General features: G+C 37.8%; 98 protein-coding genes, 2 tRNA genes and 1 pseudogene (1 of these 101 cut by a window edge). 36 read left to right on the forward strand and 65 right to left on the reverse strand.

What is annotated here, in order from left to right; genetic code table 11:
* Positions 1–1,874, reverse strand: the 5' portion of a protein-coding gene (gene glpK / locus DSM03_RS00785; RefSeq protein ID WP_128761474.1) for a glycerol kinase GlpK. The gene continues 1,303 nt to the left of window position 1, outside the view; 1,874 of the gene's 3,177 nt are visible here — the first part of the coding sequence; it begins with the start codon at positions 1,872–1,874; its stop codon lies off the left edge, out of view.
* Positions 1,875–2,885, reverse strand: a complete 1,011-nt coding sequence (locus DSM03_RS00790) for an aldose epimerase family protein (RefSeq protein ID WP_161567082.1) — start codon at positions 2,883–2,885, stop codon at positions 1,875–1,877.
* A gap of 176 nt (positions 2,886–3,061) precedes the next feature.
* On the opposite strand from DSM03_RS00790, the gene DSM03_RS00795 reads away from it, so the two are divergent.
* The 11 genes from DSM03_RS00795 (at position 3,062) to arsM (ending at position 15,345) form a co-directional block, all read left to right on the forward strand.
* Complete coding sequence (locus tag DSM03_RS00795; protein ID WP_128761476.1) at positions 3,062–3,547, forward strand: rhodanese-like domain-containing protein; 486 nt, start codon at positions 3,062–3,064, stop codon at positions 3,545–3,547.
* Positions 3,548–3,574: 27 nt separating this feature from the next.
* Positions 3,575–4,255: a TIGR04282 family arsenosugar biosynthesis glycosyltransferase gene (locus tag DSM03_RS00800; RefSeq protein WP_128761477.1), complete on the forward strand. Its 681-nt coding sequence runs from the start codon at positions 3,575–3,577 to the stop codon at positions 4,253–4,255.
* A gap of 7 nt (positions 4,256–4,262) precedes the next feature.
* Positions 4,263–5,075 carry a purine-nucleoside phosphorylase gene (locus tag DSM03_RS00805; protein WP_128761478.1) on the forward strand — a complete coding sequence of 271 codons (813 nt, stop codon included), beginning with the start codon at positions 4,263–4,265 and terminating at the stop codon, positions 5,073–5,075.
* 90 nt (positions 5,076–5,165) lie between these two features.
* Entirely contained in the window at positions 5,166–5,501 is a 336-nt protein-coding gene (locus DSM03_RS00810) for an arsenosugar biosynthesis-associated peroxidase-like protein (RefSeq protein WP_128761479.1), read from the forward strand.
* A 67-nt stretch (positions 5,502–5,568) separates the two neighbouring features.
* The gene (arsS, locus tag DSM03_RS00815) at positions 5,569–6,636 is read left to right on the forward strand and encodes an arsenosugar biosynthesis radical SAM (seleno)protein ArsS (protein WP_128761480.1); all 1,068 of its coding nucleotides are present in this window, start codon (positions 5,569–5,571) and stop codon (positions 6,634–6,636) included.
* Positions 6,637–6,656: 20 nt separating this feature from the next.
* Complete coding sequence (locus DSM03_RS00820) at positions 6,657–7,340, forward strand: TIGR04282 family arsenosugar biosynthesis glycosyltransferase (RefSeq protein WP_128761481.1); 684 nt, start codon at positions 6,657–6,659, stop codon at positions 7,338–7,340.
* Positions 7,341–7,410: 70 nt separating this feature from the next.
* Positions 7,411–10,626, forward strand: coding sequence for a SusC/RagA family TonB-linked outer membrane protein (locus tag DSM03_RS00825; protein WP_128761482.1), 3,216 nt, complete (start codon positions 7,411–7,413; stop codon positions 10,624–10,626).
* Between the two features lie 31 nt (positions 10,627–10,657).
* Positions 10,658–12,100, forward strand: coding sequence for a SusD/RagB family nutrient-binding outer membrane lipoprotein (locus tag DSM03_RS00830; protein ID WP_128761483.1), 1,443 nt, complete (start codon positions 10,658–10,660; stop codon positions 12,098–12,100).
* 25 nt (positions 12,101–12,125) lie between these two features.
* Positions 12,126–13,463, forward strand: coding sequence for an SLC5/6 family protein (locus DSM03_RS00835; RefSeq protein ID WP_128761484.1), 1,338 nt, complete (start codon positions 12,126–12,128; stop codon positions 13,461–13,463).
* Positions 13,445–14,326, forward strand: a complete 882-nt coding sequence (locus DSM03_RS00840; protein ID WP_128761485.1) for a metallophosphoesterase family protein — start codon at positions 13,445–13,447, stop codon at positions 14,324–14,326. Before DSM03_RS00835 ends, DSM03_RS00840 begins: the two co-directional genes overlap by 19 nt.
* Positions 14,327–14,376: 50 nt before the next feature.
* On the forward strand, positions 14,377–15,345 hold the full coding sequence (gene arsM / locus DSM03_RS00845) for an arsenosugar biosynthesis arsenite methyltransferase ArsM (RefSeq protein ID WP_128761486.1): 969 nt from the start codon (positions 14,377–14,379) through the stop codon (positions 15,343–15,345).
* Positions 15,346–15,455: 110 nt separating this feature from the next.
* On the opposite strand, the gene era is transcribed toward arsM, so the two are convergent.
* The 8 genes from era to DSM03_RS00885 all read right to left on the reverse strand — a co-directional run bounded on the left by era (position 15,456) and on the right by DSM03_RS00885 (position 23,322).
* Positions 15,456–16,388 carry a GTPase Era gene (era, locus tag DSM03_RS00850; protein ID WP_128761487.1) on the reverse strand — a complete coding sequence of 311 codons (933 nt, stop codon included), beginning with the start codon at positions 16,386–16,388 and terminating at the stop codon, positions 15,456–15,458.
* Between the two features lie 176 nt (positions 16,389–16,564).
* Positions 16,565–17,317: a head GIN domain-containing protein gene (locus tag DSM03_RS00855; protein ID WP_128761488.1), complete on the reverse strand. Its 753-nt coding sequence runs from the start codon at positions 17,315–17,317 to the stop codon at positions 16,565–16,567.
* A gap of 53 nt (positions 17,318–17,370) precedes the next feature.
* Entirely contained in the window at positions 17,371–18,552 is a 1,182-nt protein-coding gene (locus DSM03_RS00860) for a TlpA family protein disulfide reductase (RefSeq protein ID WP_128761489.1), read from the reverse strand.
* Positions 18,553–18,682: 130 nt separating this feature from the next.
* A complete protein-coding gene (locus tag DSM03_RS00865; RefSeq protein ID WP_128761490.1) occupies positions 18,683–19,903 on the reverse strand; it encodes a tetratricopeptide repeat protein in 1,221 nt (406 codons plus the stop codon).
* Positions 19,904–19,912: 9 nt separating this feature from the next.
* Positions 19,913–20,545, reverse strand: coding sequence for an energy transducer TonB (locus DSM03_RS00870; RefSeq protein WP_128761491.1), 633 nt, complete (start codon positions 20,543–20,545; stop codon positions 19,913–19,915).
* An 11-nt stretch (positions 20,546–20,556) separates the two neighbouring features.
* Positions 20,557–21,999 carry a M56 family metallopeptidase gene (locus tag DSM03_RS00875; RefSeq protein ID WP_128761492.1) on the reverse strand — a complete coding sequence of 481 codons (1,443 nt, stop codon included), beginning with the start codon at positions 21,997–21,999 and terminating at the stop codon, positions 20,557–20,559.
* A gap of 2 nt (positions 22,000–22,001) precedes the next feature.
* On the reverse strand, positions 22,002–22,361 hold the full coding sequence (locus DSM03_RS00880; RefSeq protein WP_128761493.1) for a BlaI/MecI/CopY family transcriptional regulator: 360 nt from the start codon (positions 22,359–22,361) through the stop codon (positions 22,002–22,004).
* A 163-nt stretch (positions 22,362–22,524) separates the two neighbouring features.
* Positions 22,525–23,322: a DUF2797 domain-containing protein gene (locus DSM03_RS00885; RefSeq protein WP_128761494.1), complete on the reverse strand. Its 798-nt coding sequence runs from the start codon at positions 23,320–23,322 to the stop codon at positions 22,525–22,527.
* 189 nt (positions 23,323–23,511) lie between these two features.
* On the opposite strand from DSM03_RS00885, the gene DSM03_RS00890 reads away from it, so the two are divergent.
* Entirely contained in the window at positions 23,512–25,041 is a 1,530-nt protein-coding gene (locus tag DSM03_RS00890) for a GH3 auxin-responsive promoter family protein (RefSeq protein WP_128761495.1), read from the forward strand.
* A 541-nt stretch (positions 25,042–25,582) separates the two neighbouring features.
* On the opposite strand, the gene clpX is transcribed toward DSM03_RS00890, so the two are convergent.
* The 8 genes from clpX to DSM03_RS00930 all read right to left on the reverse strand — a co-directional run bounded on the left by clpX (position 25,583) and on the right by DSM03_RS00930 (position 34,235).
* Positions 25,583–26,815: an ATP-dependent Clp protease ATP-binding subunit ClpX gene (gene clpX / locus DSM03_RS00895; RefSeq protein ID WP_128761496.1), complete on the reverse strand. Its 1,233-nt coding sequence runs from the start codon at positions 26,813–26,815 to the stop codon at positions 25,583–25,585.
* A 74-nt stretch (positions 26,816–26,889) separates the two neighbouring features.
* On the reverse strand, positions 26,890–27,564 hold the full coding sequence (clpP, locus tag DSM03_RS00900) for an ATP-dependent Clp endopeptidase proteolytic subunit ClpP (RefSeq protein WP_073098839.1): 675 nt from the start codon (positions 27,562–27,564) through the stop codon (positions 26,890–26,892).
* Between the two features lie 152 nt (positions 27,565–27,716).
* Positions 27,717–29,039, reverse strand: coding sequence for a trigger factor (gene tig / locus DSM03_RS00905; protein ID WP_128761497.1), 1,323 nt, complete (start codon positions 29,037–29,039; stop codon positions 27,717–27,719).
* A 95-nt stretch (positions 29,040–29,134) separates the two neighbouring features.
* A complete protein-coding gene (locus tag DSM03_RS00910) occupies positions 29,135–29,476 on the reverse strand; it encodes a phage holin family protein (protein WP_128761498.1) in 342 nt (113 codons plus the stop codon).
* A 234-nt stretch (positions 29,477–29,710) separates the two neighbouring features.
* Positions 29,711–31,201, reverse strand: coding sequence for an SGNH/GDSL hydrolase family protein (locus DSM03_RS00915; protein ID WP_128761499.1), 1,491 nt, complete (start codon positions 31,199–31,201; stop codon positions 29,711–29,713).
* 14 nt (positions 31,202–31,215) lie between these two features.
* Positions 31,216–32,478, reverse strand: coding sequence for an OmpP1/FadL family transporter (locus DSM03_RS00920; RefSeq protein ID WP_128761500.1), 1,263 nt, complete (start codon positions 32,476–32,478; stop codon positions 31,216–31,218).
* A gap of 271 nt (positions 32,479–32,749) precedes the next feature.
* The gene (locus tag DSM03_RS00925; RefSeq protein WP_128761501.1) at positions 32,750–33,520 is read right to left on the reverse strand and encodes an alpha/beta fold hydrolase; all 771 of its coding nucleotides are present in this window, start codon (positions 33,518–33,520) and stop codon (positions 32,750–32,752) included.
* Position 33,521: 1 nt separating this feature from the next.
* Positions 33,522–34,235: a pyridoxine 5'-phosphate synthase gene (locus DSM03_RS00930; protein WP_128761502.1), complete on the reverse strand. Its 714-nt coding sequence runs from the start codon at positions 34,233–34,235 to the stop codon at positions 33,522–33,524.
* Between the two features lie 86 nt (positions 34,236–34,321).
* On the opposite strand from DSM03_RS00930, the gene DSM03_RS00935 reads away from it, so the two are divergent.
* The 8 genes from DSM03_RS00935 (at position 34,322) to murI (ending at position 42,322) form a co-directional block, all read left to right on the forward strand.
* On the forward strand, positions 34,322–34,984 hold the full coding sequence (locus DSM03_RS00935; protein WP_128761503.1) for a CBS domain-containing protein: 663 nt from the start codon (positions 34,322–34,324) through the stop codon (positions 34,982–34,984).
* Positions 34,985–35,003: 19 nt separating this feature from the next.
* A complete protein-coding gene (locus DSM03_RS00940) occupies positions 35,004–35,888 on the forward strand; it encodes an NAD kinase (protein ID WP_128761504.1) in 885 nt (294 codons plus the stop codon).
* Positions 35,889–35,987: 99 nt separating this feature from the next.
* Entirely contained in the window at positions 35,988–36,680 is a 693-nt protein-coding gene (gene porG, locus DSM03_RS00945) for a type IX secretion system protein PorG (protein ID WP_128761505.1), read from the forward strand.
* A gap of 9 nt (positions 36,681–36,689) precedes the next feature.
* The gene (locus DSM03_RS00950) at positions 36,690–37,430 is read left to right on the forward strand and encodes an isoprenyl transferase (protein ID WP_128761506.1); all 741 of its coding nucleotides are present in this window, start codon (positions 36,690–36,692) and stop codon (positions 37,428–37,430) included.
* A 4-nt stretch (positions 37,431–37,434) separates the two neighbouring features.
* Positions 37,435–40,032: an outer membrane protein assembly factor BamA gene (gene bamA, locus DSM03_RS00955; RefSeq protein ID WP_201740389.1), complete on the forward strand. Its 2,598-nt coding sequence runs from the start codon at positions 37,435–37,437 to the stop codon at positions 40,030–40,032.
* Positions 40,033–40,066: 34 nt separating this feature from the next.
* Entirely contained in the window at positions 40,067–40,873 is an 807-nt protein-coding gene (locus tag DSM03_RS00960; RefSeq protein ID WP_128761508.1) for an OmpH/Skp family outer membrane protein, read from the forward strand.
* Positions 40,874–40,945: 72 nt separating this feature from the next.
* Positions 40,946–41,458 carry an OmpH/Skp family outer membrane protein gene (locus tag DSM03_RS00965; protein WP_128761509.1) on the forward strand — a complete coding sequence of 171 codons (513 nt, stop codon included), beginning with the start codon at positions 40,946–40,948 and terminating at the stop codon, positions 41,456–41,458.
* A gap of 72 nt (positions 41,459–41,530) precedes the next feature.
* Positions 41,531–42,322 (forward strand): glutamate racemase, encoded by a 792-nt coding sequence (murI, locus tag DSM03_RS00970; RefSeq protein ID WP_128761510.1) that lies wholly within the window; start codon positions 41,531–41,533, stop codon positions 42,320–42,322.
* Here murI and DSM03_RS00975 read toward each other — a convergent pair.
* On the reverse strand, positions 42,319–43,311 hold the full coding sequence (locus tag DSM03_RS00975; protein WP_236638843.1) for a PorP/SprF family type IX secretion system membrane protein: 993 nt from the start codon (positions 43,309–43,311) through the stop codon (positions 42,319–42,321). The genes murI and DSM03_RS00975 overlap by 4 nt on opposite strands.
* A gap of 141 nt (positions 43,312–43,452) precedes the next feature.
* On the opposite strand from DSM03_RS00975, the gene DSM03_RS00980 reads away from it, so the two are divergent.
* The 3 genes from DSM03_RS00980 (at position 43,453) to DSM03_RS00990 (ending at position 45,708) form a co-directional block, all read left to right on the forward strand.
* The gene (locus tag DSM03_RS00980; RefSeq protein ID WP_128761512.1) at positions 43,453–44,358 is read left to right on the forward strand and encodes a NifU family protein; all 906 of its coding nucleotides are present in this window, start codon (positions 43,453–43,455) and stop codon (positions 44,356–44,358) included.
* 94 nt (positions 44,359–44,452) lie between these two features.
* A complete protein-coding gene (locus DSM03_RS00985) occupies positions 44,453–44,653 on the forward strand; it encodes a dodecin family protein (protein WP_073098780.1) in 201 nt (66 codons plus the stop codon).
* Between the two features lie 194 nt (positions 44,654–44,847).
* Positions 44,848–45,708 carry a mechanosensitive ion channel family protein gene (locus DSM03_RS00990; protein ID WP_128761513.1) on the forward strand — a complete coding sequence of 287 codons (861 nt, stop codon included), beginning with the start codon at positions 44,848–44,850 and terminating at the stop codon, positions 45,706–45,708.
* Positions 45,709–45,731: 23 nt separating this feature from the next.
* Here DSM03_RS00990 and tsaB read toward each other — a convergent pair whose 3' ends face one another.
* The 38 genes from tsaB to DSM03_RS01180 all read right to left on the reverse strand — a co-directional run bounded on the left by tsaB (position 45,732) and on the right by DSM03_RS01180 (position 93,573).
* Positions 45,732–46,406, reverse strand: coding sequence for a tRNA (adenosine(37)-N6)-threonylcarbamoyltransferase complex dimerization subunit type 1 TsaB (tsaB, locus tag DSM03_RS00995; RefSeq protein ID WP_128761514.1), 675 nt, complete (start codon positions 46,404–46,406; stop codon positions 45,732–45,734).
* Between the two features lie 3 nt (positions 46,407–46,409).
* The gene (locus DSM03_RS01000) at positions 46,410–47,675 is read right to left on the reverse strand and encodes an efflux RND transporter periplasmic adaptor subunit (protein ID WP_128761515.1); all 1,266 of its coding nucleotides are present in this window, start codon (positions 47,673–47,675) and stop codon (positions 46,410–46,412) included.
* Positions 47,676–47,719: 44 nt separating this feature from the next.
* Entirely contained in the window at positions 47,720–49,045 is a 1,326-nt protein-coding gene (locus DSM03_RS01005) for a TolC family protein (protein WP_128761516.1), read from the reverse strand.
* A gap of 66 nt (positions 49,046–49,111) precedes the next feature.
* Positions 49,112–50,263, reverse strand: a complete 1,152-nt coding sequence (locus DSM03_RS01010) for an efflux RND transporter periplasmic adaptor subunit (protein ID WP_128761517.1) — start codon at positions 50,261–50,263, stop codon at positions 49,112–49,114.
* A 32-nt stretch (positions 50,264–50,295) separates the two neighbouring features.
* Complete coding sequence (locus DSM03_RS01015) at positions 50,296–51,555, reverse strand: ABC transporter permease (RefSeq protein ID WP_128761518.1); 1,260 nt, start codon at positions 51,553–51,555, stop codon at positions 50,296–50,298.
* Positions 51,556–51,564: 9 nt separating this feature from the next.
* Positions 51,565–52,809, reverse strand: a complete 1,245-nt coding sequence (locus tag DSM03_RS01020) for an ABC transporter permease (protein WP_128761519.1) — start codon at positions 52,807–52,809, stop codon at positions 51,565–51,567.
* Positions 52,802–53,503 carry an ABC transporter ATP-binding protein gene (locus DSM03_RS01025; protein ID WP_128761520.1) on the reverse strand — a complete coding sequence of 234 codons (702 nt, stop codon included), beginning with the start codon at positions 53,501–53,503 and terminating at the stop codon, positions 52,802–52,804. The genes DSM03_RS01020 and DSM03_RS01025 overlap by 8 nt, the downstream gene beginning before the upstream one ends.
* Before the next feature lie 119 nt (positions 53,504–53,622).
* The gene (locus DSM03_RS01030; protein ID WP_128761521.1) at positions 53,623–53,844 is read right to left on the reverse strand and encodes a hypothetical protein; all 222 of its coding nucleotides are present in this window, start codon (positions 53,842–53,844) and stop codon (positions 53,623–53,625) included.
* An 8-nt stretch (positions 53,845–53,852) separates the two neighbouring features.
* Complete coding sequence (locus DSM03_RS01035) at positions 53,853–54,428, reverse strand: DUF420 domain-containing protein (RefSeq protein WP_128761522.1); 576 nt, start codon at positions 54,426–54,428, stop codon at positions 53,853–53,855.
* Between the two features lie 7 nt (positions 54,429–54,435).
* Positions 54,436–55,182: an SCO family protein gene (locus DSM03_RS01040; RefSeq protein ID WP_128761523.1), complete on the reverse strand. Its 747-nt coding sequence runs from the start codon at positions 55,180–55,182 to the stop codon at positions 54,436–54,438.
* An 11-nt stretch (positions 55,183–55,193) separates the two neighbouring features.
* On the reverse strand, positions 55,194–55,820 hold the full coding sequence (locus tag DSM03_RS01045; protein ID WP_128761524.1) for a hypothetical protein: 627 nt from the start codon (positions 55,818–55,820) through the stop codon (positions 55,194–55,196).
* A 123-nt stretch (positions 55,821–55,943) separates the two neighbouring features.
* Positions 55,944–56,303 (reverse strand): cytochrome C oxidase subunit IV family protein, encoded by a 360-nt coding sequence (locus DSM03_RS01050; RefSeq protein WP_128761525.1) that lies wholly within the window; start codon positions 56,301–56,303, stop codon positions 55,944–55,946.
* 36 nt (positions 56,304–56,339) lie between these two features.
* Complete coding sequence (locus tag DSM03_RS01055) at positions 56,340–57,320, reverse strand: cytochrome c oxidase subunit 3 (protein ID WP_128761526.1); 981 nt, start codon at positions 57,318–57,320, stop codon at positions 56,340–56,342.
* Positions 57,321–57,451: 131 nt separating this feature from the next.
* The gene (locus DSM03_RS01060; RefSeq protein WP_128761527.1) at positions 57,452–58,045 is read right to left on the reverse strand and encodes a cytochrome c oxidase subunit 3; all 594 of its coding nucleotides are present in this window, start codon (positions 58,043–58,045) and stop codon (positions 57,452–57,454) included.
* Positions 58,045–58,938, reverse strand: a complete 894-nt coding sequence (gene cyoE / locus DSM03_RS01065) for a heme o synthase (RefSeq protein ID WP_128761528.1) — start codon at positions 58,936–58,938, stop codon at positions 58,045–58,047. The genes DSM03_RS01060 and cyoE overlap by 1 nt, the downstream gene beginning before the upstream one ends.
* A gap of 154 nt (positions 58,939–59,092) precedes the next feature.
* Positions 59,093–59,449 (reverse strand): Dabb family protein, encoded by a 357-nt coding sequence (locus DSM03_RS01070; RefSeq protein WP_420813117.1) that lies wholly within the window; start codon positions 59,447–59,449, stop codon positions 59,093–59,095.
* Between the two features lie 55 nt (positions 59,450–59,504).
* Complete coding sequence (locus DSM03_RS01075; protein ID WP_128761530.1) at positions 59,505–61,622, reverse strand: gliding motility protein RemB; 2,118 nt, start codon at positions 61,620–61,622, stop codon at positions 59,505–59,507.
* A gap of 171 nt (positions 61,623–61,793) precedes the next feature.
* Complete coding sequence (locus tag DSM03_RS01080; protein ID WP_128761531.1) at positions 61,794–62,567, reverse strand: energy transducer TonB; 774 nt, start codon at positions 62,565–62,567, stop codon at positions 61,794–61,796.
* A gap of 112 nt (positions 62,568–62,679) precedes the next feature.
* Positions 62,680–63,408, reverse strand: coding sequence for an energy transducer TonB (locus tag DSM03_RS01085; protein WP_128761532.1), 729 nt, complete (start codon positions 63,406–63,408; stop codon positions 62,680–62,682).
* Positions 63,409–63,463: 55 nt separating this feature from the next.
* A complete protein-coding gene (locus DSM03_RS01090; protein WP_128761533.1) occupies positions 63,464–63,850 on the reverse strand; it encodes a VanZ family protein in 387 nt (128 codons plus the stop codon).
* Positions 63,843–64,223 carry a glycine cleavage system protein GcvH gene (gene gcvH / locus DSM03_RS01095; protein WP_128761534.1) on the reverse strand — a complete coding sequence of 127 codons (381 nt, stop codon included), beginning with the start codon at positions 64,221–64,223 and terminating at the stop codon, positions 63,843–63,845. Before gcvH ends, DSM03_RS01090 begins: the two co-directional genes overlap by 8 nt.
* A gap of 14 nt (positions 64,224–64,237) precedes the next feature.
* The gene (gene sov / locus DSM03_RS01100) at positions 64,238–71,479 is read right to left on the reverse strand and encodes a T9SS outer membrane translocon Sov/SprA (RefSeq protein WP_236638869.1); all 7,242 of its coding nucleotides are present in this window, start codon (positions 71,477–71,479) and stop codon (positions 64,238–64,240) included.
* Between the two features lie 72 nt (positions 71,480–71,551).
* Positions 71,552–72,133 (reverse strand): Holliday junction branch migration protein RuvA, encoded by a 582-nt coding sequence (ruvA, locus tag DSM03_RS01105; RefSeq protein WP_128761535.1) that lies wholly within the window; start codon positions 72,131–72,133, stop codon positions 71,552–71,554.
* Between the two features lie 74 nt (positions 72,134–72,207).
* Positions 72,208–74,517, reverse strand: coding sequence for an NADP-dependent malic enzyme (locus tag DSM03_RS01110; RefSeq protein WP_128761536.1), 2,310 nt, complete (start codon positions 74,515–74,517; stop codon positions 72,208–72,210).
* Between the two features lie 72 nt (positions 74,518–74,589).
* On the reverse strand, positions 74,590–75,519 hold the full coding sequence (locus DSM03_RS01115; RefSeq protein WP_128761537.1) for a carbohydrate kinase family protein: 930 nt from the start codon (positions 75,517–75,519) through the stop codon (positions 74,590–74,592).
* Entirely contained in the window at positions 75,516–76,688 is a 1,173-nt protein-coding gene (locus tag DSM03_RS01120; RefSeq protein WP_128761538.1) for a glycoside hydrolase 100 family protein, read from the reverse strand. Before DSM03_RS01120 ends, DSM03_RS01115 begins: the two co-directional genes overlap by 4 nt.
* A complete protein-coding gene (locus DSM03_RS01125) occupies positions 76,689–78,167 on the reverse strand; it encodes an MFS transporter (RefSeq protein ID WP_128761539.1) in 1,479 nt (492 codons plus the stop codon).
* 157 nt (positions 78,168–78,324) lie between these two features.
* Complete coding sequence (gene queG / locus DSM03_RS01130; RefSeq protein WP_128761540.1) at positions 78,325–79,257, reverse strand: tRNA epoxyqueuosine(34) reductase QueG; 933 nt, start codon at positions 79,255–79,257, stop codon at positions 78,325–78,327.
* Positions 79,254–80,576, reverse strand: coding sequence for a cytochrome P450 (locus tag DSM03_RS01135; protein ID WP_128761541.1), 1,323 nt, complete (start codon positions 80,574–80,576; stop codon positions 79,254–79,256). Before DSM03_RS01135 ends, queG begins: the two co-directional genes overlap by 4 nt.
* Positions 80,577–80,579: 3 nt before the next feature.
* Positions 80,580–81,602 carry a Holliday junction branch migration DNA helicase RuvB gene (gene ruvB / locus DSM03_RS01140; RefSeq protein ID WP_128761542.1) on the reverse strand — a complete coding sequence of 341 codons (1,023 nt, stop codon included), beginning with the start codon at positions 81,600–81,602 and terminating at the stop codon, positions 80,580–80,582.
* Between the two features lie 121 nt (positions 81,603–81,723).
* A complete protein-coding gene (locus DSM03_RS01145; protein ID WP_201740390.1) occupies positions 81,724–83,550 on the reverse strand; it encodes a cytochrome c oxidase subunit I in 1,827 nt (608 codons plus the stop codon).
* Between the two features lie 26 nt (positions 83,551–83,576).
* A complete protein-coding gene (locus tag DSM03_RS01150) occupies positions 83,577–84,644 on the reverse strand; it encodes a cytochrome c oxidase subunit II (RefSeq protein ID WP_128761543.1) in 1,068 nt (355 codons plus the stop codon).
* 26 nt (positions 84,645–84,670) lie between these two features.
* Complete coding sequence (locus tag DSM03_RS01155; RefSeq protein ID WP_128761544.1) at positions 84,671–86,035, reverse strand: quinol:cytochrome C oxidoreductase; 1,365 nt, start codon at positions 86,033–86,035, stop codon at positions 84,671–84,673.
* 23 nt (positions 86,036–86,058) lie between these two features.
* Positions 86,059–86,718: a c-type cytochrome gene (locus DSM03_RS01160; RefSeq protein WP_128761545.1), complete on the reverse strand. Its 660-nt coding sequence runs from the start codon at positions 86,716–86,718 to the stop codon at positions 86,059–86,061.
* A 3-nt stretch (positions 86,719–86,721) separates the two neighbouring features.
* Positions 86,722–87,261 carry a DUF3341 domain-containing protein gene (locus DSM03_RS01165; protein WP_128761546.1) on the reverse strand — a complete coding sequence of 180 codons (540 nt, stop codon included), beginning with the start codon at positions 87,259–87,261 and terminating at the stop codon, positions 86,722–86,724.
* A 2-nt stretch (positions 87,262–87,263) separates the two neighbouring features.
* On the reverse strand, positions 87,264–89,051 hold the full coding sequence (gene nrfD / locus DSM03_RS01170; RefSeq protein ID WP_128761547.1) for an NrfD/PsrC family molybdoenzyme membrane anchor subunit: 1,788 nt from the start codon (positions 89,049–89,051) through the stop codon (positions 87,264–87,266).
* Positions 89,052–89,083: 32 nt separating this feature from the next.
* Complete coding sequence (locus tag DSM03_RS01175) at positions 89,084–92,170, reverse strand: TAT-variant-translocated molybdopterin oxidoreductase (protein WP_128761548.1); 3,087 nt, start codon at positions 92,168–92,170, stop codon at positions 89,084–89,086.
* A gap of 59 nt (positions 92,171–92,229) precedes the next feature.
* Positions 92,230–93,573, reverse strand: a complete 1,344-nt coding sequence (locus DSM03_RS01180; protein WP_128761549.1) for a c-type cytochrome — start codon at positions 93,571–93,573, stop codon at positions 92,230–92,232.
* 220 nt (positions 93,574–93,793) lie between these two features.
* Between DSM03_RS01180 and DSM03_RS01185 the strand changes: the two genes are divergently transcribed.
* Positions 93,794–94,180 (forward strand): SPOR domain-containing protein, encoded by a 387-nt coding sequence (locus tag DSM03_RS01185; protein ID WP_128761550.1) that lies wholly within the window; start codon positions 93,794–93,796, stop codon positions 94,178–94,180.
* Positions 94,181–94,258: 78 nt separating this feature from the next.
* On the opposite strand, the gene infB is transcribed toward DSM03_RS01185, so the two are convergent.
* The 3 genes from infB to rimP are packed head-to-tail and all read right to left on the reverse strand — an operon-like array spanning position 94,259 to position 98,830.
* A complete protein-coding gene (infB, locus tag DSM03_RS01190; protein ID WP_128761551.1) occupies positions 94,259–97,072 on the reverse strand; it encodes a translation initiation factor IF-2 in 2,814 nt (937 codons plus the stop codon).
* Between the two features lie 54 nt (positions 97,073–97,126).
* Positions 97,127–98,356: a transcription termination factor NusA gene (nusA, locus tag DSM03_RS01195; protein ID WP_128761552.1), complete on the reverse strand. Its 1,230-nt coding sequence runs from the start codon at positions 98,354–98,356 to the stop codon at positions 97,127–97,129.
* Between the two features lie 9 nt (positions 98,357–98,365).
* Positions 98,366–98,830, reverse strand: a complete 465-nt coding sequence (gene rimP / locus DSM03_RS01200; RefSeq protein WP_128761553.1) for a ribosome assembly cofactor RimP — start codon at positions 98,828–98,830, stop codon at positions 98,366–98,368.
* Between the two features lie 252 nt (positions 98,831–99,082).
* Between rimP and DSM03_RS19260 the strand changes: the two are divergent.
* Positions 99,083–99,832: pseudogene (locus tag DSM03_RS19260) on the forward strand (universal stress protein); the annotation flags it as partial.
* A 199-nt stretch (positions 99,833–100,031) separates the two neighbouring features.
* Positions 100,032–100,352 (forward strand): hypothetical protein, encoded by a 321-nt coding sequence (locus tag DSM03_RS01210; RefSeq protein WP_128761555.1) that lies wholly within the window; start codon positions 100,032–100,034, stop codon positions 100,350–100,352.
* Between the two features lie 63 nt (positions 100,353–100,415).
* On the opposite strand, the gene DSM03_RS01215 is transcribed toward DSM03_RS01210, so the two are convergent.
* Positions 100,416–100,488: transfer RNA gene (locus DSM03_RS01215), tRNA-Gln, on the reverse strand.
* A gap of 351 nt (positions 100,489–100,839) precedes the next feature.
* On the opposite strand from DSM03_RS01215, the gene DSM03_RS01220 reads away from it, so the two are divergent.
* Both DSM03_RS01220 and DSM03_RS01225 read left to right on the forward strand, forming a co-directional pair.
* On the forward strand, positions 100,840–104,127 hold the full coding sequence (locus tag DSM03_RS01220; RefSeq protein WP_128761556.1) for a glycosyltransferase family 117 protein: 3,288 nt from the start codon (positions 100,840–100,842) through the stop codon (positions 104,125–104,127).
* Positions 104,127–104,777 carry a polysaccharide deacetylase family protein gene (locus DSM03_RS01225; protein WP_128761557.1) on the forward strand — a complete coding sequence of 217 codons (651 nt, stop codon included), beginning with the start codon at positions 104,127–104,129 and terminating at the stop codon, positions 104,775–104,777. Before DSM03_RS01220 ends, DSM03_RS01225 begins: the two co-directional genes overlap by 1 nt.
* Here DSM03_RS01225 and DSM03_RS01230 read toward each other — a convergent pair.
* The 3 genes from DSM03_RS01230 to DSM03_RS01240 form a co-directional block, all read right to left on the reverse strand.
* On the reverse strand, positions 104,774–105,070 hold the full coding sequence (locus DSM03_RS01230) for a thioredoxin family protein (protein ID WP_128761558.1): 297 nt from the start codon (positions 105,068–105,070) through the stop codon (positions 104,774–104,776). The two genes, DSM03_RS01225 and DSM03_RS01230, sit on opposite strands and share 4 nt — an antisense overlap.
* Before the next feature lie 74 nt (positions 105,071–105,144).
* Complete coding sequence (locus tag DSM03_RS01235; protein WP_236638846.1) at positions 105,145–106,566, reverse strand: autotransporter outer membrane beta-barrel domain-containing protein; 1,422 nt, start codon at positions 106,564–106,566, stop codon at positions 105,145–105,147.
* Between the two features lie 158 nt (positions 106,567–106,724).
* Positions 106,725–107,939, reverse strand: coding sequence for a metallophosphoesterase (locus DSM03_RS01240; RefSeq protein WP_128761560.1), 1,215 nt, complete (start codon positions 107,937–107,939; stop codon positions 106,725–106,727).
* Between the two features lie 133 nt (positions 107,940–108,072).
* Here DSM03_RS01240 and DSM03_RS01245 point away from each other — a divergent pair, with 133 nt between their 5' ends.
* Positions 108,073–109,068: an isoaspartyl peptidase/L-asparaginase family protein gene (locus DSM03_RS01245; RefSeq protein ID WP_128761561.1), complete on the forward strand. Its 996-nt coding sequence runs from the start codon at positions 108,073–108,075 to the stop codon at positions 109,066–109,068.
* 621 nt (positions 109,069–109,689) lie between these two features.
* On the opposite strand, the gene DSM03_RS01250 is transcribed toward DSM03_RS01245, so the two are convergent.
* Positions 109,690–110,127, reverse strand: a complete 438-nt coding sequence (locus tag DSM03_RS01250; protein ID WP_128761562.1) for a retropepsin-like aspartic protease — start codon at positions 110,125–110,127, stop codon at positions 109,690–109,692.
* 105 nt (positions 110,128–110,232) lie between these two features.
* Here DSM03_RS01250 and DSM03_RS01255 point away from each other — a divergent pair, with 105 nt between their 5' ends.
* The 7 genes from DSM03_RS01255 to DSM03_RS01285 all read left to right on the forward strand — a co-directional run bounded on the left by DSM03_RS01255 (position 110,233) and on the right by DSM03_RS01285 (position 115,339).
* The gene (locus DSM03_RS01255) at positions 110,233–111,006 is read left to right on the forward strand and encodes a TatD family hydrolase (protein ID WP_128761563.1); all 774 of its coding nucleotides are present in this window, start codon (positions 110,233–110,235) and stop codon (positions 111,004–111,006) included.
* A gap of 45 nt (positions 111,007–111,051) precedes the next feature.
* The gene (locus DSM03_RS01260) at positions 111,052–112,188 is read left to right on the forward strand and encodes a 1-acyl-sn-glycerol-3-phosphate acyltransferase (RefSeq protein WP_201740391.1); all 1,137 of its coding nucleotides are present in this window, start codon (positions 111,052–111,054) and stop codon (positions 112,186–112,188) included.
* Positions 112,189–112,222: 34 nt separating this feature from the next.
* Positions 112,223–113,197: an asparaginase gene (locus DSM03_RS01265; RefSeq protein ID WP_236643936.1), complete on the forward strand. Its 975-nt coding sequence runs from the start codon at positions 112,223–112,225 to the stop codon at positions 113,195–113,197.
* Positions 113,198–113,291: 94 nt separating this feature from the next.
* Positions 113,292–113,379 (forward strand) — tRNA-Ser (locus DSM03_RS01270).
* Between the two features lie 74 nt (positions 113,380–113,453).
* Positions 113,454–114,248 carry a MotA/TolQ/ExbB proton channel family protein gene (locus DSM03_RS01275; RefSeq protein WP_128761565.1) on the forward strand — a complete coding sequence of 265 codons (795 nt, stop codon included), beginning with the start codon at positions 113,454–113,456 and terminating at the stop codon, positions 114,246–114,248.
* A 28-nt stretch (positions 114,249–114,276) separates the two neighbouring features.
* On the forward strand, positions 114,277–114,717 hold the full coding sequence (locus DSM03_RS01280) for a hypothetical protein (protein ID WP_128761566.1): 441 nt from the start codon (positions 114,277–114,279) through the stop codon (positions 114,715–114,717).
* 16 nt (positions 114,718–114,733) lie between these two features.
* Positions 114,734–115,339: an ExbD/TolR family protein gene (locus DSM03_RS01285; protein WP_128761567.1), complete on the forward strand. Its 606-nt coding sequence runs from the start codon at positions 114,734–114,736 to the stop codon at positions 115,337–115,339.
* Positions 115,340–115,343 lie beyond the last annotated feature (4 nt).

Consider the following 115,343-nt stretch of genomic DNA (forward strand, 5'->3'; position numbering starts at 1 on the left):
TTTAGACCTATTGAAGTCAACGTTTTACCATATTGCCCACCTTCAATTAACGGAAGCAACATCTTTTCCGGAACTACCAAATGCGGAGCCAGTTTATGAACAATCGCCCGCTCTGTACCCGATTCTTTTACCAGACCGATTTCCATCTGTTTAAGATAGCGCAAGCCACCGTGAACCAACTTGGTACTTTTATTACTCGTTCCCGAAGCAAAATCATTTTTCTCTACGAGGCACACACTCATTCCACGGGTCGCAGCATCTAGAGCAATCCCAGCTCCGGTAACACCACCCCCTATGATTACCAAATCAAATTTTTTCTTCTTGGCTTTTTTAATGTAGCGTTTACGGTCTATAATACTAAAACGCAGCGGCGTTTTTTCTTTTTCTAAACTTTCGGCATAGCCAGAACGGGTTCGCATCACTGCCAGATCCCATCCTTCTTGTTTGTGATTACGCTCACGAACACCCATTTTTGTTTCAAAAATAAGTTCTATTTTACGCAAGGAGGCGATATCTTTTTGTGTCCAGATTTCTGCTTTTATACCTGCGAGTAGCGCTGCTCCCATTGCAGTTACCTCTAACATCTCTGGGCGATCTACCTTAGCATCAAGCAAATCTGCCTGAAACTGCATCAGATAATCATTTGCACAAGCGCCACCATCAACTTTTAATGTTTTGATCTGCTTACCGCTGTCTTGTTCCATCGCTTTGATCAGATCACTCACCTGGTAAGCCATAGCTTCAACAGTAGCTTTTACAAGTTCTTTTCTACCGGTACTAAAGGTTAAACCTTGAATACTTCCTTTTGCGTTTCCATCCCAATAAGGAGCACCTAAGCCGTTAAAAGCAGGGACAAAAAACAAATCTTTAAGCGGCGGAATACTTTGACAAATTGCGTTAGTTTCTTCGGCATTCTCAATAATCCCAACCTGGTCACGCAACCATTGTATAGAAGCTCCTCCAACAAAAACACTTCCTTCTAAAGCATATTTAGGTTTCTTATCTTCAAGTGTGCAACAAAGTGTGGTAATAAGTCCATTCTTTGAGAAAGAAGGTTTTTTACCGGTATTGAGCAACATAAAACATCCGTTACCGTAGGTGTTCTTTGCCATCCCAGATTTATAACCACCCTGACCAAAAAGTGCCGCTTGCTGATCTCCCGCAACTCCGTAAATAGGAAATGAAGTATTCTGATAGGTAATGCTTCCAAAATCTGATGAAGAAGGTTGTACTTTAGGCAGCATATTTTTTGGGATACCCAACTCTTCAAGCAAGTCATCATCCCAGTCCATCTCTTTAATATTATAAAGCATGGTCCTGCTCGCATTGGTGTGGTCTGTGCGGTGTTTTCCCGTAAATTTAAAAATTAACCAACTGTCTACTGTTCCGAATAGCAGGTCCCCGGCTTCTGCTTTTTCACGAGCATCTTCAATATGATCCAGAATCCATTTAATCTTTGTTGCCGAAAAATAACTGTCTATTACAAGTCCTGTATTTTTAGCTATATAGCGAGAGAGACCACGTTCACGCAGTCCCTCACAAATATCTTCAGTTCGTTTATCAAGCCAGCAAATCGCATTGTAAACAGGTTCTCCTGTATGCTTATCCCAAACGATCGTCGTTTCTCGTTGATTGGTAATACCTATAGCTTTTATAGCTTTAAGAGGAACATTTGCTTTTGCAATCACATCTTCAAAAGTCTCCTGCTGATCTCTAAATAGCTGCATAGGGTCGTGCTCAACCCATCCCGATTGTGGGTAATGCTGTGTCAGTTCTTTTTGAGATACTGCAACAATCCCACCTTTCTCATCAAATAAGATGGCTCGGGTACTGGTTGTTCCCTGATCAAAAGCTATGATATATGAAGTGTTCATCTATAAGAATTTATATCGTATTTCGTGACGGTAAACGGCATCAGGTCTTAAAACCGTTGACGGGAAGTTAGGATGGTTAGGAGAATCGGGGAAATATTGAGGCTCTAAACACAGCGCCGGAGACGGTCCTTGTATTGCTCCGTATTTATTAGGCACAGCACCTATACCAGCTGCACTGTAAAACTGAAGACCAGGCTGTGTGCAATGCACTTCCAGCTTAGGAGAACCGCCAGGTGCGACTAAAATAGCTGCCGGAACCTCATCACTGTATTTTTCCAGCACATAATTATGATCAAAACCTCCATCAAGTTTTGATAGCGATCCTGCTAATGCTTTTGATTTTTGAAGATCAAAAGGCGTACCTTCTATCTGTAAGACTTCTCCAGTTGGTACGTTATTTTCGTTTTTAGGTAATATGCCGCCACCATTTATTTGCAGGGTATGTTCAGCAATACCTTTTCCGCTGTTTGGGTTGAGATTAAAATACTCGTGACGCGTCAAGTTAACTATAGTCTCTTGGTCTGTAGTAGCTTCTAAACGCATAACAAGCTCGTTAGCATCGGTCAGTTTTACAAACATTTTAGTCAACAGATTCCCCGGAAAACCTTCTTCTCCATCTTTACTCATATAACTAAAAACGACCTCGTCATCCAGTTCGGCAACATTCCAGATTTTTTTTCCAAAACCTTCAAAGCCCCCATGCAATTGGTTAGTGCCTTCATTGGCACTTAACGCTACTTTTTTTCCATCTAAAACAACTTCGGCGTGCGCAATTCTATTTGCGTTTCTCCCTATCAATTGCCCCAAAAAATACGTGTCATTTTCGTAAGTAATGAGATCATTATAGCCCAAAACCACATCGGTATAATCACCGGCATCCGGCACAATTAAACGTTGTAAAATAGCACCATACGTGATAAAATGTGCTTCCATCCCAGATGGATTTTTTAAAATTACTAAAGAAACGGAGCGCCCGTCTTGCGTGGTATCAAAAGGTTGAATTGTTATCAATGGAAAGTTTTTTATAAAGTTAAATATATAAAATACTGAAGGGATACTAGCCGAATTTGCACGCTCTTTTGTCACTATGACCCAAAACAGACATTATAGAGATTTATTTATAAAACAAACCACAAAAGGTTTTTCTTCGTAGGTTTTACAGCAACCTATAACAACTCAAACCCTTAATGAGATTCGCACTAATTTTCATACTATTGATTCCAATTTGTGGCTTCGGTCAGAAAAAAACTATAGACAAATTACTCGATGTTTATAACACGCGCAGTGTGCCTTATATTTCGGTGCAAGAACTCAAAATGCAACCGGAAGCCTATATCATTCTAGACACACGTAAAAGAGCGGAATTTAATGTGAGTCATCTTCCTAATGCGGTTTGGGTGGGAGAAAAACCTGATGAAGAATTGTTTGATTCTATCCTGAATTCAAAAAAAACAGTAGTAGTCTATTGTACAGTTGGCATTCGCAGTGAAGACTATGGCGAAAAATTGAATCGGACGAACAACAAGCAACTCTACAACCTTTACGGCGGCATCTTCGCCTGGAAGGATGCTGGTTATGAAGTGCTTGATCTCAAAGGCAAACCCACTGAAAAAATCCACACATTTTCAAAAAATTGGCAAGATTATTTAAAAACCGGGATCGCAGTTTATTAATTTTGGTTATTTAATTAAAAACGTGCAATGGGTTTATTAAGCAAAAAAGACACAGACGAAGAAAAAGACTTCGAAGCAGAATTTCATTTCCCCACATCAGACAAAACCCTTTTAATTTTTACCCGAAATCCAGAATTGGGTAAAGTAAAAACACGTCTTGCCGGCGGAGTGGGTGACCAAGCTGCCCTGGAAATCTATACATTTTTACTGAAGCACACGGTAAGCATAACGCAGAGCTTAACGGCCGACAAGCAGGTGTTTTATTCTGAGAAAATACGCTCTGGTGATTTTTGGGATGAAGAAAAATTCACTAAAAAACTACAACACGGGGAAGATCTGGGCTTACGCATGCAACGTGCATTTCAAGACGCTTTTAAAAGCGGCTATCAAAAAGCAATAATAATAGGCAGTGATATGTATGACCTGTCGCAAAAAGACCTCGAGCAGGCTTTTAATGCACTGGATGATCACGATTTTGTAATAGGGCCCGCAGAAGATGGCGGCTACTATTTACTGGGAATGAACGAACTTAAAGCTGAACTCTTTCAGCATAAAAAATGGGGTACAGAAACCGTTCTTAAAGACACACTTGCCGATTTGAAAGAAGAATCTGTTAAATTGCTGGAAACCCGTAATGATGTAGATTACTACGAAGACATAAAAGGTATTGAGGCGTTTTTCCCTTTTTTACCACAACATTTGAAATAAACAACCTATGAAAAAATTTATTGAAGAATCTGCGCAATTCTTAAAAGAGCGTGGCTTTGAAGCTCCCGAGATCGGTATCATTTTAGGAACCGGCCTTGGGCAGTTTGTTGACAAAGTTGAAATCATCAGCTCGGTAAGTTATAATCACATTCCAAATTTCCCTACAGCCACCGTAGAATTCCATACCGGAAAATTGATTTACGGTACGCTGGGCGGAAAAAAAGTGATCGTAATGCAGGGGCGTTTTCATATTTACGAGGGCTACACCTTACGTGATGTAAGTTACCCGGTACGCGTTATGAATGAACTGGGCATCAAAAAACTCCTCATAAGTAATGCGGCAGGCGCCATCAACCTCAACTTTAAGAAGGGCGAAATTATGCTCATTGAAGACCACATCAATTTGCAGGGCGGCTCTCCTTTAGCGTTTAAAGGTGTTGAGCAATTAGGTTCTCGTTTCACTGATATGAGCGAACCCTATGATGTACCTATGCGGAATATTTTAAAAGAAATCGCTGCAGAAAATAACATCACGTTGCACGAAGGTGTTTATACATCAGTGGTAGGACCTCAGCTTGAAACCCGCGCTGAATATCGCTTCTTAAAGATTATAGGTTCTGACACAGTGGGAATGAGTACCGTTCCCGAAGTTATTGTAGCCAATCACCTCGATCTGCCTGTTGCTGCTGTTTCGGTAATCACAGACGAGTGTGACCCTGAGAATCTGGAGCCGGTAAACATTCAGGATATTATGGATGCTGCTGCACTAGCCGAACCGAATATGGTACTGCTTTTTACACAACTCATCGAAAAACTTTAGGATTTTCGGTCTTATAAAAACCATACTTTACAAATCTCCGTAACTACTCATGTAGTTATGAATATTGAATAACTCGAAACAAAAAACAAAATGGCTAATAATTATTACGATCCCGCAGACCTTAGAAAATTTGGTAAAATCACCGAATGGAGTGAAGAACTAGGCACAAAATTCTTTGATTACTATGGAAAAGTTTTTGAAGAAGGAGCCCTTACCGCTCGCGAGAAAGCGCTTATTGCACTCGCTGTTGCACATACCGAGCAATGTCCCTATTGCATCGATGCCTATACCAAAGACAACTTACAACGCGGGGTTACAAAAAAGCAAATGATGGAAGCCATTCACGTAGGAGCTGCTATTAAAAGCGGTGCGACTTTAGTACATGGTACCATGATGATGAATAAGGTTAATAAGTTAGAAATGTAAGCCTTGGCTAATTATTTCATTAACTAAACCTTATCTTAGTCATTGCTGAAAAAGAAAAAAATACTGTATGTCTGTAACTAAATCAAAAAAATCCCTTCACAAACGTCATGATGATCTGGCTCAGGCGAATAAACAGCTTGAGATTTTATCGGGTGGTATTTTTGCTGATGGAGAATTACCCACGTTTGCAAAAAAAATAAAGGAAACCAATCAGTTTCCCTTACGTCCTAAAAAGCTAGAGATCCTGCAAATCAATGTGGGTTATATGTGCAACCAGGTTTGTGAGCATTGTCACGTAGATGCCGGTCCAGATCGTAAAGAGATCATGACCTGGGAGACGATGGAACAATGTCTCGAAGTGATTAAAAACACAGGTGCACACACGCTTGATTTAACCGGTGGCGCTCCTGAGATGAATCCGCATTTTAGACGTTTTGTTGAAGAAGCCAGCAAAGCCGGCATCAAAGATTTTATCGTGCGCAGTAACCTTACCATTATTCGTGCGAATAAAAAATATTACGACTTGCCTGATTTTTTCAAAAAACACAACGTTCACGTGGTGAGTTCTATGCCGCACTGGACACGAGGAAAAACCGATAAGCAACGCGGCGAAGGTGTTTTTGATCTTTCTATAAAAGCCTTGCAGGAATTGAATGAAAGAGGCTACGGAATGCCCGATAGCGATTTGCGCTTAGACTTGGTTTACAATCCCAATGGTGCGTATTTACCTTCTGATCAGGCCGGAATGGAAAAAGATTTCAAAAAAGCCCTGATGGAAGATTTTGGGATTCAATTTCACAACCTGTTTGCCATAACCAATTTACCTATCGCCCGTTTTCTGGATTACTTAATCGCTTCAGAAAATTATGAAGATTATATGTATCAACTCGTAGATGCCTACAATCCGGCTGCAGTTGCAAATGTGATGTGTACCAATACGATTTCAATCAGTTGGGACGGGTGGTTGTATGATTGTGATTTCAACCAAATGTTAGATTTAAAAGTCAACAGTAAGGTGAAGCATATTTCTGATTACAACGAAGATTTGCTTAACGATCGTGACATCATCATCTCACAACATTGCTACGGTTGTACTGCGGGCGCAGGAAGCAGCTGCCAGGGAACAGTTGCTTAACTCAATAGCACGCATTTTTATTGAAGACGAAAACTGCCATATTAATTTTTGCCCGTTCGGCGCAGCAAGAAGCATTAGATAAAGGGTTTCGCAATGCGATCTCTGTTTTTGAAGTGCTTAATGCTCAGGTTTTAAAGACGGTTAAACAAACCGGACTGCCGTATTTTTTATATTCGGAAGAAAAACAGCGAGGAGCTACATTTGGCGAGCGGTTTACTCATGCAATACAGGACATTTACAATCTGGGGTTTGACCAGATCATCTGTGTAGGTAATGACAGTCCGCATCTTACTAAAAAGCATTTCATCGCGGCTGAAGAACATTTGAAAACCTGCCCGTTAGTTTTAGGGCCTTCAGTTGATGGTGGTTTTTACTTAATGGGGCTAAGAAAGTCACATTTCAACCCGGTATCCTTTTTAAAATTACCGTGGCAGACTCAAGGTTTAATGACCAGCATTATTCGCCTGGTACATTCAAAAAAGATTGAAGCTGCATTTCTCGAAACGCTTCAGGATCTGGACACCGCTTCAGACATTTCGCAACTTTTACAAGTCAAAAAAAGCCTTCCGTTCAAGATTCAACACCTTTTAAAGAAGTACGTTCAGAAAGCCTTTCAAACTTCCTATTATCAAGACCTCTTTTTTCAAAAGGTCTGTTCGCTTACTTATTACAATAAAGGTTCTCCGGCTAGTTTAAGTATTTAAGACACATTCTCTTTGTCTTGCTGCTCGCTGTACATCTGGCAGCTTTCTTTTACTAATCTGAAACAAAAAAATGAAACACCTTTATTTTGGGCTTATGCTCTTGCTTTGTGCATTTGCAAACGGCCAGACTACCATTACGGGTACGGTAACCACATCTAGTGATGACTCAACCGTTCCGTTCGTAAACGTTATTGCTGTGGGCACAGATGCTGCAACAATCACCGATGAAAATGGAAACTATCAAATTGAAGTGCCTGAAGCAGGATCTCAACTGCGTTTTTCAGCAATAGGATTTAGTACCCAGACTATTGCGATTAACGGGCAAACTACCATCAATATCAGCTTACAAGAATCGACTACAGATTTAGATGAAGTCGTCATCACAGCTTTAGGTCTCGAACGCGAAACCAAAGAGCTGGGCTATGTGGTGCAAACCATAGAAGCCGAAGAAGTTTCGGAGGTAAAAGCTCCCAACTTTCTGGATAATCTTGCCGGAAAGCTTGCCGGTGTAACGGTGTCTCAAGGTGCGACCGGAGTGGGATCTTCTTCAAAAATCACCATACGTGGAGAAGCTTCTTTTTCTAATAACAATCCGTTGTTTATCGTTGATGGAACGCCCATTAACAACAACACCGTTTTTAATGAAAGTAATGAAGCTGCGGCCGGTTTTCAAGAGATCGATTTTGGTAACGGCGCGATGGAAGTGAATCCTGATGATATCGCTTCGGTAAGTGTTTTAAAAGGACCAAGTGCTGCTGCACTATACGGTACGCGTGCCTCAAATGGGGTTATTATTATTGAAACCAAAAACGGAAGTCAACGTAAAGGATTGGGCATCAGCATCAACACTTCACTGTTTATAGATACACCTTTTAAACTGCCGGAATTTCAAAATCAATACGGTCAGGGAAATTCGGGGCAATTTGAATTTGTTGACGGTTTAGGCGGCGGGATTAATGATCTTATCTCCTATTCATGGGGACCGCGTTTAGATCAGGGCACCTTGATCGCTCAGTTTGATTCCCCGGTAACCTTAGCCGATGGAACTGTTGCTCGCGGCGGTGATACTTCGTTATACTCAGGGAACACCATCACCCCAACGGCCTTCAATTCACATCCCGATAATCTGAAGGATTTTTACGAGACCGGAGTCACCACAATAAACAATGTGGCTATCGGCAGCAGTTTTGACAAAGGAAACTACCGCATTTCATTTACCGATCTGCGCAGTGAAGCTATCATTCCCGGCGTCAATCTCGATCGACAGACTGTAGCTACAAAACTGAACTTTAAACCTACCGACAAAACAACATTTAATGCCTCTATAAGCTATGTAAATTCGGGGAGCGACAACCGCCCTTCTAATGGGTACGGTAGTGAAAATGTGAATTATGCACTAGTGGCCTGGGGACCGCGCTCGCTAGACATAAACAGTTTGCGCCAATACTGGCAACCGGGTCTTGAAGGTGTACAGCACTATTCTTTTAATTACACGTATTTCGATAATCCGTTTTTTACGATGTACGAAAACCGCAACTCGTTTAACCGGGATCGTGTTTTCGGGAATATGTCGATTAAACAACAGATTACAGATAACCTGAGCATATCGCTTCGTTCGGGGATGGATTATTCTAGTGAAACCCGCAAATTACGCCGGGCTTTCAGTTCAAATCGTTTTAAAAATGGAGGTTACGCTGAGCACGATGTGTTTTACCGAGAGATCAACACCGATTTCCTGATCAATTACAAAACTATTTTTGGTGCTATTTCTTTAGATGTTTCGCTGGGCGGAAACCGTCTGGATCAAAAAGCATCAACAAAACAATCGCAAACCGTTAATCTTGCGCAACCGGGTATTTTCAATCTGAATAATGCTGCATCGCCTATTGATGTGTTTCAATTTGAATCAAACAAACGTATCAATTCGCTCTACGGAATTGCAAAGCTAGGCTACCGCGGATTTCTATTTCTGGATATAACCGGCCGTAACGATTGGTCGAGTGCACTGGCTACACCATTTTCGGTTGACGGGACTTCCTTCTTTTACCCTTCGGCTTCTGCTAGTTTTATTCTTTCTGAAGTTGCAAAATTGCCCGAAGCACTCTCCTATGTACAACTTCGTGCGAGTGTGGCACAAGTAGGTAACGACACGCAACCCTATCAAACCAGCGGTGCGTTTATTTCGCAGACGCCTTATATTGGTCAACCTACGTTTAGTGATCAAAATTTCATACCAAATGCCAATTTAAAACCCGAGCAAACAACGTCCTATGAAGTGGGAGCAGATATTCGCTTTTTAAAAGATCGCATTCGTCTGGATGCGACCTATTACAATGCGTTGACTAAAGATCAGATCATCTCCCTGCCTATCGCGATTTCTTCAGGTTACAATCAGCAGGTGGTAAATGGCGGTGAAGTTCGTACCCAGGGGGTTGAGCTAATCGCAGCTATCACACCGGTTTTGACCGGTAATTTCAAATGGAATACCACCTTTAATTTCAGCACCAGTACTTCACGGGTAGAAAGCTTACCACAGTCTGACGGAAGACTGACTCTGGCTTACAGCCGAATCTATGATAGTGCCAATCAAACGGTTTGGTTTCAGGTTGAAGAAGGCGGAAAAATTGGGGATATCTACGGAACCGGGTATCAAAAAACCGAAGACGGTCAATTCATTTTAACCGCAGACGGAAGCTATATCGCAGATAATAATCTAAAGAAAATAGGGAATTACACCCCCGATTTTATGTTGGGCTGGAACAACAGTTTTAATTATAAAAACTGGAATTTGAGTTTCTTATTCGACTGGAGACAAGGTGGCGAACTCGTTTCGCGTACGCGTGCATTAGGAACCGTTGGCGGCCAGCTTGCAGAAACCGCTAATCGCCCTGCAGAAGGTATAATTCCGCAAGGAGTTGTAAATGTAGGTACAGCTGCAAATCCGCAATACGAACCCAATACTACGGCAGTTTCAGCAGAAACCTATTACCGTCAGTTTTACGATCGCAACCACGAAGAAAATAATATTTATGACGCTTCCTTTTTGAAGCTGCGTCAATTTTCTTTGGGCTACACCTTCAATCTAAAAGATGGCTTTTTAGGCTTATCTAACGGCATGGACATCGATCTGGCGCTTGTGGGTCGCAATCTGTTTGCATTATCAGAGATTCCACATTTTGATCCTGAGCAACTCGCGGTTCAGGGAACCGGTTTTGTTAGCGGTGTTGAAGATATGAGTTATGCGACCACGCGTAGCATTGGTTTAAAAGCGGGCTTTAATTTCTAAAGCCTTAAAGGCTATCTAAACGTTTAAAAAGATGAAAAATACACTATATAAAATACTGATGGTAACGCTGGTTGTTTTTACCGGATGCACAGCAGATTTTGAAGAATTAAATACCAATCCCAATGCGCCGGTAAGCGTACAGCCGGGATTGTTGCTTCGGCAGGTGATTTATGATTTTGGCGAGCAAATGAGTTATGAAGGTTTTGCCGCCGGTGATTTGTTATCACAACACCGCACCGCATTAGATTTCAATTTATTTGATCGTCACGCGCTAAAATCTCCACAATTGGGCGGAAATCCCTGGCCGATATTTTACACCAATCTTAGAGATAACGAATTGTTATTACAACAAGCTCAGAGCAGCGAGACCTTTAAAGTTTATGAAGGCCCCGCCTTGATTTTAAAAGCCTATATGGCACAAGGCCTAACGGATCTTTTTGGCGACGTTCCCTATTTTGAAGCTTTTGATGGTATTAACGGAACGGTAACAGCCACCTACGATGCTCAGGAAGACATCTATCTCACCGAAGGCGGCATTCTGGATAATCTGGATCAAGGTATAGCTGCGCTCAACGCATACGACGGTGCCGTAGCTTTAGAAGGAGATTTGCTTTTTTCGGGAGACTTAGACAATTGGGTTCAGTTTGCAAATTCGTTAAAACTGAAAGCTTTGATGCGCATTTCAAGCCGGGAAGATGTGGCAGGTGAAATCGCTTCCATTTTTGCTGCCGGAAATTACATCGGTAACAATTCAGACAATGCGGTTTTTGATTTTACAAATTCGGCTCCTAATAGTTTCCGCTTTGCGCAATTAAGGGCAGGAGATTTCAACAACTTTGTACTTTCTGAAACCATGGAAGAAATCTTAACTGATCTTGATGACCCGCGTATCGCTGTTTTCTTCAGGCCATTTGCAAATTCAACTTCAGGAGCATTTAACGGATTGATCAACGGGATTAACGCCTCGCAAACTTCTATTGAACCCGCAAACTATTCCCTTGCGGGAACGCTTTTTAGAGAGAACACCGCTCAACTAGACGCTAATTTTATGACGGCGTGGGAAACACAGTTTATTCTTGCAGAAGCAGCAGCAAAAAGATATATCTCAGCAGACGCAGAAACCATATACAATACAGGTGTTCAACTGGCTTTTGAGTATTGGCTCACCGAATTACCGGCTGATTATTTGTCTGGTGCTGCAGCTTATGATGCGCCCGGCACCACGCCTCTAGAACAAATTATCACCCAGAAATGGATTGCCAATATCATCAACGGCTATGAGGGTTGGGTAGAATGGCGCCGCACGGGCTTCCCGGAATTTAAACCGGTTGCTGCGAGTTTGAATGATGGACTTATCCCTGTACGTATGCCTTATCCTGCAGAAGAACAAGCGCTGAATGCAGACAACTATCAAGCTGCGGCAGCAGCGACAAATGACAACAGTCTGAATGCACCGGTATGGTGGGATAATTAATTTTTGAATTTATAAACAACTAACATTGAATATAGCAATCTGGCAATGGGGTTTAATAAGCGTATCAAGTTTGGTACTGTTTGTTATTTCGCCACTGGCCAAAACTAAAAGTGACTTCTTCAAAGCTACACACCGTAAAAAAGCACCCAATGTGTTTATGCTTACGGGTAGTCTCATTATCTCCTGGATTTTTGCAAAAAGCATCACCAATGCTGCAAATTTAGGATTAGAATTTGGTATCGTAGGTGGGGTTGCTTATGCAGGCTATTACCTGTCTTTTGCCATCGCCGGGATCTTGATTTATAACATTCGTACGCGGGGTGGTTATGAAAGTTTACATGAGTTTTTTACCTCACGATTTGGTAAAAACGCGATGCGCATCTTCTCCGTTTTAATCGCAATACGACTCTTTAACGAGGTTTGGAGTAACACGATGGTAATCGGTAGTTATTTTGGAGATCTGGGCAGCACACCCTATTATGCTTCCATAATCGTGTTTACATTACTTACCCTGGCATACTCTTTAAAAGGTGGGCTCGGCAGTTCGATCTTTACCGATGTAATTCAGATGGGGTTATTCGGGATTTTGCTATTTGTGGTTTTAGCGAGTATTTATTCAACAACAAATTTCACCGTTGCAGAAACTGTAACCAGTGGGGTTTGGAGTTTTGATATGGGCTTGAATCTGCTTTTTGCAGCGCTTTTGCAATCCTTTAGCTATCCCTTTCACGACCCGGTTTTGACAGATCGGGCATTTTTAAGTTCGCCAAAAGTCACCTTAAGCAGCTTTCTTCTAGCCACTGTTATCGGTGGGGCTTGTATTATTTTATTTAGTATGATTGGCGTGTATGCTAAAACTATGGGAATGCAGGGACAGGCGGCTGTAGAAGTGGGCAAAGCCTTTGGAACCGTTATATTACTCATCATTAATTTTATTATGATCACCTCAGCGGCTTCTACCCTGGACTCTACGTTCTCATCGTTCTCAAAGTTGGCTGCTATCGATTTAAAGCTGGGCGAAAGCATTTCTGTTGGAAGATTAGCAATGTGTGTGCTGGTGGTTTTAGGAACCATACCTATTTTTCTGGATGCTGAAATCTTATCAGCAACCACCATCTCGGGGACTATGGTTATTGGCCTCACCCCCATTTTCTTTTTCTGGAAATTACCGGCGCCAAAAATCAGTTTTTATCTGAGTATTTTCTGTGGAATCGCTTTTGGTTTTTTATTGATTTTTGACCTCATCCCAGGTTCCTGGATTTTAACCAGCGGCCCTTATGCTGACTTGCTTTGGGTGAATATTTGGGGAGTCTTTTCGTGTTTAATTTTATATATGATTCCGGCATGGATAAAACTGTGGTAAATAACCTTGAGACAAGCCAGACCTCTAAAGATTCCAATGGCGATAATCGAGTACATTTGGGTTCCTTAACAGGAAAAGTGTTATTGTTTGGTGGCGTGTATAGCAATCTTCAGGCATTAGAACAACTCAAGCGTATAGCCGAAGAACAAGGCATTCCGCCCGAAAATTGTATCTGTACGGGTGATATTGTGGGCTATTGTGCGCAGCCTGAAGAAGCGGTTCAGCTCTTTAAAATCTGGGGAGCAAAAAGCATTTTGGGGAATGTGGAAATCCAGCTGCGGGACGGGGCTGAAGATTGCGGCTGTGACTTTAGAAAAGGTTCACGATGCGATGGGTTTTCGCAGCTGTGGTTTCCGTATGCACAGAGTAAGCTGAGTAAAAGTTCACTTGATTTTATCTCGACACTGCCCGATCATATTGATTTCCAATATGCAGGAAAAGAGGTCACAGTCGTTCACGGTGATTATTTCAACGTTTCCGAATTTATATACAAGTCAACCGAGTGGCAAATCAAACAAAAAAACTTTGATGCAACCGGTGCCGATGTGATTATCGCCGGCCATTGCGGATTGCCCTTCCATCAGGAAAAGGAAGAAAAAATCTGGCTCAATCCCGGCGTGATCGGGATGCCGGCAAATGATGGTTCGCCTCAGGTTTGGTACGCAGTTCTTGATGATTCGATGGCAACCTTCCATTTTAAACATCATCAGATGGAGTACAATTACAAACTGGCAAATGCCAGAATGCAAACCGACTTTTTACCACAAGAATATGCCCGTACGCTAATCACAGGAATATGGGATAATACCGAGATTTTGCCCCCTTACGAGAGTGGACTGCAGGGCTTCGGTATTCAATTATAAAAAAATTTTAACCCGGGATGGTTTCGGCCGTTTCCTTAAAACATGTATTTATGAGCTATTTAGAGACTACCAAAAATGTGTATCGCGATGCCGCTTTAACTCCAGATGTAGGATTATGCTGCACCACCAACCCGATCTGGGAATTACCGGGTTTAAAAATCCCAAAAATTATGCAGGAGATGAATTACGGTTGCGGAAGCACCGTAAATGCCCGTGACCTTACTAACAATCCTAGGGTTCTCTACGTAGGTGTAGGTGGCGGAATGGAATTGCTGCAGTTTGCCTATTTCTCCCGTCAAAAAAGTGGTGTGGTAGGAGTTGATGTCGTAGATGAAATGCTGGAAGCTTCGCGTAAAAACTTCATCGAGGCCGAAGCTCAAAACTCCTGGTTTAAAAGTGAATTTGTAGACCTCAAAAAAGGAGACGCCTTAAACCTTCCTGTTGAAGACAACAGTATTGATGTGGCTGCACAAAATTGCCTGTTCAATATTTTTAAGACCGAAGAACTCAAGAAAGCTATTGATGAAATGTACCGTGTTTTAAAACCCCACGGAAGGCTGGTTATGAGCGATCCTACCTGTGAGCAGGAGATGAACGAAACGCTGCGTAACGATGAGCGTTTGCGTGCCCTGTGCCTTAGCGGAAGCTTACCCATCAAAGACTATGTAAAAGCATTGACGGATGCCGGTTTTGGAACCATCGAAATACGTGCCCGTAAACCCTACCGTATTTTAGATCCCAAACATTACCCAACAGATGAACTCATCTATATTGAATCTATTGAGGTAGCTGCCATAAAAGACCCGATGCCGGAAGACGGACCTTGTATTTTCACCGGAAAAGCAGCGATTTATTACGGAGAAGCAGATCATTTTGATGATAAAAAAGGACACGTCCTGGTCAAAAATCAGCCGCTTGCGGTTTGTGATAAAACTGCAGGGGCACTAGCCGCTTTAGGTCGTGATGATATTTTTATCAGTGAGAGCACCTTTCATTACGATGGTGGTGGCTGTTGCTAACCGGCTTGCAGCCGGAGGCGAAAACTTAAAAGCCCCGCAGTGCGGGGCTTTTTAAACAGTTAAATCCTGAAAATTCAAGATGATTTATAATTGCCTGAGGCAGTGCCTCTCTATTTCCCATTATACCCAAAGCGACGCAATTCACGTTCGCTACTGCGCCAGTTTTTGTTGACTTTTACGTAGAGTTCCATATGTACTTTTTTACCAAAGAAAATTTCGAGATCCTTACGAGCTTCTACACCTACCCGTTTTAAGGCGGCGCCTTTATGACCGATGATGATTCCTTTCTGGCTGTCGCGCTCTACCATAATGACACTGCGCATTCTAATGATGTTGTCTTCTTCAAAAAACTCTTCGGTATCTATTTCTACCGAGTAGGGAATCTCTTTTTTATAATGCATCAAGATCTTTTCGCGAATGATCTCGTTTACAAAAAAGCGTTCGGGTTTGTCGGTTAGTGCATCTTTAGGATAGAAGGGCGGAGAAACCGGTAAGGCTTCGAGAATGCGATTGAATACTTCGGCTACGCCAAAATTTTCTAAGGCTGAAATCGCAAAAATCTCTGCATTAGGCACCTGCTCTTTCCAGTGTGTACGGGCGGCTTCCAGCAAATCTTCATTACCCCGATCTATTTTATTGATCAGTAATAAGACCGGAATGTCTGTATTTCTGATCTTATTGAAAAAATCTTCGTCTTTCAATTCCTTTTCGCCCAGCTCTACCATATAAATCAGCACATCTGCATCTTCAAAAGCCGACTTTACAAAGTCCATCATAGAAGCTTGCAGTTCGTAAGCGGGTTTAATGATCCCGGGCGTATCGCTCAAAATTGCCTGAAAGTCGTCTCCGTTTACAATACCCAAAATACGATGTCGTGTGGTTTGTGCTTTAGAAGTAATGATCGAGAGACGCTCCCCTACCAATGCATTCATCAAGGTTGATTTACCCACATTAGGATTCCCTATGATGTTTACAAAACCGGCTTTGTGCGGTTTTTCTTCTGATGATTCTTTGCGTAACGGATTGTTATTTGATGCTTCCAAACGGAAAAATTTTGAGGTTTATGCCGCAAAGATACGGTTAAAAATCAGCGCATGGGATTTTCGTCTTCGCGGAATTAAAACTCCTCCGTTTTCGGCTTTGCCAAAAACACCTCCCTCAAAAATGGGAGGAACCTATGAGATTTCCGACTTCGCGGAAATGACCAAAATGCTTCGCGCTATTGGAAAATTAATCGCCCTGTATATGTCTCTTCAACCTCAACAATTGGTGGGCGGTTAACAGAGATCAAATCACCTGTACTCAACACACTTCCGCGCAAGGACTGAATAGGGTTGACAATAACCTTATTGGTCCCACGGTGGTAGATGTTTGCATTTTGGATTAACAAATCTGCTCCTTTAAACCGAATATCACCTTCTAAAAACTCCATGTTTACAGTTTCGGCCGCGCCGGAAATATAGAAATTACTAAGTCCGTTTGCGGTTATGTTGAGTTCGTTTACATCCAACGCTAACCGGAAATCTCCGTCTTTATGATACACATCTTCTTCTTCAAGATCTTCGCTGGTAAGAGTTAAGGAATCATAGGCAAGAACGCCATCACTTTGAACCTCATATCCAGAAGCATTGCGTATTTCAGTTAGATTAGGCGATGTCACATAGACCGTGCTGATGTTGTAATCACGCACCAGGTTGCAGCCGTTCTCATTAAGAACAGTAAGTACACCATCAGTGACGCTTACTTCAATATCATTGATGAGATTTTCTCCTGTTGCAATAACCACTTTTTGTTCTGCTCCTTGTTTTACGATGAGTTGCAAACGCTCTTCAACTACAATCGCAGTAAAATCTTCTACGGGAAATTCGTGCTCGATGCGATCGCCTTCTGCCTGAAAACAGTTGAGCCCTCTTTCTGAATTACACGAAAGCAATAAGATAAAGCTAAACGATAGAAGTAAGTAGTTTTTCACAGCGCAATATTAGGAATGCTAAAAGTAAGCAATCATCCCAAAAATTATTCTTTTTACAAATAGTCTTTTAGTATTTTTTCTATTTTGCTCTGGTCAAATCCGGACTCTAGAAAAACAATATTTCCTTTTTTATCGAGAATCATAAATGTTGGTGCTGAACCTATAGAAAAATTAGCAGCAATCTCTTTGCCTTTGTAAAGTGTGGAATAGTTAATCCCTATTTTAGAAATATACTCCAGTAAGTTTTTTCTCGGATCATTTTCGTGAAATTCAACACCGTACATTAAAAAATCTTCATTTTTATATTTTTCATTCATTGAATTCAATTGCGGTATAGCTTTAACACAAGGCCCACAGAACTTAAACCAAAACTCCAGTAAAACTACTTTTCCTTCGAATGTAGAAAAGTCAATTAATTCGTCGGTTTTTAAATTTGGTATTTTCCAATCTGTGATTTTTCTTTTGCCGATTTCATTTTTATTTCCTTTTAAGTTTGAAGTCATTTTTGCTTGCATACGATTATAATATTCTTCAAACGTGATTTTTTCATAATCAGACGAAAACTGATTTCCAGACCATATGTCTCCATCAACTACATAATTGAAATCTAAATTATCATAAGTACTACTTATGCTACCAGTATCGCCATTTGGCATAATCATTTTTGTGGGTAAATAACTTAACTTATCTACCATTAATAAGTAATTGGACTGAAAATTTGCCTCAGGAAAATACGTTAACGTTAATTTATTAAAATCCAGATAACCATTTTTGAAGCTGAGTTCAAACACATAATTTTTCGAATTATTTATTAGAGTGTCCTTTTTTCTAGAAATCGTAACATTTTTATTTTGTAGCATTTGAGGTAATAATACCTTAATAGAATACAAACTTAAAAGCAAAGGGTTGTTGACATTGGGCTTATTATTTGTAACTATTATTTTTTCATCTGATAGCGACATAATATGCCTCTGACCATCAAAAATTAATTCCATTTCATCTTGTTCAAGATAATATCTTGGAGTCGTTGTTGTATTTCTAAAATCAAAAAATACCGAAGCATCGAATTCTTGAAATGTAACACCACTTTCAATAGACTCATTCTTGGTTTGATAATGAACTGTTTCAATTTTGTTTAATTCGTCTATAGTTGTCATTAAAATTTGACGATCAGATTTTTGACAGTAACCACTTAAGGTAAGTATGAGGGCTGCCAAGCAACTTAATTTCTTCATTGGATTCAGTTGTGTTTTGATTTTATCTAAAAAAGAACTGTATTTAAGTGTGATTTTTTTTAAAGACAATTTTCTCTTTCGAAAGTTGCAAAATTCAACACTGAGAAATTATCAAAAGTATCTCGGCTATTTATTCTTCTTCCTCGCCATCTGCCATAAAGATCTCCCGATTGAGTTTATCGCGGCGTTCCCGGGCCAGCCTTAAAGTAGGATCGTACTTCGCATATTTTCCGTCCTCGTATTTTTTTATGAATTCTTCGTAAAGTTTTAAAACAGTACGGCGGTCTTCATAATAATTATCTGCGACAACAACTTTAGTGTATTCAGCTTTTTTGTTATCAGGATCTTCTTCTAAAGACCGGTTTACATACTTCATCGCATTTTTCCAATCCTTTTTCATCTCGTACGTACGAGAAAGCGTATAATACGCGTCACCCAAAGGGTGGTCTTTATATAGAATTGCCAATAAACCGTGGGTTTCAGCAGCCTTTAGATCTTCTGTAAAATTATATAATTTGGCAAGCGTTGCATGCACATAATCATCTTCTGCTGAAAACTCTAAAGCGCCTAAATACTGTTCTATTGCATCCTCATAACAGCGCTTTTTATAATACAAATTCCCTAGCTTTTCTCTGATAAATTGGGTGTCTTGCCCCAGTTCTAAAAGCTTTTCAAACCATTCGATTCCTTCTTCATTCCATCCTTTATAATAATAACTTTGAGCCAGCGTACTTATAATTTCAACATTTGTAGGGTAACTTTCCAAAGCTTTGAATGCCAATTTTTCGACCATTCCGTATTCTTTTTGCTTTAAATAATGCACCGTAAGTTCTCCAAGCGCTTTTTGATGGGTACTGTCTAAAGCAACAGCTTGTTTATAATCTTCAATATATGGATGATATTTATCTAGTTGTTTTTCAAGAACGCTATCTGCTGACTTTATATTTATATTTTGCGGTCGATTTTCATTGGCCCTACCCCGCTGGTAATAAAAATCCGGGTTGGTATCGTAAACTGAAATCAATTCTGAAAAAACACTGTCTGCCGCTGCAAATTTACGTTTAGTGATGAGTAACTTTCCATACTCGTTCATAGCAATTGCTTCATCAGTGCTGGTTGCGGCTAATTTGTAATTAGCCAAAGCATCATCAAGTGTGCCTTTGGCCTGATGCGCACGTGCCAACTTCAGATAGACTGATTCCTTTTTATTCTTAATCTGCTCATAGTTAGCTATTGCCTTGCTATAGTTTCCCACAGCATACAAACTGTCACCAACGGCCAAAGCCGAAACGTTTTGAGCTTCGGCCCGGCTGGCTAGTACTAAAAATACAACTAGATAAAAACTTCGCATGTATTCTTTTTAAGGTTTTACATCATAAATTATAGGTTGTGTATACAGCGCTGCCATGGGCTTACCCTTGTGTTTACCGGGTTTCATTTGTGGTAAACTTTCTAACAAATGTTTAGCTTCAGCACTTAAGGCCTTATTAGAATCATTTCTGATTTTCACATCTTGAATGTTTCCTTGGGTGTCAATTAAAAAGCTGGCTGTCATTTCATAACGACCGCGTACCTTAGAATTCTTATATACTTCCGGATTAAAATAAGTGTTTACATAAGCTGCGACTGCCTCTTCTGTGCAAGCGCGTCTTAGTTCCATATCCGCATCATCGCACGAATTATAGTAGGGCGGTTCTGTTATGGAATTAAACTCAACCCGATCTCTACCCAAATCATCAAAGTCAAAAGAATTATTGGGATCACCCGCTTTGATGAAAGGTTTAAAAGCTTTATTTGTGACCAGTTCATTTAAACTCTTCAAATGAGCTTGCTCTTTCTGAGTTAATTCTGATTTTGCTGCTAATGTTGCTTCAAGATCGGCTACTTTTTCTTCAAAAGAAAGCTGAGCAATATCTTTCTTCTCAGATTCTGAAGCGCAAGAAAGGATAGCACAAATAAAGCTTAAACCAACTATTTTACTAACTAATCTCATCTTCTCGAATTTTAGTTTGTTTGAAATACAATCGGAAGCGAATACAGTACGCCTACTTGTTTTCCATTATGTTTCCCTGGGCTTAACTGTGGTAATTGACTTATCACACGTTCTGCCTCTCTTGCCAATTCAGGCGCTTTGGCTCTTGATTCTATATCTACGATCTTACCATTTTCGTTTATTCGAAATCTTGTATAGATTCTTTGTATCCCTTTCAACCCTAACTCTTTCCCTAATTTGGTATTAAAATTTCTATTTACATATTGAGAAACGTGTTCAGACATACATTTTTTACGTTCCTCATTGGTATTCAAACTTTCACACCCAGGGAAAACAGGAACCTCCTCAATAACTGCGAAAGGAACATTTTCAAGTTCTTGATCATTTATATTAAATTCTGACACTTCTATTATCTCTTCACGTACTATTGGTGGCGGAGGTGGTGGTGGCAATGCACCTTCTGTTTTTTTAATTGCTTTATCAAAAAGACCTCCTACTAGAAGGCGTTCTTCCTCACTTATTTCTTCTTTTGAATCAATAATAGCCTCAAGTTCTGCAACTTGTTCTTCTAATGTAAGAGCTGTATTATTCTGAGCGACTTCATTGTCATCAGTACAGCCCACATAAGTCAGAATTCCGGCTATCATGGGAATAAGGATTAAATATTTGAGTCCGGCTCTGTGTTTACTTTGTTTTTGTAACATAACTATTCGTTTTTTGATTAATGAATGATTGAAAAATGTATTGATAAAAGAAATCTCCTGCGTACCAAAAGCGGTATTGAGCAACTGATTGTAATACGATTTCTTTTCGGTCTTTTTAGTAGCCTGAGCATCGGCAATAAACTCATGCAACTCGGCTACTTTATTCTGATAGATATACACCAGTGGATTAAACCAGAATACCACACGCAGCATTTCAAAAATGAATAGGTCAACCCCGTGTTTATGCTTTAAATGCACTTCTTCATGCGCCAAAATGTGTGCTTTAGCTTCCGCAGAAATTTTATCTCCTAAGAAAATGGTATTCAAAAAGGTAAATGCAGCATCACTGTTAGGGATCTTGATTATACGATGGTCTGACTTTTGCCTGAACCGAAAGTAGCGTTGAACTTCCTGATATTTTCTAAATAACATTCCCGTGCTAAAGAACACACCCGCTGCATATAACAACAAATAAATACTCCAGTCTGTTTCTTGTTGAATAGGGTCTACAGCAACATTTTGATTTTCTGCAGATACTACGACCTCCGGCAGAAAATAAATATTTTGAGCTATTGGAAGTTGGTTCTGAAAAATTTCAAACTGCATAAAAGGTAACGCAAAAGCAAGTAATGCAGTACTGATCAGATAGACGCGATTGACATTAAAAAATGTCTCTTTACGTAACCAAATCTGGTACACTGCCAGAAACAAGGCCTGAAAAACAATGACTTCGAGTATATACTTTACCATGATTAATCGTCTTTATTAATTTCTTTTAAAATAGACTCCAGTTCGCTGGCACTCATTTCTTTTTTCTTGACGAAAAAAGAAACCATACTCTTAAAACTTCCATTAAAATAATCATTGACCATCTTAGACATCGAAGCACTGCTGTAATCTGATTTTTTCACCAACGGAAAGTAGATATGCCCTCTACCCTCTTTTCTAAATCCTACAAAAGATTTAGTCTCCAAAATTCGGACGATCGTAGATACCGTATTGTAGGCCGGCTTAGGCTCTGGCATTTCGTCAAGAACAGCTGCTACATTAGCTTCTCCCAGATCCCATAGAATCTGCATTACCTCTTCTTCTGCTTTGGTTAATTGTTTCATAATTTTAAACTAGTTAGGGATTAGTAATTGTTTTTGATTCATTCAAATATAACTAATTTATTAGTTAAACTAACAAATTAGTTATGGAAATTTTAAAATAATTTATTTGAGGTGTCAGTTTTATTATCGACAACTCGTTCAATTTAAGTAAATTACGGTAAGTCTAAGCGCCTACAGTAATACTTACTACATATCCTTCAGAATTGCGTACGTTAAAAACCGTACCATCTTCAAATAGCAAATATTGACCTTTTATACCTTTAAGCTTTCCTTGGTATTCTGGTGTTTTTTCCAGATTGAGGCTTTTTAATTTTGTAGGATACTGCAATACCGGGAACTCGATATTGGTTTCCGAATTACTCGCTATATAATACTCTAGTGCTTCTTCTGGGATGTATTGCTTCAGCGCATCGCGTTGCGCAACCAGATCTTCATCTTCAATCTCATTTTTTAGCATTTTACGCCAATTCGTTTTATCGGCTATATGCTCTTTAAGCGCGACTTCAGTAATTCCTGCAAGGTAGCGGTTAGGCACTTCAACAATTTCTATCGCCTCATGCGCCCCCTGATCTATCCATCGTGTAGGTACTTGCGTTTTACGCGTCACTCCTACTTTTACATTACTAGAGTTAGCGAGGTATACAATATGGGGTTGCAACTGTACTTTTTTCTCATATTCCAGATCGCGATCTTCTTCGTCTAGATGTGCTTTACTAAGTTCTGGACGCATAATCCAATCTGCTGCCTGTGGCACTTTATAAAAATCGTCATAACAAAAACCCTGACGGTAAATCTTCTTATTTTTTCCGCAAGCCAGACACTGATATTTTAAAAATTCAATACGTATTTCTTTATCGAGTAACTGATTTACGTGAATAAAATCGTTCTCAAAAACCATATAATATTGAATAGGGTTATCAAGTTCGGTTTGCATTTTTGTAAGTACGCCTTGGTATTGCATAAAATTGAAAGCTATTGAATTGTTTCAGTTAAAAAAACGGTATTTTTAGACCTGCTTTTTTGTTGAAAATGAAATTTTTTAGTCTTAGGTTTTTCTCAAAAACGCAAAATCATTGAGATCAAACTGCCTGAGAAAATAGATTGATTTTGAAATAATCCACCTAAATTAGCACTCAAATATACTAACAAAATGCCGATACCTTTAGTCAATTCTATTGCCAGCTGGTTTCTTAAAAAGAGAATTCATCAGATGGAATTGTTTCTAAAATATCCTCACGATGTTCAAAATGAACTGCTTCTAAAATTGGTTCAAAAAGCTAAAAATACCGAGATCGGTAAAAAAAACGGCTTTAAAGACATTCGCAGTTATAAAGATTTTGCAGAGCAAGTACCGGTTAGTAATTATGAAGCTTCTCACGATCTTATAGAACGCGCTAGACGCGGTGAGAACAACATCTTCTGGCCTTCACCCGTAAAACTCTTTGCACAAAGTAGCGGTACTACAAATGCAAAGAGTAAATACATTCCGGTTAGTCCGGAATCTTTAGAAGACTGTCATTATGCAGCCAGTAAAGATTTACTCTGCACCTATTTAAACAACAATCCTGATTCTCAATTATTCACAGGCAAAAGTTTACGCCTGGGCGGCAGCAAACGCTTATATGAAAGCAACGGTACTTCTTATGGAGATCTATCTGCGATCCTGATAGACAATATGCCTTTTTGGGCAGAATTTAGCAGTACTCCGGGTAATGAAGTCTCTTTAATGAGTGATTGGGAAGTCAAAATGCAAGCGATTGTTCAAGAAACCATACAAGAAAAAGTTACGAGTCTTGCCGGCGTTCCCTCCTGGATGTTGGTTTTATTAAACAACACGCTTGAGACCACCGGTAAAGATCATTTATTTGAAATCTGGCCCAATCTGGAAGTATACTTTCATGGCGGTGTGAGCTTTGAACCGTATCGGGATCAGTACCGAAAAATTTTACCCAGACACAACTTTAAGTATTACGAGATCTATAATGCCTCAGAAGGCTTCTTTGCGATTCAAGACAAAAACGGATCGAGTGACCTTTTATTGATGCTGGATTATGGTATTTTTTACGAGTTCATCCCTATGAATTCTTACGGACAACCCGATCAAAAAATCATCCCGCTTTGTGAAGTTGAAAAAGGAAAAAACTATGCGATTGTTATCACTACAAATTCTGGTTTGTGGCGTTACCGTGTAGGCGACACTGTTCGGTTTACATCTATAAATCCATATCGTATTCGTGTAAGTGGCAGAACGAAGCATCACATCAATGCATTTGGTGAAGAGTTGATTATAGAGAATGCAGAACAAGCACTTAAAAAAGCTACTGCACTTACAAATTCTGAGATTGTAGACTATACCGCAGCCCCTATTTTTATGCATGGTAAAGAAAAAGGGGCACATGAGTGGTTTATAGAATTTAAAGAGCTTCCTGCAGATAAAGAAGAATTTGACAGATTGTTTGACAAAGCACTTCAAGAGATCAACAGTGATTATGAAGCTAAGCGAAAAAATAATATGACTCTAAACCCACCAACGATTCACTATGCGCGTACCAATCTATTTTACGACTGGTTAAAATCAAAAAATAAGCTGGGCGGACAACATAAAGTACCTCGCCTTAGCAACAGCAGAGAACTTGTTGAAGAATTACTAACTCTAAACAGCTGTTATAAAGAAAGTTAAATTTAAGGTTTTCTTTTCAACGGGTTTTTAAACTCTCTTTAGCTAAAAAATTAGCCTAAATACTCCTCCTTTACTAAATTGATAATAACAAATCACAACTCACAATACTTTCACTCGAAGTTAATAGCTTTGATTCTGGCAACAACTCTAAATACAGGGTTGTTGCCAGAATCAAAGCACCCCTCTTAAAAAATGACTACCTGAGTAACATCGTTAATCTTAGCCCTGAAATAAAAACGGCTTCAGATGACAATCTTCCTACACTAACAGCAACAAAAGCCAATTATTCTTTGCTTCAAATATCAAAGGTGGTTCCTGCGGTTTTGATTTGTATCAGGGTTTTGTGCTAGATGAAATTTAAAATATGACAAAGTAGCATTTTCAAGTCAAGATGGAAAAACAGGATATTTCAGTAGCACTAAAAATTCTTTGAGACAAAATTCAATACCTACGGATTTTCTCAGTAATAAATAACAACCTGTAACAAAAAATCGCCTTACCAAGAGGTAAGACGATCTTAATTTTATCTAACGAATTGATATTAAGAAACTGCTTTTAGCTTTTTAATAGTTGATTTTTCCAACTTAAACTGTGCATATTCTTTATCCACTTTGAATGAACTTAAATCTGAACTTGGCAGATCAAACATCGCATCTGTAAAAATCGCTTCACATAGCGAGCGCAATCCACGAGCTCCTAATTTATATTCTATCGCTTTTTCTACAATATAATCTAGTGCGGGTGAAGTGATCTCAAATTCGATATCATCCATCTCAAACAACTTCTCATATTGTTTTATAATCGCATTTTTAGGCTGCGTTAAGATAGCTCGCAACGTCTCTTTATCAAGAGGATCCATATGTGTAAGAACCGGTAAGCGACCTATGATTTCAGGAATCAACCCAAAATCTTTTAAGTCTTTTGGAATGATGTATTTAAGCAAATTATCACGCTCTATATGCTCATCGCTCATACTAGCGCTAAAACCTACAGCCTGCATATTTAATCGCTTACTGATCACGCGCTCTATACCATCAAAAGCTCCACCGGCGATAAATAAAATATGCTCAGTATTCACTTCTATAAACTTTTGATCAGGATGCTTACGACCACCCTTTGGCGGAACGTTTACAGTAGTTCCTTCAAGAAGCTTTAATAAAGCCTGCTGAACACCTTCTCCACTCACATCACGAGTGATTGATGGATTATCGCCTTTACGAGCAATTTTATCGATCTCATCAATAAATACAATTCCACGCTCAGCTTTCTCCAGATTGTAATCTGCAGCTTGTAATAAACGTGTAAGAATACTCTCTACATCTTCACCCACATAACCGGCTTCGGTAAGAACAGTAGCATCTACAATTGCTAAAGGAACATTAAGCATACGTGCAATAGTCTTTGCCATTAAAGTTTTACCCGTACCGGTCTGCCCTACCATAACGATATTACTTTTTTGAATCTCAATATCGTCATCAGATTCTGGCTGAAGTAAACGCTTGTAGTGATTATAAACCGCTACAGCCATTACTTTCTTGGTAAAATCTTGCCCAATGATATACTCATCTAAGAAATCTTTTATTTCTTTAGGCTTCTTCAGAGTAAGATCACTGTCTAACCCATTTTTATTAAGGTCTTTTGCTTCTTCAAGCACAATACCATGAGCCTGCTCAATACAACGATCACAAATATGTGCATCCAGACCTGCAATAAGCAAACTAGTCTCCGGCTTTTTCCTGCCGCAAAAGGAACATTCTAATTCTTCTTTCGCCATAATTCATTCTAATTTCATTTTGAACACTTGCGTATTCAAAATCTCTTTATTCAACAACCTTGAAGCTGTCTAGACTATTCTCTTGCAAGAATTTCGTCAATCATTCCATATTCTAAAGCTTTGTCAGCTTTCATCCAGTAGTCACGATCACTATCTTCATAAACTTTATCGTAAGTCTGCCCAGAATGTTTTGCTATAATATTGTAAAGCTCTTCTTTTAAAGTAAGAATCTCACGTGCTGTGATCTCTATATCACTTGCTTGTCCTTGAGCACCTCCTAAAGGCTGGTGAATCATCACGCGAGAGTGTGTTAAACCACTACGTTTACCTTTTGCACCTGCACATAGCAGTACGGCACCCATAGATGCAGCCATACCCGTACAAATAGTTGCTACATCTGGCTTGATGAACTGCATGGTATCGTAAATACCTAAACCGGCATACACGCTACCTCCCGGAGAGTTGATGTAAATCTGAATATCTTTTGAAGCATCTGTACTTTCTAAAAACAGCAATTGTGCCTGTACGATGTTTGCCACCTGATCGTTGATACCCGTCCCAAGAAAGATAATACGATCCATCATCAAACGTGAAAACACGTCCATTGCAACGGCGTTCATCTGGCGTTCTTCAATAATATTTGGCGTTAAACCTACAGGATACATGCTACTCATAATTTTATCATAGTACATGCTATTAACACCCTGATCTTTAATCGCGTATTTTTTAAATTCGTCTGCGTAATTCATAGTATTTTTTTCAAATTCTTTAGAGTTGTCCTTACTCTAAAATAAAATTTCAATAAAAAAGGTGTAAAAAACACCTTGATGATTTTTAAGTAAAAAGGCGTTTTAACCGAGAGTTAAAACGCCTTAAAGATACTATATAATTTAGAGAATTACTAGTTGTAAACTTCTTTGACAAACTCGTCAAAAGTCACTTCTTTCTCTTTTAATTTTACATTTTCTTTAAAGAAATCAAGCAATTTTGTATTCATCAATTGCTCAGACAATCTTTTAACTTCATCTTGATTACTCAAGATACGTGCTGCGATACCTTCTAACTCTTCATCTTTAGGATCGTTTTGACCAAACTGAGCCATTTGTCCTTTGATCATTTCTTTAGCGTACGCTTTAATCTCTTCAAAAGTGATTTGCAATTCATTATCAGCGATGATTTTACCCTCAATCAACTGGTAACGCAATCCTTTTTCAGAACGCTCGTATTCTTCAGCAGCTTCTTCAGCAGTCAATTCTTTTTCTCCACTGCGCTGAATCCATTTCTTTAAAAATTCTGCAGGAAGATCAAATTTTGTATTCTCAATAAGTTTTTCAGTTACATCATTAAGCAATTGCTGATCGCTCTGTTGCTTGAATTGACCTTCACCTTCTTCTTTAATCTTATCTTTAAGTTCAGTCACAGAGCTGATCACTCCCGGACCGTATAATTTATCAAAAAGATCCTGATCTAAATCTGCAGGTTCTCTATGATTAACTTCTTCTATTGTAAAAGATACTTCAAGGTTTTTCTCTTGAGCTTCCTCTTCAGAAAGACCTAAGAACGATCTGTAATCTCCAGCCTCCTTAAAAAGACCTTTAGTTGAAACCGTAACGGTATCGCCAACTTTAGCTCCTACAAATGCAGCATTGTTTGCTTTACCTTTAAGTTTTGCTACTTCAAAAGTAGTTTTCTTATCAAACCCTGCCTCTTCATTTACAAAGCTACCAGAAACCTCATCGTCTTTTTCTACTTCCTGCTTGTTGGTAATTTTACCGTATTGTTTTTGAATAGTAGTAATCTGGTTATCTACCATTTTATCGTCAACTACAATGGTGTAGCTTGTAACAGCATCTTTAGGCTTTAAATCAACATCAAATTTAGGTGCCAAACCTAATTCAAATTCGAAAGAATAATCAGCAGCATCCCAATTTAAGTCTTCCTGATCTTTAGGTAGGGGATTCCCTAAAACATCAAGTTTTTCTTCAGTAAGATATTTCTGCAAGCTGTCTTGTAAAAGCTTATTCACCTCATCTACCAAAACCGCTTTCCCATACTGCTTTTGAACAAGCCCCATAGGTACGTGACCTTTTCTAAAACCAGGAATGTTTGCAGACTTTCTATAATCTTTAAGTACTTTTTGCACTTTTTCGCTATAGTCCTCTTTTGCAATATCTACTTTAAGTACTGCATTTAAATCATCAATATTCTCTCGTGTAATATTCATCTTCTAGTGGAATTTTCCTATAAAATTTGGAGTGCAAAAGTACATCTTTTTTAAATCCCTGCAAAGTTTATAATGCTTTGAAATTCAGCAAGCTTCTATTCTTCTTTTATAAGCGCAAATAGCACAGACTGAAATAGCGAAAGTAATAAACTAAAAATCAAGGCCCACCAGATACCATCTACAGCAAAACCACCTACAAAATAATCTGCCATCAATATAATTATCGCATTGATAAACAGTAGAAAAATACCAAAGGTCACTATAGTTATAGGCAATGTAAGAATCACCAGAATAGGCTTTATGATCAATCGTAAAAGCGCCAAAACAATAGCTACAATAAAGGCTGTAAAAAATGAAGTTACTGCCGCACCGGGAAGTAAATAGCACAATAAAATTACTGCAAGGGCAGTAAGCAAGAGTTTGATTAAGGTTTTCATAAGTCCAGATTATTAAAAAATTGGTTTTAAACTAGTTTACACAATTTTGAAAGCTTAGTAAACTACTTCGGGGCAAACCTGTCTGCCGACAAAGACAGAACCGAGAAGCATTAATGAACAATACATTTTATAACGAGAAAAGCCTCAGAGTATTTAGGTCCTGATTATCGAGTAAAAATAAAAAAATCGCTACCAGCAAGTGGTAGCGATTTGTATAAAGAAAACTTAAGATTTTTAATTACTGATATTTACCGTTCCATAACTACCAATATTAACCTTAGGAATTGTAGAACCGTATGTTGTATTAATAGCGCCGATTGCTTGATTTGCCAAATATGCATATCCACGAGGTGTAGGATGTACACCGTCTAAAGAAAATGCACCGCCAGTCGCAAAAGTTGAAGTCAATGTTCCTGCATCAAAGGAGATCCCTGTATCTGCCAACTGATTTAATATAGCTCGAGAATCAACAAAAGCTAAACCATTTGCTTGTGTCAGGCCTTGAATTGTTGCATTATAAGATGCCTGTGCAGTTGCTATTAGCGCCTGCTCTTCAGGAATCAAAACATCTGCATCCCCTAAAGCTACTCCTACTCCAATTACAGAACTTGGATTGCCCGGATCTGCTAGCGTCCCTAACTTACTTGAAGTTGTAAGCAATAGTAAATCTGCTGCTGTTGCCTGTCTTATATTTGGCAATGTTCCACCAGCAGGATTTGGCAATGTAGTTAGGGTTTCGTCTTCAATCACTACAGCATTTTGACCTTCTTGAAAATTAATAGTACGTGCATCACGCTCTTCAGCAGTAATAAGTCCTAACGCAGCGTATTGTGCTAACCCTCCATTGTATTGCGCATAAGCCTGATTAACACCAGCTGCAGTAGTTGCATCTAAAGGAATTGCATTAAATGGCACTGTTGTAAAAAACGGAATCGATGTCACATCGGGTATATTAAAAACAACTCCACCTGTAGCAGAAGCCATTAATGCTTGAATTTCCGAATTGTAAACACTTGCAAAGACATTAGGGTCTGTGATATCATTAGCTCCATACGTCGAAGGATCCAAATTTCCGGTCTGATCAACACCCGTTCCTCCACTTGTCGCAAAACTTAAAATATCATTATTACCAATCCATAACGAGAAGAACGTAGGATTTTGAGCCGCTGCATCGCTTATAACTGTTGCATCTGTGGCCGAAGCAAAACGCACAAAATAAGGGTTCGAAGCACCCGTTGCTACCCCTGCAATATTTCCATAACCCGGTGCTACCAAATGAAAACTTTTAGCTCCCGGCACCCCCATATTATTAAAAGGACCAGAAAGCACATTGGTAATATCGGTAGTAGCTGTACCTTCTAAACGGACTGGCCCCGGATTTCCATCAGCATCTAATGCTAACACAAACCGATTCGGTTGAATTTGAGTACCTCCAGCCAATAGACCACCTGTGTTATCATCTACTAAAGGCTGCGTAAATTCACCACCACCAGCTAAAGCAAACTGTCCGGCTAAAATTTTAGGAAAACTATTTTGTTGACCGGTAATGTACAATGCCCCATCAGCATAACCGGAAGTCAGCGAGTTACCGACAGCAACAAAAGTCGAAAAGTCTGCAGAACCACTACTATACACACCACCATCTTCAATAGGATTGTCTAATTCAGCTTCACAAGCAGTTAAAAGCACGGCTGACAAAGCCATATATTTAATATAATTTTTCATCGTCTAGCTCTTTTTTAAAGTTTATAAGTCAACCCAATTCCAGGAACAAATGCACTTGATTTATAGGTCCCTCCAAAAGATGACCCATCATCTACATAGTCATAAGACTCATTAATTTCTTTAAATCTTACATATAGAAAAGAAGCATCTATTGCAAAACTATCTGAAATCACATAAGACAAACCTGCCGTAAAACCGTTACTATCGTTACGTGGGGTTTCCGGAGCAAAATAACCGGACTGTACTGGTGATTCGTCAAAATAATAACCTGCACGCAACATGATTCGCTCACTTGCAGAATATCCAAACCCAACTTTATAAATTGAAGAGTTCTTATAATTACGAGGATTTATAGATTCCTGACCATTACTAAAAACGATATCTAAATCTTCATAAACATCCCAGAATGTACGCGTATAATCAAAGTTAACCACCCATTTATCTTTACTATAAGATCCACCAACAGTAAGTTCTGCAGGCAGAGGTAGTGATGCTGTAAAGCCAGTTGTTCCATTAGAAGGAATGGTTGTCGTACCCACTGTTATTGGCGCTCCACTATCATTAGGGAAGTTTGCAAAAGTTGCAGTACCGTCTTTAGATTCTAAAATAATTTCTGAACGGTAATTAGCGCCCAAGGTAAAATCTTCTGTCACTTTAAACATTGCCCCTACTGAATACCCCCAGTTTGTAACACCACTATCATCTATTGTTACATTAGAACGATTGCCTTCAAGATCTGTCAAAAACCGATTAGCATTTCTATTGAAGTTCACATTACCCGTAACGAAGATTGGCCCACCACCTACACTAAACTTATCGCTGATTTTAAAAGAAACTAAGGGTTGAATAAAGATCGCAGCAAGTTCTATATTATTTACTAAATGTGAACCTGCCCAATCTGTTGGCCATTCCACTGTACTTCCGTAAGGTGTATAAACCGCCAAGCCTAGACTTATATTTTCATTTAATGCGTAAGAACCATACAAGTAAAAGGGTGTACTCATTGGACTATCTGTCTGAGCATACTGCCCTGTTCCTTCATTTTGCCAAGCTACACTTGAAAAAACGCCAAAACCACCTGCCGAAGCATTGATCTTATTTTCTAAAAACACTAAACCAGCCGGGTTAAAAAATGCCAGTTCGGCACTATTAACATAAGCCACACCGGTATGTCCCATTGCCAGGGCTCTTTGTCCCTGAAGTCCAACTCTATAACCTCCCGCAAACGTTATCGCAGAAGCTAATAAGAATAAAGACGTAACTAAAACTCTCTTCATACTCTAAAAGGGGATAAAATTATAATTTAATAATTGAGGTTGAATTTTTTAAGAATACATCAAAAATAGAGCTTATTTATTGTGCATGCATAATAAATTTCACTAACAATGTTATAAAAATTTATTGAGTCTCCGTGAGATTTATATCGATTTTATGATTACAAATCAACTAATTCGATTAAGCCACTATGCTGGTTGAGCTATTTTTTTAATTCTTAATTATATATTATTTAAGAAGCGAATATAACTTTTCAACGGATATAACCGCAGATTAACCTAGAAATTTCATCACTTCCGCGTAAAAATCCTTAGGATTCTCCGCGTGTAACCAGTGCCCTGAATCTGGAATACCGATCACCTCTGAATTAGGAAAATGTGCCTGAATTAGCGCTGTGTCTTCTTTAGTTATGTAATCAGACTTAAGCCCGTTTAAAAATAGAGTTTCACCTTCGTAAACAGTTTGGGTTGGCAGCCCTTCCCCAATAGCTTCAACTTTACTCGTAAGCACCGGGAGATTTACACGTAGCGCCAAGGTTTTATCTTTTTGCCAATACAGGTTCTTCAGTAAAAATTGTCGCGTACCCCAATCTGAAATATACTTTTCCAAAAAAGCATCAGCATCTCCGCGTGATTTTCTGGCTTCTTCATTTTCTGATAAAGCATTTAAGCCTTCTAAAATAGTCTGATGATGTGGTGCATAATATTTAGGCGCAATATCAGCTATGATGAGTTTTCCTAGCAACTCCGGGTAGCGCATTGCAAAAAGCATTGCAGTTTTACCCCCCATGGAGTGGCCTAACAAAATAATATCTGTTAACTCGTGCTCATCACAATAAGCCTTTAAGTCATCAGCTAAAACCTCATAATTAAACGTGTCACTATGAAAACTGCGGCCGTGATTGCGCTGATCCACAAGATGCATCTCATAGCCAGATTCAGCGACTTGATTAGCTAAAGTTTTCCAATTATCTCCCATTCCTAAGAATCCATGTAAAATTACAAATGGCTTCCCAGAACCTGTTATGCTGCTGTGTAAAATCATATTAAGATAAAGCTTCTAAGTAAGACTGTATTGTTTTCTCCAGACCATCATACAACGCTTCTGCAATAAGTGCGTGACCTATAGAAACTTCTAAAAGCCCCGGTAAACTATCCGCAAAAAACTTTACATTCTCTAATGACAAATCGTGCCCAGCATTTAGACCTAGATCAAGATCCTGAGCCAAAAGAGCTGCCTCAACATAAGGTTTCACAGCATTAGGATGCCCCTCTTTAAAACCTACAGCAAAAGCTTCGGTATACAATTCTATACGGTCTGTACCTGTTTCTTTTGCACCTTTGATCATTTCTGCTACCGGATCTACAAATATTGAAGTACGAATCCCTTTCGATTTAAATTCTGCTATAACTTCTTTTAAAAAAGCTCGGTTTTTAATCGTGTCCCAACCCGCATTTGAAGTAATTGCATCTACAGAATCTGGAACCAAAGTAACCTGAGCAGGTTGTACTTCTAAAATCAGATTTATAAACTTCTCTACCGGATTCCCTTCTATGTTTAATTCTGTTTTTACGATAGTTTTTAAATCCCGTGCATCCTGATAACGTATGTGACGCTCATCTGGTCTGGGATGAATGGTAATTCCCTGCGCTCCAAAAGATTCTATATCTTTTACTGTTTTTACCAAGTCAGGAACATTACCACCTCTGGCGTTACGTAATGTTGCGATCTTATTAACATTTACACTTAATTTTGTCATCTCAATAATTGTAACTTTGCTTGCAAAAATACGAAGTAACACAGGCTCTACCCCTACTTTTTTAATTAAATTGCATCAAACAAGCTATGAAAATCACTGACTACATCATAAAAGACATTGATCCGCTTGACGAGCAATTGCTGATGGGCGATGCTCAAGACCTTTTTTCTCAAACCACATATTCTCACGTTCCTATTTTAAGAGACAATACCTATGTAGGTTGTTTAAACGAGAGCGATGTGCATTGTCACGCTTCTGAAGAAATCATTGCAGACAATAGCCATATGTATGAAGTTTTCTTTGTGCGTACCGATACGAATTGGCTTAATGTCATTGAAGCTTTTGCTCAAAACAATGCCAATATCATGCCGGTTCTTGATGAAGAAACTGCTAATTACCTAGGCTACTATGAGCTGGCAGACGTGATGACCTATTTTAACAACACTCCCTTTTTAAATGAAAACGGAAGCATCATTGTCATAGAGCATGGTATACACGATTATAGCTTTAGCGAAGTTTGCCAGATTGTGGAGTCTAATGATGGAAAAATTTTAGGTGCATTCATCTCTCAAATAAAAAACGAAGTTGCGCAGATTTCAGTAAAGATAGGAGCAGACACAAGCTTCAACACTATTCTTCAAGCATTTAGAAGGTATAGCTATGTTATAGCTTCAGAACATCAGGAGGATGCGTTTATAAAAGATTTACAAGAACGTTCGCAATATTTAGACAAATACCTCAACATTTAAGATAGCAAAGTCAACACGTATGAAAGTAGGGATCTACGGTCAATTTTATCACGAAAATTCTGGAAAATATGTTCAGCAATTACTCGACTTGCTTCATCAAAAAGGAGTCGAAGTTATTATTGAAGAAAACTTCTTAAAACTCATTCACGAGAACGAAGACATCAGTAAAACGTATTCGCATTTCAGCACTTTTGAAGAACTTGATAAAAGCTACGATCTATTTTTTAGCATTGGTGGTGACGGTACTATACTTCAAACCGTTACTTACGTCAGAGATCTCGACATACCTATAGTTGGTATAAATACTGGACGCTTAGGATTTCTGGCGACAGTAAATAAGGAGAAACTCGTAAGTTCTGTTGAAGAAATACTTAAAAATAATTACAGCATTACCGAGCGGTCCCTTATAAGTATTAAGACTTCGGCTCCTAATGAAAATTTTGACGACCTCAATTTTGCGCTCAATGAAATTACAGTGAGTAGAAAAAACTCTACTTCGATGATCTCTGTAGAAACTTCCCTGAACGGAGAACGCCTGACCAATTACTGGGCAGATGGACTTATAATTTCTACACCTACTGGTTCAACCGGTTACTCTCTAAGCTGTGGCGGACCGGTAATTATGCCTAAAACCTCCAGCTTTATTTTAACACCTATCGCTCCACATAACTTAAATGCGAGACCTATCGTAGTGCCAGATTCTACAGAAATAAAGCTCAAAGTAAGCGGAAGAGAAGAAGATCATTTAGTCTCTTTAGACTCTCGCATTGCCACACTACCAGTAGAAACCGAGATCACCTTGACAAAAGCCCCCTTCAACATCAAGCTGGTTTTGCTAGAAGAAGATACTTTTTTAACCACCTTACGAAAGAAATTACTTTGGGGCGAAGACAAGCGCAACTAGACAATAAATCCACAGTTATTTTGTTTACCAAAAACACGCTTCATTATTAATAATGAGCAGCTAAACAATATTGTTATATTTGCAAACTTTTAAAAGCCTATGAGAATATTCCTAATCTTCACATTTGCCTTGCTCGCTACCGTTACTGGAATAAGTCAAACTTATGAGGTTGGAGTATATGCAGGCGGTAGTAATTTTATAGGTGATGTAGGTAAATCTAATTATATAGCTCCTAATTCTATTGTCTTTGGCGGTATCGCAAAATGGAATCGCAGCGCAAGACACGCTTTTAGAGCTTCAGTACTTTTTGCTAATCTTGATGCCTCAGACACAGACAACCACGATAGCAGAAGGCAGCAACGTGGTTATGAATTTAGCAGCACGCTAATTGAAGGTTCGCTAGGAATAGAATACAACTTTTGGGATTTTGATATGCATCAAGGCTTTGATAAACCTGCAACTCCTTATTTATATACAGGTTTTACTTACTTTTACCACGATTCTTTTGCGCTTGATCCAGTACAAGATGCGCTCGTAAGTGCAGATTCAGAATGGGACCTAGCAATACCTATGGTTATAGGGCTTAAAGCAATGGTGAATACCAATTTTGTTTTAGCATTAGAACTGGGTGCACGCTATACATTTACAGATAATTTAGATGGAAGCTATCCCGGCACTGCAGATAATAATTATGCCAATTTTGGTAATATAAATAATAATGACTGGTATATGTTTACAGGTTTAACCTTAACCTATACCTTTGGCAGGCAACCGTGTTATTGCGGTTTTTAATTTTTAGAAATGGATTTTTTAAACGAAATAGATCAAGATAAGCTTCCTCAGCATATTGCCGTCATTATGGATGGCAACGGACGCTGGGCTAAAAATCAGGGACTTCTTCGTATCAATGGGCACAAAAAAGGAACCAAAGCCGTACGCGAAACCATTGAAGCTTGCGCAGAATTAGGAGTGCCATTTGTTACTTTATATGCATTCTCTACCGAAAACTGGAATCGTCCAAAGCTTGAAGTAGACACCTTAATGAATCTTCTGGTATCATCCCTTAAAAAAGAAATTAAAACCCTACAAGACAATAACATTTCACTTGCTGCAATTGGAAGCTTAACCAGTCTACCCAGTAAAGCACAGCGAGAACTGCAAGAAGTAATTACAAAAACTAAAGATAATACGCGCTTAAAACTTACTTTAGCGCTCAGTTACGGCTCACGAGAGGAGCTGGTAAAAACTGTTCAGGAAATCAGTGATAAAGTTAAAAAAAACTTAATTTCGCCACATTTAATAAATGAGGCAGTCATTAAGGAGCATTTATACACCCATGATATGCCTGATGTTGATTTACTTATTCGCACAAGCGGAGAACAGCGTATAAGTAATTTTTTATTATGGCAAATAGCATACGCAGAACTGTATTTCACACCTGTGTTATGGCCCGATTTTACAAGAAAACATCTGTACGAAGCAATTTATAATTATCAGAAAAGAGAACGACGATTTGGAAAGACGAGTGAGCAAATTAATTAAGCAGATGCCTAAACAAGCAGGCCTGATACTGGCCTTTTTACTAAGCTGCCTTACCCACACCATTGCAACAGCCCAACAAGATTTACCGGTTTCTAACGGAAAACAGTATGAAATTGGCGAAATATCTGTTGTAGGTGCAAAACAATATAACGAGCAAACGGTAATTGCTTTTACACGTCTAAGGAGTGGGGACCTGGTTTATTTACCAGGTGATCGCATTAGTAATGTAATTAAAAAATTGTGGGACCTAGATTTATTTAGCGACATCAATCTGTATGCTACTATAAATGGCGACAAAGTTGATCTTAAATTTGAGATTGAAGAAGTACCCGAGCTGAACAAGGTTACTATTAACGGCATCAAAGAGAAGAAAGCAAAGGATATCATTAAAGACAACGACCTTAATAAAGGAACGAAGGTAACCGAGAACTTGATCACTAAGACTAAATTTTATATTGAAAATAAATATAAAAAAGAAGGTTATTTAAATTCTAAAGTAACAATCATAACCCGCCCTGCAACTGACACCGTAGAAACTCAAAAGGTTGATATGCTCGTGAATGTTGAGCTTAGTGACCGGGTTAAGATTGAAGATATTGAATTTATAGGCAATGAGCAACTTTCTGACGCGAAGCTTCGCAAGCAGATGAAAAACACAAAACAGAAAAATATCATTCGCTTTTGGAAACGCTCTAAATACATCGCAGAGAATTTTGCAGAAGATAAAGTATCTGTTGTTGACAAATACAAAGAAAATGGTTTTAGAGATGCCAGAATAATTTCTGACACACTCATACACAGTGGCGAAGATTTAATCACACTCAAGCTATACGTAGAAGAAGGGAACAAATATCATATAGGTGATATTGATTTCTTAGGTAACACCGTTTATTCAGATAAAGAGTTAGCACGTCAACTTGGTCTTGAAAAAGGAGACGTTTACAATGGTGTCCTTTTAAAAGAGCGTATTTCTAAAGATGGTGACCCTAATGCTGATGATCTTTCCAACCTTTATAAAAACAGTGGTTACTTATTCTCTACGATCAACCCGGTAGAAACTAAAGTTGAGAATGACACCATTGACTTTGAAATTAGAATTACAGAAGGTAAACTAGCATACTTTGACCGTATTACCATAACCGGTAACGATAAGACAAAAGATCGCGTAATATACCGTAATTTACGTACCAGACCTGGGCAGCGTTACAGCCAGGCTGCAGTACTTCAAACAACACGTGAATTAGGTCAGACTGGTTTCTTTGATCCAGAACAGCTAAATCCTCAGTTCTTAAATGCAAATCCTTATGACGGCACTATTGACATCAACTACGCATTAGTTGAACAAGGTGCAAGCCAAATAGAACTACAAGGTGGTTACGGTGGTGGTGGTTTTGTAGGAACCCTCGGGCTTTCTTTCAACAACTTCTCTATTCAGAATTTATTCAACAAAGACGCTTACCAACCTTTACCTATGGGTGATGGTCAGAAATTTAGCTTAAGAGCGCAAGCCAGTACTTTTTATCAAACGTATAGTGCTTCTTTAACTGAACCGTGGTTGGGTGGTAAAAAACCAGTACAACTTCAATTAAGTTTCTCCCACAGTATACAGTATAGATTTGACTTCAATAATCGCAGCAGAGGAAGACCAGATAAAGATAGTAGGTTTTTAATAACTGGAGGATCTATCGGCCTTGCAAAAAGACTAGAAGTGCCTGACAACTATTTTACCATTTCACATGCTATCAGTTTTCAGCATTTTGACCTTAAGAATTACAATGTTGGACTGTTTACTTTTGGTAACGGTTCATCAGAAAATTTAGCGTATACAGTAGGTATTTCTCGTAACGAGACCGATATCAACCCTATTTTCCCAAGAACAGGATCTAAATTTAGCCTTACGGCTAAACTCACCCCTCCCTACTCCCTTTGGAACGGCACCGATTATAAGGCACTCGCTGATGAGCGTGCTGCAGCATCTATTGAAGCTACTCAAGCTGGTAGAGAACGTGTTGCAGAAATAGACCAGGAGCGTTTCAACTGGCTTGAATATTATAAAGTTAAATTTGAAGGGCAATGGTTCACATCTTTGGTTGGTAAATTTGTATTAAGCTCTAAAGTTGATTTTGGTTTTCTAGGTGCTTATAATAACGACCGGGGTATCCCTCCTTTTGACCGGTTCTACTTAGGAGGTGATGGTTTAGGTGGGTATGCACTAGATGGCCGTGAAGTTATTAGGTTGAGAGGATATCCCAATCAATCTGTACTACCACAAGACCGTAGCCAAACTACAACTAGCTTAGATCGTAATGATGGTGCCACAATTTTTAATAAATTTGAATTTGAATTAAGATATCCTATAACTCTAAAACCATCAGCGTCTATTTATGCGTTAATGTTTGCAGAAGCTGGGGCATCTTTTGACAATTTTAGAAATTACAATCCGTTTTTAATGAACCGATCAGCGGGTGCAGGTGTACGTATTTATATGCCCGCATTTGGTCTATTAGGTATTGATTTTGGCTATGGATTTGATCCAATCCCGGGTACCGTTGGTGGTCCTAATGGATGGGAAACTCACTTTATAATTGGTCAGCAATTTTAATTTGGCACGATATTTTCTAATATCATCATAAACTATGAGAAACTACGTTATAACTCTTTGTATTTCCCTATTCTGTTTTGGGGCATCACAAGCGCAACGTAGTATTCGTTTAGGGTATGTTGATATGAACTATATTTTAGAAAATGTACCAGAATATAAAGAAGCGCAAGCTCAGTTAGATCAGCGAGTAGCAGGCTGGAAAAACGAGATTGAAAAACGGAATAAAGAAATTGATCAAATGAAGAAGACTCTTGACAATGAGCGGGTTTTGCTCACTCAAGAGTTGATCAAGGAGCGGGAAGATGAAATTCGTTTTATGCAAAATGAAATTTTAGAATATCAGCAAAAGCGTTTTGGTCCTGAAGGAGATTTAATGAAGCAGCGCAGCATATTAGTTCAGCCAATTCAAGATCAGGTTTTTAATGCAGTTCAAGAGATTGCTAAAGCACGCCAATATGACTTTGTTTTAGATAGGTCTTCAGAACTAGTGATGCTGTATGCAGATAAAAAACACGACATCAGTGATCAAATATTATTAAGTATTAAACGTTCATCAAAACGCAATCAAATAAATTCGCGAACTGATAAACAGGAATTAGAAGAGACTGAAGCTTTAACATTAGATCAGGTTGAAGAACGCGAAGAGCGAGAAGCTGAAGCTAATGCTAAACAAACTGAAAGAGAACGCTTAATAGCCGAACGCAAAGCAACAAGAGACTCCATACAAGCTGCTAAAAAAGCAGAATTTGAGGCGCGCAGACAGAAACTTTTAGATGAGAGACAGCGCAGAAGAGATTCAATACTAGAAGCGAGACAAAAAATAAAAGACTCAATAAATTAAACCTAAACCTTGCCAATAGGTTATAATTGGCGAATTAAAACTTAAATAATTATAACACTTAATATTACTAAAATGAAACACGTTAAAACCCTAGTTGTAGCCTTAGCCTTAATCTTAGGAACGACAGGATTTATGCAGGCTCAAGATCTTAAAGTAGCTCATATCGCAACTCAAGAGTTATTAACTTCTATGCCACAGTACAAACAAGCTCAAGCTGACTTAGAAAAACTTCAAAGCTCTTATGACGCTGAGATGAACACCATGGCAAATGAGCTAAAAAAAACTATGGAGCGTTACGGTAATGAAGCTGCAAGTCAAACTGACGAAACTAATTTACAGCGTCAGGCTGAAGTAGAGCAAACGCGTAATAAAATCATGGAATATCGTCAAAATGCGTTGAGAGACTTACAGAAAAAAGAATCTGAAGCTTTGCAACCTATCGTTGAGAAAGCACGTGTAGCTATCCAGAAAGTAGCTCGTGCAAAAGGTTTTAAATATGTATTAGACAGCACTACAGGTACTGGTCTTATTTTAGCTGATGGTTATGACCTAATGCCAGACGTTAAAAAAGAATTAGGTATTTAAATTAAACGAAATAACTAATTTAAAACTGCCCTCCTGAATGATTCAGGAGGGCAGTTTTTTTATATTTGGATTATGCAAATTACAAATCCAATAGGTGTTTTTGATAGCGGTGTTGGCGGCACTTCTATTCTAAAAGAAATCATTCATGAGCTCCCGTTTGAAGATACTATCTATCTGGCGGATATAAAAAACGCTCCATATGGTGAGCGTACACCAAACGAGATCCTCAAACTCTCCATAAAAAACACAGAATACCTAATTGATCGTGGCTGTAAGCTAATTGTAGTAGCATGTAACACCGCCACCACAAATGCAATCGACGCACTACGGAATACGTATAACATTCCTTTTATTGGAATTGAACCTGCGATTAAACCTGCAGCTTTAGCATCAAAAACAAAATCAATTGGGATTTTAGCAACAAAAGGAACTCTTAGCAGCGCTCTATTTGCTCGCACTTCAAGCTTATACACAAATGACTTAAATGTAATTGAAGTAATAGGTAAAGGGCTGGTAGAACTTATTGAAGGTGGGAAATTACAGTCTAAAGAGTTGCTTCAGCTTTTAACAAGCTACCTCAATCCAATGATCGCTCAAAATATAGATTACCTTGTGTTAGGTTGCAGCCATTATCCTTATCTCATCCCAATATTAAAACAAATACTTCCAGAAAATGTAACCATAATAGACAGTGGTCAAGCGGTTGCTTTGCAAACTAAACGCATTCTCGGAAAAAACAATTTACTCAATCAAAACCAAAAAACAGGCACTCACAAATTATACAGCAATGCCACTACAACCGTTCTAAAGCAACTAACATCTGAAGCTTTTCAAAATAAAGAAATAAGCTATTTAGATTTTTAATTTACAGCAGGGCAATTACACTCATAAGGCTCTCTGCGCTCACCAAAGTCATATCCTAAAGTGATTTGATGAAACCCATTGGCAAGCACAATATCATTGCGCTGATAGGTATAAGTATACCCAACTAAGAATCTGTTGTAGGTTATACCTAAAAATGGAGTAATGTACTGAGATTTTTGACTGGTGATGCTTCCATCTGAATTGAGATATTGTGCACCGTCAAGATTACGACGATAGGACAAACCTCCCCATAATTTACCCCAATCAAATTTACGATAAACTTTTCCGTTTACATCTAGTGTAACTTCTTGGGTCTCATCAGTCGCCTGAAACATAATAGATGGCTCGTAACTCCACGGATTATTTAACTTCCCGAAAACATAGCCTGCTGATGCTAAGTAGCGACGCTGATTAGTTGATTCTAATTGCGGAGTGAAAATAGCTCGGTTGCGCGGTAAAACATTTTTAACCGTAGCGTGCGCATAGAAATCTAAAAAATAATAAGACATCCCAATATCTACGTTGAAGTAATTATCAGTCTGACTACCACCGGAAATAACAGGATCAAAATCGGTAAGATCAAAAGCACTTTCATCAAGCGTATTTTGCATTAATCCCACACTTAACCCAAAAGAAAGCTGATTGAGGTCCACATAATTTCTAGAAAGCAAAAGGTGATATGCAAAAGTCCCAAAAACACCACGTTGGGAAAAGTTACCATTTTCATCAGAAAATAAAATAGCTCCAAGTCCTACGTTATCTCCCACTCTACCATTTACTGCTGCGGTATATAAATTAGGCGCATCTTCTACATCAAACCACTGTTGTCTTCCGGTAAGTCTTATTTGGTTAGAATTTGCCGCCCCAGCCATTGACGGATGCAACAAATACAGATTTTCGGTAAGATAATCCCAGTAAACCGGAATGCCTTCTTGTGCTCTGGCAACCAGACCAGATAACAATAAAATTAAAAGTAAAAATCTCTTCAAAATGTAGCGCTCAAATTATACCTCTGAGTTATTAAAGGCAAACGCAGTAAATCTAATTAAATTATAAAAGAGAAACAGGTTTACACCGCTTAAAAATCTCAAATCAGACGTAAATTAGCTAAATTTGCACAAAATAAAATCATGAGTACATTCAGTATCACTATAGAGCCTACGTCTAACCCTGCTATTAAAAAATTTCAGGCAAATTCATTTCTTGTAAATCATAACAGTTATGAGTTTAAAAACATTGACGAAGCTAAAAATTCGCCACTAGCGCAACAATTATTCTATTTACCCTTCGTCAAAACAGTTTACATTTCACAGAATTTTATCGCTGTTGAAAAATTCAATATTGTTGATTGGATCGATATTCAGGATGAATTATCACAACAAATAGAGAACTTCTTAAATGATAATGGGGTTGTTATTATTGAAGATGCAAGCACAGCTAAAAAAGTACCGGTAACAGTTTATGCAGAAAGCACACCAAACCCGGCAACTCTTAAATTTGTAACTAATAAGAAGATCGTTACCGAAACATTAGAGTTTAAAAATATCGACGAAGCTAAAAATGCACCTCTTGCCTTAGCTCTTTTCCATTTTCCATTTGTAAAGGAAGTTTTTATGGACTCAAATTACGTGAGTATTCAGAAATTTGAGGTTGCAGAATGGGATGATGTTTTTCAAGAAGTACGTGAGTTTATCAAGAACTATATCGAAGACGGAAAAGAAATTCTAGCTAAAAATTTCAAGAAAACTCCAGATGTTGTTGAACAAGAAAAAGAAAATCAATTTGAAGCTCTCGATGACACTTCAAAAGAGATTGCTAACATCATTGAAGAATATGTAAAGCCTGCAGTAGCAAGTGATGGCGGAAACATTTTGTTTAAGCATTATGATCCTGAAACTAAAAATGTAAAAGTAATTTTACAGGGTGCTTGCAGCGGATGCCCATCTTCTACATTCACTTTAAAGAATGGTATTGAGACGATGCTTAAAGAAATGCTACAAGGAAAAATTAATAGTGTAGAAGCTATAAACGGATAACCAGATTAACACATTAATAAATTTGTAGTTTTTAAAACCGCCTTTATTATTGTATCTTCAACAATAAACAATAAAATAAATCAAACTAATAATTATGGCAGTTTTAAAAGTAATAGAAGTATTAGCAAGTTCTAACAAAAGTTGGGAGCAAGCTACAGCTAACGCAGTAAAAGAAGCTTCAAAATCAATAAAGAATATTCGCTCTGTTTATGTAAATGAGCAAAGTGCAGTTGTTACTGGAGATACGGTTTCAGAATTTAGAGTTAATGTCAAAATCACTTTTGAAGTAAAATAAGAGATTCTATTCTCAGAAAAATCCCGTAATTAAATCTTTAATTACGGGATTTTTTATTGGTGAAAATATAAGATTATTTAGACCTATAAATACTTACTAAAACCAAGGTACATAAAGAATTAACGATATTTAAACATAAGTATTTTTTATTTATGATGCTTAAACATGACCTTTGCACAAATTAAAATTATACTATGAATTTTGACATTACTCAATACGAGGACTACGCCAAACAATTTGGTGAAAAAATTATTGATTTCCTTCCTAGTCTTATTGCTGCGATTTTAACACTAGTAATCGGTTTTTGGATCATCAAGGTGATTAATCGTCTGGTCAAAAAATTTTTTGATAAAAAAGATTATGACTTAACTCTTGAAAAATTTATTGCTGATTTAATTAACTGGACACTTAAAATTCTACTTTTTGTTCTGGTTATCACACAGCTTGGTGTAGAATCTGCTTCATTAGTTGCAGTAATTGGTGCCGCTGGTTTGGCTGTTGGTTTAGCTTTACAAGGATCATTAGCAAACTTTGCGGGTGGAGTACTTATTCTGCTTTTAAGACCATTTAAAGTTGGTGACTGGATTTCTGCTCAAGGGGTAGATGGTTCTGTAAAAGAAATTTCAATATTCAATACAAGATTAATAACATTCGGAAACCAAGAAGCCGTTATACCTAACGGAAAACTTTCTAATGACAACATCATCAATTACACTTCTCAAGGAATACGTAGAAATGCACAGACCTGGGGAATTTCTTACGATTGCGATATAAAACTTGCTAAAGAAATTTTATTAAAACTGGTCAATGAGCAAGATACTGTTTTACACGATCCGCATCCTGAACCAATGATAGTAGTTACTGAACTTGCAGATAGCTCTGTAAATATGTCGCTACGTTTCTGGGCTACAAATGATGACTACTGGGCGCTACACTGGTATATACTAGAGGAAGGTAAGCGCCGTCTTGAAGAACAAGGCATTGTTATACCGTTTCCACAACGCGATGTACACGTTTTCAATGAAAGCGGAGCTAGTTTTAGCGCAAAACAATAAATCTTTTGCTTAAAGGTTTGAATCTACTTTTTAGGCTTATTTACTAAGAAGTCTTTTAGATAAAAAGGTTCAAAATAGGCGACATCTTCGGTGTCGCCTATTTTATATTTTGTCTCTGCCAGCACAGCCATTTCTCTTGCAGAAGGCAAAGCTTCAGTTTGAAAAAATGCATTTTCATGGGTTATTACCGGCTTCAACTTTTCGGCACCATTTCCTATAAAAATAGTCTTTCCTTTCGCTAAAGCGGAAGCAAAAGAGTTTTCATCAACAATCTGTGCTTGTATTTCTCGCAACTCTTTCAGGCCTGAAGAATAGATAGCACTATAGACTTCCATTCTACGCGCATCAAGAACCGGAATTATACTTTGAATAGCTTCTCCCTTTACCTGAAGTGCCAAAGCCTCAAGCGTATTTGTTGAAATCAAAGGAATGTTTAGTGCAAAACACAAGCCCTTTGCACTACTTACACCTATGCGCAACCCGGTATAAGAACCAGGCCCTTTGCTAACAGCAACAGCATCTAAATCAGTTTGTTTTATTCCTGCCTGAAGTAAAACCTCTTCGATATAAGCATGTAAACGTTCTGCATGGGAGTAGTTTAATCCCATGTCTTCCTTTAACCCAAGGACATCACCATCTTTAGCTAGGGCAACAGAACAATTTGTAGTAGTAGTCTCAATGCAGAGTATTAAAGCCATAATTTAGTCTTCTTCTGAAGCCCCAAATTTAGCATCTTTTTTAACCTCTACCAGATCTCCTTCCTTAAGTAATTTTGTTACGGTATTGTACGGCCCAGTAATTACCTCATCTCCGGTTTCTAAACCTTCAGTAATCACAATATTAGCGTCATCTTGTATACCGGTTTTAATTCTGCGTAAAACAGCTTTATCACCATCTTTTACAAACACCGCTTCATATTGATTATTCTCAAAGGCAGAGTTACCGGAAATCGTGTCATTTTTGATCACAATAGCACTAATAGGCACAGCAATAGCATCTTTTACACTATTTGTAATGATATCTACAGTTGCCGTCATTCCAGGTCTAAAAGGTGAATACGCTTCAGACTTACCTTCTATTAAATCCCGATAAGACTCTTCAAGAATACGCACTTTCACTTTAAAGTTAGTAACCTGATCTGCAGTCAGGTTGCTTTCTGCTGAATTTGCGATTTCAGTAACCTGACCTCTAAAAGGCTTTTTAAGATAAGCATCAACTTCAACTCGGGTTGAATCTCCGATATTGATTTTCACAATATCATTTTCATTAACATCAACCTCAACTTCCATATTACCCAAGTCTGCAACTCGCATCATTTCGGTCCCTGCCATTTGCTGTGTTCCTACCACACGCTCTCCTAACTCCACATCGAGACTTGATATTGTTCCGCTAAGCGGCGCATAAATAGTTGTACGAGATAAGTTATCCCGAGATTGATTTACGTTAGCTGCAGAGCTCTGAACGCTATAATAAGCAGATTTCACAGTGGCCTGAGCTACCTCATAATCTGATACAGACTGATCCCAAGCTGATTTAGAAATAACACCTTTATCAAACAAGGCTTTGTTACGCTCGTAATTTGCTTTTGCATTTTTTAATGTAGCTTCTGCCTGTGCAAGGTTTGCTTGTACATTTTGTAAAGACGCTTGCGCTTGTGTTAATGCAGACTGAATTAAATCTGGATTGATACGTGCTAAAAGATCACCTTTTTCTACCTGCTGACCTTCAACCACAGGAAGCTCTATGATTTCCCCTGAAACTTCTGATGAAATTTTAACCTCAGTTTCCGGCTGAATCTTTCCGGTTGCAGCAACGGTCTCAATAACCGTAGAACGTTCTGCAATCTTTGTCTCGACAGGCTTAAACTCTCCGGTTTTACCAAACCAGCCGGCCTTCTTACCACCTATCAATAATAGAATGAGTACTACAGCAACACTAAGAATGATTATTAAGGTCTTTTTTTTCATCATCAAAAAAATTACAGCTACACGAATAGAGATCGGTATATTCCCTAGAATTTAAGCTCGCTTACGGGAACACCAAAATACAACTCGAGTACTTTAAGTTTAAATATATAATCGTATTTCGCGCGATTCAAATCGATCATTGCATTATCATAACGTTGCTTAGATTGACTAAAATCAAAAGCGTTGATTAAGCCTACCTCGTAACGATCTTGAGAATAAGAGTATGCCAACTCCTGAGATTCTACAGCAGTTTCTGCAGCTTCATAAGCTTTAAGCGCACCCTGAGCATCTAAATATGCTTGATACACATTAGACTCTAAATCTAATTGTGCTTGCTCCAGGTTAATTGCAGCACGGTCTGCAGCAATTTTACTTCTTCGTACATTATTACGCGTCTGAAATCCATTCAAAATAGGCACATTCAATCTCAAACCATAAGAAATACCATCATTTAGATACAATTGCTCTTGAAAACTGTTAACCAGATCTTGCTCAGAATAGCGGGTGCTGTATCCAAAGAAAGCAGATATTGTAGGCCATCTAGCTCCTTTTGCAATCTCAACATCTTTTTCGGCTATATCCAAATTATTTTCGGCAATCCTAACCTCGTATCGCTCTTCTTTGGCTGACTCTGTAATTTCTTGTGGCGTTTTTAGCAATACTTCTTCACCATATATCTGATAATCACCATCTGCGATATCAAAATTCTTATAATCTCTGATCAATAAAGTTTGAGCCAGACTGATCAACGAAATCTGAACAGCATTTTCTGCTGCCACAATACTTTGAATTTCACTGGCATTTTGAGCTTGAACTTCGAGCAAATCTCCTCTTGGAGAAACACCACCATCTACAAGATCCTTTGTCTGCTGCAACTGTTGCTTGGTAACTTCGTTTTGAGATCTTAAAACTTTTAAATTTTCTTTATTTAATATAACCTGCAAATAGCCATTCGCTACAGTTAAAGCTATGTCGTCTTCCAGTTTTTCAAAACTATATTGAGCAGAAAGAGCAGTTAATTTTGCGCGCTGTACTTGTTTAAAATTACGTAGACCATCAAAGAGATTGTAGCTTGTATTAACACCTCCGCTGGCAGACAAGAACTGTGTTGTAGTTGCTAAGTTACTTGTTGGGTCAAAGTTTAGACCTGTGTTTTTAGAAACACTCGCATTTGCATTAAGCGTAGGTAAAAAATTACCATCAGCATCAGATTTATCAAGCTCAGCAACATCAATATCTAATTGTGCCTGACGTACCTGAATGTTCTCATCAAGAGCCCGCTGAATACATTCCTGCAGTGTCCATTTTTGCTGAGCAAAGCCAGAAGCCACGGAGAAAACCAAAATAAAAAAGAGTATTGAATTCTTCATAATTAAAATTCTGTATAATAAGTAGTACTTCAATGTAAAGTGTTACACCAAAGGTTTTATATTTCTTTAAAAACTTTGCGCAGGCTTAATAGCATTCCACACTTTGATCTTAGAATCTTCAGTAATTCCATCTAAAATTTCAACATAAATACCATCGCTAACACCGAGCTTTACATCACGACGTTCAAAATTTTGTTCACTGGTTTCAACCTCTACAAATGGATCTTGTGTTTTAGGATCATATTGCACCAAAGCTTCTTTTATAGCCAACACATCATCTGCTCGTTCTAAGATAATTGAAGCATTTGCACTCAATCCCGCCCTAATGAATGTGGAATCTTTTTTTGCTAATGTTCCTTTTATCTCAAACTGAATCGCTCCGTTTTCAGCAACTCCTTTAGGAGCAATATAATCTAGCGTAGCGTCAAACTTCTTATTTTCAATGGCACCTACTGTAATCTCAAGTGGAAGATCTTCGGTAATTTTACCCACTTCGCTTTCATCTACTTTTCCTTCAAAAATCATATCATTAACATTAGCCAGCGAAGCGATAGTTGTACCATCATTAAAGTTATTAGACTCTATAACCTGATTACCTTCTTTAACAGGAACTTCTAAAACCATCCCCGTTATTGTTGCGCGTACAGATGTAGTTGCATTACTGCCTAAACCGGTTGTAGTTCCCGTTCTTACAATGTCATAATTCTGTTGAGAACTTGACAAACTCACCTGTTGCTGCTTGTAATTCTGAACCGCCTGGTTGTATTCTCTTTGACTGTTATCAAAATCATTAGCACTAACAACACCCTTTTCAAACAAGGCCTTTTGTCTCTCATAAATACTTTCTTGATTTTCTAAAGTAAGTTTTGCCGTCTCCAGATTAGTTCGTGCACTTTGTATGTTATTACGAGCACTTACTAGAGAAGAGGCGTTAGGCACCACTTCTATCTGCGCCAATAATTGACCAGCCTCTACAAACTCACCGGCTTCAACTAATATCTCTTTTATAATACCCGATATGTTAGGTTTTATAAGGACCTCTTCGCGCGGAACAATACTTCCTGTAGCTACCGTTTTTTTAACAATAGTTTGTTTTGACGGAGTTTCAGTCGTATAAACAACAGGATCTTCAAGGTTTTTTTGATACAAATAATAGAGTGATCCTATAAATATAACTGCGATCACAGCAAGGATTACAATGGTAACTGATTTTTTCATATGATTGATATTCGTTTTTTTTAGATGAAGTTTTATTCGTTGCGCAAGGCGTCTATTGGTTTTACTTTAATTGCATTTTGAGCCGGAATAAAACCAGCTAATAACCCTGAAAAGATCAAGATAAAAAGTGCCGTAATCACAGTACCTAAATCTACACTCGGATTAGCAAACATTTCTACAGGGCCGTTTGCATCTAGAATTTTGTTTAAGATATAGATAAGCGCAGCTCCCAATGAAATGCCCATCATCCCTGAAATGATAGTAAGAAATACAGATTCCATTAAAATCTGACCTCGAATTGACCAAGGGCTCGCACCTAAAGCACGACGGATTCCTATTTCCTTTGTTCGCTCTTTTACGACAATCAGCATAATATTACTGATACCTATGATACCAGAAAGCAATACTAGAATGCCCACAAAATAGGCAACAATCTTAAGCGCTATAAACAGACCATCTACCTTTTGAAACTCTTCGTAGAGGTCAAAATTACCTATTGCACGATCATCTTCCGGATGTATAGAATGCCTGTTTTTTACAATATCAAAAACTTCAGATTTAAGCTGAGTTATAGAATAACCATCTTTTGCGGTTACCGCCATCCATCCTACCCGATTACCCATATTAAAGGCCTGAGAAAAAGCCGTGAAGGGAACGTAAATCTGTTTCTCATCTTCTTCTGCATTACCATTACTCGATACCATTGAATAAGTACCTACCACCATAAAATTAACCCCGTTTATTTTAACGTACGTACCTATATGCTCTTCACCATTATCGTATAACGCTTTGCGAACACCTTCACCTATTACAGCTATTTTACGTTTACCTTCAATATCCCCGTAATTGATAAAACGTCCCGAAGTAATATTCATAGGTTGCTGTTCAATATACTCAGGGTAATCTCCATAAACATTAAAAGCTCCGGAATTCAAACCACGCACTACATTATTTGCACCTCCAAAACCTCCTAATTGGTTCCTTGGAGAAACAAAGCGTAACTGCGGCATATTTTCTTTAATTGCCGCAACATCATCCAGATCATAATTGAATCTTCTTCCTTTAGGCAAACCTTTATAGGATTTAGAGACAGTTTGCGTCCACATAAACATACTGTTGGTTGCTATCCCTCCAAAACCTTTTTTTACACCATTTTCAAGCCCTTTACCTGCAGCAAGCAAAACAACCAAAATAAATATTCCCCAAAGCACACCAAAGGCTGTAAGCGCCGTTCTAAACCAGTTTCGGCTTAGCGCTTCTATAATTTCATCCCAACGATCTCTATTAAACATTCCTTTGATTTATTCTTCGCGTAAAGCGGTTATAGGTTTAATTCGAGCAGCTCTCCATGCCGGCACAAAACCAGCCAAAGCTCCAGCAAGTATCAAGATAAAAACAGTTGTTATTGCTACTTTAAAATTCACAGATGGATTTTTTATAAAGTCCATATCAAGATTAGGACCTACAACTTCTAACAAAGCCATACTCAATATAAGACCAGTAAACCCTGCTATTGCAGTCACAAAAATAGACTCGTGCAAAATCATCGTAATTATAGAAAGTGGTTGCGCTCCCAAAGCTTTACGTATACCTATTTCTTTGGTTCGTTCTTTTACGATGATCAGCATTATATTGCTCACACCTACTACTCCGGCGATAATAGTACAAATACCTACTACCCAAAAAAACGTCTTTATCATCCCTATTAAATCATAAAAACGCTTTGTTCCTTCTAACGTATTATTAATACCTATCGCACTGGTATCATTTGGAGCTATTAGGTGACGCTCTTTTAAAAAGGATTCAATTTCTGAAGAAAATCGAACAGACTGCTCTAGTGTTTTTTGAAAAGTTTCTTTTGGCTTAAGTGTAAACCCTAAGTTACCTACTTTATCAGCTCCACCAAAAACGCGCTGTGATGTAGATAAAGGTACAAATACACGAGTTTCTTCACGCTCACCGCCGGGATCAGTATACACGCCCACAACCTTAAAATTGATCCCATTAATTTGAACCTGCTGCCCTATTGGATCTTGATTGTTAAATAAGTCTAGCTTTACTTTATTACCAATCACCAGGACCTTAGACTTCTTCTCCTGATCATCATAATTAATATAACGGCCAGCGACCATGTCCTCATTCTCCAAAAATTGATAGTCGGGATAAACACCTTCTACACGATAACTTCCAGACTCATTTCCAAAATTTAACGTACCACTCCATATTCTATAAACTGAAGATTTAAACTCAAGATCATCTTCATATTTTTTGATTAGATAGTTGTAATCTTCATTAGTCATCTCAATATACCTCCCCGGATTTAAACCTTTATAACCTTTAGAAGTAACCCCGGTATAAACCGAAATTCTACTTGAAGCATCACGTTGAAACTGAGCACTGATACCGTTTTGCATTCCCTGACCAAAACCCAAAAGAATCACTAGAATAAAAATTCCTGAAGCAACAGAAAGCCCCGTCAAAAAAGTACGTAGTTTGTTTTTTGAAATAGTCTCTAATATTTCTTGCCAGCGCTCGAGATCAAACATGGCTTAAGGCTCTTACTTGATCAACTGCTGTATCATCTATAATTAAACCATCTTTAAGATTAACAATACGCTTAGTCATATGAGCGATATCATCTTCGTGTGTAACAATCAAAATAGTTTTCCCTTCATCATTAATTCCCTGAATGAGATCCATAACCTCATAACTAGTTTTAGTATCCAATGCACCAGTTGGTTCATCTGCAAGAAGGACTTTAGGATCACTAGCCAATGCTCGTGCTATAGCAACACGCTGCTTTTGCCCTCCTGAAAGTTCGTTAGGCATATGATGCGCCCAGTTTGCCAGACCCACCTTCTCGAGATAAGCCATCGCTTTTTCGGTGCGTTCTTTACGCTTCATACCCTGATAATATAAAGGCATACCCACGTTATCAAGCGCACTTTTATAATTAATAAGATTAAAAGACTGAAAAATAAATCCTAAAAACTTATTACGATATTGAGCTGCAATTTTTTCGTTTAGATTTTTGATAGGGACACCATCTAATGTATAAGAACCTTCATCAGCCTCATCAAGCATCCCTAAAATATTAAGCAATGTTGACTTTCCGGATCCTGAAGAACCCATTATAGAGACGAGTTCACCTTCCTGAACAGAAAAATTTATACCCTTGAGAACATGAAGTGAGTTTGTTCCCATGGTATAAGATTTATGCAAATCTTTGATGGTAATCATAAACAGAGATGGTTTTGTGTCTAGAAAAAAGTTAATTTTTTAACTCTCTTCTGTTTAATAGACCCAAAAACGTCAAAGTTGTTACAAGATTAAGCTAATAAATTTATAGAAAAAGAATTCTAAGATTCCTCTCTGGCTTTTTTTCGGCTTCTGTAAATAAACCAAATTACGCCTCCCATCAAGATATAAGGTATCGCTGCGAGATAGACAATACCATTATTCACTCCTTCTGCCATGCTATTATCAGTTTCACTTTCTAACACAGCGCGACACATTGCACATTGAGACTGACTCGCAAAAGTGATGAAAAATAAAAGCAGAAAAGAGATAAAACGCTTCATAATATTTTTTAAGCTGGATAATATGGGAAAATCATAAAATAAACCACCACACCAGTTACAGCCACATACAGCCAGATAGGAAATGTAATTCTGGCGATTTTTCTGTGTAGTGGAAACTTACCTAGCATCGCTCGTACATAAGTAATCAATACGAAAGGAATAACACCAATTGAAAGCAGAATGTGTGTAATAAGAATAAAGTAATAAATATACTTAAACACTCCTACAGCAGCATTTTCAGCATCAGAAACTACTCCATCCAGATTGGCATCGCCAAATTTTGTAGAGTCTGAAGTTGCGTGATAAACGACATACAATACTAAAAATATCAAAGAAAGTCCAATACAAACTTTCATCAGTTTTTCATGAAGATCCCGATTACCTTTTTTAATCTGAATTACAGCAGTAAAAAGCAATACAGCTGTTAAAGCATTAATAGTAGCATAAATAGGTGGCAAAAAACCTAAACGCTCAACACCGGGAATACGAATCGTAAATAAAACCGCTACCGCTACCGGTATCGCAATAGACAAAGCTACAATCCACCTGTTGTATAGTTTCTCTTTTTGTGCAATATTTTCCATTTACTAGTTAGTTATTCTTATTAAGCAATTTGTTGATGTCTTCAATCAAAATATCTATTTGAGAAGTCTCTTCTCCTTCAACTTCTGGTGCACCTTGCGGAATAAAACCCCGATAATAAATCAACGGATTACCAAACTCGTCTTTTCTAGATCTGATAAAACCATTTTGGTCAACTAAGGCAAATAGTCCTGAATGCTGAAAGTTGCCTTCAATATTAGGATTCTCCTGAGCTAAAAGATTAAAACCTACGTTAGCTAACTCATAAATCTTTTCGCGGTCACCAGTCATTAAATTCCAATCTGGATCTGTGATGCCATAGCTTTCTGTATATTCTTTTAAAACTTTAGGAGTATCGTGCTCCGGATCTATACTAAAACTTGCAATGCCAAAATCTGGATTATCTTTAAACTTATTTTGAATAAGTACGAGATTTTTATTCATCGGGATGCAAATAGTAGGACATCTTGTAAAGAAAAATTCTACAAGAAACACCTTCCCTTTGTAAAAGTCTTCGGCAATGGTATCTCCATCTTGATTTACAAATTCAAAATGAGGTACTTTTCGATCTTTACCGTTGATATTAATGTAAGAAAGCGCATCTTCATTTTCAACAGTATCTAAATTTGCAACATTGAGCCGGTCGTTCTTAACAACTTCATCATTCATCAAGCGATCTATAATCTTAGGAATTACAATTACTCCAAAAATCAAAACAATTACTGCAATCCCTATATAAGTCTTCTTCTTATTCATCACTTTTATTTTTAACGATCTGCGTTATTCTTCTTAAGTGCCAGACGGTATTCTGCCAAAATGATTTTAACATCATCTTTCATCTTATTAGATAACTCAGCTACATCAGAACTGTCATAACCATACAAAACACCATAATCTTCATCATCGTCCCTCCCTCTAAGGTTTCTTTTTTTATCAATTATGAAAATATAAGGTGAACCACCGTCTTCGGTTAGTTCATATGGAGTCTTTAAGCTTTTAAAAACAGTGTTTATATTCTCTTGAGATGTTAGCACAAAATGCCAGTTAGAAAGGTTGACCCCTAAGCTTAATTCGTGTTTTACACGATCCAATTCATCTAAATTAATATCCTTCGGAACAAGGTATAAAAACTGAAAGTCTTTAAATTCAGCAAATGATTTGAATATTTTTTGATTGAGATTAAAGAGGTCTCCTCCTTCTCGCTCTATATTAGTCCCCAAAAAACCAAGTACTGTTATTTTATCTTCAAGCTGAACATTTTCGGAAAGTTGAAGTTCTGGAATATCTTCTTCAAGAACAGGAAGTTTTGCAAAATTATGTATTCCGGAAGCAAAGAAAAGGTATGCAACAATGGGTAAAATAAACAAAACACCTAAAACTAAAAACTTCTTCATAACCTAGCCTTGTTACGCTATTTTGTAATAGCGATTGCAAAGGTAAGCTACAGAAAGTTTTCAGTAAAAAAGAGGCATAAAAAAAGACAGCAAATGCTGTCTTTTTTTATTTTTTATCTGTGATTAAAAATCCCAGCTGATATAACCATCGTGATACACATCAAATATATAATCACCTTCGGTTAGCAGGATAAAGATCAAATAACAAACCAAAAAGATTCCTGTCCACACCACTGCTCTACGCAGACCTTTTGTCTCGTGTTCCATGTGCATAAACGCCCATGTAATATAATATGCTTTATAAAGGGTTAAAACAATGAATACCCAGTTAAGCAAGTGCATTCTAAACAAATGTGTTTCTACAAGAAATTCTGGTCTTACAATACCTAGAATGACTTCAACAATAGTTACAACAGAAAGGATTGCAAAAACCGTCCAAATTCTTTTTGTGGCTGAACCGTGATTTGATGTTTCGTGTGCCATTTTTATATTTTTAATTTCCGCTTTGCGAAATAATTATTAAACCAAATAGAAGAATGTAAATACAAATACCCACACTAAATCTACAAAGTGCCAGTATAACCCAACTTTTTCTACCATCTCGTAGCTTCCTCTGCGCTCGTAAGTACCAAGAATCACATTGATAAATATAATGATATTGATGATCACACCAGAGAATACGTGAAAACCATGAAAACCGGTGATGAAGAAAAAGAAATCTGCAAAAAGTGGTGGGCCATATTCGTTATGTACCAGATTTGCACCCTGCACAACGCCAACAGCATCATTTTCTAATTTTGCAAGAGATGCTTCTCTAGACAGTATTGTTTTTTCTCCGCTTTCTGTTAGTATCTGAGTACGTACTAATAAATCTGGATTCGCTTTAAAGCCTTCTACCACTTCAGCTAAATCATAATCTGGCATAGAGCTTTCTGACTCATACCACAACGCCTCGTTTCTAGTAAGTCTTGTTCTATCATTAGGTAGGCTAGCCGCAAATGACTCAAGAGCAACCTGCTCACCTTCGGCATTTACAAATTGCAATATCTTACCACCTTTAGTTTCTACAGCACCAAACTCACCTGAGATAAAGTTAGACCATTCCCAAGCTTGAGATCCCACGAAAATAACACCACCTATGATTGTAAAGAACATGTACCAGATTACTTTGTTCTTCTTCATATGGTGACCAGCATCTACAGCAAGAACCATTGTAACAGAAGAGAAAATAAGTATAAAGGTCATTAGCGCTACGTAATACATAGGTGCATCAACGCCATGTAAAAACGGGAAGTGGGTAAACACCTCGTCGGCTATAGGCCACTGGTTAACAAATTTAAATCTTGAGAATCCGTAAGCAGCAAGAAATCCTGAGAAAGTAAGTGCGTCAGAAAGGATGAAAAACCACATCATCATCTTCCCGTAACTTGCTTTTAGAGGCTCGTTATCTCCGCCCCAAATCTTGCCTTCTGTGCCTGTTTTAACAGCAGTAGCGTCCATATTTTAATAAAGGTTTATAAGCGTTGCAAAAATAGGTATTTTAAAAATGCTTTTCAAAGCAATAATCAGTATTTATAACCATTCAAAAAAACGATTTTTTAATGAATTCTTAGCATTTAGAGCTAATTAATCTATTTGATTAATTCATCAGCAAACATAAAGAACAAGAATAGGTATACCCAGAGTATATCTACAAAGTGCCAAAATGTGGCACCCAACTCCAGACCAAGCATCTGATTCTTAGAATATTTACCACGTATTTGCTGAACAACTATTTCCAAAAGCACCAGAATTCCTGCTGCTACATGAACAATATGACTAATTACAAAAGCATAAATAAATGAAGTTGTAACCGTGCTTTCGCTACCGGTAAAAAAATAACCTTCAGCAATTATTTGATCAAAACCTACAAACTGGAGCACTACAAATGCAATACCCAGCCCCAAAGTCACAAACAAAGATCCTGTTGCAAGGGTGTTCCTTCCGCTTTTAACAGCGCTTTTTGCGATAAGCATACATAAACTACTCAACACAATAACAAGTGTACTGATGTAAAATGCCTGCGGAAGCGCAAAATCCCGTAACCAATCACGACGTTCTGCACTTACAATATAGGCACTTGTTAAGCCCGCAAACATCATTGAAAGACTCACGATACCAAACCACATCATCATCTTCTTTGATCGTGCAATCTTAATTTGTTCTGTTTGCGAAGTATAATCCATTATCGTAGAAATTTATCAGCAACGTAAATAATTTGTATTAACGTGATATAACTCACACTGGACAACATTAAACGTTTAGCAGTAACATTATTCTTAAATCTAAAAAGTCTAATTGCGTAATAAAGCAGGATCAATCCTAAAATACCTACTAAAACAGCAGAAATCGGAGTCAAGTACAATCTACCAGTCACTCCAAAAACTGGAATTAAGGAAACTAAAATCGTCCATATGGTATATAAAACAACTTGTATAGCCGTACCGCGATCTCTTTTCCCGGTAGGAAGCATAAAAAATCCTCCTTTTTTATAATCATCATACAAAAACCAACCTATCGCCCAAAAATGTGGAAATTGCCAAAAAAACTGAAGCATAAAAAGCGTTCCTGCTTCTATACCGAAATCGCCGGTTGCCGCAACCCATCCCATCATAAAAGGTATAGCCCCAGGAAATGCACCAACAAATACAGAGAGGGGAGTCTTTGTCTTTAAAGGTGTATAGACACAGACATAAAGAAATATAGAAACCGCTCCAAAAACTGCAGTGATGGGATTAATTATATAAAGTGTAATAAGACCCAAAACTGTAAAAACAGTCGCAATAATCAATGCAGTTTTTACAGACATCCTTCCGGAAGGAACCGGACGATTCTTAGTACGATCCATCAAAATATCAAGATCCTTCTCTATGATTTGATTAAAAGCATTAGAAGCTCCCACCATTAAATAACCACCTACCGCCAGCAATAAAACAGTTAACCAGTCTAAAGTATAAGCACCCAAGAGATAACCCGCCATGCTTGAAAAAACAACACTAATAGCAAGACGCATCTTAGTGATTTCTTTAAAATCAATCCAGATTGATGTGTGTGGTTTATGGGTTTCTTTGGAGCTCAAAAGCGTGTTTTCAAGGGCTTTAAAAAAGTCGTGCAAAGATACTGCACGAAACACTTCTAAACAACCTAATTAAAAGTTATTCCAGACAGAAGAATTCTTAATCTCAAAATCGAGAAAAAACTGCTTTATAAAGCAGAAGATATAAGCCTCTGATCTAGAGACATACCGCGTCATAAACCTGAACTTTCTCCCATAAATGCTCAGATTCTTCAATAAATTTACGATGCACAGACTCTTGTTGATATTTATTCTGAATTTCTTTTGAAGGAAAAGTTAATATAATCGAGTAAGTCCAACTATTATCTACAACTTCTCGTGGAGTATTTGCCGGCTTGCCTATAAACTTGGTCTTCGCATATTCACTTGTAGATAAAAACTTTTTCAATGAAGCTTCAAAAGCTTTGCAATCCTCCTGACTATCTGGATTTTTAAGCCAAAAATAAACTACGTGAGCAAAGTTGGAATCAAAATCTTTTGGTTCTGAAGATTTGTTAGCACAAGAACCAGTCATAAAACATAAAATTAATAGCGATAAAAAAAATCTCATAAAGCTTTAGTTTAAAAAATTAATAGTCAAAATACCAATTAAAAATATCGGTGCGAATTCCAAAATTTACCCAAACCGTACTTTCTTCAAGATTAACCGCATCATACGCTGCGATAGTATTATTTCGGTATAAGACATTGGTATATATCTTAAAATTAGTAGAAGGATTTACAATATAACCCAATTCAACATTTCCTATAAAAGTATTAGCAGCATTTCCCTGACCAATTTCTATCCCAAATTCACTCGGGATATTCTCATCATTACCGTAAATACTACCCCCATAATAGACATCATCTATATCTCCTATTTCAAAACCACGTTTACCATATACTACTTTTGCAGTACCATACCATCGGTCGTTTTGATAACGAGCAATTGCTATAAACTCTCTAAAATTTGCGCCCCATAAATGGGCCATCGATTGATTATTATGACCGTAGTTAAGAACAATCTCATTATTACTATACACATATGGTCTCACTTGATTAAACTCAAACTGAAGTTGTAAATTTTCAATATTAAAAGCATCATAATATTTAAATCCTACCTGAACACCCTGCTTATTCTGATAACTTTTAGTAGAACTAAAAACTGCTCCTGTAGAAAATTCATCTATAATAATTTGCGCATAAGCATTAAAGTGATCACTAAATTTATACTTAGCACTCAAGCCTATTAATGCATTACCTCCCCTCGAACCCGTAGAAAACTCAATAGCACGGTAAAAAATTATGGGATTTAGATAATTAAGATCAAAACCTCTGTCATTATCATTAGTCCAGATCACATTTTCAAATAGCCCTATATTTAAGCGTTTTGTAGCATTAAAACTCAAATAGTGATTGGCCATAAATTTGGTTCTAAACGATCCATCTTCAACCACATCTGAGCGCACATCACGCAAAGACATCCAGGTATTGGTGTATCTAAATTTCCAGAAAGTCGTACTCATTTTAAAAAATGGGTATGGACTCGCATTATCACTCAGCAATAAAGAGCGGTAGCCATCACCAATAAAATTCTTACCATGCCCAAATTGAAAATTGAAATATTTACTGGGAGAATAGGATAAATATGCTTCTGCTACAGGATAATCAAAATTACCGTCAGCAGCTTCTGCTGCAATCCCACGCCCCGGAACAATCGCTGGATTACCCCCATCTGGTGCAATAGATCGTGCATATCGATTAAAATAACCCGTAAAATTACCTTGGCTTTCGTAGAAAACCGTGTAAAAATTTAATTTCTCTCCCAAACCTCCCTGAAATATAACTGCCCGGGTATTATTATACGTAAAACTCTTATCCTCATTGTCTGCGGTTTCAAAACCCAATTGCAAATCGGCAGCAGGGTCTAGCGTAAACCAGTAATCATCACCCTGCAGAGTCACCATATGCTCATTCCATAATTTGCGACCAAACCACGAAGTCTTCTCTTTATAAAGATTCTCTCTTTTTTCCTTAAAATTATAATAGCGATTGACATCGCTATAAATAAAAGGTTTAGTAGACGTATGAGAATTTGTACCCACCACATTCATCTCTTTATCAAACCTACTGTAAGTCTGATGTGAAAACGGAATAAACAATTGAGAATCATACTCTCTATTTTGAAACGGAAATGTTTTTATTGAGTCGTATTCTGAAGCTAACTGCTCTACGGGTTTTGCTTCACTTAAATTTTCAGTTGAACCATATTTCAAATCTGGAATTTCCTTATCAAGCAAAGCGCTAATAGGAATCGGCATGCTAAACTGCATATATGTTGCTCTTCCATTATATGTGGCAGGCTTAACCTGAGGCAAGCTATTAAAGATTTTCCCTATTTCCTCACGTAAATCCTCATAGACCGCTGTTACATTGAGCACTTCAAAATCTCCTTCTTTTGTAACCTCAAAAAGAACTACAATATCTCCTGAATACTTTTCGTCAATAACATATTGCGGAACTTTAAAATCTGCTTTTATTTTACTGATCAAAGTTTGATTAAAACAGCTTTTAGCAGCCGAAGCATCAATGCCTTCACATTCTTTAAAAACAGGATATTTTTCAAAATTCCCATTTATAATTTGAGAATAACCAAGAGTTGAAAGAAACAAACTAACAGCAAAAACTGCCAAAGTCTTTAATTTCATAAATTGAAAAGATTTAGGTTGCGGAAATATACCACTTTTTAAACATCCTTAAGCTGAAGGAGTAGTTCCAAAATAAAAGCCCGTGCATTATACACAGGCCTTTACATGAATTTAAATCTAAAAGATAACGTCTATTAAGTTTTACAACCTATAAAAAAGTAGTTTACTGCATTAATTTTGCACTTTAAATCTAATGGGTTGATAATAAATAACCCGCACATTTCTATTCTGCTGTTTCCCTGGGGTCATTTGTGGTAGTTTTTGCATAACGCGCTCAGCCTCTTGCTCAAGAGCAGGGTGTGGTGCACGGGTTTTAAGCTCAGTCACCTTGCCATGCTCATCAATTGTAAACTGAACATCAACTTTATTCATTCCGGTTAACCCATACTCCTCACCCAATGAAGTGTTAAAGTTTTTACTAATAAATATACCCATCTTATCCTGAAGACAAGCCTTACGCTCTGCATTCGTTTGCAAACCCTCACAACCCGGAAAAATAGGCACAACTTCAACTCCTAAAACCGAAAATGTTTCAATATCCGGCTCAGGGATATCGACTAGACTTTCTAAATCTGGAATATCAGTCTCTGGAGTAAAATCGTCCACAGGAAGATCAATCTCAGGCACATCTGGATCTGCAATTTTAGGAGGTAAAACTTTAGAAACTTCTTTTTTAGGCTCTGCAGGTTTCTTTTTCTCCTCCCTCCTTACAGGCTCATTCCATATATTGTCTATGGACACCGAAGCAACATCTTCTTGGACAGGAGGTTTTAATGGAGTTACAGGCGATTTGACCTCAATAACTGCAATGGCAAGGATAAGCGCCACTATAAGGCCTAATTGAAAAAAGACGACGTTGTTTTTTTGTAGATTTACGTCGTGCTTGCTTGTTTTCCGAGTAACGCTTTGCCGAGCGTTTACTTCGCTTTTTTGTGAATCATTCATGAATCATGTTTTAATGGTTACTATTCATTAAAACTTTAACAATAAGCTTGCCACAAAAAAAATCCCGACTCGCTTTAGCGGTCGGGATTTTGAATTTTATAAAGATTCAGAATTAATCCTGAACTTGGAATACAATAGGAAGTGAATATAATACACCTACCGCTTTACCTCTCTGCATACCAGGAGTCATTTGTGGCAGTAACTTAATTACACGAGCTGCTTCTTGCTCTAAACGTGGGTGTGGCCCACGAGATCCTATATCTACTATATTACCTTTTTGATCAATTTTAAATCGTACATAAATACGATTTATACCAGACAAACCTAGCTCACTACCTAATTCAGTATTAAACTTTCTGTTTACAAACTGGCTGATTTTCTCAGACATACACGCTTTTTTAGCATCGTTTCCTTTTTCGTTCTCGCAACCAGGATAAACCGGCACGTTCTCGATAACTGCAAACGGTACATCATCAATAACTTCTTCTTCAACAAAAGAAACTTCTTCAACCTCAACAATCTCGTCTTCCTGACTGGTTTCTGTAGATTCTATTACGGTTTCTTCAATTTCTTTATCATCTTCTACAACCTCAATAACTTCCGGCGCTGGTGGTGGCGGTGGAGGAGGAGGTGGCGGTGGAGGTGTGTTCAATTCAGTAATTGGCACATCTTCTTCAATCATATCGTCCATCTGTAATTGTCCGATATCAATGGCCTCTTTTTCATACGTCTTCCACTCGATAGCCAGATAACTCAGCCCGAGTATCAAAATAAGACCTAACTGAAAGAAGAGTACACTTCTTCTCGTCAGATCTGCTTTGGGATTTTTCTTAGGTTCCATGAATCTTTAGTTATTAAGGATTGCTAATTTAATTAAAAATAGTATCAACTCGAAATTAAAATTTTGATTTCAGCCTTCTAAATTGAGTTTTCGCTAGAAAAATGAATAAAATTCCAACAAAAATCCCAACTGAATTCGCAATCAAATCTTTAAAATCGCCTGACCTAGAGGTCGTTAACGACTCTTGTAATATCTCAACAACTATACCATAAACAAAAGCAAGACTACAAGATTTTATTAAAGATGTTGAAAAATTGTCTTTTTTTTGCTTCAAAGCATAAAAATAACAAAACCACAACCCCGTAAAAATAGAATACACTAGAAGATGAACGATTTTATCGCTATTTTCTGGCGCATCACTTATATGCGGCATAGGCATCAAGCAAATAAATGCTATAAATCCCGTGTAAAAATAAACTGCTATTTTAAGCAGCTTAACCACCTATTATTTCCTGATAAGCTGTTACGTCAAGTAAGGATTCTAATTCGCTCTCATCGCTAAATTTAATCTTAATCATCCATCCTTTACCATAAGGATCTTCATTTACCGCTTCTGGCTCAGACTCTAAATCTGCATTAAACTCAACAATCTCTCCTGTTAATGGCAAAAACAAGTCAGAAACTGTTTTTACTGCTTCAACTGTACCAAAAACCTCCTCTTTATCTAATGTTTCACCTTCGGTTTCTACTTCAACATAAACGATATCTCCTAATTCGCCTTGAGCGAAATCTGTAATGCCTACAGTGGCAATATCACCTTCTATACGTACCCACTCGTGGTCTTTAGTATATTTTAAATCTGCTGGTAAACTCATAATCTGTATTTAATTTAATTTCCGAAATTATATCTCAATGTTATTCCTGAGCGTATTGTTGTTTGCGGATATGCAGTTGAAATCGCATACGTCGCAAAAGAATGGTCGTAATAGAAAATCGCCGTTAGATTTTTACTTAGTGCATAATCTGCCTTAAAGGTCAACCCATAAATATCTTGACCAGCTGTGATCTGACTATTTTCTAGATCTAAATAGCGTACAATTGTCTCATTCTGTCTCAGAGACAAATCTGCTCTAAAGTTTAAATCACTCTTTAAAATAGTTTGTCTTCCACCTATTCGTGTCGCAAATCTAATATCTTTTAATCGATATCCTAATCCTATTATATATTCATTTCCGTGAATTTCTGTAAGCAGATTGTTATCAAAGCTTAGCGATAACGTACGATCTTTACGTAATTCTGCTAAGATCTTGAGCGAATTCTGCATTTCAAAATCAAGCCTTATCAACGGTGAAAACAATTCAGTAAGGTTTATGTTGGAATACAACATAGGACTTAAGAAATCACCTGCCTGATTAACCTGAACATCTTCTACACTTGTATTTAAAGAAGGATCATAATTTAAATTTGTACGGAATTGATTGATAGTATACCCTGCCTGATACCCGTGGTTTACTGAGAAACGCTTGAATCGCTTTTTAAACCAGTCTAACTTCATAAGGCCTGTATACTTTAAATTCCAGTTAGGCAACGGAAAACTTCTAAAAGCTCCCAGAGAAACATTTGAAGCATTACCCGGTGTATAAGCAGAAAGAAATGCCGGAAGCAATACACGCTGACTTGAACGACTAAAACCTACAGGATACCCATACTCATCGCGAGCATACTGGTCGTTCCCATAAAATTCTTCGGCAAGTCGCTCTGCAATTACAAGCCTGTTAGATCTAAACTGACTGAAATTAGCTGAAGACTCTAAAGAACTTGAATTAAAAGCTGTTCCTATCATCAGAGTCGATATACTATAATTACCTAAGGTATTCCCCGTAAGGCTTGTGTATTGCCGTGTAGTAGGGTCAACACGATAATTTTCATTATAAGTCTCTTGATAAATTCGATTCATATTTAAATCTATCGTAAGATCTTCTAGAAAACTGGTCTGCGCCTGTATATCTAAATTTCGATTCTCTACTTCGCTGTATTGCTCATTGTACTCTTGATAGAGCGTTAACCAACCTTGTCTTGCTGCATAATCACGCACCTCAGCCTGACTTCCAAAAACAAAACCTGTAGTCGGTCTAACTGTTCCCAAAAATCCTACTCCGGGCAAATAACCGGGAAGATAAGTACCATTATTTTGCTCATAATTAATTTGAATGCGTTTTATACCTGTAGCAATACCTATCAATGTATTTTTAGCTTTATCTGCAGTACTTAACCCATTTTCTTCCTGAGTAGGTTTAGGCTGGGTAGGTGTCCCTAGAGTAGGTACCGCACGACTGCGATCTGATTTTGATGAAGGTCCTGAAGTTTTTTTAGACACCCCTAAAGCATCATAAAGCGTTTTCATATCTAAGGTGGTCTGTAATGCATGTGTATTTGCATTCTGAACAGAATTACCTAAATCTGGTATCCCTTCTAAAGTTTGAAATTGATACGAGCCACGTGTCCACTGAAAATCTGCACTATAAGAATACGTAGATTTAATAAACTCCAAATACGGTAATTTATTAACTGGCAGATCATAATTAAGCTGCATATTCTGGTTATGACGATCAGGTCTACCTACATCAAAAAAGCTCGAGTAAACTGCTCCTGCATTCTCATCTAATGAGCTATCCGGATTGAGATAATTACGCACAATTCTGTTCTGATATTGATCCAGATTTATTCGTAATGATTTTGTCACAGGAAAATTAACAGTAAAATTTCGATCAAATTGATAGTTGCGCTGAAGATATTCCGGGATAGGAATTGAGTTTTCATTTGCCAGCAAATCTCTAAACTGCTGGCGACTGAATTGACGCGTAATGTTTGAAGATATATTAACACTTGCAGGAAGATAATTGAAATTGAAATCCTTTAATAATTTCCAATACTTACCAGTAAATAGAGAATCATTTTTCTTAAACGGCTCAATAGTTTTAGGCTTAAATGCAAATGCATACGTTGCTCCTGCGCGCACATTCTGACTCACAGATTCTTCAATCTCAAAATCCTTATGTTCTTCTTGATTATGACTGTAAGCAAAAGTAAAGTTCTCAACATCCCAAGGCATCGGTTTTTTATCACCTGCACGCTCTTTACGCACTCCAATAAAATTAATACTCTCCCGATTGGTCCGCTCTATTGCATAATCGTTTATAAAATCGCGTTCTGTTTGACTCGACGCATTTGCTAGTCGCTCATCAAGTTCTAAGTCTGTATATAAAGGATCATATTGTGGCGTTATGGTCTGCCCACCTCTGGCATAATTAAAAGGAAGCTTAACCCCCCATTTTTTAGGAAGAAGTTGCCCCAGATTCACATTGGTAACAACATCAAAAGATTTAGTATCCTCCATATTTCGCTCTCTAGGACCGGCATCAATACTACCAAATCCTATTGTAGATTGACGCGCCGTTCCAGAAACCGTAGCAAAATCTGCTAGATTTGCATCCATATTTATAATACCTGCCCAGCCACCTTGATTCTGTAATCCTGATAATCGTAATTCATTAAACCAAGCTTCTGCACAAACGGTACCACGACCTTCATCATTTCCGTTTTTAAGACCTAACATTAAAACCCGCACATCTCCAAAACTGGGATTACCTTGTATACCCACGCGCACTTTACCAGACTCATATGGCGTGCTTGCCGGGTCTGCAATCACATTCCCTTCCTCGTCAAAATAAGTGATAGCATCAACAAGGGTGTTAAACTCTCCATTAAAGAATGTAGCTTTCACCGTCTGAAGCACATCTAACGGAAGCTTAAGTTGATTCTCTTCAGGCCAAATGAGATCTGGACTGCTGGTACCAAAAGCCGTTGGACTAAGTGGCAATTCTATCTGGTAGAAGTTTTGCGTAAGATCTGTACCCATCCTTATTATTGCAACCACCTCATTGTCTTGCACCGGAGTTTCATTTAATAAAGATTCTAAGTGAATAAACATCTCCAGGTTTTCATACTGACGCATGTCTAATCTAAAATTCTTATAAACCGCACGTGCATCCTGAGTTTCCAGATCACAAACTTGTAAAGAAAGAGACTGCTCATTCTGACGAATATTATTGTTATTATTAATTAATTCTTCCCGGTAAACTCCCGGAGGTAACACGTAAGGAATAGGATTACGATTTACGTTTTCTTCAATATTTACCGATGTAACCTCAAAACGTGTATTCTCTGTTGAAGGGTCTGACTCATCAGGATCTAGCGTGTATAAATAACGACGGTAATCTCCTCGCACCAAGTCAAAAGAACCAAAACGCAGAACGGTAGGATCACTCCAGCCACTCATAAACATCCGCATAAAACGAATTGATCTAAAATCATTTATACCTCCTTGGCTGTTTGTAGGTTCACTAATCGGAATTTTAAATTGATACCAGGTAACCGGCAATGTGTTTCCGTTTTGTAGCGTTACTTCAATATCACGTTGATCAACAATAAATTCATTAGTTATATCTAAACTCTGCGGGGTTATATCCAGTTGATATTCATAGTAACTATCAACGGTATTCATCGTAAAATCTCTGTTAAAATCCTCTACATCAGGTACTGTTGTTGAACCACGGTCAGTTTGTGACACATCAACCGGAGAGTTTCCTTCAAGACCATTATAATTTTTATACCGGTTTAATACCGAACCCGTAGCAGCAACAAAATATTGGTAGTTATCTCCTGAAGGATCTTCTAAACCTGCAAAACCCGGAAACTTTTCAGCTTCTTGCTCATCACTAAGACCATCATACCCCACGTCTTGATTCGTTCTTTGCTCACCTTCTGTATCAAAAGCATAAATCAACGCCTGACTTGTAGGAACTTTACCCCACACGGTTGAAACGGTATTTGTAGAATAGCCATCTTGTGGTAATCCGTTTTCATATTGTTTACGACCGTCCTTAAGAACATCTTCAGAAATGTTACCCAGATTCAGTGTTAAACGGCCACCTGTATTTGTTGCATTTTCAGCATAAATAAACGGGTCCATAACCCAGAATTCAATAAACTCTACATTAGATTGCTCAAAGTCTGTAGAAGCAAAAGATCGCATGATTCCTCCAAAATTTTGTTCAGGATTTTCTAGAATTCCATCTTGAGCATCTAGACTAAAGTTATAAGGCCCGCGCTCAGAAGGATAATAAGCAAGATCTAACGTAAATAAAGCCTGAGTGGTACCCGCAATAATATCTTGCTCCGGAAAGATCTCATCTCTAAAAACACGACGAGTGGCGTAAGTTGACACATCTGCATCTGTAATCCCATCAGGACGCTGATTAGTATAAAAAATAGGGTCTATACTATACCATGCTAATTTTGCACGCTTGTAACCCGTACTCAAATCTCCGTTTTCCAGTTCGCCACCAAAATCTATAGGTGCAGATGATAAAAACCACTGTAAAGGTGAACTGATATCTAACGAAGTTTGTGTTCCTTCAAAATCATCTATATAAGAAGTTGCTTCCCCGCCAAAATCGGTCGCTTTAGGTTGCCCCGGAATCAGGTAAGCAACCTCTCCTCTCACCGAAATATTAGAAGGAACGTCAGTATCAATATTAGGAAGCTTATTTACCAGTCTGGTCAAGAACGGAACTTCTGTTGAGAAATTTGCATTCATCCCAAAAATGGTATTATTAATGGGTTCAAAGCTGTAGGTTGCCTTTTGGGTCAACGGTCTTTCATTAACGTTGAGCAACGTACCGCCTATCATAAAATCCTCACTGAATTGATGCTCTACATTTAAACCAGTAAAACGCTTGGTTTGCTGTCCGAAAAGCGAATTATTTTCAGTCGAAACCTGTATAGGTACTCCGGAACCTTTAAGAGCCTGATCAAGAATAAAGACTCTTCCACGCGCATAATCTACCGAATAATCCAAACCTTCTTGAAGCACGCGCCCTCCGGCCGTCACCGTAACAGAACCCTGCGGTAAATTAAAGCCTCCTATCGCAATACCCTCTTCATCTGTAGAAGTAAAAGTACCCTGTAGTAAAAACAGGTTTTTATCTGCATTATCCTGAGCTACTGTTTTAGTTGAATTATAAAGAGAGCGGTAAACATACTTTTGTTGATTAGCATTATAAGTATCACTGTTATTATAAGATTCTCCACCCGAATCTCTCAACTTATTAAAAAGGTATTCTCCAAAAGGCTCTACAGATGTAAAAATGATGCTTCCGTTACGCACATTTACTGTGGTACCATTAACAAAATCAAAGAAACCATCACCGCCGGTTTGAGGGTCTCCATTTTGAGTAAGCCTATCTAGATTAAAAACGTTAAGCAAAGGCGTGTTTGCAACATCATCTGGCAAAGCGGGGCCACCATCTGCAGGGGTTATGTAGTTTATAGGAGAAGGTGAATTGTAAACAATATTCATTCTAAAACCTTCTGAATCCAACTGCCCCACACCCAGCCCATAAATATTTTTCATCATCAAATCCCAAACGGGTTCGTTGACGTCTGTAATGTTACTTTTAAGCAATTTTACAACCAAAGCCTGCGAAGTACCACCCTGACCTGGCGTTATAAAACTATCTAATATTCCGTCATTATTAATATCCCTTCCGTTTGTCTGATCTGCATCTGCTGCATCTGCGATCTGGTCGCCATCGGTATCTTGCCCATTGTCATTTACTCCGTCACCATCAGGATCTACATCAACAATATCCGGAACTCCGTCACCATCTGTATCAACATAAGCTCCGCTAGTTGCATCAACACCATCGTTAGCAAACTCTCCCACCTGATACACTTGACCACCTACCGTATATTGAAAGGCCACACCCAAAACCTCATCATTATTCAAACGCTGGTTTAACGATATATACCCCAACTGCGTATCTAGAGTATATTCTGAGGAAGTAAGTTGGCGCGCATTTTCTAAGGAAACGTAATCAGAACCATCTGCCACCTGAACACCTCCAAATCCTTGCCCTATGGTTGAAACATCACGTATAGCAGAAGTTAAAACAGACTGACCGTTACCATCTATACCAAAAGGATTAAAATCGTTACTGGTGTTTCTGGGGTAAGCCCCCGCAGGTAAATTCACAAAACCGCCGGGGATATTAGGTAAACCTATGTTTGAAGGATCTGACTCTCCAATGTCTTGTATTGCAACTATATTACGCGTATTTGAATAATTCTGAGTCCTATTTGTAACCCAAACTTCTATACGAGTAATCTGAATATTAGAATTTATAAAAGGATAATTAGCCAGCGCTTTATCATAATTATCTCTAAAGTACTGAGCTAAGAAATAGTGCCTGTTTTCATCATATTCTAAAGCATAAATCTCAAAATCCTGAATGGTACCATCACCTTGAGCCGCTACCTGATTAGTTTGTGATTGCTGCTCAGAAAAAACTCCGGTAATGGTTGTTTTACCAAACTGCAGTTGGGTTTTTACCCCAAATAAACTTTGTGAACCTTGAATAAGAGCACTATTGAGCGGCATGCTCACATTACCTACTTCAATTTTTTGCACAATATCATCCTCATCAGGAGTATATTCTAACTTGATCTGATTTTGAAAGTTGAATGTAGACTCGGTGTCATAAACCGCATTTACCTGAAGTCGCGTCCCCACTTTACCAAGTAAACTTAAGCTGATACGCTGATCAAAGTCAAAACTGAAATTAGAACGGTTACGCGGAGAAAAACTAGGATTATCTTGTTTGGTAAACAGTCCGCCAATATCCATCTCAACAGAACCTTGAGGAATGAATTCAATAGAATTTCCGCCAAATATAGATTCAAACAATCCTGAGTTTACGTAGAAGTTAGGCAAAAGACTTTTTTGATCTTCCTTTCCTTCTTCGGTACGACCATCTACAGCGGCTATCTTCTGTTGAAAATAAGCACGCATCCTCTCTTTTTTAACCAGTTCTTTAAATTCGTCTGGCGTTAAAATACGCGGATAATTAATGTTGTATTGCCCTAGACTTTCCGTATAAATATACCGGTCTGTTAAAGGATCATAAGTATATTTTGAAACTATAGAATTAGGGTTCTTAAGGTTCAACCGCCCAAGAGAAACACCGGTTTGCGTACTATCTTGCTCTTCTTCCTGAGCAAGCATAGGCATAGAACACAGAAGCGTTCCTGATAGCAATAGCAATTGTAAGGAAAACCAGCGTAGTTTTGTAACCAATGTCTATTATAGTTTTTTAAGTGCCAACTTTATAATTGTTTCTACAGAAGCTTGAGGGTCTTCGCGCACAATACCATCACACACTTTCTCTGCTTGCTTTCGCGCAAAACCAAGCGTCTCTAAAGCTGATAACGCTTCATCATTGTTGGTATTGCTTGCAAGCTGAGAAACTTCATTAATATCATACACTTTAAGAATCTTATCTTTTAGGTCTAAAATGACACGCTGCGCCGTTTTAGCTCCAATCCCTTTGACACCCTGTATCGTTCTCACATCTCCGTTAGCGATAGCCTGTTTAACCTGACTGGGATCTAATGAAGACAACATCGTACGGGCGATACTTGTACCTACACCACTTACAGAAATAAGCAGTTTAAAAATCTCTCGTTCAGATTTATGAGAAAAGCCATAAAGAGTATGAGAATCTTCTTTGATATGGAGATAGGTATACAACATAATACTTTCTCCTTCAGGAAGAAGCGAAAAAGTATGTAAAGATATATTTACAAAATAACCTACCCCGTTACACTCGATAACGACATCGGTATGATTTTTTTCGACTAACTTACCCCTTAAGAATGTAATCATGTGCTATAAAAAACGTTAAGGCTTCAAATGTACTAAAATAATTGAGCACACCTGAAGCCTAAAATTTAAGAAACTTATGCTTTAACGCTATCTCCTAGAAGCTCTTCCTGAAGTCTTTTTCCTTTTTGTTGAGCATCAATTACTGCAACGGCAGACATATTTACGATCTCATCTACACTTGCACCTAGCTGAAGCACGTGAACGGGTTTCTTCATCCCCATCATAATAGGCCCAATATTATCTGCTTTATTGAGTTCTTTGATCATTTTATAGGTAATATTTGCTGAATCTATATTAGAAAAAACAAGCGTATTTACCTTTCTACCAGCAAGTTTAGAAAACGGGAATTTGCTTTTTAGCAAATCAGAATTTAACGCAAAATCTGCTTGCAACTCGCCGTCTACAGCTAATTCCGGATAAAATTTATGTAAGTAAGAGACTGCTTCACGCACTTTATCAGCCTGAGGATTCTTTGAAGAACCAAAGTTTGAATATGAGATCATTGCAATTACAGGTTCCATCCCAAACAAACGCACCGTACGAGCGGTCATCAACGCAATCTTTGCAAGTTCTTTTGCTGAAGGTTCAATATTGATAGAAGTATCTGCTAAAAACAAGGGCCCTCTGTTTGTATTCATCAAGTTTGCTGCAGCAACTTTCTGAACATTAGGCGCAGAACCTATAACTTCTAAAACCGGTTTAACTGCAGAAGGATAACTACTGCTATACCCCGTGATCATCGCATCTACATCTCCTTGCTTCACCATCATTGACGCATAATAATTACGCTGTCTCAACAACTTTTGAGCATCATATAAAGTCACACCTTTACGCTTACGTTCTTGCCAATATAGATGAGCATATTCGTTAAGTTTCGGTTTTTCTTCGGGGGTTTTAGGATCTATAATCTGAATATCTGCATCAAAATCAAGTTCTTCCATTAATTCAACGATTGTCTCGCGATTCCCTAATAAAACCGGAGTTCCAATTCCGTCATCATACACAATTTGAGCAGCCTTAAGCACATCAAGTTGGTCTGCTTCGGCATATACAATACGTTTAGGCTCTGTTTTAGCACGGTTGAGTATAAGACGCACAATTTTGTTATCTGAGCCCATTCGCTCTAAGAGTTCGTCTTCATATTTTAACCAATCTGTAATAGGCTCTCTCGCCACACCACTTTCCATTGCTGCTTTTGCCACGGCTGGTGGAACCTTTGTAATCAATCTAGGATCAAAAGGTTTGGGAATAATATATTCTCTACTAAAGTTCAATCGGGTTTCACCATAAGCAATATTCACCTGCTCAGGAACAGATTCTTTTGCGAGCTCGGCAAGGGCTGTAACCGCTGCCATTTTCATTTCTTCATTAATTTTAGTAGCACGCACATCTAATGCTCCTCTAAAAATAAACGGGAAACCAAGCACATTATTCACTTGGTTAGGATGATCAGAACGGCCCGTCGCCATTATGATATCGTCACGCGTATCCATCGCAAGATTGTAATCAATCTCAGGGTTAGGATTTGCCATTGCAAATACAATTGCATTGGGTGCCATAGCTTTTAGCATTTCTGGCGAAACGATATCTGCTATAGAAAGACCTATAAACACATCTGCATCTACCATCGCCTCATCAAGCGTATCTATTTTTCGGTCTGAAGCAAACTCTGCTTTCTCAGAAGAAAGACTTTGGCGATCGCTACGAATTACTCCTTTACTATCTAGCATTACAATATTCTCTGCTTTTGCACCAAAAGCTTTGTAAAGTCTGGTACAGGAAACAGCTGCAGCTCCGGCTCCACTCACAACAATGCGAATTTCATCCATCTTTTTATTTGTAAGCTCTACTGCATTTAGTAAAGCTGCCGCAGAAATAATAGCAGTACCATGCTGATCATCGTGCATCACCGGAATATCTAATTCCTCTTTTAGTCTTCGTTCTATCTCAAAAGCTTCGGGAGCTTTAATGTCTTCAAGATTGATTCCTCCGAAAGTAGGCGCAATATTTTTAACCGTTGCAATGAACTCATCTACATTTTTAGTGTCTACTTCAATATCAAAAACGTCAATACCCGCAAAAATCTTAAAAAGCAAGCCTTTACCTTCCATCACGGGTTTTGAAGCTTCGGGACCTATATCTCCTAGACCCAATACTGCTGTTCCGTTAGAAATTACAGCAACAAGATTTCCTTTTGCAGTATATTTGTAAGCATTCTCTTTATCTTTTTCAATCTCAAGACAAGGCTCTGCAACCCCCGGCGAATAGGCTAACGACAAGTCGCGTTGTGAAGAATATTTTTTAGTAGGAACTACTGCAATTTTACCCGGTGTAGGTTTTGCGTGATAGACTAAAGCCTCTCGGCGCTTACTTTCTTTACTCATATTTAAGTTGTTTACTCGTATTACAAAAGTAAACCTATTATTCAATCAGACTAAGAATTTACAAGGTTTCCTTTAGCTAATTTCTGTCAAAACATCAATATCTGAAGGAATAACTCCTAAATGCTGAAGTTTTAAAGCTGCCATTTTTAAAGCTGTTTCGGCAGCTTTTTTATCTGAAGCTTTCTGCATGTAACTGTATAGAAATCCAGACCAAAATGCATCGCCTGCACCAGTTGCATCAGCTACAAATTCTAGTTTTAAGGCTGGAAGCGTTATCACAGCATTTCCTTTTCTTGAAAGTTTTACTCCCTCTGCACCTAGGGTTAAACACACCAAATCAACACCATTGGCATGAAAAAAATCAAAAATCTCTTGGTGCGGTTTATGTTCTGTAAAAAGTCTAAACATATCGTCTTCACTTATTTTGACCAAAGGGTTATAGCTGCAATACTCTTTGATCACCCTTAGGCCTTCTTCACGATCTGGCCAGATCCGCTCGCTATAATTGACATCGATACTCAACTGCAACCCTAACTCTGAAGCTTCTTTTGCTGCTCGTAAAATTGTTTGTTGTGCCGGATATTTACTAAGCGCAAAACACGTGGTATGAAAAATTTTAGCCTGTTTCAATAAAGCTGTTGGCAGTTGTTCTGAAACCAACTCCTTGTCTGCTTCACGATAGGCTATAAAATCTGGAGTTCCGGTGGTTTTTGAAACGAATATCACGCTAGTAGGAAAATCATTCCGTATCGCTACCCCTTCCGTATTCAGATTTAAATCGTTTAATTTTTGCTGGACAAAATCTCCTAATCCATCTTTACCTATCGCACAAACCAATCTGGAATTTAAGCCGAGTCGTTTTGTATTAACCGCAACATTTGTGGGACTTCCTCCTAAAAAACGCTGAAAACTTTCGGTCTCTGAGAGAGATACATTTTCTTGAATCCCTATAAAATCTAGGAGAATTTCCCCCACGCAAATAATGTCAATTTCCTTTTTCATAAAAAAAGTGTGTTTCCTTGTAGCGCCTGATGCACTAATACTGCTCCCGCCGCACTCCAAGTACAATATGGCACTCCATTAGGCTCACCGGTTTTAGAATTGAAATTTTCATAAAAAGACCATTTCTCTTTTGCATTCAGCTTGTCAATCTGGCTCAAAACCTCTTCGGCAAGCTCTTTTTTTCCCTGCTTAACAAGTCCCATAGCATAAAAACCATTCACCATCTGCCACGTCCCTCCATTATGGAATTCGTACGGGTAATTCCTAAATTCGTATTTACAATTGTTAATTAAAAATCTCCAGTCTTCATCACCTTCTTTGATTACCGGCCAAAATGCAGGCAATAATTGCGTAGCTAAGCTTTTACGTGTAGCCTCAGTATAATCTATAAGTTGCGTTTTATCTTGATCATTGCCTAGGTCTAGCATCAGCGCAAGGCTATTTGCAAAAGCATCAAATTGTGTTTGATAACCAGCAGGCTCTAATGATGCAACCCAATATGGTTTCTCATTTAAAGCAGCATACGCTTTAGGGTGATATACTCCCTCTTGTGAACCTCGTTGTTTATAATTCTTAGTGAGTTTTGCTGTAATAGCCTCCAGTTTTTTTGAAAGAGCAGCATCTGCGTGAAGCTTCAAATACGACCGCATTGCCCAAACCCGAAGTAATTGATCATATAAAATAAAACCCTGAGTAGGATATTCATCTGCCCAGTTTCCGCTTCGCGGAACATACATCAAATCCCCATCGTTATATTCCCAACTGTGCATCAATTCAAAACCTCTTAAAAGATGCGGCTTCATCATTCTCATAAATGCTGAATCTTCTGTTTTGAGTACATATTGACACACACCTATTATAAACCACGACACCGTATCAACACGGCCAGCAAGACCACCAAAACTAAGTTCGACTTTTGCTTCTGTAAAATACACATTAGAAGGTATACTACCCAGATTATGCTGATGTTCTGCCAGAGTAATTAGCGTTTGCTTAAAGGCTTCTACCAGTTTTGAATCTCCATCAACCAAACCGGCAAGGCCACATATCACACCGTCTCTAGCCCAAACCCTGCGATAATTTGCAATATCATTTGCACTGGCAAGAAATCCTTTTTCCGTAACAACTCTATGAAGTAAATCTATTGCTTGAGAATATGCTGTTGTCATTTAGTTCATCTTAATTTCATCTGAAGAATAGCTCTTTTTTAACCGCAAAGCTAGTATTGCAGCAATGATAAAGAACACCCCTCCAAGAAGAATTGCATTAATTGCATCGTTACCCAAAAGATTTTTAATTATAGGGCCAAAGGTTACCGTTTGTATCAACATAGGGATCACGATCATCATATTTACAATCCCCATATAAACGCCTCGCTTTTCTTCGGGAATTACTTTAGAAACCATCGCATAGGGTATTCCCATCATTGCCGCCCAACCTATACCAAACAAGATCATCGGGATGAGTAATGCATATTCGTTTTTAATATATGGCATACTTAACATAGCAACACCTGTAAAAACCAGACTCATCACATAAACGTTGCGCGAGCCGTATTTTTTAGCAAAAGGAACTAATGCGAGTGCCACAATCATGGTTACAAAATTATAAGTCCCATTCATCAAACCAGTTTGAGCCAGGGCTTGCTCAGAAACCATCTGAAAGTTTTGCGCAAAAGCCGTATCACCTGTACCTACTACCCCACCGCTGCGGCAGGCTTCCATAATACCTTCAAAACGCTGATTATCTTCTTCTGTTATTCCATAAATACTGCTTCGCAACATCGGGGTTATAAACTGCCAATACACAAACAAGGCATACCATTGAAAGAAATAAACTGCCGCCAGTTTTTGCATCATCTTTGGCATTTTACCTATCGCTCCAATAATTTCAGTAAAAGGTTCTTTTATGCGATCAATAAAATTAGACTCTCGTTTTTCGCGTTTCAGCTCTGCTAAAGCTTCGTCAGAAGGCGGAATTTCTGGTGTTTTCCATACTGACCAGGATATAGTTCCTACTGAAGCGATTGCACCTAAAAAGAAGGAATAATAAACCCAGGTTGGGATATTGGAAACAGTTTCTGTTGCTGTGCTGCACAATGCTGCACTTTGATCTGCCGGAGCTCCAAACCAATCCTGAAACAAAAACAGTGAGAAGTTAGCAATGGTTATACCAGCACCTACAAAGAGACTTTGCATTTGATAACCAAAGGTAATCTGATCATCATTCAATTTATCACCCACAAAAGCCCGATACGGTTCCATTGCCGTATTATTTGCTACATCAAGAATCCACAAAAGACCTACTGCAAACCATAACTCTGGACTGAATGGAAAAGCAAAGAGACATAAACTACCCAAAATTGCTCCTATTAAAAAGAAAGGTTTTCTTCGTCCGCCCCATTTAGGCAACCAGGTCTTATCTGAAATCGCACCAATTATAGGCTGAATCAAAAGTCCGGTAACGGGACCTGCAAGATTTAACAATGGTAAATCTGCGTGGTCCGCACCCAGAAAAGAAAATATAGGATTGATAGCTGTTTGCTGCAGACCGAAACTAAACTGAATACCAAAAAAACCGACATTCATATTCCAAATCTGCCAAAAGGAAAGATTCGGTTTCTTTAAAGCACTTAAAAATTTATTCATAAGTGGGTGTAATAAACTAGAAGATCATTTTAGCTTGAGATGAGCAATTTTGCCTTTTTACTAATTTCAAACGTTTTCATTAATTAAAACAATAATTTAAGGTTTCAATATACAAGAATACAGAAATATATTCCTTAAAAACTTAAGAAAATATTAACTATTGTTTATTATCTAAAAACTCAATATTCCGCACCAGTCCTGAGTACTTAGTGCGCTTTACAGGAGATTTTCTAAATATTTCAGAAAACAACTCTTGTGTTAACTCACGCCATTCTTTTTTAGAATTCTCCAGAATTTGAGGTTTAGGGTTGAAAAGAGGTTCAGAGTGCGGCTTAGAGAATCGGTTCCAAGGACAAACATCTTGACATACATCACAACCAAACATCCAATCATCCATCTTATCCTGAGCATAATCTGGGATTTCATTTTTAAGTTCTATCGTATAATAACTGATGCACTTACTACCATCTACAATATACGGATCAACAATAGCTTGTGTGGGACACGCGTCTATACAAGCAGTACACGAACCACAATGATCTGTCACTGGTGTATCATACTCAAGATCTAAGTCAATAATCAATTCTGCGATAAAATAAAACGAACCTACTTGTTTAGTGAGTAAATTGCTGTGTTTACCTACCCAGCCTAATCCGCTTTTTGCCGCCCAGGCTTTATCGAGAACCGGTGCTGAGTCAACAAAAGCTCTTCCATCTACTTCACCAATATTCTCTCTGATATATTCTAAAAACTCTTTCAGCTTATCTTTAATGACAAAATGATAATCTGTTCCATAAGCATATTTAGAGATCTTAAAGGAATCTTCTCGTTGTTGTTCTTCCGGAAAATAATTAAGCAATAAGGAAACTACGCTTTTAGCTCCAGGAACAAGCAACCTAGGATCAAGACGCTTATCAAAATGGTTTTCCATATAGCGCATTTCACCGTTCATGTTTTTCTTCAGCCAGTTCTCTAACCGCGGAGCTTCTTCCTCTAAAAAGCCTGCTTGAGAAATACCACAAGACATAAAGCCAATACGTTTTGCTTCGGCTTTAATTAATCTGGTATATTCGGCTTTTTTTGTATTCAAATGTCGCGCGGAATAAAATTTAAGATAGAGTTTTTAGGCTTTAAAGTTATCAACGGATTGATCTCTATGGGCTCAGGTTTATAGGTTATTTTGAACTTTTTAATGAGTTGAGCTACCGCCAAAATCATTTCATACATCGCAAAATTATTACCGATACACATTCTAGGACCTGCACCAAAAGGATAATAATAGGGCGAATATTTCAAACTTTCATCTTCAAAACGATCCGGAATAAAATGCTCTGGGTTTTCCCAAAAATCTTCATGTCTGTGGATCTCAAAGATCGAAAACAAGATATTAGCCCCCGCTTCAATCTTAAATCCTGAAATGAAATCCTCTTCTAAACTAATACGGTCAATAAAGTATGCAGGTGGGTATAAACGCATCGACTCATTTACCACATTATTTATAAATTTCATTCCTTTCAATTGCTCCAATAAGTCAACCTCTTCTATTTGCTCAACTTCTTTAAAAACTCGCTCCTGAACATCTTGATGTCTGGCTAGTAATTCTGCAGTAAAGGTCAAGGCATTAGAAGTTGTCTCGTGACCAGCAATAAATAAAATCAAAATCTCATCAATTAATTGCTCTCGCTCCATTGCTGTGCCGTCATTATAACGTGCATCAAGTAACATATCTAAAACATCATTCTCCTTTTGTCCACTGGCGATTCGCTCATCTACTAATTTGTCAAGAATTTGACGCGCCTCTTGTGTAAGTTTTAAATTATTTCTCAGCTTACCAGATATCTTAAACCACCAGCGTAAATAAGGCTGACGTAATTCTCTCACCATCATTTTCTGAGCAGACTCCGTTATATACTGTAAGCGATTGATACTTTTCTGATCAACCGCACTACTGAATAAAGACTGAACCACGGTTTGGAAAGTTAGATCATTAAACACCGGGAAAATATCAAAGGGTTCATTGACCACCACCTTATTCAATTCTGTAGTAATAGCTTGATTTATTTTAGCAATTATCTGCGTCAATTGCTTTTTATGAAAAGCAGGCTGAATAAGCTTACGCTGCTTAGTCCAATGCTTTCCGTTTGAAGTCAACAAACCACGACCTACATACTTTGCCAGATCTTTAGTCTGAATTGGAGATTTATGATAATTTTTTTGATTTTTCTGAAGCGCATGTTGCGCAAATAATGCATCTCTGCTAAAAATAACGCTTTTAGAAAAACTGAGATTCAGACGAAAAGTATCACCCTTCTCTCTAAAGTTTTGATGATGAAAAGGTAACGGGTTTTTTAAAATTTTAAGTGCCGATCTAAAAAACTGCAGGATAGAAACTTCTGGAATCTTTTGCATAGTCTAAAACAAACCTCCCTGAACAGGACCTTTGACTCTATTAAGATGTTTATACGCTGCTTCAGTAACCTCTCGCCCACGTGGAGTACGTATAATAAATCCTTGCTGAATAAGGAACGGCTCATAAACTTCCTCGATGGTTTCGCCACTTTCAGAAACAGCTGTTGCGAGAGTGGTAATCCCAACCGGACCACCCTTAAATTTATCGATAATAGTTGCGAGAATCTTGTTATCCATTTCATCTAAACCGTGCGCATCTACATTTAAAGCTTTTAGACCAAAACGTGCAATTTCAATATCTATAGTTCCATTACCTTTAATCTCTGCAAAGTCACGCACACGACGCAACAATGCATTTGCAATACGAGGTGTACCGCGGCTTCTACCTGCAATTTCAATAGCAGCTTGCATACCTATAGGCACTTGTAAAATATCCGCACTACGTTGAACAATAGTAGTTAGCAACTCTGTATTATAATACTGAAGACGCGAAGAAATACCGAACCGTGCTCGCATAGGAGCAGTTAACAGTCCCGAACGAGTAGTTGCTCCTATAAGTGTAAAAGGATTCAAATTGATCTGAACGGTCCGAGCATTCGGTCCGCTTTCAATCATTATATCAATCTTGTAATCCTCCATAGCCGAGTATAAATACTCTTCAACTATAGGACTCAATCTGTGAATTTCATCTATAAATAAAACATCACGTTCTTCTAAGTTGGTAAGTAACCCTGCAAGATCACCTGGTTTATCTAAAACAGGACCAGATGTTACCTTGATACTAACACCTAATTCGTTTGCTAAGATGTTTGCTAAAGTTGTTTTACCTAATCCAGGAGGGCCGTGAAAGAGCGTGTGATCTAATGCCTCGCCCCTTCGATTTGCAGCTTGAACAAATATCTCTAGATTTTCAATAACTTGCTCTTGACCAGTAAAATCTCCAAAGCTAAGCGGCCTTAAGGCACGTTCTATATCATACTCTTCAGGAGTAAACCCCTCCCCACTTGCATCTAAATTCTCATTCATAACGTAAAGATACTAAATAGGCTTTTTGAAAATATAGCCAATTTATCAAAAGCAGAAATAAATATAATTACAAATAAAAAAGCCCGCCAATAGCGAGCTTTTTTATTTGTAGTATTTGAATCTAGTGATTCATTTCTTCTTCATTTTCCTGAAGTGGAACAGTCTGCGGAACAAAGTCCTGACCTGCTATTACATAATCTGTCTCATCTTCATTCAATTTACTATAGTCATAAGGCCAACGGTAAACTGAAGGTAAATCTCCAGCCCAGTTACCATGTATATGCTTTAATTCTGTAGTCCATTCTAATGTATTGGATTTCCAAGGGTTTTTAGGTCCTTTCTTTCCGTAGAAAATAGACGAAATAAAGTTATATAAGAATACAAGTTGTACAGCAGCTGTTATGATTGCAGCAACCGTAATCATCATATTAACATCTGCCAAATCATCAAAGTATGGGAAAGCAGTGTTAGAATAATAACGTCTTGGCAGACCAGCCATACCTATAAAGTGCATCGGAAAAAACACCGCGTAAGAACCTATCGCAGTCACCCAGAAGTGAACATAACCTAAATTCTTATTAAGCATCTTACCTTCAAACATTTTAGGGAACCAGTGATAAACACCAGCAAATAGACCATAAAGTGCAGATATACCCATTACCAAGTGGAAATGCGCCACTACGAAATAGGTGTCATGAACGTTTATATCTAGTGTACTATCTCCTAAAATAATTCCAGTTAAACCACCAGTAATGAAAGTTGAAACTAAACCTATTGAGAATAGCATTGCAGGGTTCATCTGTAGATTACCCTTCCATAAAGTAGTTATATAGTTAAACGCTTTTACTGCAGATGGGATCGCGATCAACAATGTGGTAAATGTAAATACAGAACCTAAGAATGGATTCATACCTGATACGAACATATGATGACCCCACACAATAGTAGATAAGAAAGCAATTGCAAGTATTGAGGCTATCATCGCACGATAACCAAAGATAGGCTTACGGGAGTTTGTCGCGATAACTTCTGATGAAATACCTAACGCAGGTAATAATACAATATATACCTCAGGGTGACCTAAGAACCAAAATAAGTGCTCAAATAAAACCGGAGAACCACCGCTATTATGTAATACTTCACCACCTATATATATATCTGAAAGAAAGAAAGAAGTACCAAAACTTCTATCCATAATTAAAAGTAAGGCTGCAGATAATAATACAGGAAACGAAACAATACCAATAATTGCAGTTACAAAAAAGGCCCATATGGTTAATGGAAGTCTAGTCATAGACATACCTTTAGTACGTAAATTAATAACAGTAACCACATAGTTTAATGATCCAAGCAACGAAGATGCTATAAAAAATGCCATTGAAACTAGCCAAAGAGTCATCCCTGCACCAGACGCTGAAATAGATTCAGGAAGCGCACTTAATGGTGGATAAATCGTCCAACCAGCAGCTGCAGGTCCTGCTTCAACAAATAAAGAAGAACACATTATTACTGCAGAAATAAAGAATAACCAATAAGAAACCATGTTTAAGAAACCAGAAGCCATATCACGCGCTCCAATTTGCAATGGAATCAATAAGTTACTAAACGTACCACTCAAACCAGCTGTAAGTACAAAGAATACCATTATAGTACCGTGAATGGTTACAAGTGAAAGATAAATACTTGGATCCATTACTCCGTCAGGAGCCCATTTACCCAAAAAAATCTCAAAAATTGTAAAGCTTTTTTCAGGCCAAGCTAATTGCATTCTAAATAGTATAGACATTGCAATACCAATGAAGCCCATTATTAAGCCAGTAATCAAATACTGCTTGGAGATCATTTTATGATCTGTACTGAAAATATATTTAGTTATAAAAGTCTGGTGATGGTCATGATGTGCGTGATCATCGTGAGCATGTTCCAAAGCTGTTGCGTTTGCTGACATATCTAGTTTCGTTTAAATAACAATTTCTATTGAGCTACACTAGCCTCAAAGGTTTTCTGAGTCTTAATCCACTTCTCATAATCTTCCTGAGACTCAACAATAATTTTCATTTGCATGTTATAATGACTTTCTCCACAAATCTTATTACACAATAAGTAATAATCAAACTCATCATAATCATCTAAAGCAGGTTCGCCGGCGGCTACCAACTTCTTACTTTTCTCTTTACGTATTTCTTGAATTGTACGCATCTTATCCTGCATATAATCCGTTTTACGTATTTCTTCTGTTGTAACTGTTGGTGTAAAAGAAAACTGAGTAATCATACCCGGAACAACGTTCATTTGAGCTCTAAAGTGAGGCATATAAGCAGAATGCAGAACGTCTTGTGATCTTAATTTAAAAATTACCTGACGCCCTACAGGCAAGTGTAATTCTTGAGTTACAACATCATCTTGACCATCTAAATCACTAGGATCTATACCTAATTGATTAATACCTTCTATAAAACGAACATTTGCATCTCCCAAGATATTATCTTCCCCAGCATAACGTGCTTTCCAGTTAAAGCGCTGTGCGTATAACTCTACTACTAATGCATCCTCATCTTCGTCAAAGTTCATAATATCAGACCAAGTAAATAGTCCGTAGATAATTAAACCAGCCAATACAATTACTGGAATAATCGTCCATATGAATTCTAGCTTATCATTGTCTGCATAAAAAAGAGCACGTTGCCCCTTTTTCCCATTGTATTTGTATGCAAAGAAATGCAATAAGAATTGTGTTATGATCTGCACTACCATAATCAAAGCAATAGATATGAACATCAAATTATCATATTTACTACCGTGTGCAGATGAAGCTTCAGGCAAATAGAACTTAGAGTAGTGCCAGAAACAATAAAACATTAAAAAGTAAAGGAAAACCATAAACATAACCATCAATTTGGCGTTGATTCGGTTATCCTTTCCGTTAGCAACTTCACCAGATTCTCCTGAAGAGTTTCCTTTAGAAAGCGCATATATTTTATTCATTTGCCATATTGCTACAGCAAAAAGAATGATTACAATAAGTACTAAAAAAACGGTCATTGTTGTGTTTTTTCTGTTCGTTGATATTAATAGTGAAAATGCTCGCTTTCTACTAAGAATGGGTTATTCTTAGGCCTCAATGATACTTTAGCTAATCCCATACCTACCATCAAGATAAATAGACCCAAGAAGAAAAGTAACGCAGCGAATTCTGTAATTCCGAATGACCAGTAAGGGCCAACAGTTGATGGCATAACCAAAAGGAATATATCTATGTAGTGACCTACAAGAATAATAACACCAGCTATTACCACAAACCAGGACACACGTTTGAAATCACTATTCATCAAAATAACAATAGGGAATACAAAGTTAATGATAATCATTCCGAAGAAGATAGGGTTGTACTCTTGTATTCTTAAGATAAAGTATGTTACTTCTTCAGGTATATTTGCGTACCAAATCAACATAAATTGACCAAACCATAAATAGGTCCAGAATACACTAAACCCAAACATAAACTTCGCAAGATCATGTAAGTGGCTATCATTTACAAATTCTAATTTACCAATAGCTTTTAAAGAAACAGTTACAATAGCTATAACGGTTACTGCAGATACAATAATACTTGCGAAAATATACCATGCAAATAGTGTACTGTACCAGTGTGGTGTCATAGACATAAACCAGTCCCAAGCCATTGTTGATTCAGTTACTATAAAGAAAGCTAAGAAATAAACTGAATACTTGAATAAGTTTTTATAAGGCTTTAAATCCTCTGCATCATCCATTGCAAGAGAGTTCTTTCTTGCAAAGTGACGATACAAATTCCACCCTATAACATAGATTATACCTCTAATTAACCAAAATGGAAAATTTAAATATCCAGATTTTTCCTGAAGAATAGAATCTTCTGCGACTAACTCATGATTTTGCCAAGGATAAAAGTGTTCTCCTGCGAATATTACTATAAGTAAAACAATAACAGATCCCGGAAGTAAATAATTGGTAATACCTTCCATCACTCTAAAGAGGACCGGAGACCAACCCGCCTGTGCTGCGGTTTGTATTGCATAAAAAACTAAAGTTCCTAGAGCGATCATCATAAAGAAAAAAGCAGCAACAAAAGCAGCAGACCAAGGCTTGGTTTGCATTTGATGTAAAACGTGCTCCATATGCTCACCATCTTCGTGCGCATCGTGTCCCAAATCTTTATCTTGAGCCATCGCGTGTTCAGAATATCCGTGCTCCTGACGAACTTCGTCAACAAAATTTGCTTCCTCGTGACTCGCTTCTTCACCAGAACCGTGATGCTCCTCATGAGAAGCCAGGATTTCGCTTGCTTCTTCAACTGTGCTGGGTACAGATAAAAATCCAAATACCAAACCTATCAGTCCAAGAACCATACAAACTATGGCGAAAAGTCTTAATTTACTTGATAACATGTACATAATTTTGAAATATCCTGCCTTTATTATTCTTCAGTTTGCGCTTCTTCTGTCATTTGATGCTCTTCAACAGGCTCATCAGCAGCAGCTGTTTGAGAAGATTCTTCATTTTCAAATGCTCTTTTAGGTTTTCCGTCAAGTGCATCTTTCAAATCAATAACATAATGATTAATCAACCACAATTCTTCTTCCGTAGTTTGAGATGCATATGACCCCATTGTGTTTAGACCATAATAAGTAACGTGATATATACTACCTTCTGTAATAGCACGACCCTGATCATTATATGCAGGAACACCTAAAACTTTTTCTCGCTTAGCTAATGTTCCTTTTCCATCACCTTTATCACCGTGGCAAATTGCACAGTAAATAGTATAAAGAGCTTTTCCTTTATTTAGATTATCTTCTGTGTATGGTACGGGATTTTTAAGATTCGCTTTTGCTGCCTCATAACCTTCCGGAGTATTTTCATAACCATAAGGCATCCAACCACGAGAAACACTACCTTCAGCAGGTTGCATCGCTTCCATTCCGTTAGGGAATACATCATAATTACCATAAGTCTCATAACTTACTTCTTCATACATGTTAGGCATGTACTGGTAATTTCTATAGTCTTTATCTTGACAAGAGGCCACTAAAACCAGCATTACCAATGAACCTAATATTTGAATACTATTTCTCATTTGTTAAGCGTGTTCTTCATTATGAATTAGACTTATCTCAGATGCACCTGTATCGTATAAAAACTTAGAAAGTGTATCAAGATCGTGATCAGCTGCATCTACTTCAATTAGAAAATGATCATCTGTTGTTCTAACATCAGGATTTTCAGCTTTTTTAAAAGGCCATATTCTACTTCTCATATAGAACGTAATAACCATCAAGTGAGCTGCAAAAAAGACAGTCAATTCAAACATAATTGGCACAAAAGCAGGCATATTCTGTAAATAAGAGAAACTAGGTTTACCACCTATGTTTCTTGGCCAGTCTTCGATCATTATAAAATTCATCATCAAAGTTGCCACACTAAGACCTATAAGTCCATAAATAAACGAGCATATAGCAAGACGTGTATGAGGAAGTCCCATTGCCTTATCTAATCCGTGAACCGGAAAAGGTGTATATACCTCAATAATTCTATAATGCTTAGAACGCAACTCTTTAACCGCTTTCATGAGAATATCATCATCATTATAAAGCACGTGTAATACGTTTCCTGATGCCATAATTATTGTTTAAGATTTTGTGCCTGACCTGCCCAATCATCGCGCTCTGCTCTACCAGGAAACGCATCGATAATCTCATCTAGAAGGTCATATTCTGTTTTTGTCATTTTACTAACCTGATCGTAGGTATAAATACCTAACTGATGTAATTTTTGCTCCAGTACTGGACCTACCCCACTGATTTTCTTCAAGTCATCTGCCGTTTGTGTTGCAGGATCATAAGTACCAATTTTAGCAAGCATTAAATCTATTTCAGATTTTTTAGATTCGGTATCAACTAATGCATCTGCATGAACAGTAGACTGATGATACGTATTAGCAGCATTTGATGCTGAAGCTAAATTTGTTCTTTCAGCATATGTAGAAGTACGAGCATCTGCAGCCGTACCTGCCAAATCTTCACCAGACTCTCTTATTCTCTTATAACGTGCTCCAGAAGACTTAAGAATACTCTTAACCTCTGCTTGTGCAATTACAGGGAATGTTCTTGCATATAATAAGAATAATACAAAGAAGAATCCTATTGTCCCAACAAATACACCTATATCTACAAAGGTAGGCTGAAACATTGACCAAGATGAAGCTAGGCGGTCTTTACTCAAACAGATTACAATAATATCAAAACGCTCAAACCACATACCTATATTGATAATCAAGGCAACGATAAAAGTCCAAACTATATTTCTTCTCCATTTCTTAACCCAAAGTGTAAGTGGCACAATAAGGTTACAAATAATAAGTGCCCAAAATGCCCACCAGTAAGGACCAGTTGCCGCACCAAAAGAAAGGTATGTGTAATTCTCATAAGGAACACCAGAATACCATCCGATAAAATATTCAGTCAAATAAGCAACCGTCACAATACCACCGGTAAGCAAGATTACTTTGTTCATAAATTCAATATGAACGATTGTTATATAATTTTCAAGATTAACAACCTTACGCATAACAAGAAGCAAGGTCTGTACCATTGCAAATCCTGAAAAAATTGCACCCGCCACAAAATATGGAGGAAAGATCGTACTATGCCATCCAGGTACTACCGAAGTAGCAAAGTCAAAAGATACAATAGTATGCACCGAAAGTACAAGTGGTGTTGCAAGACCCGCAAGAACTAATGACACTTCTTCAAAACGTTGCCAATCTTTTGCACGCCCACTCCAACCGAAACTTAATATTCCGTAGATTTTTTGTTGAAAAGGACTCTTAGTACGGTCTCTGATCATTGCAAAATCTGGCAACAACCCTGTCCACCAGAAAACCAACGACACAGAAAGATAAGTAGAAATTGCAAACACATCCCAAAGTAGGGGAGAATTGAAGTTTACCCAAAGTGAACCAAATTGGTTAGGAATAGGTAAGACCCAATATGCTAACCAAGGACGTCCCATGTGGATAATAGGAAATAAACCAGCTTGAACAACCGCAAAAATGGTCATTGCTTCTGCAGAACGGTTAATTGCCATACGCCACTTTTGACGGAATAACAATAGTACCGCTGAAATAAGCGTCCCCGCGTGACCAATACCTACCCACCAAACGAAGTTGGTTATATCCCAGGCCCAGCCTATAGTTTTGTTAAGACCCCATACTCCAATACCTGTAGACACTGTATAAACAATACAGCCAAGACCCCACAAGAATGCGATTAGCGCTATAGAAAAAACAATCCACCAAGATTTATTGGCCTTTCCTAAGATAGGAGCACCTACGTCCACGCTGATGTCGTGGTAAGATTTCTCTCCAAGAATCAAAGGCTCTCTTATGGGTGCTTCGTAGTGTGACGACATATTAATATATTGATATTTATTTTAAACTAAATTTAAGCTTCAGCAGTATTCTTAACTTTTACATGATAGAACACATTAGGCTTCACACCTATATCTTCCAGTAAATAATACTTACGTTTATCGTTTTTCAACGCTACAATTTCAGAGTCTTCCATGTTTACATCTCCAAATTTAATAGCACCGTTATCACAAGCGTTACTACAAGCAGTTGCAAACTCACCATCCTCAACAGCTCTACCCTCACGTTTAGCATCAAGAATTGTTTTCTGAGTCATTTGAATACAGAAAGAACATTTCTCCATCACACCACGAGAACGTACAGTCACGTCTGGATTAAGAACCATACGACCTAAGTCATTGTTCATATTATAATCAAACTCATCATTCTCGCTATACAAGAACCAGTTGAATCGACGTACTTTATAAGGACAGTTATTCGCACAGTAACGGGTACCTACACAACGGTTATAAGTCATTTGATTTTGACCCTGTCTACCATGACCAATTGCAGCTACCGGGCAAACAGTTTCACAAGGAGCGTGATTACAATGCTGACACATTACAGGTTGAAATGCAACCTCTGGATTATCGTAAGATTGCTTCTCAACAACAGAATAGCTATCGAAAGCTGGAAGCTCCTCAAGAGTCTTAGTTTCCTCTTCAAAAGTATCAGCAGAAGAATAGTAACGATCTATACGCAACCAGTGCATATCTCTAAAGTTTCTAACCTCTTGCTTACCTACTACAGGAACATTGTTTTCCGCGTGACAAGCAATAACACAAGCACCACAACCAGTACAAGCATTCAAGTCAATAGAAAGATTAAAATGAGGCCCCATGGTGTCATCAAAAGACTCCCAAATGTCTGCATTTTTATCACGAACAGAAATTTCAGAATGGTTGTAATCAACTTCTCCTACCGGATTCCAAGCGTGAATATCTTTAGTATTAAAAATCTCTAAAGTAGTCTCACGAACGATATCATCCGCACGACCAGCCATTGTATTTTGCATCTGCACACAAGCAAACTCATGCCATCCGCTAGCTTTCTCAATCTTAACAGATTGAGTAGCATTAAACTCTTTATATAATGGGTAAGCATTAACACCTACCTGCATTTCTTCTTGTACAGCTGCTTTTTTACCATAACCCAAAGCCAAACCAACTGAGCCAGGAGCTTGACCAGGCTGAATGTAAACCGGCACATTTTCTAAAGTAACACCATCTAAAGTAACATTCACATAGCTACCATTTAGAGCACCTTTAGATGTAATCTCATTCTCAACACCTAACTTATCAGCATCAACTTTTGACATAGTCAAATAGTTATCCCAAGAAGTTCTGGTTATAGGATCTGGAAATTCCTGCAACCAAGGATTATTGGCTTGCTGACCATCACCAAGACCTGTACTTGAATACAGAGTCAATTCATAACCAGAAGCACCACCATCTTGATTTAATGCAGCTAAAGCACTCGATAAAGAAATAGCTCCATTTTCAGAAGAACTAGACATCTCTGCAGTTTCCTCTTCTACTGAAGCTTCAACAGTACCAGTAACAAAACCATCATGTAAAGCTTGATTCCAACTTACAGAAGTATTACTCCAATTATTTTTAAGATAATCGTAATATTTCAAATCTTGACCAACCCAAGTCAACAAAGTGTCTTGAAATTGTCTTGTATTAAATAAAGGTCTAATTGTAGGCTGAGTTAAACAGATCTGACCTTTTTTTATTTCCACATCACCCCAAGATTCTAAATAATGCGGAGCAGGAGCCAGATAATTACAAAGCAAACCTGTCTCGTCTTCTTTCATATTAAAAGAAACCTTAACATCAACCTTCTCTAAACCGGTTTTAAATGCTTCCACATCAGGCAGACTATACGCCGGGTTAACACCAGCAACAAGAATAGCACCCACAGCACCAGCATTCATATCCTGAATCAATTGCTGAACCGCCTGAGCATCACCCTGACGTGTCATTTTTGGAGCTCGCACATCAATAACAGAACTACCTAGAGTCTCATTAATTGAAAGCGCAACAGCCTGAGCATTTACATCCTGAACACCTGTAACAAAAACACCTTTACTTCCGGCATTTTTTAATTGCTTTGCAGCACTCTTTACAGCCTCATCAAGCTCCGGAGAAAGACCTGTATTAGAACTACCTCCAGCAACAATACTTTGTATTGCAGCAACAGCCTTCTTCTGCTCACTAGGCGTCATCGGTACTCTCTTATCTGCATTCGCGCCAGACAAGGTCATATTTGCCTCAAACTGAACGTGACGCGACATTTTACCATCCTTTGGAACACGGCTTTTTGAATAGCTTGGCCCGAAACCACCACCCTGCCAGTCACCAAGAATATCAGCACCAACAGAGATGATTACTTCAGCTTCAGAAAAATCATAATCTGGTAATGCACGCATTCCATACTTACTTTCAAAAGCATCTAAAGCATCGTTTTCTGAAATCGCGTCATAAACCACATGTTTAACATTTGGATAAGCTGCGCTAAATTCAGAAATCAATTTTGAAGTTGAAGGACTAGCAAAAGTCTGTGTTAATAACACAATACTCTTACCTCCTAAATTATTTAATTTATCACCCAACTGACTATCTAATTCTTCCCAAGAAGCATCGGCACCATCAATTTTAGGCCCTTGTAAACGCTTAGTATCGTACATTGACAATACAGAAGCATGAACTCTTGCATTATTACCCCCTAAAGAAGCCGCAAGTTTGTTATTTTCAATTTTAATAGGTCTTCCTTCGCGTGTTTTTACCAAAACACTTGCAAAATCAAAACCATCCGCCATTGTTGTAGCATAATAATCTGCTTTACCAGGAGTAATACGCTCTGGAGCAACCACGTAAGGAATTGATTTATTCACAGGCCCTTCACACGCAGCAAGTGTTGCAGCAGCAGTAGAAAAACCTACATACTTTAAGAAATCACGACGCGTAGTAGATGAAGCATCTAACGAATCTTTATCGCCAAGAAATTCATCCATCGGAATCTCTTGCGCAAACTCATTCTGTTTAAGCGCCTCAACAATAGAGCTATTTTCATTTAGCTCCTCAACACTTTTCCAGTATTTCTTGTTTGATGACATAAAATCTATTGTTATTTATTTTGGAACGCGAGTTAGACTACACGTATTCTTAAACTCTATTAATAGTGACACTTACCACACTCAAGTCCTCCCATTTGAGCAGCAGTCAATTGCTCAACTCCATACTTCTTAGAAAGCTCTTCATGAATTTTCTCGTAATAAGGATTACCATCCATTTTTACGTTAGTCTCACGGTGACAGTTAATACACCACCCCATCGTCAATGGAGCATTTTGATACATAATTTCCATCTCCTCAACAGGACCGTGACAAGTTTGACACTGCACACCCGCTACACTCACGTGCTGAGAATGATTAAAATATGCAAAGTCAGGAAGCTTATGAATTCGAACCCATTCTACCGCCTGAGTTTCCCCAGAATAAGATTGAGTTGCAGGATCCCATCCTGTTGCCTTGTATAATTTCTGAATTTCTTTATCATAAAATTCTTTTGAGTAGTCTTCAGTAACAGAACTAAATTCTGAAGTCTGGTCTGCAACCTCACTAATACTTTTGTGACAGTTCATACAAACATTAAGAGAAGGTATACCTGAAGTTTTGCTAGTTCTGGCAGAAGAGTGACAATACTTACACTCAATCTGATTATCACCTGCGTGAATTCTATGTGAATAATGAATCGGCTGAATTGGCTGATAACCCTGATCAACACCCACCTGCATCATCCATCCGTAAGCAAAGTAAGCTCCGCCCAACAAAAGAACAATTACCGAAACCAAAACAAGGAATTGATTTTCAACAAAAGCTTTCCAGATTGGCTTGCGAGATTCTTTAACAGGAAGCTCAACACCTTGCGCTACCGCAAACTTTCTAAGCGTATTGTTCACAAGAAACAGCACTGCCACAAGCATAACCAATACAACAGCAAGAATTGCAAGTATGATCGTACTTGAAACACCACCACCTCCACCTTGACCAGCACCACCAGCTGCGTTAACAGGAGCAACAGGCTCTGGTTTAGGAGTATCAGTATACGCTAAGATATCATCAATATCAGCATTAGTCAATTGCGGAAACAAGTTCATCGCAGTCCCACTATACTCTTCATAAATAGCTATAGCTTCAGGATCTCCTGAATCTCTCAACTCTTTATTGTTTTTGATCCAACGATACAACCAATCTCTGTCGCGACGCTCAGTAACATCATACAAAGCCGGCCCAGTTGCACGACTGTATAATTTATGACACGCAGCACAGTTAGCGTTAAACAAAGCTTTTCCGGCAGTGGCATCACCACCCTGAGCAGCAGCTGTGGTTTCTGACTCAGCAGCACCCTCATCAGTTGTTGCATCTTGAGCAAACACAATTGATGAAAAAGAAAGCAATAATGCTAAAGTGATTAAAGAAAATCGAGAAGCTGAATTAAGGTATTTACCCTGTTTCATAGTATGATAGAATTGTCATCTTAGCGCGGCACCAATCTGGGTGATTAAAAGCATCTACAAACTAGAAATAATGCCGACAAATTTGATGGCAAAAGTAAGACTTAGAAGTGGATTTTTGAAGTGTTAGTAAAGCGTTAAAAGGTAATTTATATAAGTTCTAAATAATAAAAACTACACATTTTGAGTTATAACTTTTACTTTTGCTTAAACATTTTTTCTTATGAAAAGAACTCTTATAAAACTTACTATATCCTGCCTTTTTGGTGGATTTTTAACATCTTCAACATACAGTCAGTCAGCAAACTCACGTATTATTCAAGACGACAGACTACCTGAATTACTGAGACTTAAGTCTGAAATGACCGCTAATGATGAACTGACAGACCGCTATAAAATTCAGCTATTTTACGGCAATATTACCGAAGCAAATAAAATACACAGCAAGTACAATTCTCAGTATGCCGAATGGAAGCCCAAAATCGTTTATGAGAGCCCTAACTATAAAGTTTGGGTAGGAAACTTCAGAAACCGACTTGAAGCAGACCAAGCGCTTTTACAGATCCAAAAAAACTTCCCAAATGCTTTTGTAATGAAACCAGAACGTTAGAACTAACGTGAAGCTTAAATAAAAAAAAGCCCTTGAAAATCTCAAGGGCTTTTTTTATTACTATCAGGAATTAGAATCTTATTTCAATTTCTTCTTAACAGCTACTTCATGATATGATTCTACGATATCACCCTCTCGTATATCATTGTAATTTTTGATTTGCATACCACAATCATAACCTTTAGCAACTTCGCGCACATCATCTTTAAAGCGCTTAAGAGATGCTAGCTCTCCGGTATAAACCACCACTCCATCTCTAATTAAACGAACTCCATTATTACGGAATATCTTACCAGAAGTAACCATACAACCAGCGATTGTACCAATTTTAGAGATCTTGAATGTTTCTCTAATTTCAGCATTACCCGTAATTTCCTCTTTCATCACTGGAGAAAGCATACCCTCCATCGCATCTTTAAGATCATTAATCGCATCGTAAATAATAGAATAAGTACGGATGTCGATTTCTTCTTTATCAGCAACCTGCCTTGCGTTACCCGCAGGACGTACGTTAAACCCGATAATAATCGCATCTGATGCCGAAGCAAGCAGCACATCACTTTCTGTGATTGCACCAACTCCTTTATGTATGATATTTACAACAATCTCTTCAGTAGACAATTTACCAAAACTATCTGTCAAGGCCTCTACAGAACCATCAACGTCACCTTTCAAGATAATATTAAGTTCCTTAAAGTCACCAAGCGCGATACGTCTACCAATCTCATCAAGCGTAATATGCTTCTGAGTTCTAACAGATTGCTCACGCTGCAGCTGCGTACGTTTATTTGCAATGTCTTTAGCCTCACGCTCATCTAACATCACATTAAACTTATCACCCGCCTGAGGAGCACCGTCGAGACCTAAAATTGAAACTGGAGTCGAAGGACCCGCTTCTTTAATTTCCTTCCCGCGCTCATCGTGCATTGCTTTTACCTTACCACTATTTGTTCCGGCAAGAACATAATCTCCGATTCTTAGCGTACCACCTTCAACTAATATCGTAGATACATATCCACGACCTTTATCCAAGAAAGCTTCAACTACAGTACCGTTAGCACGTTTATCAGGATTTGCCTTAAGCTCTAATATTTCTGCTTCAAGCAATACTTTTTCTAATAATTCAGGAACACCAATTCCTGTTTTTGCTGAAATATCATGAGATTGTATTTTACCACCCCAATCTTCAACTAGTAAGTTCATACCTGCCAGCTGCTCTTTTATCTTTTCAGGATTTGCCGTTGGCTTATCTACTTTGTTTATCGCAAAAACAATAGGCACCCCAGCGGCTTGAGCATGAGATATCGCTTCTTTAGTTTGCGGCATCACATCATCATCTGCTGCGATTACAATAATCGCAATATCTGTAACCTGAGCACCACGCGCACGCATCGCCGTGAAGGCCTCGTGACCCGGAGTATCTAAAAATGCAATTTTCTGACCGTCTTTTAAAGTAACACCATACGCACCTATGTGCTGTGTTATCCCACCACTTTCACCGGCAATAACATTTTCTTCACGTATATAATCCAGAAGTGAAGTTTTACCGTGGTCAACGTGACCCATTACCGTAACAATAGGAGCTCTTGCTTTAAGATCTTCTTCCGCATCTTCTTCTACAGCCACAGATTCCTCTATATCAGCATTCACAAAGTCTACCTCGTAACCAAATTCGTCTGCAACAATTGAAAGTGTTTCTGCATCGAGACGTTGATTCATCGTCACCATCATACCCAGTGACATACACGCAGATATAATTTGAGTTACTGAAACATCCATCATCGTTGCAACTTCGCTTACCGTTACAAACTCTGTTACCTTTAATACTTTATTATCTGCTTCTTGCTGAGCTTGCTCAGTCTCATTCTTCTGACGGTGCTGATCTCTTTTATCTCTACGATATTTTGCACCTTTACCCTTATTAGATTTACCTTGAAGTTTCTCAAGTGTTTCACGCACTTGTTTTTGCACTTCTTCTTCTGTAGGCTCTTCTTTAACAACAGGAGCATTTCTACGACTTCCGCCTCTTTGATTCCGCCCTCTATTATTGTTATTCCCTCCAGAACTAGGATTAGCACCAGGCGATTTGCTTATACGCTTACGCTTGCGCTTTTTATCATCTTTATTCGCAACAGGTTTTTTCTTTTTCTCTGGCTTTTTAAACTGAGAAAGATCAATCTTTTGACCTGTAAAATTCGGCCCGTCTAATTTCTTATAATCAGTTTTCAGAACATCATCACCCAATTTCGGCTCTTCTTCCGATTTAGCCTCAGAAGATTTCTCCTCTTTTTTTGCTTTAGGAGCTTCAACATTAGCAGCCGGCTTATCCTTTTGTTCTTGAGCAGGAGCTTTCTCAACTGATTTTACGTTAGAAACGGGCTTTTCTCCCACCTTCTCTGTCTCAGCAGTTTTTTCAGCCTTAACCTCTTTAACCTCTTCTTTTTCTTTTTTAACCTCTACAACAGGCTCCTCTTTTTTCACAGGAGTTTCCTCTACTTTTGGTTTTTCTACTTCAGGAGCTTTAGGTTTTCCAGATCTATCTAAATCAATTTTTCCAACCTGCTTCGGTCCCTGAAGGTTAGTCTTAGCACGTATAACCTCCTGCTGAGGCTCACGCTCCTGACGTTTTTCTTCAATCTCTTCTTCGCGAGCTTGGCGTATAGCTTCTTTCTCCTTCTGTTTCTCCTGAGCAACCTCTTTTGAGGCTACCTTTTTATTGGCATCAGTCTGAAATTGATCAGACAATACCCCGTAGATTTCGGCAGAGATTTTTGTGGTAGGACGTGCTTCTATATCATGCCCTTTTTCCTTAAGAAAATCAACAGCACGATCTAGTGAAATATTAAGTTCACGCAATACCTTATTTAACCTCATGTTCTTTACTTCTGCCATAAAATGCTTTAATTCGCTATAAAATTAACCTAAAAAACCTGTACAGTCCTAGAATTATTCAAACTCTTCACGAAGAATTCTCATTACATCGGCAATGGTTTCTTCTTCAAGGTCTGTTCTTCTAACCAGATCTTCTACGTCTTGTTCTAAAATACTTTTTGCGGTATCTAAACCTATTTTTGAAAATTCGGCAATTACCCAATCTTCTATTTCATCAGAGAATTCAGAAAGCTCAACATCTTCCTCTACACCTTCTCTGTACACATCAATCTCATAACCTGTAAGCTGTCCAGCCAATCTGATGTTATGACCACCACGTCCTATAGCTTTAGAGACCTCTTCAGGCTTTAACATTACCTCTGCAGTTTTATTCTCATCATTTATTTTTATAGATGTGATTTTTGCAGGACTCAAAGCTCTAGTTATATACAACTGTAAGTTATTAGTAAAATTGATTACATCAATGTTCTCATTACCTAACTCACGAACTATACCATGAATTCTTGAACCTTTCATACCAACGCAAGCCCCTACAGGATCAATACGATCATCATAAGAGTCAACAGCAACTTTTGCCTTTTCTCCAGGTATACGAACTACTTTTTTAACTGTAATTAAACCATCAAAAACCTCCGGAATTTCAGATTCAAATAATTTCTCTAAAAATAATGGTGAGGTACGAGACATAATAATTGCAGGCTTATTTCCTTTAAGCTCTACACTCTCTATTATACCACGTACATTTTCTCCTTTTCTAAAGAAATCTGATGGAATCTGCTTGTCTTTAGGCATGATGATCTCATTACCCTCATCATCTAGCAAAATAATCGCACGATGTCTAATGTGATGCACTTCTGCATTGTAAAGCTCTCCTTCAAGATCTTTAAACTGCTTATAAATATTCGTATTATCGTGCTCGTGAATTTTACTAATTAAATTCTGACGTAAAGCCAATATAGAGCGACGCCCTAAGTCTATCAACTTAACTTCTTCAGAAACATCTTCCCCAACTTCAAAGTCAGGCTCTATTCTACGCGCCTCTTCAAGACTAATTTCTGAATTCTCATCTTCTACTTCCCCATCTGCAACAACAACACGATTACGCCAAATCTCTAAATCCCCCTTATCAGGGTTAATAATAATATCAAAATTATCATCACTTCCAAAACGTTTTTTCAACGTACTTCTAAAAACTTCCTCGAGTATTGCCATTAGCATTACTCTATCTATGAGTTTATCATCTTTAAACTCAGAAAATGATTCGATTAACGCAATATTTTCCATTGTGTGTACTTAAAATTTTATCTTAACTTTTGCTTGCTTGATGGCATCGTATGCAACCACCTCTTCACGCTCTACAGTAACCTTACCCTTACCTACCTCTTTAGGAACGCGCTCTTTCCAAGCAAGTGTAACAGTATCATCTGCAACATCAGTAAGTTGACCAGTTATTTTTGAGCCGTCTTGAAGTTTTACCTCAAGATCTCTACCTTCATTTTTCTTGTATTGTCTTTGATTTACCAAAGGCTCTGTAGCTCCCGCAGACATTACCTCCAGAGAAAAATCTTCTTCCTCTCTATCTAGGTTATGCTCTACCTTACGACTTACATTTATGCAGTCTTGCACGGTCACACCTTCGTCACCATCAATAATAACAACAATCTCGTTATTACCTTTAATGGTCATATCTATCAAAAATAAAGAGTTATACTCTTCAAATGCCTCCTCTAAAAGAGCTTTTACGCGTTCCTTCAACATGTTCCTATAAAAAGAGGGGACTCAATGTGTCCCCTCAATTAATTTTCTTAATTCAACACTGCAAATATAATAATATTTATCAACATATAAAATAGAACAACCTCTCTATTAAATGCTTAACTTTAATAAGCCCATTTCAAACCATATCCCTTTTAAAAACAGTTTGTTATGACAAAAAAATTACTAGCACCCACAGATTTTTCCAAGCAGGCCAATCAAGCCTTTGAAGTTGCATGACAGCTCTCTAAACGCTATAACGCTCAATTACACCTGCTTCATTTAGTTGAATTTCCTCACACGATTTTAGAATCTGTTACTGGATCTCAAAATTTTGAACCACCAGAAGCCTTATTTTTCCTCAAGATGGCACAGAATAATTTTCAGGAATTAAAATCGCAAGCCTTTGCCACAGGTATTGAAATTATAGATGTGGTAAAATTTAACTCTATTCATCAAGGCATCTTAGACTACGCTAAAAAGGAATCTATAAATACAATCATTATGGGTTCTCACGGAACCAGTGGCTTTGAAGAACTTTTTATAGGTTCTAATACTGAAAAAATTGTTAGAAATGCATCTCTCCCTGTTTTAGTGATCAAAAAGCAACACACTGATTTTAAAGTAAAAACATTAGTATTTGCTACAGACCTTGAAGATGATAATATAGAACCTATCAAAAAAGCTATTGAGTTTGCACAGACCGAAGACGCAAATCTTAAAGTGGTTTATATAAACACTCCTGACCGTTTTGAAACTACTGAGAAAATCACGGAACTCTTCAAAAAATTCGCTTCAAAAATCAACAAAACGATTAATAACTTTGAAATCTACAACGATCTTAAAGTAGAACGAGGCATCATGAATTATGCAAAAAATATAAATGCAGATCTAATAGCTATTGGCACTCATGGTAGAAAAGGTCTTGCTCATTTTTTTAACGAATCTTTAAGCGAAGACCTCGTGAATCACGCAAAAAGACCAGTGCTAACATTTAGAATTTGATCTTATTACAATCATCAAGAAAAGGTTAATAAATCTCTAAATAACATTCTTTTAGAATTTACCAATTAAAAATAAAAGTAGCTTCAAGTCATCAATTTAATTCAAGACTAAAAAAAAACGTGATTGTGAGCAAAAATTGAGCTCAACAAAAACATCTTAATTGTTTAAATCTGATTATTGAGTAAATAAACAAGAAGCTATGCAAACCGAAAGCCAAAACATTATCGCAGGACTATTTCAATTAATAGACCAAAATTGCAAAGACAATTCTACTAGATCTAGAATTATTCAAAAAGCGATTTTAAAAAAATTCTTTAAAGCTTCTGAAGTATCAATTACTCAAACAGAAGACATATTTTATATCACAATGAAGCCCATACTATCTAGCGCACCAGAAGCTGAAGTAACTCTTGAAGTACCTCAAAAACAGATCGCTTCCTTTTTACAAAACTGCATAAAAAACGACCCTAAAGGCTCCAGCTTTTATACAAACATGGCCTATTATCTGGCATCCCATTAAAAAACCAAAAAAGACCTTCTAAATAAAAAACCCGTATCTCAGAAAGATACGGGTTTTAACTTGTTGGCCTACTAGGGCTCGAACCTAGACTCTTCTGGACCAAAACCAGACGTGTTGCCAGTTACACCATAGGCCATTGACCTTTCCTTACAAATGGAAACATTCACCTGACTTGCGAATGCGGCTGCAAATTTAATACAAAGTTTTTGTTCAGCAAATATTTTTTCAGGAAAAATTTATCTGAAAAATAATTATCCAACCTAAGCGTTTAATAGCACGTAGAATCACGCTTAAAATCAATCAAAATCAAAACTTCAACACTTCAACGGTTTAGTTAGTCAATAAAACAGAATCCATTATCGTATTAATTCTTAAATTCGCCCGAATAGAAACCCAAGGTTCAACCTTAGGTTTTTGCGATTAAACCAATAGTTATCGAGGCCACCCTCGAAGCGTTAAAACCTCATTTGTGAGTTAAATTTGCCTTATGACAAACTTCAATTTCCCGAAGTATAATAAAATAGTAGGATGGTGTGCTTTTGCCATTGCACTCATCTCTTACAGTTTAACCGTGGAGCCTACCGCTAGTTTTTGGGATGCAGGAGAATATATTTCTACCTCATCTAAATTAGAAATTGGTCACCCTCCAGGAGCGCCATTATACCAAATGCTGGGAGCTTTCTTCTCTATTTTTGCTCCAGACAGCACTTATGTGGCACTTTGCGTAAACTTTATGTCATGTCTAGCTTCAGCATTTACCATTTTATTTATGTGCTGGTCTATATCTTTATTACTACGCAAATTACTTAAACGCAATAAAGAAGTAATAACCTCCTCTGATGAAATGGCAGTATTGGCAGCATCATTTATTGGCGCTACAGCTTTTGCATTCACAGATAGTTTTTGGTTTAATGCAGTAGAAGCAGAAGTGTATGCCATGGCAATGTTTATGCTTTCGGCTTTATTTTATGTTGCTCTGCTTTGGGAACGCGATATGTTTAAACCTCGCGGAAACCGCTGGCTGATGCTTATCTGCTTCATTATCGGTCTATCTTTTGGGGTTCACTTTATGGCATTGCTTACTATTCCTGCAATTGGCTTTCTCTATTTCTTTAAAAACTACAAAAAGATTACTATAAAAAATTTCATCATAGCAAATGTTATTGTTGTTGCTGTATTGATGTTCATTTTCAAATTCCTCTTACCTTACACACTAAGCTTTTTTGGTTACGCCGAAGTTTTCTTTGTCAACACATTTGGGCTTCCATTCAATAGCGGAACAATAATCGCAGGCCTTGTATTTATAGGTGTATTCTATTATTTGCTAAGCTTTACCAGAAAGAAATCATACTACCAGTTAAACACCTTAATCCTATCAATCCTTTTTATATTTATTGGCTTTTCGAGTTGGATGATGCTTCCTATTCGAGCTAATGCAGGGACGACCATTAACGAAAACAATCCGAATAACGCCCGCGAATTATTAGCCTATTACAACCGTGAGCAATACCCAGAAACACACTTGTTTTACGGACCTCAGTTCACCGAAATCTTTGGAGGATTAGATGCTCAAAATCCCTACGTAGACGGGAAACCTAACTATGAGAAGGATGAGAAAAGTGGTAAATACATTATTGTAAACGACTGGAAAAACTCCGTTCAAAATTCTGAAGATCGCCACAAAGTATTTTTACCCAGAATGTGGAGTACAGATCACATCGCAAATTACATGCAATTTACCGGTCCGCTGGATTTTCAGGTAAAGCCAGAATATGCAGACAATCAAGAATTACAACAAGCTGTAGCACAATTTAAATCAGATTATGCACAAGGCAGAATAGACAACGAAGGTTTTCAGTCTTTTCTTATGCGCATCAGACAGTATGTAAATGTAAATCCACCTTCTTTTACAGACAACCTAGCATATATGTTCGATTTTCAATTCGGCTATATGTACTGGCGTTATTTTATGTGGAATTTCACTGGGCGTCAAGATGATATTCAGGGTAAATATGACGACATCCATGGGAATTGGTTAAGCGGAATCCCATTTATTGATGACGCACGCTTGGGGCCACAAGAAAATCTTCCTACCGATGCATTAGATAACAAGGCCAGAAACACCTATTTCTTCCTACCGCTTATACTTGGGTTGTTAGGTTTGGTTTTTCAAGCCAGTAAAGACAAAAAGAGTTTTTGGGTATTGCTGGTACTTTTTCTTTTTACGGGTATCGCATTAAAGATCTACCTAAATGAACGCGCATTTGAACCACGCGAAAGAGATTATGCCCTTGTAGGTTCATTCTATGTATTTGCAATGTGGATAGGATTTGGAGTATATGCTTTGTATGATATGCTTAAAGAAAAACTCAGTTCTAAAGTTGTTTTACCTGTTGTTACTATAGTTTGTTTATTAGCTGCACCGGTAATTCTGGCTGCTCAAAACTGGGATGATCACGATCGTTCTAACCGAAAGACTGCACTTGCGATGGCAAAAATGTATCTGGATAGTTGTGATGAAAATGCGATACTTTTTACCATAGGTGACAATGACACTTTTGCTTTGTGGTATGTTCAGGAGATTGAAGGCTACCGCCGTGATGTACGCATTGTAAATACCAGCTTATTTCAAACTGCCTGGTATATAGATGACATGAAACGTAAGGCATATGAAAGCGCTCCTATACCTTCTCAACTTACCCACGACAAGTATGTAGCAGGTAACAGAGATGCGGTTTTTTATAATGAGTTACGTCCTAATGATACGCTAGATATCAAAACCTGGATGAACTGGATTGCCAGTGATGACCCAAGAACAATGGAAGAATTACAAAGTGGCAGCATGGTACACTCCTTCCCTACACAGCATATTAGTATTCCTGTAGATAAGCAAAGTGTTCTGGCTAATGGAATAGTACCTCAAAAGGATGCTGACGAAATTGTACCTGAAATTGTAATCAACCTAAAAGAAAGTGTTATTTACAAAAACAGACTGCTTATGCTAGATGTTATTGCAAATAACAATTGGGAGCGTCCTATTTATTTTACAGGCGGAAGCTTTGGTGATGATGACTATCTGTGGATGAAAGACTACCTGCAACTTGATGGAGTTTGCTACAAGCTAGTACCTATTAAAACCCCTATAGATCCTAAGGCTCCTTACGACATGGGCCGAATAGATTCTGATAAATTTTATGATATTGCCACCAACTGGTATTGGGGCAACAGCGGTGATCCTGACATTTATCATGATACCGAAACGCGCCGTAATGGAATCACCTATAGAGGAAACCTCGCACGTCTGACTGAAAAATTAATTCAGGAGCAAAAATTTGATAAAGCTAAAAACATTTTAGACCTGGCAATGGAAAAAATGCCAGTGGATATTTTTGAATATTATACGCTTCTAGAACCCTATATAAGTGGCTATTATGAAGTGGGCGAACAAGCAAAAGCCCGTAAATTATGGGACGATGTTGCAACTAAATACCAAGAAAAATTAAATTACTGGAGTACGTTAAGCCTGGAGAAACAATACAAGTACGCTCAAGACATAATTACTGATATCGAACGCTACCGAAGCCTTGTTGATCTACTCATTATCAATCAAGATCAGGAGATCATACCTGAAAAAGCCAGAGAATTCAATTCGTACTTGCGCAAATTCAGTCAATTTTATGGTGAAGATGAGACCGAGCCAGAAACTGTTGAACCTACCGAGCAGACTTTAGACTCCTCAATTGCGATACCTGCCAGCTCAGACACCACAGAGTAATGCCATTAAAAATCAACTTACCCGTAAAGACGCCTAAGCTACTTAAGCGTCTTTATTCTGGGTACGTATGGGACAAAATTAAAGACTGCCAAAGCCAAAAGAAACTTTACCTGACTTTTGATGACGGCCCCATCCCCGAAGTCACACCTTGGGTGCTAGATACATTAAGACAATACCGTGCGCAAGCAACTTTTTTTTGCATTGGCGAAAACATCACAAAACATCCTCATATATTTCAGAAACTTATAGATAGCGAGCATAGTATAGGCAATCACACCTACAATCACTTAAAAGGCTGGGAGTACGGCAAAACTATTTATGTTGAAAATATGGTGAAAGCTGAAGCCGAAATTGAGATTCACACAAAAACGCAAAAGCTCTTTAGACCTCCTTACGGAAAAATCAGACGCAACCAGGCAAAAGCAATACAGAAAAGAGGTTATGAGATCATTATGTATGATGTTATTGCTTACGATTGGGAGCAAGGAATTAGTGGAGAGTCTTGCGCAGCTAATATCATTAAAAACGCTGAATCAGGAAGTATTATCGTTTTTCATGACAGTTTCAAAGCTGAAAAAAATATGAAATACGCATTGCCTAAAGTATTAGATCACTTTAGTAAGCTAGGCTACACCTTTGAAAAACTTTAGATGAATTTTCGAACAACGTTAATGAGTGCCTGAGCATTCTGCTCACCGCTTTGACGCCATTTCATCTCACCCTTCTTGTAGATTACCAAAGTGGGTAATCCTTTTATTCGAAGCGCTTCAGCCAAGTCAGGATTTTTATCAACATCAATCTTTATGACTTTTACCTGATCTCCTAATGCCGCCGCAACATCGCGCAATATTGGCTTCATAACGACAGATCGCTTATCAGATTCAGTATAAAAATCCAACAATACCGGAATGTCCTGATCTATGAGTGCTCCAAATTTTGACATAGCCCACGTTCTTTAGTTACCTAAATATAAGGTTTAAAGCGAAATAAAATCAAAAAGGATATTAAAATCTAGCGTTATTTAATATTCACATTTAAAGAAAAGACAGCAATAGTAGTGTCTGTACTACTATTCCCTGTAGCAGTAAGCAGCCTTTGCCCCCAAATTTCAATATAATCATTAGGCGCTAACTCCACAGTACCCGATATTGAATTGCTAACTATGTCTGAGGTCGTATTAACCCTCATAACAGTATTCGTCTCCGTTAAGGTTGTAATACCATTTTTACGTATAAAAAAAGCATAGAAACTACCCACATTATCACTTCCTCTTACCGAGAGTGCAGCGTTAACCTGAAATGTTCTGTTCTTTTTACCTAAATAGGTCAACCTGTTGTTTTGAGGAGAAGACATTCTAAATAAATTTACAGCACTAGTTGAATTAGTATTTAAATTGCCTTGTAGATTAAATGCTGCTTGATCTGTTACAGTCTGCACAAAACCCGTAGTTAAAGTTCCGTTGTAATACAGGTTACCCGTGGCAACATTATCAGACTCTACCGGAATACCAGGGCAATTAACCGTCCAATTATTAGTGAAATTATACCCAGTAAAACTACCTGTGGTATACCTATTAATGTAAGCATTGCTTGAGGTCCCCGAAAAAACCGTACTCAACAATACCCCGTTACTTACTGTAGGGTTTGCGCTAACATCAAAAGCAATAGCTGAACCAGCCACTGCGCTAAAGCCACTTACTTTCTGAACTAAACTAAAAGAACCGGTTAACTTTTCATAAGTACCTGAATTTGTACTCAACCAGGCTTGATTATTAAGCAATAAGTTACCAATATTTGAGTAAGTAATACCATTTGCATTATTCACAAACTGTACGATATTGCCGAAGAACAAACCGATACCAGAAACAGAACCCACACTGGTGGTCGTACCGGCGATTACAGTATTTTGCACTAATAAAGATTCAGAAGCTGCACCAGCTATCTCAAAAGCCTTAGAACCAGTAATTGTCACATTACGAACACTCCCCCCGGTTGCGCCTTTAAAAACAACTCCTCCAGAGAAACTTAAAACATCTTCAGTAGCATCTAGGCCAGAAACATAAGCTCCGTTCAAATCTATTGAAGCAGTTAATGCAATTACTCCGTTAATTTCATAGTACGTATTTTCATCTAATGTGATTGTAGCACCAGAAGGTGCAGGTAAATCAGCCTGACTTTTTACCAAAACATAATTATTGCGCTTCTCAGCACCTTTTAACTTCGACCAAGAACTTGTTTGATAAAAGTAAAAAGCAGATTCATCTGTATCATAAACTAGTAGCCCATTAGCAGGAGAGCTTATTGCTAAACGCTGGACAGTAGTCATACGCGGAGTCAATAAACCTTGAGTAGTAGATTTTACTTCAAAAAGGGAAGATGCATCAGGATTAGTTGTACCTATACCTAACTGAGCATTTAAAACCAAGCCTGTAAAAAGCAATATTATTAAGAGTCGTTTTTACAAAAGCATAACGACAGAATTAATCAGTTTTGATTCTGAAATTACGCATTTAAACATTAAATAAACACTCTTAAACGATGTTTAACGAAAAAATTACTTTATACAAGTAAGTAATAGCCTACTTTTATAAATTAACCTCAACGCTTACACTTCAACTTAATAACTGTTACTTCTGGCCAGATACCCACTCTTCCGGGATAGCCTAAATAGCCAAAACCTCGATTTACATTTAAAATACGATTATTTTCTTTGTAAATACCGGCCCAATTCTCATATCTGTATTGCACCGGACTCCATCTTATAAACCCGGGAATTTCGATACCAAATTGCATCCCGTGCGTGTGGCCGCTCAATGTTAATTGATAATTTTTAGGATCTTTTTTCAAACGCTCTGCCCAATAAGAAGGGTCGTGACTCATCAACACTTTAAAATCCTTCTCAGTCAAACCCTCTGAAGCCTTATCAATATCACCAGCTTGTTTAAAACCTGCACCCCAGTTTTCTACACCTACTAAGGCTACGCGCGAGTCACCTTTCTCCAACCAGACATGTTCATTCAACAAAAGTTTCCAACCCATTTTACGTTGTAAATCTTTTAGTTTCTCCAGGTTTTGAGCTTTAGCTTGTTGCGATTCCCAGTCTGCATAATCCCCATAATCGTGATTTCCCAAAACAGAATAAACACCATCTTTTGCCCTTAAGGTTGAAAATAGGTTAGTCCACCCCTGCATTTCTTTAGCAAAATTATTTACCAGATCTCCCGTAAATAAAATAACGTCGCTTTCTTGTTGGTTTATCAAATCAATCCCATAAGCTATTTTTTCCTCATCATCAAAACTCCCACTGTGTACATCGCTAATTTGAGTAATGGTATACCCATCAAAAGCTTCTGGTAAATCCTCAAATTCTAAATCATAAGAAAGCACGCGATACCGGTATTTTCCCTTATACATTCCATAGATTAAAGAAACAAAAGGAATTGCTGCAACACCAAGAGCTAAAGCACTAACAAACTTTCGCCTAGATGGAAAATGAAATGAAGATTGACTACTAAAAAGTCTCGAAAAAATTGCTATTAAAAATCGTATCACATCTTCACCAAACATAAATACGACTAAAATTAACTTAGGCACAAAGAACACCAGAAACCACCCAAAGACATACATCTCTTTAGTCGTGATTCCTTCAGAACGATTCATAGTAGAAAGTGTATAGATAAGTACTGCTAAAACGACAATAGAAATTATTATATAAGTAGAATTAAACAACAAGCCCTTTGAAAAGCTTTTAAGAGCCTGAAAAGCATAAACATCTACTAGAATATAAAAGACTATAAAGAACAACCAACGCATAATTCAATTTTAAGAATAGTAATATTAGCAAAGCATAGTGTAGAAAATTTAAATATTATCCTATTTTTTTGAGAATAAAAGCACATAGATTATTCACCCCTTTAGTAACTTCCGTTTTTTAATTAATACATACATGAAACGCCGTAATTTTATAACTAGAACCAGCCTAAACACTCTTGCTTTAGGATTAGGAATTAACAGTCTGGCTAATGCTAACTTCAAGCAAAACCAACTAAAATTGAAACCATCAGAAAAACTTGCGAGTGGCCCGGTTGCGATATGCACTTGGGAATTTACAAAAGCGAATGCGACTGCAGGCGCGTTACTCGACCAGGGGCTACCTGCTCTTGATGCTGTTATAAAAGGTGTTGCTGTTGAGGAAGAAAACATCAAGAATACCACTGTAGGCAAAGGTGGCTCACCAGACCGTGAAGGAAATGTCACGCTTGATGCCTGTGTGATGGACCATACTGGCAACTGCGGTTCTGTAATGGCAGTAGAAAGCATTACAAATGTTGCAGCTTTAGCTCGTAAAGTGATGGAAGATACACCGCATGTAATTCTTGTAGGCAAAGGAGCAGAAGAGTTTGCTGTCGAAAGCGGTTTTACAGCTGAAAATCTTTTAACTCCTGAAACAGAAAAACTTTGGAAAGAATGGCTAAAAACTTCTGATTATAAGCCTGTAATTAATATTGAAAACCATGACACCATTGGTATGTTGGGGCTTGATAAGGATGGTAATATCTCGGGAGCTTGCACAACTTCTGGTCTTGCCTATAAGATGAAAGGTCGCGTAGGTGATAGTCCCGTTATAGGAAGTGGTCTTTTTATTGACAATACTATTGGCGGAGCTGCAGCAACAGGAATGGGAGAAGAGGTTATCAAAACCGTGGGCAGTTTTCTCATTGTAGAATTAATGCGCAACGGCATGTCTCCACAAGAAGCTTGTGAAGAAGCTGTAAACCGTATAGTATCTACAAATCCTAACCATACAAATTTTCAAGTAGCTTATATCGCTATTAATAAACAAGGTGAGACGGGATGCTACTGCATTCATCCAGGCTTCAAAATGATGAAATACAGTAACGGAGAAAACAATCCAGTAGTCGCCGGTAGTCATCTAAAATAATGGAACTCTTTATTTTATTTTAAGGCTTTTTATATTTTACCCTTTTTATAAACGAAAAAAATAACTTAGTTTTGTTTTGTGCCATTTGGCAGAAAATATTTAAGGCTGTTGTAATTGACTTGTAATAATCAATTATGATTTGGGGTGAAAGCCAGCTCTTGTAGCTGGCTTTCTTTATTTTACAAACTGAAGTTTTAAGGGGTGTTGAGCGAGGGGTTGAAGTATTATTCTCTTAGTACACTTATTCAACGCGAAGCGAAACGTTTTACAACAATATCCTTGTAGCTGGCTTTCTTTATTTTACAAATTGAAGTTTTAAGGGGTGTTGAGCGAGGGGTTGAAGCATTATTCTCTTAGTACAATTATTCAAACGTGAAGCGAAACGTTTCACAACAACATCCTTGTAGCTGGCTTTCTTTATTTCATAAACTGAAGTTTTAAGAGGGGTTGAAGCATTATTCTCTTAGTACAATTGTTCAAACGCGAAGCGAAACGTTTTACAAAAAACCCTTAGCAACATGCTTTATTTATTAATATGACATCAGCAAATAAAAGGATTGTATCAAGAGTTGAATACTTTATTTTTTAGTAAAACAATACAATACGTTTCTTTAATTTGTTTTACTTAAGGTATAAGCAGTTATATTGATAATCAATAACCGCCTTTCCGATTTTAAGAATATCTGCTCCTATGATTCCACTAACTGGTTCGGCCTCGTGATTGATCAATGCTTGATTCACATGAGAAAGATCAAACAGAACAATTGAGATTTCTTTAGTAGACCAACTCTCTATTTCGATAAGATTATCTTGAGAAATTTGCGTCAACATGTCAATAGCTCCTGCTCCTGCAGCTTTAACTTCGCTATCTTCAGCAAAAAGTTTAAAACGCTCCAGATCTTCAAAACCTATGCACGTATTTGAAGCTCCCGTATCTAAAATAAATTCACCTTCAACGCCATTAATTCTAGCATTAAATTTTAAATGCCCAGTACCTACTGGCTTTAAAACTATTCGTTTATACTTTTTTTTAGTAAGATGCTGTCGTAAAGAAGTCATAATCTGTTTTACACTCCTCAAACTTAAGTCAAATTATATTGTACGATTTTAAATATTCTCTAAAGTTTCTTCTGCTGAGCAAATGCTAAATTTTAAATTTGCAACATTATGTATATAGACACTCACACGCATTTATATAGCGAATCATTTAAAGAAGATCGCGACGAAACAATAGATCGCGCTTTCAATCAATCTATTAACCAATTTGTTCTGCCTGCAATAGATTCTACCTACACAGAGTCTATGTGGAACCTGAAAGAAAAATACCCGGATTCTATGCACATCATGGCGGGCTTACACCCAACTCATGTAGATTCTGAAACTGTAAATAGCGAGCTTCAACATGTTAAAGAACAATTAGATTCTAAATCGCTATGCGCCATTGGTGAAATAGGAATTGATCTTTATTGGGACTCTTCAACTAAAGAAATACAAAAAGAAGCTTTTGCTCAACAGATAAGATGGGCTAAAGAATATGATTTGCCAATCGCAATACATTGTCGTGATGCATTTGCAGAAGTTTTTGAAGTACTCGAAGCTGAAAAAAATGAAAAATTACGCGGTATATTTCACTGCTTTACCGGCATATTAGAGGATGCTCATAAAGCTATCAGTTATAATTTAAAGTTAGGAATTGGTGGAGTTGTTACTTTTAAAAATGGAAAAATCGATAAGTTTTTGAAAGAAATCGACTTAAATCACATTGTTTTAGAAACAGATTCCCCTTACCTGGCCCCCGTACCGTACAGAGGCAAGCGTAATGAAAGTAGCTACCTCATTAATGTTGCCGAAAAACTAGCTGAAATTTACGATGTATCGATAGAAACTATTGAAGAAATCACCACTAAAAATGCTAAAAACATATTTAGACTTGATTGATCTTTAAAATATTTCGTTCTTTACGCTTCAACAAAATTAGAATCTGTGTCAAAATTTGACTCCATAAGACCCTATCACGATTCTGAAGTGCACGAAGCACTACAGACGTATTACAGGCACCCTATGTTTCAGGCGCTTTTACAATTTACCTTTCCAGATAAATCACATCGGGAAATTAAAGAAATCATTGACTCGTGTCACTCAATCTACGATTTTCAAAGCAAAGTAATTTACCGTTCTGTACATAAGGTTATGGAGAAAAGCACCAATGGTTTTTCTACTTCTGGTTTTGATGATTTACAAAAGGGAAAACCTTATTTTTATTTATCCAATCACCGGGATATCATCTTAGACACTTCTTTTATAAATGTTGCTCTTTATGATCATGACCTGGTTATGACCGCTTCGGCAATAGGTGACAATCTTGTGCAAAAACCTTTTTTATTAGCATTAGCACGATTAAACCGAAGTTTTATGGTTCAGCGAAGCTTGACTCCACGCGAGATGTTGATGAGCTCTAAAAACCTTTCAGAATATTTGCAATTTCTCCTCCACGAAAATCAATCAATTTGGATGGCGCAACGGGAAGGACGTACAAAAGATGGAAGCGACAAAACACAGCAAGGTGTTTTAAAAATGGCTGCAATGGCTCGCGGTGATAAACCAGTCTTAACTTACTTAAAAGAACTTAATATAAGACCTGTTGCAATATCCTATGAATTTGACCCTACCGATATTTTAAAAATGCCAGAGCTCATTGCAAAAAGTGAAGATATAGCATATGTAAAAAGCAACAATGAAGACTTCAACAGTATTTTACGTGGTGCTTTAGGAACAAAAAAACGCATTCATATTGCTGCAGGTAAATTAGAATCTTCAGTATTTGATGAGATCGACGCATCTGAACTATCTGATAATGATAAATTACAGGAATTAGCTAAACGAATAGATCACGAAATTTACCGCATCTATAAATTATGGCCTTCTAATTATGTTGCATACGACTTATATCATAAAACAGATCAATTTGCACACACGTATACTGAACGTGACAAACGAAGCTTTGAGCGCAGACTGGAACGTCGTGTAGATCCTGAAAGTGAAATTGCCAAAGAGAATTTTTTATTGATGTATGCAAATCCTGTAATTAACAAACTCAAAAGTCTTGAGCAAACAACCTAAAATCCTACTGATTTATACCGGCGGAACCATCGGTATGATTAAAGATTTTGAAACCGGGGCCCTAAAGGCTTTCGATTTTAAAGATTTGCTAGAAAAAATACCTGAGCTTCGCTTACTTGAATGTGAGATTGAAACGACAAGTTTTGATAATCCTATAGATAGCTCTAATATGAACCCAGATCTTTGGGTGGACTTATGCAACATCATAGAGTCTAATTATGATCGTTGTGATGGTTTTGTTATTTTACACGGTAGCGACACAATGAGCTACACCGCTTCTGCATTAAGCTTTATGTTAGAAAACCTATCTAAACCTGTTATTTTCACAGGTTCACAATTACCTATAGGTGATTTACGTACAGATGCTAAAGAAAATTTAATCACAGCAATACAAATAGCAGCCTTACGCAAACGCAATCGTCCCTATATAACTGAGGTTGGTTTATATTTTGAATACAAACTTTATCGCGGCAATCGCAGTTCTAAAATTAGCGCAGAACATTTTGAAGCTTTTAAATCGCCCAATTATCCGCCACTGGCAACCTCTGGCGTATACCTAACTATTGAAGATGAAAAACTGCTACCTTATAAACGAAAAAAACTAATTGTACACCGCGATCTAAAAACAAACATCATGGTGGTTCATTTATATCCTGGTATCAGCCAGAAGATGCTAACTTCTATATTAAATAATCACGAATTTAGCGGTGTTATTTTATTAACGTTTGGTTCAGGAAACAGCACAACATCCCCTTGGTTTATTGAATTATTAAAAAAAAATATACAAAAAGGAGTACCGGTTGTTAACATAACACAGTGTACCTGGGGCAGCGTTCAAATGGGTAATTATGAGACAAGTACAGGTCTCAAAAACCTGGGTGTGATCTCAGGAAAAGACCTAACAATTGAAGCAGCAATTACAAAAATGATGTATCTAAACAGTCAAAATTTGTCTCCGAAGGTCTTTAAGACTATATTTGAAACATCGCTAAGAGGTGAAATGAGTTAATGCGAAGAATCACATCAACCCAGCAAACCTTTTGGAAATCGATATTTTTTTTGTTAATTGGCAATCATTCTAAAGAATGTATTCGGCCTTAAAAAGAGAGGTGGCCGAGTGGTCGAAGGCGCACGCCTGGAAAGTGTGTATACGTCAAAAGCGTATCGAGGGTTCGAATCCCTTCCTCTCTGCTATTTTTTAATATTTGAATAATTAATTTTATATCTTTATCCCTTTACTAACTAAATTTTTAAGATCAAAAGCAATGAAAAGAGTATTTTCTATTCTAGTAATCACAGCTGTAATCGCGTTAGGCAATCTTACGGCTCAAGCAAATACTGCACCTTTAATGACTGCTAACACAGTTATTGCAGCAGCAGTTCAAGATGAAGCAGCAGACGAGGCAGTAGCCGACACTGATGATGAGTCTTTATCTTTCACTCAAGAGTTAAAAAAGCGTTTTATAGAAGGTGGTCCTGGATTTATGGGTATCGTTCTTTTATGTCTAATTTTAGGTCTTGCTATTGCAATTGAGCGTATTATTTACTTAAACCTTGCAACTACAAACTCAGCAAAATTAGCTCAAGATGTAGAAGATGCACTTAATAGTGGTGGTATAGAAGCTGCCAAAGAAGTATGTCGTAACACAAGAGGTCCAGTAGCATCTATTTACTATCAGGGGCTTGACCGTGTTGACGAAGGTGTTGACGCTGCAGAAAAAGCTGTTGTAGCTTACGGTGGTGTTCAGATGGGTCTTCTTGAGAAAAACGTTTCTTGGGTATCTCTGTTTATCGCTCTTGCACCGATGCTTGGTTTCATGGGTACGGTAATTGGTATGATTCAGGCGTTTGATAAAATTGAAGCTGCGGGTGACATGCAACCTTCTCTTGTCGCTGGTGGTATTAAAGTAGCACTTTTGACAACTGTATTTGGTCTTATCGTTGCGATTATACTTCAAATTTTCTATAACTACATTGTTGCTAAAATTGATAGCATTGTAAATGATATGGAAGATGCTTCTATCACTTTGATAGATATGCTTGTTCGTTACAAGAAGTAATAATCCCTCTTTAAATACATAGTATATTATGTTACATAAAATATTAAAAATTGTTGCACTCATTCTGTCTGTTCTTGGAGCCATCTGGCTTGTAAGAATCATCATGGCAGGTGATACAGCAATCACAGATTCAGCAGATTTACAAGACGGTCTTGTAACACCATTTATCTATATTGCTTATCTAACTATAGCTATAGCAATAGTTTTTGTACTGGTATTCGTTCTGAAAAATTTATTCAGCAGCGGCTCTTCCTTAAAAAGTACACTTATTGGATTGGGTGCGTTTCTAGCCGTTGTAGTAATTTCGTATGTTTTGGCTTCTGGAGAAGAAGTGCAATTGCGTGATGGAGATGTACTATCTGCAAGCGCTTCAAGATGGGTAGAAGCTGGTATATATGCTTTCTACATTCTTGCAATAGTTGCCATTGGTGCAATGGTATTCTCAGGCGTGAAGAAATTAGCTAAATAACTATAAAGAAGTAATTATGGCAAAAAGATCAGCACCAGAAGTTAATGCAGGTTCGATGGCAGACATTGCCTTCTTACTACTCATTTTCTTTCTGGTTACCACAACAATTGAGACAGATAGCGGTATCAGCCGTAAATTACCCCCGGAACAAGAGGAAAATCAACCTCCACCACCGGTTATTAAAGAACGTAATTTATTTACAGTTATCGTAAACAGTAACGATGAATTACTTGTAGAAGACAAGGTAATGGAGCTTAAGGATTTAAGAGCTGCAGCGGTAGCATTCTTAGACAATGGAGCTGAAGATTGCTCGTATTGTCAGGGAGCTAAAGATCCTAGCTCCTCAGTAAATCCTACAAAAGCTATTATTTCATTAGTAAATAATCGCGGTACTTCCTACAAACGTTATATTGCAGTACAAAATGAACTTGTTGCTGCTTATAATGAATTGAGAGACCGTGTAGCTACTAGTCAATATGGCGAGTCTTTTACAAGTTTAGAAGCTCGTTATAATGATCCTCGTACAACACAGGAGAACAAGGATAAGCTTAAGCCTAAGATTGAAGCAATACAGGAATTATATCCTGAAAAGCTTTCTGAAGCTGAGCCTAAGAAAAGTTAAGAAC

Origin of the sequence: Leeuwenhoekiella aestuarii (assembly GCF_004104055.1) — a bacterium.
Classification (GTDB): domain Bacteria; phylum Bacteroidota; class Bacteroidia; order Flavobacteriales; family Flavobacteriaceae; genus Leeuwenhoekiella; species Leeuwenhoekiella aestuarii.

Coding starts and splice junctions, on each gene's coding strand:
- DSM03_RS01005 (WP_128761516.1), bottom strand. CDS start 49,045: ATGAAGAATTCAATACTCTTTTTTATTTTGGTTTTCTCCGTGGCTTCT.
- DSM03_RS00965 (WP_128761509.1), top strand. CDS start 40,946: ATGAAACACGTTAAAACCCTAGTTGTAGCCTTAGCCTTAATCTTAGGA.
- tsaB (WP_128761514.1), bottom strand. CDS start 46,406: ATGGCTTTAATACTCTGCATTGAGACTACTACTACAAATTGTTCTGTT.
- DSM03_RS01135 (WP_128761541.1), bottom strand. CDS start 80,576: ATGCAAAAGATTCCAGAAGTTTCTATCCTGCAGTTTTTTAGATCGGCA.
- DSM03_RS01225 (WP_128761557.1), top strand. CDS start 104,127: ATGCCATTAAAAATCAACTTACCCGTAAAGACGCCTAAGCTACTTAAG.
- DSM03_RS00940 (WP_128761504.1), top strand. CDS start 35,004: ATGAAAGTAGGGATCTACGGTCAATTTTATCACGAAAATTCTGGAAAA.
- infB (WP_128761551.1), bottom strand. CDS start 97,072: ATGGCAGAAGTAAAGAACATGAGGTTAAATAAGGTATTGCGTGAACTT.
- DSM03_RS00810 (WP_128761479.1), top strand. CDS start 5,166: ATGGCTAATAATTATTACGATCCCGCAGACCTTAGAAAATTTGGTAAA.
- clpX (WP_128761496.1), bottom strand. CDS start 26,815: ATGGCGAAAGAAGAATTAGAATGTTCCTTTTGCGGCAGGAAAAAGCCG.
- DSM03_RS00985 (WP_073098780.1), top strand. CDS start 44,453: ATGGCAGTTTTAAAAGTAATAGAAGTATTAGCAAGTTCTAACAAAAGT.
- DSM03_RS01045 (WP_128761524.1), bottom strand. CDS start 55,820: ATGAAGAAGTTTTTAGTTTTAGGTGTTTTGTTTATTTTACCCATTGTT.
- DSM03_RS01125 (WP_128761539.1), bottom strand. CDS start 78,167: ATGAATAAATTTTTAAGTGCTTTAAAGAAACCGAATCTTTCCTTTTGG.
- DSM03_RS01120 (WP_128761538.1), bottom strand. CDS start 76,688: ATGACAACAGCATATTCTCAAGCAATAGATTTACTTCATAGAGTTGTT.
- clpP (WP_073098839.1), bottom strand. CDS start 27,564: ATGAATTACGCAGACGAATTTAAAAAATACGCGATTAAAGATCAGGGT.
- DSM03_RS01070 (WP_420813117.1), bottom strand. CDS start 59,449: ATGACTGGTTCTTGTGCTAACAAATCTTCAGAACCAAAAGATTTTGAT.
- gcvH (WP_128761534.1), bottom strand. CDS start 64,223: ATGAGTTTACCAGCAGATTTAAAATATACTAAAGACCACGAGTGGGTA.
- DSM03_RS01050 (WP_128761525.1), bottom strand. CDS start 56,303: ATGGCACACGAAACATCAAATCACGGTTCAGCCACAAAAAGAATTTGG.
- DSM03_RS01150 (WP_128761543.1), bottom strand. CDS start 84,644: ATGACCGTTTTTTTAGTACTTATTGTAATCATTCTTTTTGCTGTAGCA.
- DSM03_RS01115 (WP_128761537.1), bottom strand. CDS start 75,519: ATGAAAAAGGAAATTGACATTATTTGCGTGGGGGAAATTCTCCTAGAT.
- DSM03_RS00875 (WP_128761492.1), bottom strand. CDS start 21,999: ATGGTAAAGTATATACTCGAAGTCATTGTTTTTCAGGCCTTGTTTCTG.
- DSM03_RS01025 (WP_128761520.1), bottom strand. CDS start 53,503: ATGATTACCATCAAAGATTTGCATAAATCTTATACCATGGGAACAAAC.
- DSM03_RS01000 (WP_128761515.1), bottom strand. CDS start 47,675: ATGAAAAAAAAGACCTTAATAATCATTCTTAGTGTTGCTGTAGTACTC.
- bamA (WP_201740389.1), top strand. CDS start 37,435: ATGCCTAAACAAGCAGGCCTGATACTGGCCTTTTTACTAAGCTGCCTT.
- DSM03_RS01245 (WP_128761561.1), top strand. CDS start 108,073: ATGAAACGCCGTAATTTTATAACTAGAACCAGCCTAAACACTCTTGCT.
- nusA (WP_128761552.1), bottom strand. CDS start 98,356: ATGGAAAATATTGCGTTAATCGAATCATTTTCTGAGTTTAAAGATGAT.
- DSM03_RS00880 (WP_128761493.1), bottom strand. CDS start 22,361: ATGAAACAATTAACCAAAGCAGAAGAAGAGGTAATGCAGATTCTATGG.
- DSM03_RS01180 (WP_128761549.1), bottom strand. CDS start 93,573: ATGAAACAGGGTAAATACCTTAATTCAGCTTCTCGATTTTCTTTAATC.
- nrfD (WP_128761547.1), bottom strand. CDS start 89,051: ATGTCGTCACACTACGAAGCACCCATAAGAGAGCCTTTGATTCTTGGA.
- DSM03_RS00980 (WP_128761512.1), top strand. CDS start 43,453: ATGAGTACATTCAGTATCACTATAGAGCCTACGTCTAACCCTGCTATT.
- DSM03_RS01060 (WP_128761527.1), bottom strand. CDS start 58,045: ATGGATTATACTTCGCAAACAGAACAAATTAAGATTGCACGATCAAAG.
- DSM03_RS00860 (WP_128761489.1), bottom strand. CDS start 18,552: ATGAAGAAATTAAGTTGCTTGGCAGCCCTCATACTTACCTTAAGTGGT.
- DSM03_RS01035 (WP_128761522.1), bottom strand. CDS start 54,428: ATGGAAAATATTGCACAAAAAGAGAAACTATACAACAGGTGGATTGTA.
- DSM03_RS01015 (WP_128761518.1), bottom strand. CDS start 51,555: ATGTTTAATAGAGATCGTTGGGATGAAATTATAGAAGCGCTAAGCCGA.
- DSM03_RS00960 (WP_128761508.1), top strand. CDS start 40,067: ATGAGAAACTACGTTATAACTCTTTGTATTTCCCTATTCTGTTTTGGG.
- DSM03_RS00795 (WP_128761476.1), top strand. CDS start 3,062: ATGAGATTCGCACTAATTTTCATACTATTGATTCCAATTTGTGGCTTC.
- DSM03_RS01080 (WP_128761531.1), bottom strand. CDS start 62,567: ATGAATGATTCACAAAAAAGCGAAGTAAACGCTCGGCAAAGCGTTACT.
- DSM03_RS00935 (WP_128761503.1), top strand. CDS start 34,322: ATGAAAATCACTGACTACATCATAAAAGACATTGATCCGCTTGACGAG.
- DSM03_RS01230 (WP_128761558.1), bottom strand. CDS start 105,070: ATGTCAAAATTTGGAGCACTCATAGATCAGGACATTCCGGTATTGTTG.
- DSM03_RS01265 (WP_236643936.1), top strand. CDS start 112,223: ATGATTAAAGATTTTGAAACCGGGGCCCTAAAGGCTTTCGATTTTAAA.
- DSM03_RS00915 (WP_128761499.1), bottom strand. CDS start 31,201: ATGAAAAATTATATTAAATATATGGCTTTGTCAGCCGTGCTTTTAACT.
- porG (WP_128761505.1), top strand. CDS start 35,988: ATGAGAATATTCCTAATCTTCACATTTGCCTTGCTCGCTACCGTTACT.
- DSM03_RS01040 (WP_128761523.1), bottom strand. CDS start 55,182: ATGAATAAGAAGAAGACTTATATAGGGATTGCAGTAATTGTTTTGATT.
- DSM03_RS00825 (WP_128761482.1), top strand. CDS start 7,411: ATGAAACACCTTTATTTTGGGCTTATGCTCTTGCTTTGTGCATTTGCA.
- DSM03_RS00920 (WP_128761500.1), bottom strand. CDS start 32,478: ATGAAGAGAGTTTTAGTTACGTCTTTATTCTTATTAGCTTCTGCGATA.
- DSM03_RS00950 (WP_128761506.1), top strand. CDS start 36,690: ATGGATTTTTTAAACGAAATAGATCAAGATAAGCTTCCTCAGCATATT.
- rimP (WP_128761553.1), bottom strand. CDS start 98,830: ATGTTGAAGGAACGCGTAAAAGCTCTTTTAGAGGAGGCATTTGAAGAG.
- DSM03_RS01085 (WP_128761532.1), bottom strand. CDS start 63,408: ATGGAACCTAAGAAAAATCCCAAAGCAGATCTGACGAGAAGAAGTGTA.
- arsS (WP_128761480.1), top strand. CDS start 5,569: ATGTCTGTAACTAAATCAAAAAAATCCCTTCACAAACGTCATGATGAT.
- murI (WP_128761510.1), top strand. CDS start 41,531: ATGCAAATTACAAATCCAATAGGTGTTTTTGATAGCGGTGTTGGCGGC.
- DSM03_RS01285 (WP_128761567.1), top strand. CDS start 114,734: ATGGCAAAAAGATCAGCACCAGAAGTTAATGCAGGTTCGATGGCAGAC.
- DSM03_RS01220 (WP_128761556.1), top strand. CDS start 100,840: ATGACAAACTTCAATTTCCCGAAGTATAATAAAATAGTAGGATGGTGT.
- DSM03_RS01030 (WP_128761521.1), bottom strand. CDS start 53,844: ATGAAGCGTTTTATCTCTTTTCTGCTTTTATTTTTCATCACTTTTGCG.
- DSM03_RS01075 (WP_128761530.1), bottom strand. CDS start 61,622: ATGAAATTAAAGACTTTGGCAGTTTTTGCTGTTAGTTTGTTTCTTTCA.
- ruvB (WP_128761542.1), bottom strand. CDS start 81,602: ATGAATGAGAATTTAGATGCAAGTGGGGAGGGGTTTACTCCTGAAGAG.
- DSM03_RS00885 (WP_128761494.1), bottom strand. CDS start 23,322: ATGCAATACCAAGGCGTACTTACAAAAATGCAAACCGAACTTGATAAC.
- DSM03_RS01280 (WP_128761566.1), top strand. CDS start 114,277: ATGTTACATAAAATATTAAAAATTGTTGCACTCATTCTGTCTGTTCTT.
- DSM03_RS01165 (WP_128761546.1), bottom strand. CDS start 87,261: ATGGCATCAGGAAACGTATTACACGTGCTTTATAATGATGATGATATT.
- DSM03_RS01275 (WP_128761565.1), top strand. CDS start 113,454: ATGAAAAGAGTATTTTCTATTCTAGTAATCACAGCTGTAATCGCGTTA.
- DSM03_RS01175 (WP_128761548.1), bottom strand. CDS start 92,170: ATGTCATCAAACAAGAAATACTGGAAAAGTGTTGAGGAGCTAAATGAA.
- DSM03_RS00910 (WP_128761498.1), bottom strand. CDS start 29,476: ATGAAAACCTTAATCAAACTCTTGCTTACTGCCCTTGCAGTAATTTTA.
- DSM03_RS00800 (WP_128761477.1), top strand. CDS start 3,575: ATGGGTTTATTAAGCAAAAAAGACACAGACGAAGAAAAAGACTTCGAA.
- DSM03_RS01110 (WP_128761536.1), bottom strand. CDS start 74,517: ATGAGTAAAGAAAGTAAGCGCCGAGAGGCTTTAGTCTATCACGCAAAA.
- DSM03_RS01020 (WP_128761519.1), bottom strand. CDS start 52,809: ATGTTTGATCTCGAGCGCTGGCAAGAAATATTAGAGACTATTTCAAAA.
- DSM03_RS00805 (WP_128761478.1), top strand. CDS start 4,263: ATGAAAAAATTTATTGAAGAATCTGCGCAATTCTTAAAAGAGCGTGGC.
- ruvA (WP_128761535.1), bottom strand. CDS start 72,133: ATGATTACATTCTTAAGGGGTAAGTTAGTCGAAAAAAATCATACCGAT.
- arsM (WP_128761486.1), top strand. CDS start 14,377: ATGAGCTATTTAGAGACTACCAAAAATGTGTATCGCGATGCCGCTTTA.
- tig (WP_128761497.1), bottom strand. CDS start 29,039: ATGAATATTACACGAGAGAATATTGATGATTTAAATGCAGTACTTAAA.
- DSM03_RS01240 (WP_128761560.1), bottom strand. CDS start 107,939: ATGCGTTGGTTGTTCTTTATAGTCTTTTATATTCTAGTAGATGTTTAT.
- DSM03_RS01155 (WP_128761544.1), bottom strand. CDS start 86,035: ATGTACATGTTATCAAGTAAATTAAGACTTTTCGCCATAGTTTGTATG.
- DSM03_RS00890 (WP_128761495.1), top strand. CDS start 23,512: ATGCCGATACCTTTAGTCAATTCTATTGCCAGCTGGTTTCTTAAAAAG.
- DSM03_RS00990 (WP_128761513.1), top strand. CDS start 44,848: ATGAATTTTGACATTACTCAATACGAGGACTACGCCAAACAATTTGGT.
- DSM03_RS00925 (WP_128761501.1), bottom strand. CDS start 33,520: ATGATTTTACACAGCAGCATAACAGGTTCTGGGAAGCCATTTGTAATT.
- DSM03_RS01055 (WP_128761526.1), bottom strand. CDS start 57,320: ATGGACGCTACTGCTGTTAAAACAGGCACAGAAGGCAAGATTTGGGGC.
- DSM03_RS01250 (WP_128761562.1), bottom strand. CDS start 110,127: ATGACTTCTTTACGACAGCATCTTACTAAAAAAAAGTATAAACGAATA.
- sov (WP_236638869.1), bottom strand. CDS start 71,479: ATGCCTATGCTTGCTCAGGAAGAAGAGCAAGATAGTACGCAAACCGGT.
- DSM03_RS01145 (WP_201740390.1), bottom strand. CDS start 83,550: ATGTCAGCAAACGCAACAGCTTTGGAACATGCTCACGATGATCACGCA.
- DSM03_RS01010 (WP_128761517.1), bottom strand. CDS start 50,263: ATGAAAAAATCAGTTACCATTGTAATCCTTGCTGTGATCGCAGTTATA.
- DSM03_RS01160 (WP_128761545.1), bottom strand. CDS start 86,718: ATGAGAAATAGTATTCAAATATTAGGTTCATTGGTAATGCTGGTTTTA.
- DSM03_RS00865 (WP_128761490.1), bottom strand. CDS start 19,903: ATGCGAAGTTTTTATCTAGTTGTATTTTTAGTACTAGCCAGCCGGGCC.
- DSM03_RS00870 (WP_128761491.1), bottom strand. CDS start 20,545: ATGAGATTAGTTAGTAAAATAGTTGGTTTAAGCTTTATTTGTGCTATC.
- DSM03_RS00830 (WP_128761483.1), top strand. CDS start 10,658: ATGAAAAATACACTATATAAAATACTGATGGTAACGCTGGTTGTTTTT.
- DSM03_RS01185 (WP_128761550.1), top strand. CDS start 93,794: ATGAAAAGAACTCTTATAAAACTTACTATATCCTGCCTTTTTGGTGGA.
- DSM03_RS00840 (WP_128761485.1), top strand. CDS start 13,445: ATGGATAAAACTGTGGTAAATAACCTTGAGACAAGCCAGACCTCTAAA.
- DSM03_RS01210 (WP_128761555.1), top strand. CDS start 100,032: ATGCAAACCGAAAGCCAAAACATTATCGCAGGACTATTTCAATTAATA.
- DSM03_RS00930 (WP_128761502.1), bottom strand. CDS start 34,235: ATGACAAAATTAAGTGTAAATGTTAATAAGATCGCAACATTACGTAAC.